At 58.7% G+C, this 115343-nt stretch carries 109 protein-coding genes, 1 tRNA gene and 2 pseudogenes (2 of these 112 only partly in view); 48 read left to right on the top strand and 64 right to left on the bottom strand.

Going from position 1 to position 115343, the window contains the following annotated elements; all coding sequences use genetic code 11:
* From Q0908_RS05520 to Q0908_RS05505, 4 genes are all read left to right on the top strand, one after another.
* A protein-coding gene (locus tag Q0908_RS05520) for a nucleoside-diphosphate sugar epimerase/dehydratase (protein WP_299281664.1) crosses the window boundary here: on the top strand, positions 1-1354 show its 3' portion. The gene continues 545 nt to the left of window position 1, outside the view; only the last 1354 of its 1899 coding nucleotides appear in the window; its start codon lies off the left edge, out of view; it ends in the stop codon at positions 1352-1354.
* Positions 1355-1568: 214 nt separating this feature from the next.
* Positions 1569-2018, top strand: a complete 450-nt coding sequence (gene msrB, locus Q0908_RS05515) for a peptide-methionine (R)-S-oxide reductase MsrB (protein ID WP_299281663.1) — start codon at positions 1569-1571, stop codon at positions 2016-2018.
* A complete protein-coding gene (gene msrA / locus Q0908_RS05510) occupies positions 2015-2521 on the top strand; it encodes a peptide-methionine (S)-S-oxide reductase MsrA (protein ID WP_299281661.1) in 507 nt (168 codons plus the stop codon). The genes msrB and msrA (Q0908_RS05510) overlap by 4 nt, the downstream gene beginning before the upstream one ends.
* A gap of 81 nt (positions 2522-2602) precedes the next feature.
* Positions 2603-2776, top strand: coding sequence for a DUF1328 domain-containing protein (locus Q0908_RS05505; RefSeq protein WP_299281660.1), 174 nt, complete (start codon positions 2603-2605; stop codon positions 2774-2776).
* Between the two features lie 49 nt (positions 2777-2825).
* Here Q0908_RS05505 and Q0908_RS05500 read toward each other — a convergent pair whose 3' ends face one another.
* From Q0908_RS05500 to Q0908_RS05480, 5 genes are all read right to left on the bottom strand, one after another.
* Positions 2826-4823: a hydantoinase/oxoprolinase family protein gene (locus Q0908_RS05500; RefSeq protein WP_299281659.1), complete on the bottom strand. Its 1998-nt coding sequence runs from the start codon at positions 4821-4823 to the stop codon at positions 2826-2828.
* Between the two features lie 33 nt (positions 4824-4856).
* Positions 4857-5870: a tRNA epoxyqueuosine(34) reductase QueG gene (gene queG / locus Q0908_RS05495; RefSeq protein ID WP_299281657.1), complete on the bottom strand. Its 1014-nt coding sequence runs from the start codon at positions 5868-5870 to the stop codon at positions 4857-4859.
* Positions 5871-5951: 81 nt separating this feature from the next.
* A complete protein-coding gene (locus Q0908_RS05490) occupies positions 5952-6617 on the bottom strand; it encodes a glutathione S-transferase family protein (protein WP_299281656.1) in 666 nt (221 codons plus the stop codon).
* A gap of 57 nt (positions 6618-6674) precedes the next feature.
* Complete coding sequence (mtgA, locus tag Q0908_RS05485; protein WP_299281654.1) at positions 6675-7340, bottom strand: monofunctional biosynthetic peptidoglycan transglycosylase; 666 nt, start codon at positions 7338-7340, stop codon at positions 6675-6677.
* A gap of 96 nt (positions 7341-7436) precedes the next feature.
* On the bottom strand, positions 7437-8087 hold the full coding sequence (locus tag Q0908_RS05480; RefSeq protein ID WP_299281653.1) for an SGNH/GDSL hydrolase family protein: 651 nt from the start codon (positions 8085-8087) through the stop codon (positions 7437-7439).
* 160 nt (positions 8088-8247) lie between these two features.
* On the opposite strand from Q0908_RS05480, the gene Q0908_RS05475 reads away from it, so the two are divergent.
* Positions 8248-8481 (top strand): hypothetical protein, encoded by a 234-nt coding sequence (locus Q0908_RS05475; protein ID WP_299281651.1) that lies wholly within the window; start codon positions 8248-8250, stop codon positions 8479-8481.
* A 4-nt stretch (positions 8482-8485) separates the two neighbouring features.
* Here Q0908_RS05475 and gltB read toward each other — a convergent pair whose 3' ends face one another.
* Genes gltB through Q0908_RS05455 form a run of 4 tightly spaced genes read right to left on the bottom strand, consistent with a single transcriptional unit; the run spans position 8486 to position 15646 of the window.
* Positions 8486-13015, bottom strand: a complete 4530-nt coding sequence (gene gltB / locus Q0908_RS05470; protein ID WP_299281650.1) for a glutamate synthase large subunit — start codon at positions 13013-13015, stop codon at positions 8486-8488.
* A complete protein-coding gene (locus Q0908_RS05465; protein WP_299281648.1) occupies positions 13012-13719 on the bottom strand; it encodes a hypothetical protein in 708 nt (235 codons plus the stop codon). The genes gltB and Q0908_RS05465 overlap by 4 nt, the downstream gene beginning before the upstream one ends.
* Positions 13716-14153: a GFA family protein gene (locus Q0908_RS05460; protein WP_299281646.1), complete on the bottom strand. Its 438-nt coding sequence runs from the start codon at positions 14151-14153 to the stop codon at positions 13716-13718. Before Q0908_RS05460 ends, Q0908_RS05465 begins: the two co-directional genes overlap by 4 nt.
* A 56-nt stretch (positions 14154-14209) precedes the next feature.
* Entirely contained in the window at positions 14210-15646 is a 1437-nt protein-coding gene (locus Q0908_RS05455) for an NAD(P)-dependent oxidoreductase (RefSeq protein ID WP_299281644.1), read from the bottom strand.
* Positions 15647-15864: 218 nt separating this feature from the next.
* Here Q0908_RS05455 and Q0908_RS05450 point away from each other — a divergent pair, with 218 nt between their 5' ends.
* Positions 15865-16668, top strand: a complete 804-nt coding sequence (locus Q0908_RS05450; protein ID WP_299281642.1) for an undecaprenyl-diphosphate phosphatase — start codon at positions 15865-15867, stop codon at positions 16666-16668.
* Here the strand turns inward: Q0908_RS05450 and Q0908_RS05445 are convergent.
* Positions 16665-17645 carry a complex I NDUFA9 subunit family protein gene (locus tag Q0908_RS05445; RefSeq protein ID WP_299281641.1) on the bottom strand — a complete coding sequence of 327 codons (981 nt, stop codon included), beginning with the start codon at positions 17643-17645 and terminating at the stop codon, positions 16665-16667. The two genes, Q0908_RS05450 and Q0908_RS05445, sit on opposite strands and share 4 nt — an antisense overlap.
* A gap of 198 nt (positions 17646-17843) precedes the next feature.
* Here Q0908_RS05445 and Q0908_RS05440 point away from each other — a divergent pair.
* Together Q0908_RS05440 and Q0908_RS05435 are read left to right on the top strand one after the other, a co-directional pair.
* Positions 17844-17929, top strand: a tRNA-Leu gene (locus Q0908_RS05440).
* Positions 17930-18167: 238 nt separating this feature from the next.
* The gene (locus Q0908_RS05435) at positions 18168-18641 is read left to right on the top strand and encodes a DNA starvation/stationary phase protection protein (RefSeq protein WP_299281639.1); all 474 of its coding nucleotides are present in this window, start codon (positions 18168-18170) and stop codon (positions 18639-18641) included.
* Between the two features lie 30 nt (positions 18642-18671).
* On the opposite strand, the gene Q0908_RS05430 is transcribed toward Q0908_RS05435, so the two are convergent.
* The 8 genes from Q0908_RS05430 to Q0908_RS05395 form a co-directional block, all read right to left on the bottom strand.
* Positions 18672-18917, bottom strand: a complete 246-nt coding sequence (locus Q0908_RS05430) for a DUF1289 domain-containing protein (protein ID WP_299281637.1) — start codon at positions 18915-18917, stop codon at positions 18672-18674.
* Positions 18918-18995: 78 nt separating this feature from the next.
* The gene (locus Q0908_RS05425; RefSeq protein WP_299281635.1) at positions 18996-20459 is read right to left on the bottom strand and encodes a mannitol dehydrogenase family protein; all 1464 of its coding nucleotides are present in this window, start codon (positions 20457-20459) and stop codon (positions 18996-18998) included.
* Positions 20459-21232, bottom strand: a complete 774-nt coding sequence (locus tag Q0908_RS05420) for an L-iditol 2-dehydrogenase (protein WP_299281633.1) — start codon at positions 21230-21232, stop codon at positions 20459-20461. The genes Q0908_RS05425 and Q0908_RS05420 overlap by 1 nt, the downstream gene beginning before the upstream one ends.
* Positions 21232-22233 carry an ABC transporter ATP-binding protein gene (locus tag Q0908_RS05415; RefSeq protein WP_299281631.1) on the bottom strand — a complete coding sequence of 334 codons (1002 nt, stop codon included), beginning with the start codon at positions 22231-22233 and terminating at the stop codon, positions 21232-21234. The genes Q0908_RS05420 and Q0908_RS05415 overlap by 1 nt, the downstream gene beginning before the upstream one ends.
* Before the next feature lie 12 nt (positions 22234-22245).
* Positions 22246-23076: a carbohydrate ABC transporter permease gene (locus tag Q0908_RS05410; RefSeq protein ID WP_299152846.1), complete on the bottom strand. Its 831-nt coding sequence runs from the start codon at positions 23074-23076 to the stop codon at positions 22246-22248.
* A gap of 14 nt (positions 23077-23090) precedes the next feature.
* Entirely contained in the window at positions 23091-23957 is an 867-nt protein-coding gene (locus Q0908_RS05405) for a sugar ABC transporter permease (RefSeq protein ID WP_299281630.1), read from the bottom strand.
* A 152-nt stretch (positions 23958-24109) separates the two neighbouring features.
* Positions 24110-25423 carry a sugar ABC transporter substrate-binding protein gene (locus tag Q0908_RS05400; RefSeq protein WP_299281628.1) on the bottom strand — a complete coding sequence of 438 codons (1314 nt, stop codon included), beginning with the start codon at positions 25421-25423 and terminating at the stop codon, positions 24110-24112.
* 105 nt (positions 25424-25528) lie between these two features.
* On the bottom strand, positions 25529-26566 hold the full coding sequence (locus tag Q0908_RS05395) for a LacI family DNA-binding transcriptional regulator (protein WP_299281626.1): 1038 nt from the start codon (positions 26564-26566) through the stop codon (positions 25529-25531).
* A 417-nt stretch (positions 26567-26983) separates the two neighbouring features.
* Here Q0908_RS05395 and Q0908_RS05390 point away from each other — a divergent pair, with 417 nt between their 5' ends.
* The 19 genes from Q0908_RS05390 to Q0908_RS05300 all read left to right on the top strand — a co-directional run bounded on the left by Q0908_RS05390 (position 26984) and on the right by Q0908_RS05300 (position 45366).
* Positions 26984-28108, top strand: coding sequence for an efflux RND transporter periplasmic adaptor subunit (locus Q0908_RS05390; protein WP_299281624.1), 1125 nt, complete (start codon positions 26984-26986; stop codon positions 28106-28108).
* Position 28109: 1 nt separating this feature from the next.
* On the top strand, positions 28110-31271 hold the full coding sequence (locus Q0908_RS05385; RefSeq protein ID WP_299281622.1) for a multidrug efflux RND transporter permease subunit: 3162 nt from the start codon (positions 28110-28112) through the stop codon (positions 31269-31271).
* Between the two features lie 80 nt (positions 31272-31351).
* Positions 31352-32521, top strand: coding sequence for an alpha-D-ribose 1-methylphosphonate 5-triphosphate diphosphatase (locus Q0908_RS05380; protein WP_299281620.1), 1170 nt, complete (start codon positions 31352-31354; stop codon positions 32519-32521).
* Positions 32522-32629: 108 nt separating this feature from the next.
* A complete protein-coding gene (gene pcaF / locus Q0908_RS05375; RefSeq protein ID WP_299281618.1) occupies positions 32630-33832 on the top strand; it encodes a 3-oxoadipyl-CoA thiolase in 1203 nt (400 codons plus the stop codon).
* A 3-nt stretch (positions 33833-33835) separates the two neighbouring features.
* A complete protein-coding gene (paaA, locus tag Q0908_RS05370) occupies positions 33836-34813 on the top strand; it encodes a 1,2-phenylacetyl-CoA epoxidase subunit PaaA (RefSeq protein WP_299281616.1) in 978 nt (325 codons plus the stop codon).
* On the top strand, positions 34810-35274 hold the full coding sequence (locus Q0908_RS05365) for a DUF3291 domain-containing protein (protein ID WP_299281614.1): 465 nt from the start codon (positions 34810-34812) through the stop codon (positions 35272-35274). The genes paaA and Q0908_RS05365 overlap by 4 nt, the downstream gene beginning before the upstream one ends.
* A 3-nt stretch (positions 35275-35277) precedes the next feature.
* Positions 35278-35562 (top strand): 1,2-phenylacetyl-CoA epoxidase subunit PaaB, encoded by a 285-nt coding sequence (gene paaB / locus Q0908_RS05360; protein ID WP_299281612.1) that lies wholly within the window; start codon positions 35278-35280, stop codon positions 35560-35562.
* Positions 35563-35582: 20 nt separating this feature from the next.
* A complete protein-coding gene (gene paaC / locus Q0908_RS05355; RefSeq protein WP_299281841.1) occupies positions 35583-36281 on the top strand; it encodes a 1,2-phenylacetyl-CoA epoxidase subunit PaaC in 699 nt (232 codons plus the stop codon).
* The gene (paaD, locus tag Q0908_RS05350) at positions 36275-36742 is read left to right on the top strand and encodes a 1,2-phenylacetyl-CoA epoxidase subunit PaaD (RefSeq protein WP_299281610.1); all 468 of its coding nucleotides are present in this window, start codon (positions 36275-36277) and stop codon (positions 36740-36742) included. The genes paaC and paaD overlap by 7 nt, the downstream gene beginning before the upstream one ends.
* Positions 36739-37803 carry a 2Fe-2S iron-sulfur cluster-binding protein gene (locus Q0908_RS05345; protein WP_299281609.1) on the top strand — a complete coding sequence of 355 codons (1065 nt, stop codon included), beginning with the start codon at positions 36739-36741 and terminating at the stop codon, positions 37801-37803. Before paaD ends, Q0908_RS05345 begins: the two co-directional genes overlap by 4 nt.
* A 10-nt stretch (positions 37804-37813) precedes the next feature.
* Entirely contained in the window at positions 37814-39826 is a 2013-nt protein-coding gene (paaZ, locus tag Q0908_RS05340) for a phenylacetic acid degradation bifunctional protein PaaZ (RefSeq protein ID WP_299281608.1), read from the top strand.
* Positions 39819-40568: a PaaX family transcriptional regulator C-terminal domain-containing protein gene (locus Q0908_RS05335; RefSeq protein ID WP_299281606.1), complete on the top strand. Its 750-nt coding sequence runs from the start codon at positions 39819-39821 to the stop codon at positions 40566-40568. Before paaZ ends, Q0908_RS05335 begins: the two co-directional genes overlap by 8 nt.
* Before the next feature lie 42 nt (positions 40569-40610).
* Positions 40611-41225 (top strand): ribonuclease D, encoded by a 615-nt coding sequence (locus tag Q0908_RS05330; RefSeq protein WP_299281604.1) that lies wholly within the window; start codon positions 40611-40613, stop codon positions 41223-41225.
* A complete protein-coding gene (locus Q0908_RS05325) occupies positions 41222-42205 on the top strand; it encodes a KpsF/GutQ family sugar-phosphate isomerase (protein WP_299281603.1) in 984 nt (327 codons plus the stop codon). The genes Q0908_RS05330 and Q0908_RS05325 overlap by 4 nt, the downstream gene beginning before the upstream one ends.
* A gap of 9 nt (positions 42206-42214) precedes the next feature.
* Positions 42215-42811, top strand: a complete 597-nt coding sequence (locus Q0908_RS05320) for a hypothetical protein (protein WP_299281602.1) — start codon at positions 42215-42217, stop codon at positions 42809-42811.
* 8 nt (positions 42812-42819) lie between these two features.
* Positions 42820-43308: a lipopolysaccharide transport periplasmic protein LptA gene (gene lptA / locus Q0908_RS05315; protein WP_299281601.1), complete on the top strand. Its 489-nt coding sequence runs from the start codon at positions 42820-42822 to the stop codon at positions 43306-43308.
* A complete protein-coding gene (lptB, locus tag Q0908_RS05310) occupies positions 43308-44066 on the top strand; it encodes an LPS export ABC transporter ATP-binding protein (RefSeq protein ID WP_299281600.1) in 759 nt (252 codons plus the stop codon). Before lptA ends, lptB begins: the two co-directional genes overlap by 1 nt.
* 232 nt (positions 44067-44298) lie before the next feature.
* Positions 44299-44862, top strand: coding sequence for a ribosome-associated translation inhibitor RaiA (gene raiA, locus Q0908_RS05305; protein WP_299281599.1), 564 nt, complete (start codon positions 44299-44301; stop codon positions 44860-44862).
* A gap of 39 nt (positions 44863-44901) precedes the next feature.
* Positions 44902-45366 carry a PTS sugar transporter subunit IIA gene (locus Q0908_RS05300; protein WP_299281598.1) on the top strand — a complete coding sequence of 155 codons (465 nt, stop codon included), beginning with the start codon at positions 44902-44904 and terminating at the stop codon, positions 45364-45366.
* 3 nt (positions 45367-45369) lie between these two features.
* Here Q0908_RS05300 and Q0908_RS05295 read toward each other — a convergent pair whose 3' ends face one another.
* The 9 genes from Q0908_RS05295 to cysQ form a co-directional block, all read right to left on the bottom strand.
* Entirely contained in the window at positions 45370-46797 is a 1428-nt protein-coding gene (locus Q0908_RS05295) for a sulfotransferase family 2 domain-containing protein (protein WP_299281597.1), read from the bottom strand.
* Between the two features lie 6 nt (positions 46798-46803).
* A complete protein-coding gene (locus Q0908_RS05290; RefSeq protein ID WP_299281596.1) occupies positions 46804-48501 on the bottom strand; it encodes a beta-1,6-N-acetylglucosaminyltransferase in 1698 nt (565 codons plus the stop codon).
* A complete protein-coding gene (locus Q0908_RS05285) occupies positions 48498-49508 on the bottom strand; it encodes a glycosyltransferase family 2 protein (protein WP_299281594.1) in 1011 nt (336 codons plus the stop codon). The genes Q0908_RS05290 and Q0908_RS05285 overlap by 4 nt, the downstream gene beginning before the upstream one ends.
* Positions 49509-49556: 48 nt before the next feature.
* Positions 49557-50672 (bottom strand): glycosyltransferase family 1 protein, encoded by a 1116-nt coding sequence (locus Q0908_RS05280; protein ID WP_299281593.1) that lies wholly within the window; start codon positions 50670-50672, stop codon positions 49557-49559.
* A gap of 37 nt (positions 50673-50709) precedes the next feature.
* Complete coding sequence (galE, locus tag Q0908_RS05275) at positions 50710-51693, bottom strand: UDP-glucose 4-epimerase GalE (RefSeq protein WP_299281591.1); 984 nt, start codon at positions 51691-51693, stop codon at positions 50710-50712.
* 13 nt (positions 51694-51706) lie between these two features.
* On the bottom strand, positions 51707-52600 hold the full coding sequence (gene galU / locus Q0908_RS05270) for a UTP--glucose-1-phosphate uridylyltransferase GalU (RefSeq protein WP_299281589.1): 894 nt from the start codon (positions 52598-52600) through the stop codon (positions 51707-51709).
* 132 nt (positions 52601-52732) lie between these two features.
* Entirely contained in the window at positions 52733-53959 is a 1227-nt protein-coding gene (locus Q0908_RS05265) for a glycosyltransferase (RefSeq protein ID WP_299281588.1), read from the bottom strand.
* Positions 53956-54756 (bottom strand): manno-octulosonate cytidylyltransferase, encoded by an 801-nt coding sequence (locus tag Q0908_RS05260; RefSeq protein WP_299281586.1) that lies wholly within the window; start codon positions 54754-54756, stop codon positions 53956-53958. The genes Q0908_RS05265 and Q0908_RS05260 overlap by 4 nt, the downstream gene beginning before the upstream one ends.
* Positions 54756-55553 carry a 3'(2'),5'-bisphosphate nucleotidase CysQ gene (gene cysQ, locus Q0908_RS05255; RefSeq protein WP_299281584.1) on the bottom strand — a complete coding sequence of 266 codons (798 nt, stop codon included), beginning with the start codon at positions 55551-55553 and terminating at the stop codon, positions 54756-54758. The genes Q0908_RS05260 and cysQ overlap by 1 nt, the downstream gene beginning before the upstream one ends.
* Before the next feature lie 120 nt (positions 55554-55673).
* On the opposite strand from cysQ, the gene Q0908_RS05250 reads away from it, so the two are divergent.
* Positions 55674-56498, top strand: coding sequence for an ABC transporter permease (locus Q0908_RS05250; protein WP_299281583.1), 825 nt, complete (start codon positions 55674-55676; stop codon positions 56496-56498).
* A 134-nt stretch (positions 56499-56632) separates the two neighbouring features.
* Positions 56633-57661, top strand: coding sequence for a fatty acid desaturase (locus Q0908_RS05245; RefSeq protein ID WP_299281581.1), 1029 nt, complete (start codon positions 56633-56635; stop codon positions 57659-57661).
* Here the strand turns inward: Q0908_RS05245 and Q0908_RS05240 are convergent.
* On the bottom strand, positions 57658-58257 hold the full coding sequence (locus Q0908_RS05240; RefSeq protein ID WP_299281580.1) for an alpha-ketoglutarate-dependent dioxygenase AlkB: 600 nt from the start codon (positions 58255-58257) through the stop codon (positions 57658-57660). The genes Q0908_RS05245 and Q0908_RS05240 overlap by 4 nt on opposite strands.
* Before the next feature lie 190 nt (positions 58258-58447).
* Here Q0908_RS05240 and dnaK point away from each other — a divergent pair, with 190 nt between their 5' ends.
* From dnaK to radC, 4 genes are all read left to right on the top strand, one after another.
* Complete coding sequence (gene dnaK, locus Q0908_RS05235) at positions 58448-60358, top strand: molecular chaperone DnaK (protein WP_299281578.1); 1911 nt, start codon at positions 58448-58450, stop codon at positions 60356-60358.
* Positions 60359-60435: 77 nt separating this feature from the next.
* Positions 60436-61590, top strand: coding sequence for a molecular chaperone DnaJ (gene dnaJ, locus Q0908_RS05230; protein WP_299281577.1), 1155 nt, complete (start codon positions 60436-60438; stop codon positions 61588-61590).
* Positions 61591-61630: 40 nt separating this feature from the next.
* Positions 61631-62167: a GNAT family N-acetyltransferase gene (locus tag Q0908_RS05225; protein ID WP_299281576.1), complete on the top strand. Its 537-nt coding sequence runs from the start codon at positions 61631-61633 to the stop codon at positions 62165-62167.
* A gap of 23 nt (positions 62168-62190) precedes the next feature.
* Entirely contained in the window at positions 62191-62940 is a 750-nt protein-coding gene (gene radC, locus Q0908_RS05220; RefSeq protein WP_299281575.1) for a DNA repair protein RadC, read from the top strand.
* On the opposite strand, the gene Q0908_RS05215 is transcribed toward radC, so the two are convergent.
* The 3 genes from Q0908_RS05215 to secA form a co-directional block, all read right to left on the bottom strand.
* A complete protein-coding gene (locus tag Q0908_RS05215; protein ID WP_299281574.1) occupies positions 62937-64490 on the bottom strand; it encodes a phosphate ABC transporter substrate-binding/OmpA family protein in 1554 nt (517 codons plus the stop codon). The two genes, radC and Q0908_RS05215, sit on opposite strands and share 4 nt — an antisense overlap.
* A 22-nt stretch (positions 64491-64512) precedes the next feature.
* The gene (locus tag Q0908_RS05210; RefSeq protein ID WP_299281573.1) at positions 64513-65523 is read right to left on the bottom strand and encodes a hypothetical protein; all 1011 of its coding nucleotides are present in this window, start codon (positions 65521-65523) and stop codon (positions 64513-64515) included.
* Between the two features lie 108 nt (positions 65524-65631).
* Positions 65632-68331, bottom strand: a complete 2700-nt coding sequence (gene secA, locus Q0908_RS05205; protein WP_299281572.1) for a preprotein translocase subunit SecA — start codon at positions 68329-68331, stop codon at positions 65632-65634.
* A 179-nt stretch (positions 68332-68510) separates the two neighbouring features.
* On the opposite strand from secA, the gene Q0908_RS05200 reads away from it, so the two are divergent.
* Genes Q0908_RS05200 through mutT form a run of 3 tightly spaced genes read left to right on the top strand, consistent with a single transcriptional unit; the run spans position 68511 to position 70963 of the window.
* Positions 68511-69347 carry a peptidylprolyl isomerase gene (locus Q0908_RS05200; protein WP_299281571.1) on the top strand — a complete coding sequence of 279 codons (837 nt, stop codon included), beginning with the start codon at positions 68511-68513 and terminating at the stop codon, positions 69345-69347.
* Between the two features lie 3 nt (positions 69348-69350).
* Positions 69351-70568 (top strand): bifunctional glutamate N-acetyltransferase/amino-acid acetyltransferase ArgJ, encoded by a 1218-nt coding sequence (gene argJ / locus Q0908_RS05195; RefSeq protein ID WP_299281569.1) that lies wholly within the window; start codon positions 69351-69353, stop codon positions 70566-70568.
* Complete coding sequence (mutT, locus tag Q0908_RS05190) at positions 70565-70963, top strand: 8-oxo-dGTP diphosphatase MutT (RefSeq protein ID WP_299281568.1); 399 nt, start codon at positions 70565-70567, stop codon at positions 70961-70963. The genes argJ and mutT overlap by 4 nt, the downstream gene beginning before the upstream one ends.
* A gap of 329 nt (positions 70964-71292) precedes the next feature.
* On the opposite strand, the gene infB is transcribed toward mutT, so the two are convergent.
* The 6 genes from infB to pip form a co-directional block, all read right to left on the bottom strand.
* Entirely contained in the window at positions 71293-73767 is a 2475-nt protein-coding gene (gene infB, locus Q0908_RS05185; RefSeq protein ID WP_299281566.1) for a translation initiation factor IF-2, read from the bottom strand.
* Between the two features lie 6 nt (positions 73768-73773).
* Positions 73774-74394: an RNA-binding protein gene (locus Q0908_RS05180; RefSeq protein WP_299281564.1), complete on the bottom strand. Its 621-nt coding sequence runs from the start codon at positions 74392-74394 to the stop codon at positions 73774-73776.
* Between the two features lie 22 nt (positions 74395-74416).
* Complete coding sequence (gene nusA, locus Q0908_RS05175) at positions 74417-76033, bottom strand: transcription termination factor NusA (RefSeq protein ID WP_299281562.1); 1617 nt, start codon at positions 76031-76033, stop codon at positions 74417-74419.
* Entirely contained in the window at positions 76033-76611 is a 579-nt protein-coding gene (rimP, locus tag Q0908_RS05170) for a ribosome maturation factor RimP (protein ID WP_299281560.1), read from the bottom strand. Before rimP ends, nusA begins: the two co-directional genes overlap by 1 nt.
* A gap of 128 nt (positions 76612-76739) precedes the next feature.
* Positions 76740-77507, bottom strand: a complete 768-nt coding sequence (locus tag Q0908_RS05165; RefSeq protein WP_299281559.1) for a peptide ABC transporter substrate-binding protein — start codon at positions 77505-77507, stop codon at positions 76740-76742.
* Positions 77504-78475: a prolyl aminopeptidase gene (pip, locus tag Q0908_RS05160; protein WP_299281558.1), complete on the bottom strand. Its 972-nt coding sequence runs from the start codon at positions 78473-78475 to the stop codon at positions 77504-77506. The genes Q0908_RS05165 and pip overlap by 4 nt, the downstream gene beginning before the upstream one ends.
* Positions 78476-78524: 49 nt before the next feature.
* Between pip and ubiG the strand changes: the two genes are divergently transcribed.
* Positions 78525-79283, top strand: a complete 759-nt coding sequence (ubiG, locus tag Q0908_RS05155; protein WP_299281557.1) for a bifunctional 2-polyprenyl-6-hydroxyphenol methylase/3-demethylubiquinol 3-O-methyltransferase UbiG — start codon at positions 78525-78527, stop codon at positions 79281-79283.
* Here ubiG and Q0908_RS05150 read toward each other — a convergent pair.
* The 5 genes and pseudogenes from Q0908_RS05150 to Q0908_RS20365 all read right to left on the bottom strand — a co-directional run.
* Positions 79270-79719 (bottom strand): MarR family transcriptional regulator, encoded by a 450-nt coding sequence (locus Q0908_RS05150; protein WP_299281556.1) that lies wholly within the window; start codon positions 79717-79719, stop codon positions 79270-79272. The two genes, ubiG and Q0908_RS05150, sit on opposite strands and share 14 nt — an antisense overlap.
* A 5-nt stretch (positions 79720-79724) precedes the next feature.
* The gene (locus Q0908_RS05145) at positions 79725-80555 is read right to left on the bottom strand and encodes a carbon-nitrogen hydrolase family protein (RefSeq protein ID WP_299281555.1); all 831 of its coding nucleotides are present in this window, start codon (positions 80553-80555) and stop codon (positions 79725-79727) included.
* Complete coding sequence (gene grxC / locus Q0908_RS05140; RefSeq protein ID WP_299281553.1) at positions 80556-80813, bottom strand: glutaredoxin 3; 258 nt, start codon at positions 80811-80813, stop codon at positions 80556-80558.
* A 39-nt stretch (positions 80814-80852) separates the two neighbouring features.
* Positions 80853-81380 carry a ComF family protein gene (locus Q0908_RS05135; RefSeq protein ID WP_366868782.1) on the bottom strand — a complete coding sequence of 176 codons (528 nt, stop codon included), beginning with the start codon at positions 81378-81380 and terminating at the stop codon, positions 80853-80855.
* A gap of 9 nt (positions 81381-81389) precedes the next feature.
* Positions 81390-81578 (bottom strand): annotated as a pseudogene (locus Q0908_RS20365) (double zinc ribbon domain-containing protein); the annotation flags it as partial.
* Positions 81579-81601: 23 nt separating this feature from the next.
* Between Q0908_RS20365 and Q0908_RS05130 the strand changes: the two are divergent.
* Positions 81602-82420 carry an SAM-dependent methyltransferase gene (locus tag Q0908_RS05130; protein ID WP_299281549.1) on the top strand — a complete coding sequence of 273 codons (819 nt, stop codon included), beginning with the start codon at positions 81602-81604 and terminating at the stop codon, positions 82418-82420.
* 55 nt (positions 82421-82475) lie between these two features.
* The gene (hemH, locus tag Q0908_RS05125; protein WP_299281548.1) at positions 82476-83537 is read left to right on the top strand and encodes a ferrochelatase; all 1062 of its coding nucleotides are present in this window, start codon (positions 82476-82478) and stop codon (positions 83535-83537) included.
* A gap of 88 nt (positions 83538-83625) precedes the next feature.
* Here hemH and Q0908_RS05120 read toward each other — a convergent pair whose 3' ends face one another.
* On the bottom strand, positions 83626-83802 hold the full coding sequence (locus tag Q0908_RS05120) for a hypothetical protein (protein ID WP_299281547.1): 177 nt from the start codon (positions 83800-83802) through the stop codon (positions 83626-83628).
* Positions 83803-83940: 138 nt separating this feature from the next.
* Positions 83941-84534: a L,D-transpeptidase gene (locus Q0908_RS05115; protein WP_299281545.1), complete on the bottom strand. Its 594-nt coding sequence runs from the start codon at positions 84532-84534 to the stop codon at positions 83941-83943.
* 172 nt (positions 84535-84706) lie between these two features.
* On the opposite strand from Q0908_RS05115, the pseudogene Q0908_RS05110 reads away from it, so the two are divergent.
* A pseudogene (locus tag Q0908_RS05110) lies at positions 84707-85216 on the top strand (CAP domain-containing protein); the annotation flags it as partial.
* Positions 85217-85363: 147 nt separating this feature from the next.
* Here the strand turns inward: Q0908_RS05110 and Q0908_RS05105 are convergent.
* From Q0908_RS05105 to Q0908_RS05070, 8 genes are all read right to left on the bottom strand, one after another.
* Positions 85364-85861 (bottom strand): L,D-transpeptidase family protein, encoded by a 498-nt coding sequence (locus tag Q0908_RS05105; RefSeq protein ID WP_299281543.1) that lies wholly within the window; start codon positions 85859-85861, stop codon positions 85364-85366.
* Between the two features lie 120 nt (positions 85862-85981).
* Positions 85982-86758, bottom strand: coding sequence for an ion transporter (locus tag Q0908_RS05100; RefSeq protein WP_299281542.1), 777 nt, complete (start codon positions 86756-86758; stop codon positions 85982-85984).
* A gap of 13 nt (positions 86759-86771) precedes the next feature.
* Complete coding sequence (locus tag Q0908_RS05095) at positions 86772-88004, bottom strand: class I SAM-dependent RNA methyltransferase (RefSeq protein WP_299281541.1); 1233 nt, start codon at positions 88002-88004, stop codon at positions 86772-86774.
* 39 nt (positions 88005-88043) lie between these two features.
* A complete protein-coding gene (locus tag Q0908_RS05090) occupies positions 88044-89876 on the bottom strand; it encodes an ABC transporter ATP-binding protein (RefSeq protein WP_299281539.1) in 1833 nt (610 codons plus the stop codon).
* The gene (locus Q0908_RS05085) at positions 89873-91711 is read right to left on the bottom strand and encodes an ABC transporter ATP-binding protein (RefSeq protein WP_299281537.1); all 1839 of its coding nucleotides are present in this window, start codon (positions 91709-91711) and stop codon (positions 89873-89875) included. The genes Q0908_RS05090 and Q0908_RS05085 overlap by 4 nt, the downstream gene beginning before the upstream one ends.
* A 165-nt stretch (positions 91712-91876) precedes the next feature.
* Positions 91877-93049 (bottom strand): CCA tRNA nucleotidyltransferase, encoded by a 1173-nt coding sequence (locus Q0908_RS05080; RefSeq protein WP_299281535.1) that lies wholly within the window; start codon positions 93047-93049, stop codon positions 91877-91879.
* Positions 93022-93621: a CoA pyrophosphatase gene (locus Q0908_RS05075; protein ID WP_299281533.1), complete on the bottom strand. Its 600-nt coding sequence runs from the start codon at positions 93619-93621 to the stop codon at positions 93022-93024. The genes Q0908_RS05080 and Q0908_RS05075 overlap by 28 nt, the downstream gene beginning before the upstream one ends.
* The gene (locus tag Q0908_RS05070; protein ID WP_299281531.1) at positions 93614-94600 is read right to left on the bottom strand and encodes an Hsp33 family molecular chaperone HslO; all 987 of its coding nucleotides are present in this window, start codon (positions 94598-94600) and stop codon (positions 93614-93616) included. Before Q0908_RS05070 ends, Q0908_RS05075 begins: the two co-directional genes overlap by 8 nt.
* A gap of 78 nt (positions 94601-94678) precedes the next feature.
* Between Q0908_RS05070 and Q0908_RS05065 the strand changes: the two genes are divergently transcribed.
* Positions 94679-95128, top strand: coding sequence for an NUDIX hydrolase (locus tag Q0908_RS05065; RefSeq protein WP_299281529.1), 450 nt, complete (start codon positions 94679-94681; stop codon positions 95126-95128).
* Here Q0908_RS05065 and Q0908_RS05060 read toward each other — a convergent pair.
* Entirely contained in the window at positions 95104-96411 is a 1308-nt protein-coding gene (locus tag Q0908_RS05060; protein ID WP_299281527.1) for a SpoIIE family protein phosphatase, read from the bottom strand. The genes Q0908_RS05065 and Q0908_RS05060 overlap by 25 nt on opposite strands.
* Before the next feature lie 140 nt (positions 96412-96551).
* Between Q0908_RS05060 and Q0908_RS05055 the strand changes: the two genes are divergently transcribed.
* Positions 96552-96884, top strand: a complete 333-nt coding sequence (locus Q0908_RS05055; RefSeq protein WP_299281525.1) for an Hpt domain-containing protein — start codon at positions 96552-96554, stop codon at positions 96882-96884.
* Here Q0908_RS05055 and ilvA read toward each other — a convergent pair.
* Entirely contained in the window at positions 96881-98107 is a 1227-nt protein-coding gene (gene ilvA / locus Q0908_RS05050; protein ID WP_299281523.1) for a threonine ammonia-lyase IlvA, read from the bottom strand. The genes Q0908_RS05055 and ilvA overlap by 4 nt on opposite strands.
* 117 nt (positions 98108-98224) lie before the next feature.
* On the opposite strand from ilvA, the gene Q0908_RS05045 reads away from it, so the two are divergent.
* Entirely contained in the window at positions 98225-99442 is a 1218-nt protein-coding gene (locus tag Q0908_RS05045) for an argininosuccinate synthase (RefSeq protein WP_299281521.1), read from the top strand.
* Positions 99443-99476: 34 nt separating this feature from the next.
* On the opposite strand, the gene Q0908_RS05040 is transcribed toward Q0908_RS05045, so the two are convergent.
* The gene (locus tag Q0908_RS05040) at positions 99477-99656 is read right to left on the bottom strand and encodes a DUF1508 domain-containing protein (RefSeq protein WP_299281519.1); all 180 of its coding nucleotides are present in this window, start codon (positions 99654-99656) and stop codon (positions 99477-99479) included.
* A gap of 311 nt (positions 99657-99967) precedes the next feature.
* Positions 99968-100672 carry an HAD family hydrolase gene (locus Q0908_RS05035; RefSeq protein ID WP_299281517.1) on the bottom strand — a complete coding sequence of 235 codons (705 nt, stop codon included), beginning with the start codon at positions 100670-100672 and terminating at the stop codon, positions 99968-99970.
* 123 nt (positions 100673-100795) lie between these two features.
* Between Q0908_RS05035 and msrA (Q0908_RS05030) the strand changes: the two genes are divergently transcribed.
* Positions 100796-101455, top strand: a complete 660-nt coding sequence (msrA, locus tag Q0908_RS05030) for a peptide-methionine (S)-S-oxide reductase MsrA (RefSeq protein ID WP_299281515.1) — start codon at positions 100796-100798, stop codon at positions 101453-101455.
* Here msrA (Q0908_RS05030) and Q0908_RS05025 read toward each other — a convergent pair.
* Entirely contained in the window at positions 101452-102330 is an 879-nt protein-coding gene (locus Q0908_RS05025) for a ribokinase (protein ID WP_299281513.1), read from the bottom strand. The genes msrA (Q0908_RS05030) and Q0908_RS05025 overlap by 4 nt on opposite strands.
* Positions 102330-104585 carry an NADP-dependent malic enzyme gene (locus Q0908_RS05020; RefSeq protein WP_299281511.1) on the bottom strand — a complete coding sequence of 752 codons (2256 nt, stop codon included), beginning with the start codon at positions 104583-104585 and terminating at the stop codon, positions 102330-102332. Before Q0908_RS05020 ends, Q0908_RS05025 begins: the two co-directional genes overlap by 1 nt.
* 123 nt (positions 104586-104708) lie before the next feature.
* Here Q0908_RS05020 and mutS point away from each other — a divergent pair, with 123 nt between their 5' ends.
* Positions 104709-107339, top strand: a complete 2631-nt coding sequence (gene mutS / locus Q0908_RS05015) for a DNA mismatch repair protein MutS (RefSeq protein ID WP_299281509.1) — start codon at positions 104709-104711, stop codon at positions 107337-107339.
* Positions 107340-107378: 39 nt separating this feature from the next.
* On the opposite strand, the gene Q0908_RS05010 is transcribed toward mutS, so the two are convergent.
* Both Q0908_RS05010 and hrcA read right to left on the bottom strand, forming a co-directional pair.
* Positions 107379-107942, bottom strand: a complete 564-nt coding sequence (locus Q0908_RS05010; RefSeq protein ID WP_299281507.1) for a nucleotide exchange factor GrpE — start codon at positions 107940-107942, stop codon at positions 107379-107381.
* A gap of 3 nt (positions 107943-107945) precedes the next feature.
* Complete coding sequence (gene hrcA, locus Q0908_RS05005) at positions 107946-109016, bottom strand: heat-inducible transcriptional repressor HrcA (protein ID WP_299281506.1); 1071 nt, start codon at positions 109014-109016, stop codon at positions 107946-107948.
* A gap of 96 nt (positions 109017-109112) precedes the next feature.
* Here hrcA and rph point away from each other — a divergent pair, with 96 nt between their 5' ends.
* Genes rph through hemW form a run of 3 tightly spaced genes read left to right on the top strand, consistent with a single transcriptional unit; the run spans position 109113 to position 111572 of the window.
* On the top strand, positions 109113-109826 hold the full coding sequence (gene rph, locus Q0908_RS05000; protein WP_299281505.1) for a ribonuclease PH: 714 nt from the start codon (positions 109113-109115) through the stop codon (positions 109824-109826).
* On the top strand, positions 109823-110434 hold the full coding sequence (rdgB, locus tag Q0908_RS04995; protein WP_299281504.1) for an RdgB/HAM1 family non-canonical purine NTP pyrophosphatase: 612 nt from the start codon (positions 109823-109825) through the stop codon (positions 110432-110434). The genes rph and rdgB overlap by 4 nt, the downstream gene beginning before the upstream one ends.
* A complete protein-coding gene (hemW, locus tag Q0908_RS04990; RefSeq protein WP_299281502.1) occupies positions 110427-111572 on the top strand; it encodes a radical SAM family heme chaperone HemW in 1146 nt (381 codons plus the stop codon). The genes rdgB and hemW overlap by 8 nt, the downstream gene beginning before the upstream one ends.
* Here the strand turns inward: hemW and Q0908_RS04985 are convergent.
* The 4 genes in view from Q0908_RS04985 to mnmG are tightly spaced (at most 2 nt apart) and all read right to left on the bottom strand, a layout consistent with a single transcriptional unit that may run on beyond the window.
* Positions 111569-112459 carry a ParB/RepB/Spo0J family partition protein gene (locus Q0908_RS04985; protein ID WP_299281500.1) on the bottom strand — a complete coding sequence of 297 codons (891 nt, stop codon included), beginning with the start codon at positions 112457-112459 and terminating at the stop codon, positions 111569-111571. The genes hemW and Q0908_RS04985 overlap by 4 nt on opposite strands.
* Positions 112460-112461: 2 nt before the next feature.
* Complete coding sequence (locus tag Q0908_RS04980; RefSeq protein ID WP_299281498.1) at positions 112462-113271, bottom strand: AAA family ATPase; 810 nt, start codon at positions 113269-113271, stop codon at positions 112462-112464.
* Positions 113264-113872 (bottom strand): 16S rRNA (guanine(527)-N(7))-methyltransferase RsmG, encoded by a 609-nt coding sequence (gene rsmG / locus Q0908_RS04975; RefSeq protein WP_299281496.1) that lies wholly within the window; start codon positions 113870-113872, stop codon positions 113264-113266. The genes Q0908_RS04980 and rsmG overlap by 8 nt, the downstream gene beginning before the upstream one ends.
* Positions 113869-115343: the 3' portion of a tRNA uridine-5-carboxymethylaminomethyl(34) synthesis enzyme MnmG gene (gene mnmG / locus Q0908_RS04970; protein ID WP_299281839.1), read on the bottom strand. It continues 397 nt past the right edge of the window; 1475 of the gene's 1872 nt are visible here — the last part of the coding sequence; the start codon falls outside the window, past its right edge; it ends in the stop codon at positions 113869-113871. The genes rsmG and mnmG overlap by 4 nt, the downstream gene beginning before the upstream one ends.

Genomic DNA, 115343 nt, shown 5'->3' with positions numbered 1-115343 from the left:
CGTTTTGCGGATGCCGGTGCACAGCCCGGTGCACATTGCCGACCTTGCCGCAGACAAGCAAATTGACCGGGTCCTCTTGGCGATCCCCTCACAAAGCCATCCCAAACAGATGCAGATCGCCCGGCGCTTGCAGGACATGGGCCTTGAGGTACAAACGCTGCCCTCGTTCTCGCAACTGATCGGGGAAGAGGCGCTGGTGGAAAAACTCAAGCCGCTCAACCCACGCCGTTTTCTTGGGCGCGACGAGGTCACAGGCGTGGATCGGGGGACGTTTGAGGGGGCACAGGCCTATGCAGGGCGCACCGTCTTGATCACGGGCGCTGGTGGCTCCATCGGGTCCGAGTTGTGCCGTCAGGTGTTGGAATGCCAGCCGGCCAAACTTGTCCTATTCGATCACAGTGAGCTGACTTTGTACCAGATCCATCGGGAACTTGACCCAGTGGTGCGGGACAGCAAAATCGAATTGGTTCCGATACTCGGCTGCGTCACGAAACCGGTGGATATTGCCCGCGCTTTGGAGCGGCATAATGTGCAGGTCGTGCTGCATGCCGCCGCCTACAAACACGTCCCGCTGGTTGAAGAAAACCCATCGTCGGGCATGTCCAACAACGCGTTGGGCACGCACACTCTGGCCTCGCTTGCGGCCAAGGCGGGGGTTGAGCGGTTTATCCTGATCTCGTCCGACAAGGCGGTGCGACCAACAAATGTCATGGGCGCGTCCAAGCGGCTGGCCGAACTGATCGTGCAGGATCACGCGCACCGGATCACCACGCCGCGCGGCCAAATCTTTTCAACGGTTCGGTTTGGCAATGTTCTGGGATCATCCGGGTCGGTCGTTCCGTTGTATCAAGAGCAACTTCGGCGCGGTGGCCCCTTGACCCTGACACACCCCGACGTGGCGCGGTATTTCATGACGGTGCAAGAGGCTGTGCATCTTGTTCTGCGCGCCGGATCAATGGCACAAGGTGGCGAAGTGTTTGTGTTGGATATGGGCAAGCCTGTGCGGATCGAACATCTGGCCCGCCAGGTCATCGAGAGCGCGGGACTCACGGTGCGCGACGCACAGAACCCCGAAGGTGATATAGCGATTGAAGTCACCGGCCTGCGACCGGGCGAGAAACTGACCGAGGAGCTGACACTCAACACAGCGCTGGTCCCGACACCTCACAAAAAGATATTCTTTACCTTCGAACAGCATCTCAGTGAGATCGAGGTCGCATCCGCGATGCGATCCCTGCGCGTTGCGCTTGCAAATGGTGACGACTCCGCAATTCGCACCATCGCAGCGAGGTGGGTCGAGGGGTATGGCACACAAGACCCGGCCCCATGTGCCACAGCCATACCAGCATCTTAGAAAGCTGACGAAGGCATCTGCCAGCATCTACGTTGCATTGGCTCGACAGCGGCCGACGGCGCGTGGCCTGTTTGCCGGACCTCGTTGAAACCGACCATGCGGTGCATAATACTTGTCTGCACCTTTGTTTTGACCAAACGACACCTAAATATGGGGAGACCCCGCGTGCGGACCTATCCGCGCCGCAGGGCAACGCACCAGATCGGAACAGACCATGACCAAATTTTTTAAAGACCCCGATGTGATCGCAACCCTGTCACCCGAGGAATTCCACGTCACACAGGAAAGTGGGACCGAACGGCCCGGCACAGGAAAACTGCTGAACAATAAGGAACCCGGCATTTATGTCGATATCGTATCGGGCGAGCCGCTGTTTGCGTCGTCCGACAAATACGAATCCGGCTGTGGTTGGCCATCCTTCACCAAACCGATTGAACCCGCCCATGTTGAAGAGTTGCGGGATGCCAGCCTTGGCATGATCCGCACCGAGGTCCGCAGCAAACATGGGGACAGCCACCTCGGGCATGTCTTTCCCGATGGCCCACGTGACCGGGGCGGCCTGCGGTATTGCATCAACTCGGCCTCACTGCGGTTTGTACATCGCGATGACATGGAGGCGGAAGGCTACGGGGACTATATCGAACAATTGGAGGATGTCGCATGAGCGAGCAACGGGCAGTTCTGGCCGGTGGGTGTTTTTGGGGGATGCAGGATCTGATCCGCAAGAAGCCCGGCATCATATCCACCCGCGTCGGCTATACGGGGGGGGATGTGCCCAATGCGACCTATCGCAACCATGGCACCCATGCCGAAGGGATCGAGATCGTCTTTGACCCGGCCATCATCTCCTATCGCGACATCCTGGAGTTCTTCTTTCAAATCCACGATCCAACCACGCTGAACCGGCAGGGAAATGATCGTGGGCTCAGCTATCGCTCGGCCATTTATTATGTGGATGACGCTCAAAAGGCGGTGGCCGAAGACACAATTGCGGACGTCGATGCGTCTGGCATATGGCCCGGAAAAGTCGTGACCGAGCTTGAACCCGTGGGCCCTTTTTGGGAAGCGGAACCAGAGCATCAAGACTATCTTGAGCGTATTCCTCACGGGTACACATGTCACTTTGTCAGACCCGATTGGGTGCTGCCCAAACGCGCCGCAGAATAGGGGCGGCCAAGACACGTGGAACCATTTCCACCGTTTCGTGTTTGTTATCCAGAACATGATAAACATGGAAAGGATGAACAAATGCTTGGTTGGGCAATTACATTTCTTGTGGTCGCGGTTATTGCGGCACTTCTTGGGTTCGGCGGAATCGCTGGCACATCGGCAGGTATCGCGCAGATCCTGTTTGTGGTCTTTTTGATACTGTTCGTGGTGGCTATGGTCGCCCGCGCAGTGCGGGGTCGTCCCCCGGTCTAACGACCACATCAATAAGACCAGGAAATGGCGGGCCATGTGCCCGCCTTTCTTACGTCTGGGACCGCGCCACACGCGGTCGACCCGTCGCTTCAACGGTCAGGGTCGCCTCTACGAAAACCTCCCGCGCTTCTGTCTTGGCCGTGCGGATGTCGCGGTCGACCCAGACTTCGATCTCCGCGGCACCCGCTGCCTCCGCCGCTTCACACGCTTGCGCGCGCAACACGCTTTCGAGCCGCGCAAGGGCGGCGTCAGAGGCGGCAAAATCTACTGGCCCACCCTCGAGATGCACTCGAAACAGACCATCGCTTGGGGCGGTCACAGAGCCGCTCCGCCGTACGACGACACGCCCAACGACCGCACCAATCGCGTTGGCAACACCTGCGTCTGCTGGCAAAATCATGTCCGTACCCATCAGCACCCCAACGCGAGGATAGTAGGTTGCGGCGGAGGCCCCCAGGCCGACGACAGGCACGTTCAGACCGGTCGCGATCCTGACTGCGCCGGCGTGCCCGTTCAGTCCCTTTTGCATCAGAATGTGGTGGGCTAGACCTTCGTCCATCCCGTCCTGCGCCAACGCGACCTCAAGCAACGCGATGGCTGTCTGGTCCCTCAATTGATCCACGATGCGCTGCGCCAGGACGATTGGGTCATAGGCTAAAACATCGCCAGACCCGGTGCGTCGCCGTCCGAACAACTGACAGGCAAGATGGGCTGCATTTGCATTCCAAGCCGTCAATTCGCCTAAAACATGACACGCATCGGATGGCGTCAGTGCGGCAACCTGAACCAAACCACGCGCCACCAAACGCTTGAGCGCGCCCATCTCCATGCGGGTGCGCAATACGGCCGCCAGTGGATGCACCCCCGTACCGATCCGGTCCAAGAGGGCGGCGTCACGCTCAGCCAATCCATCCATGCCAACGCCCGCCACCGCGCGCACGAAACGGCCATCATGTTCGCCCGGCGTGGTCGCGCGCACCTGCGCCTCAAGTGCAGGCAACACAACATCGGGGGCTTCGTGCGCGAGCAATGAAACCGGAACCACCCGGCGCGGCCCCAATGAAACACCGCCCACCAAACCCTCGCTGAGAAAATGCACTTCGCTGTCGCCGCCCAGACCGGTGGTGCGCATCGCGACAGCCTCAACCATCGTCCGATAAGGGCCAACCCGCGCGCCGTCAGGGTCAATCTCGGGTCGTCCATCGCGCAACATGGCAACATCTGTGGTCGTCCCGCCAATGTCACTGACCAACGCATGATCGGCCCCCGTCAACCACCGCGCACCAACGATGGAGGCGGCCGGCCCGCTCAAGATGGTCTCAATTGGTCGCGCGCGTGCCTGCGCAGAAGACATCAGTGCACCATCACCGCGCACCACCATCATCGGCGCCTCGATCCCGATGACGCGCAATTCTTCCTCTGCCCGCCCGATAAGCGCATCAATCATGCCAATCAGGCGCGCATTCAAAACGGCCGTCAACGCCCGTTTTGGACCACCCAGCTTAGCTGACAATTGGTGCGATGCGGATACGGGCCGACCCGTCACCTCGTGCACCAGTTCCATTGCGCGCAGTTCATGGGCGGGGTTGCGGGTGGCGAATTGGGATGCCACCGCAAAGCCGCTGACCTTTGATTTATGTGTCTCTAGAAAGGCCAATAGGGCGATTTCATCCAATGGCACCGCTTCTGTGCCATCATGCCGGTGCCCCCCCTTCAAGAGGCAGACAGGGTCACCTTTCAACGCATCAGCCAGACCTTGGGCTTCCAGATCCTGCGCCCGGAACCCGACATAGATCAGCGCCACCCGTCCGCCTTGCCCCTCGACCAGCGCATTGGTGGCCAAGGTCGTGGACAAGGACGCCATGCCAACGGCACCAGGCGCGATTCCGGCCTCGTTAAGGACTGAACGCACGGCCGCGCCTACGCCTACGGCAAGGTCGTGGCGCGTCGTCAACGCCTTGGCGCGCGCCAAAACCTCGGTTTCATCGCGCATCAACACCGCATCGGTATAGGTGCCGCCCGTATCGACGCCCAAGATCACCGCCATTCCCGTCCCCTTTTTTGGCAATGAATAGTGCGCCTATTTGCGACCAGTCGCGCTCAATTGCGTCACGGCCCATCGTGCTGCGTCCGCAACCGCTTCATCCGGATCCTCGCACAGGCCCTGCGCGACAGCTGCCAATTTCATGTCATTGGAATTTCCGATTGCATACAAGACATTGCGAACAAAACGATTGCGCCCGATGCGTTTGATCGGCGACCCCGAGAACCGTGCTCGAAACGCGGCGTCATCCAGAGCGGCCAATTCTGCCAAAGGCGGCGCACCGACCGCTCCGTGATAGCGCATATCGCTGGCCGCAACCGCAAACTTGTTCCAAGGGCAGACCGCCAGACAATCATCGCATCCGTAAATCCGGTTGCCCAGTAACGAGCGCAGGGCAACGTCGACTGGTCCCTTATGTTCGATCGTCAGGTAAGAGATGCACCGGCGTGCGTCCAATTGATAAGGCGCGGGAAACGCGTCGGTGGGGCACACATCAAGGCAGGCTCGGCACGACCCGCAGTGGTCCACCTCGGGCGGGTCTACATCCAAGTCGAGTGTGGTAAAAACAGACCCTAAAAAGGCCCAATTGCCCCAATCTCTACTCACGAGGTTGGTATGTTTGCCCTGCCAGCCCAGACCAGCGGCTTGCCCGAGCGCCTTTTCCGGCACAGGGGCAGTATCGACGAAAACCTTTACCTTGCCCCCCGCCTCTTCAATCATCCAGCGGGCCAGCCGCTTGAGCCGCTTCTTGACGATGTCATGATAATCGCGCCCCTGTGCGTAGACTGACACAGCACCTCGCGCGGGGTGTTCCAGCACCGCCAGCGGATCATGTTCGGGTGCATAGCTTTCGGCCAGCATCAAGATCGACCGCGCCTCAGGCCAGAGCGCAGACGGATCGGACCGCCACTGCATCCGGTCCGCCATCCATCCCATCTGACCGTGGCGCCCCTGTGCGATAAATGCGGCGAGGCGATCCGCCACCTCGGGCACAGCGTTGGGGCGGCACACGCGCGCCATCACAAACCCTTCGTCAAGGGCACGCTCCACGATCCGCTCTTTCAGGGTCTGTGTTCGCTTTTCCAAAAAAACCCCGGGGTCTGGGGCAGCGCCCCTGTCGGACGCCGGCCTCTAGAAGTCCAGATCGTTATAGTGTTTTGGCGGCGGGAAGCCGGGCACCTGATCGGCCAGAATGGACCGGAATGCAGGGCGCGACTTGATCTTGGCATACCAGTCCTTGACCACATCCGACCGGTTCCAATCCACGTCGGAAATGTAGTCGAGCGATGACAGATGCGCCGCCGCCGCGAAGTCCGCCAGGGTCATCACATCACCCGCCAGCCAGCGCCGATGGTCGAGCAGCCATTGCATGTAATCGAGGTGATACTTGATCGCCTTTGCCCCGTCTTTGACATTGCGGCTGTCGGGAAAGCCCTGGCCCATCACCTTTTTGTTGACCCGCTCGTATAGTAGCTTTGAGGTGACTTCGTTATGGAATTTGTCATCGAACCACCCGATCAGGCGGCGCACTTCCAGCTTGCCCGCCGCATCGGACGGCATCAGGGACGGCTCGGGCCGTGTCTCTTCTATATACTCGCAAATCGCGGCACTCTCAGACATCATCAGCCCGTCAAGGCGCAGCACCGGCACTTTGGCCGCAGGATTTCGGCGCAGGAAGTCCGGGTCCGCCTCCCAATAGCGTTCCTCGACAAGCTCGACCTCAATCTTCTTCTCGGCGAGGCTCAGGCGCACCTTGCGGCAGAACGGAGAGAGCGGAACGTGAAACAGGCGGGCCATAAATAATCCGAAGTCAGGCAGTAGGTCAGGCATGCATGCACGGCGCGGGCCGGATTTTCAACTCTGGAAACACGCATTACGCCCATCCGCGCGGATCGTGGCCGCACCATCGAGGATGGATGCCGCCCGCTTGCGGACATAAGATGAGGGGTTGCTGGCCGAGCGGCCCTTGGGATTGGGCAGGATCGCAGCCAACCGCGCGGCCTGCACATTGCTGAGCGCTTCGGGCCCTACGCCGAAGTAATGGCGCGCGGCGGCCTCGACCCCAAACACGCCTTCGTCAAACTCCGCTACGTTCAGGTACACTTCGAGAATACGTCGCTTGGACCATATCGCTTCGACCAAAGGGGTCATTGCGGCTTCCATCACTTTGCGAACCCACGACCGCCCATGCCACAGATACACATTCTTGACGACCTGCTGGCTGATGGTCGATGCCCCCCGGCTGCTGCCCTCGTCAATGGCAGCGCGGATCGCGACAATATCCAAACCCCAATGCAGGCAAAAGTTCGCATCCTCTGCCGCCACCACCGCCCGGGCCATGATCGGAGCGATTTCCTGAATAGCGACCCATTCATGATCCACGCCGTTCAGGCGACGTGATTCCTGCATCATGTAAAGCGTCGTGGGTGGGTTCAGCACCGACCACAACACGGTCCCCGCCACGGCGATCAAAAACACCACACTGAACACCCGCACAGCCCATCGGGTCAGCCACCACATGGGCCGAAATCGGCGCTTTGCCTTACTCTTTTTGGTGCGGGTTTTGCGAGGTTTTGCCATGCACCAAGCTATAGGCAGCGCCGCACGATGTGTGAACTAGTCCGATACCGATTGGGCGAGATATGTGCCAATTCTGCGCGCCCCCTCGGGAGAGGGATGGATCCCATCAAAGGCAAAGAGGTCGCGCAGATCCGGATCAACCGCCGCTTCACTATCCAGAAACGTCAATCGCGGGGTGGCTGCCGCAAACCGAGCCAGCCGCGCGTCATATTCCACCAAATAGGGTCTGCATCCTGTGAATTGCCCCGACCGGCTGCTCGCGTAATATCCCATCCAGATCACATCGACCTCGCGCGCCAGCACCTCGGCCAGAAAGGCCGGCACCTCACCTGTCAGCTCTGCGGTGATCAAGCCATCCAGCACCGACGTGCAGTCGTTGCAGGAACAATCAGTCAGAAAATCATTCGCCCCGCCGTTGATCAGAACGACATCCCAAGGCCCATCCCGAAACTGTGCGCGCACATCAAAACCGACGGCCCGGCCCAAGGTCGACGTGTTGGAAAACCGCGCGCCGGCAACCGCATCATTTTCGACCTCGCCACCCAAGGCCGTCCCAAAGACAGATGGGATGTCGCGCCCCGTCCACTTGTGCCAGGCCAGAATGCTGTCACCAATGGCCAACACACGAGGAGGGTCAGCCAGCGCTATGGTCGGCCAGATGCAAAGAATGAAAAGGATGTACCGCATGCGCGAACAGATAAGGCGATGCGGTGGCGATGCCAGCCTGCAATCATTCATTCACCATCTTTTCAGAAAACTCGACTTAAAAACAGAGCGTTAATTGCTAACGCAAAACAAAGATCTCGGCTAGCCTTGGGTCATTCGCAACCGCTTTTGGAGTCAGGAGATGATCGACCCAACAACCAGCGCGCAGCCCGGCGCCATCGCCCCACAGTTTCGCGCATTGAACACGACAGATGCGGCCCTTGTGTGGCTGCTCAAATGGTCCGGCGATGCTGATCATGTGATCGCGCACAAGCTGGGCACGATGCCCACCCGCGTCGCTGACATTTTGGCTGAAAACACCCATGTCGGCAGTCGGGATCGGGCCACCAAGATGGCAGCCCGACCCGACAAGTAAACCGTCACTCGGCCGGGATCGCACCCGCTTCGTGGCTGAGTGGGGCAGGCAAATGCACCAGCATTTCCTTCGGGCACACTTGCAGAAAATTCTGCTGCTCCGTGTCCCAATGCTGAAGGATATCGGCAGTTTTGACACTGCCGGTTTCACGCAGATGCCGCTCCAGCAGTTCTTCAAGCTGGCTCATCCAGTGATTGACCGTCACCGGGCAGGTCACAAGCGTTTCCATGTTCATCAACGCTTCGGCCTTGCCATCGGGGTCATAAAGATACGCCATGCCGCCCGTCATGCCGGCACCGAAATTCGCGCCGATCTCGCCCAAGATCACGGCGACGCCGCCGGTCATGTATTCGCACCCGTTCGATCCGCAGCCTTCGATCACCACATGCGCCCCGCTGTTGCGCACGGCAAAGCGTTCACCCGCACGCCCGGCCGCAAACAGGAACCCGTCCGTCGCACCATAAAGCACCGTGTTTCCGATGATGGTGTTTTCCGAGGCAACGATGGGCGACGACATGGGCGGGCGCACGACGATGGTGCCGCCCGACAACCCCTTGCCCACGTAGTCGTTGGCATCGCCCGATACTTCCAGTTTCAACCCCGGTGCCGCAAATGCCCCCAGTGATTGCCCCGCCGACCCGGTCAGCTTGACGGTCAGGTGATCGGGTTGCAGTGTATTGCGCATCCCGAACTGGCGCACGATGTGGCTCGACGTGCGCGTGCCGACTGTCCGATGCGTATTCTGCACCGCGTAAGACAGTTGCATCTTTTCACCGTCCTGCAGGAACCGCGCCGCATCGCGCACGATCTGCGCATCAAGCGTGTCGGGCACGGCGTTCCGCTCCTTGTCGCGGTTATAGACGATGTCCGCCGCGCCATCGACGGTGATCAGCATCGGGTTGAGATCAAGGTCATCGAGGTGCGCGGACCCGCGCGAGACCTGCGCCAGAAGATCGGCGCGCCCGATAACGTCATCCATGCTGCGCGCCCCGATCGAGGCCAGCAGCTCACGCACTTCCTGGGCATAGAACGTGATCAGATTCACGACCTTGTCCGCATTGCCGGTGAACTTATCGCGCAACGCTTCGTCCTGAGTACACACACCCACCGGGCAGGTGTTGGACTGGCACTGGCGCACCATGATGCAACCCATTGCGATCAGCGCGGCGGTGCCGATGCCGTATTCCTCGGCCCCCAGCATCGCGGCCATTACGATATCACGCCCCGTGCGTAACCCGCCATCGGTGCGCAGGGTGACGCGACCGCGCAGGTTGTTCATGGACAGCACCTGATGCGCTTCGGTCAAACCCATTTCCCAAGGCAGACCTGCATATTTGATCGAGGTCGCGGGCGAAGCCCCCGTGCCGCCATTGTGCCCGGAGATCAGGATCACATCCGCCTTGGCCTTGGCCACACCCGCTGCAATCGTGCCTACGCCTGAGGATGCCACCAATTTGACCGTCACCTTGCAGCGCGGGTTGATCTGCTTGAGGTCATAGATCAGCTGCGCCAAGTCCTCGATGGAATAGATGTCGTGGTGCGGCGGCGGCGAGATCAGTGTGACACCCTTGGTCGAGTGGCGCAAACGGGCAATCAGGTCGGTGACCTTCATCCCCGGCAGCTGCCCACCTTCGCCCGGCTTGGCACCTTGGGCGACCTTGATCTCGAGCTCTTCACACTGGTTCAGGTATTCGGCGGTGACACCGAACCGGCCCGACGCCACCTGTTTGATCTTGGCGGATGGGTTGTCGCCGTTGGGTTCGGGGTGGAAGTGTGCGGGGTCCTCGCCGCCCTCGCCGCTGTCGGACTTCGCGCCGATCCGGTTCATCGCCACGTTCAGTGTCTTGTGCGCCTCGGGCGACAACGCGCCAAGCGACATGCCCGGCGTCACAAAGCGTTTACGGATCGACGTGATGCTCTCGACTTCGTCCAGGGGAACGGGTTTCCCCAAGGGCTTAATATCCATCAAGTCCCGCAAATGAATCGGTGGGCCCGACCGCATCTTGGCCGAATACTGCTTCCACATCTCGTAGGACGCTTTGTTGCAGGCGGTCTGCATCATGTGCATCGAGGTCGCTTCCCACGCATGCGTCTCACCCGACTTGCGCGCTTTGTAGAATCCGCCGATGGGCAGCACGTTGGTGCCGCCCCAGCCCATCGCGTGCACCTCTTCGGCCTTGGTCTGGATGCCAGTGACGCCGATGCCGCTGATGCGGCTGGTCATGCCGGGGAAGTATTCCGCACACATCGCGCGGCTGAGGCCAACAGCCTCGAAATTCAGCCCCCCGCGATAGGACGACACGACCGAAATCCCCATCTTGGCCATGATCTTGAGCAGCCCCTGGTCGATGGCATTGCGATAGCGCGCAACGGCTTCAGTCAGCGTCCCGTCGATCAGACCGCGATCAATGCGGTCTGCCAGAGAATCCTCGGCCAGATAGGCATTCACGACCGTGGCACCGCAGCCGATCAAAACGGCAAAGTAATGCGGATCGATACACTCCGCCGAGCGGACGTTGAGCGAGCAGAACGTGCGCAACCCCTTGCGGGTCAAATGGCCGTGCACTGCCGAGGTCGCGAGGATCATCGGCATCGCAATCTTGTCGGCGTTTGAGTGCTGGTCCGTCAGCACGATATGACCCGAGCCCGAGCGCACGGCATCCTCTGCTTCGGCTCTGATACGGGCCAAACCGGCGCTCAACGCGCCCCGTCCTGCCTCAAACGTACAGTCAATTTCGACCAGATCGGCGTTGAAGTGCGTCGTGATGTCGGCCCAATGCGCGTTGCCCACGAAGGGACTGTCGAGCGTGATGATCTCGGTCTGGCTGCTGCTTTCATCCAGCACGTTCTTGAGGTTGCCGAACCGGGTCTTGAGGCTCATCACCCGGAACTCGCGCAAGCTGTCGATGGGCGGGTTTGTGACCTGAGAAAAGTTTTGGCGGAAAAAGTGTGACAAGGGCCGATACTTCTTGGACAAAACCGCCGAGGGGGTATCGTCGCCCATCGAGGCGAGCGCCTCTTTGCCATCCTCGGCCATTGGGGCGAGGATACTTTCCAGCTCTTCGATGGTATAGCCAGCCGCGATCTGACGGCGGCGCAATTCATCGCCCTCAAACAGGGCGGTTTCGGTCACGCCCGATAGTTCGGATTCAAGGTCCTTGATCTTGCCCACCCAGTCGCCGAAGGGCTGGCTGGCGGCCAGTTGATCCTTGATCTCGGTGTCGTGGTAAAGTTTGCCCTCTTGCATATCGACGGCCAGAATCTGGCCGGGGCCAAGCGCGCCCTTTTCGATCACATTGGCTTCGTTCAGCGGGACCATGCCGGTCTCAGACCCGGCAATCACCATCCCGTCGCGCGTCACGACATAGCGCATCGGGCGCAGCCCGTTCCGATCAAGTCCGGCACAGACCCAACGCCCATCGGTCATCGCGAGCGCGGCGGGGCCGTCCCACGGCTCCATCACCGAGTTGCAATAGGAATACATATCGCGCCACGCCTGTGGCAGTTCGACCGCTTGCTTCGACCACGACTCGGGCACCAGCATCGTCTTCGCCATCGGCGCATTCCGCCCCGCACGCACCAACACCTCGAACACCGCATCCAACGCGGCAGAGTCAGATGACCCATTGGCAACGATGGGTTTGATATCTTCAGCCATCTCACCGAACGCACCCGAGGCCATCCGGATCTCGTGGCTTTTCATCCAGTTGAGGTTGCCCTTGAGCGTGTTGATCTCACCGTTATGGGCCAACATGCGGAAGGGCTGGGCCAACCACCACTGAGGGAAAGTGTTGGTGGAATAGCGCTGGTGATAGATCGCAAAGGCACTTTCGAACCGTTCGTCCATCAGGTCGGGATAGAATTCGGCAACCTGCTCGGCCAGCATCATACCCTTGTAGATGATCGATCGGCACGACAGCGACGCGATATAAAGGGCAGGCACCTGAGCCGCCAATGCCGCCTTTTCGATACGACGACGGATCACGTACAGTTCACGCTCAAATGTTTCCTCATCCACACCTTTGGAGTTGGAAATCAGGATTTGCTCGATCTCGGGACGGGTCGCGTTGGCCTTTTCACCAAGGCAGGCGATTTTGACCGGCACATGCCGCCAGCCGTAGATGTAATAGCCCATGCGCAGAACTTCGGTTTCCACGATTGTGCGACAGGTTTCCTGCGCGCCAAAGTCGGTGCGGGGCAGGAAGACCTGACCCACCGCAATCAGTTGTTCGCGGTTAGGCGTGTGGCCTGTCCGCTCGATCTGATCATAGAAGAATTCACACGGGATCTGGACGTGGATGCCCGCGCCGTCGCCCGTCTTGCCGTCCGCATCAACAGCGCCCCGGTGCCAGATCGCCTTCAGGGCCTTGATCCCGTTTTCAACCACCGCCCGGCTTTTAGAACCATCCACCGACACAACAAGGCCGACACCACAAGACGAATGCTCTTCGGCTTTGGAATAGAGACCATTTTCGGCCATGAACGTGCGCTTGGCTTCCTCGCGGGCCACCCAGTTAGCGTCATATTTGGTCATTGGTCAGATCCTTTCACGTTCGGGCGATAGCTGGCCAATGAGGCCTCGCAATCATAAAGAGGGGTCTTGGAAAAAAATCCCGGCTCGCCGGGGTAGATGAAGTCGACAGGGGTGCGGTCCCACTCGATCGTGTCCCCGTCGCGGGTCCACTTTTGGGTCACCAGACCGGACACAAACCGGCGGTGTTTGACCGATACGAACTCGGCCCCCGACACCTCCAGATATGTGCCGCTGGTATCTTCGTACCGGGCCGAAAATTCAGTGCCCAGCAGCGGTTCGCCGTCAATCACCACGTCATTACCGCTAAGCCTGTCGAAGCCGACGACGCGCACAACACCAGTCTCGCTGCGCTGCACAAAGTCATAGGCGTCGGTGCCGGTGCTGAGCAACTCGCTCAGGCTGGCGGGATCAGGCGCGGGTTGTTGCAAGACTTCGCGGCGGATCGGGAATAACTCATAGCTTTCGAGCCATTGCGTTTCCGCGTCAATCTTGGACAGGAAGTTAGGCCCGTCAGCGTTGAACTGAATGCGCCAGCTTTCGCCCGGTTGATCCGCCGCACAAGTATAGATGTGAGACACCATACAACTGCGCGACTGCACGGTCAGCGTGCCGGTGCAGCCCGCCGGGGGATAGTACAGATCGCCGTCCTGCGCCGTAGCGGCCAAAGGTACGATGCCCAATATGATGTAGATCAGGCGCATCATGTCGGCTTGATGTCCGGGTTCAGCACCGCCACATCCGCGCGGGTCAGTCGTTTGTGATCGCCATGCGCATAGGCAAAGCTGTCCGGCATCTCATCCACGAAAATCTCGTGGGTGAGGGTAAAGCCGTTTGGATCGTCAAACAGACCCAACGCCAAATCGGTGCCCCCAAACCACTCCCCAGGCTTGGTCTGGCGGAAATAGAGGGCCGTGCCGCATTCCCGGCACCACGCGCGCTCGGCCCAGGCGCTCGTTTTACGGGTCGCGATATGCTCGGCACCGTACCATGTCAGATCATCGGTCTTGACCGAGACCTCAAGCAGGGCCGACCCCGTCCACCGGCGACATGACGGACAATGGCAGATGCCGTAGGTCGACGGCACGTTGCGCGCATCAAAGCGCACTGCGCGGCACAGGCATCCTCCGGACTTGTCCATCTCACTTCTCCGTTTTTGTCAGTATAACTGACGTTTTACTACGGTAATCTGGCGGCTTATTCAGCCGCGATGGCGGCTGCACCGAACTGCTCAAGGATCGCCTCGGCGCAGTCGCGCCCGTCCTTGATGGCCCACACAACCAGCGATGCGCCGCGCACGATGTCGCCCACCGCGTAGACGCCAGGCATGGCCGTCTTGCCTGTCGTGAACTCGGCCTTGACCGTACCCCAACGGGTCACCTCAAGCTCTGGCTGGTCCCACAGGGTTGGCAATTCTTCGGGTTCGAAGCCAAGCGCCTTGATCACCAGATCGGCCTCTTCGACGTAATCCGCACCCTCGATCACCTCAGGGGCTTGGCGACCAGTTGCGTCGGGGGCACCCAGACGCATTTTCTGGACCATGACACCCGACACATAATCGCCATCGGTGGTGAACCCTTTGGGCGCGCTCAGCCATTCGAAGACTACGCCTTCTTCTTCGGCGTTTTGCACTTCGCGTTGACTGCCGGGCATGTTGGCGCGGTCCCGACGATAAAGACACTTCACCGAAGTGGCACCCTGCCGGATTGACGTGCGCACGCAGTCCATCGCTGTGTCGCCCCCACCAATCACGACGACGCGCTTGCCCTTGGCGTTCATGCGGCCTGACTCGAAATCGTCTACCGCGTCGCCAAAGCTCTTGCGATTGCTGACAGTAAGGAAATCAATAGCGCGCTCGACACCTGCGGCTTCGGCGTTCGGCATGGAAAGCTCACGGCTTTTGTACACACCGGTCGCAACGATGACGGCGTCGTGGGCGGCGTGAATATCCGCAAACGAGATGTCTTCACCAACGGCGCAGTTCAGCTTGAACGTCACGCCGCCCTTCTCAAGCTGTTCATTGCGCCGCATCACGACGTCCTTTTCCAGCTTGAAACCCGGGATGCCGTAGGTCAGCAAACCACCAGCACGATCATGACGGTCATAAACGGTGACTTGCACCCCTGCGCGGCGCAGAACATCAGCCGCTGCCAGCCCACCCGGCCCCGCACCGATTATCCCGACGCTCTCGGCACGTTCCGTGCTTGGTGCGATGGACATCACCCAACCTTTTTCCCACGCTGTGTCGGTGATGTATTTTTCGACCGAGCCGATGGTGACGGTGCCATGGCCCGAGGATTCGATGACGCAGTTGCCTTCGCACAGGCGATCCTGCGGGCAAATCCGGCCACAGATTTCAGGGAACGTGTTGGTCGCCTGGCTCACCTCATAGGCTTCGCGCAGACGGCCTTCTGCGGTCAGGCGCAGCCAGTCGGGGATGTTGTTGTGCAGCGGGCAGTGGGACTGACAGTAGGGCACACCGCATTGCGAACACCGGCTCGATTGTTCTTTGGCTTTGGCGTCAGCGTATTCGGCGTAGATCTCGTTGAAGTCTTCACGGCGCACTTCGGCTTCACGCTTTTCAGGCATGTCGCGTTCGATCTTAACAAATTTCAGCATCGGTTGCTCAGCCATAGTCCGCTCCTGCCAGTCAAAGGTCGTGCGCGGGGAGTAAATCAAACTTGGGTGGAATAAAAGTCAGCATTGCTGACATACCACAAACATTTTTTGCCGATTTTACTCAGCGATCGCTACTCATTCATGATTATTAGGTCCGAATCGGATTCATTTGCGCGTTTGCGTCCAGAATCAGAGACTTGTACCAAAGGTATAACACAAAGGTGCCCGACCCCATGACTCTGTTTCAACTCTTGATTGTGGCTATCATCCAAGGCGTGACCGAGTTCCTCCCGGTTTCATCTTCTGGCCACCTCATCTTGTTGCCTGCGTTGACGGGTACACCAGATCAAGGGCTGGCCATTGACGTTGCGGTGCATGTCGGCACTTTGCTGGCCGTCATCCTCTATTTCCGCCAGGACGTCTGGATCGCGACGATCGGCCTGACCCGGCTGATCAAGGGGCGGATCGATACGCCCGGTGCCTTCCTCGCGCTGTGCCTGATCATTGCGACGATACCGGCGGTCTTGGTTGGCCTTGTCATCAAACTGACAGGTCTGGATGAGACGATGCGGTCGGTAGCTGTGATCGGCTGGACCATGCTGATCTTTGGCGTCGTGCTTTATTGGGCGGACCGAACCGGCGGCACAACCCGCACCGCAGAGCGTTGGACGTTGAAGGACGCAGCCCTCATGGGTCTGGCCCAATGCCTTGCGCTGATCCCCGGTACTTCGCGGTCAGGCATCACGATCACGGCCGCACGACGCTTGGGATACGCACGTGAAGACGCGGCAAAACTGGCGATGCTGATGTCGATCCCGGTGATCATCGCGTCGGGTGCCGTGCTGAGCCTCGACATCATCGGGGACGCGAACTGGGCGTTGATGCGCGATGCGTCTGTCGCGGCGGCCTTTGCATTTGTCGCCGCACTTTTGGCGCTGACCCTTATGATGCGTCTATTGCGCAGCGTCAGCTTCACACCTTACGTGATCTACCGGATCGCCTTGGGGGTGAGCCTGTTGATCTGGGCCTACACCTAGGCCTTCAGGTTCTTGGCACTTTCCTTGATCGCGTCGTATTGACCTGACGGGCGGAAACGCCACAGATAGTCTGGCAACACGGTTTCAAGGGCCACAGGTTCAATGCCCAGCGCGGCAAACCCCATCGCATCCTCCGCGACGACATTGTCATTGCGCAGGTTGCGCACCTGATCGCGCGTGATCTGGGCCGGTACCAATCCGAGAGACAGCGTGTTGGCCATATCAAAGCCAAAACCCATCAAGGCAGCCATCGGGAACGGGATGTTCACCACCATGCGGCGACGGCGAATGACGTCCAGCATTGTGGCCATCAACGACCGGAAATCGCGCACGTCCGGTCCGCCAAGCTCGTAAATCCCCGGGGTCACGTCAGTGGTCAACGCCAGCTCAGCCGCCTTGGCCACATCATCGACATAGACCGGTTGAAACAGCGTATCGGCCCCAACGACGGGCAGCACAGGACCTAGCCGGGTCATGGATGCGAAGCGATTGAAAAACTCATCCTCGGCCCCAAACACAATTGAGGGCCGCAGGATCACGGCGTCCGGCATATGCTCCAGAACCGCCTGTTCGCCCAGACCCTTGGTGCGGGCATAGTCACTTTCGCTGTCCACATCCGCGCCGATGGCCGAGATTTGTACCATCTTTGACACGCCCTGTGCCGCAGCAATGCGCGCGATGCGGCCAGCACCTTCGGACTGCACAGCTTCAAAAGTGTTCTTGCCGTTTGCCGCGAGAATACCGACACAATTTACAACTGCGTCCGCGCCCGCCATCACCTGCCCGACAGAGGTGTCGTCGCGGATGTTGCACAAGACCGGCTCGACCTGACCGACAACGCCGTAGGGTTTGACAAAGATCGCCTCGTTCGGGCGACGCACAGCAACACGCACGCGCCAACCGGCTTTGGCCATGCGGCGTGCGATATACCGACCGACAAACCCGGACCCGCCATAAATAGTGACCAGCTTGGACATAACGCGCTCCTCGCACACAAATTTGGTCCATATCTACGCCCCGCCCCATGCACAGACAAGACGCCAAATTGGCACGGGGGCGCTGTTCTTTGTTCCGGAAAAGGCCAGCCGAAGCCGTCTGCAAGTCCGGCCCCGGCCCAGTCCAGAATCAGATTGACACCTTTGCCCGCTACGCTTAATCAGCCCGAACCACTTCGTGCCCAGATGGCGGAATGGTAGACGCGCTAGCTTCAGGTGCTAGTGTCCGTATGGACGTGGAGGTTCGAGTCCTCTTCTGGGCACCAACCACCCCCAAAATCCGAGAACGGCCGGTCCTTTGATAAGGACGTCGTCGCCCTATCAGCCTGTTTAGTGACGATCCTGCAAGACTGTTGCAGACTCCAGTCATCACATTTTTGCAAGCCAGCACACCAAACTTTAGAATAATTCTAAAAGCGACTTGGCAAGTGACAGCCAGCCTCTATGTTCATGGCATAGCCAGCACAGTGCCAGCCAGATCAGACAACTTTCGAGGGTAAGCATATGACACAGACCGCCGCAGCGTTGAACACAGACGCACGTACCGCCATCGCGGACGCACTGAACCAATCCGTCGCAGAGACCGCCGTCGCGACCATGTTGGCGCAAAATTTCCACTGGAATGTCAAGGGGATGGCTTTTGGCCCGCTGCACGAGTTGTTCCAGACGATCTACGAAGATCACTTTGTGGCTCAGGACGACCTGGCCGAACGAATCCGCGCCTTGGACGCCCACGCCGGCGGTACATTGGCCGGAATGCTAAAGCGGTCCAAAGTGCAGGAACATGATGGTCACGCAAGCGATCAGCAGATGATCAAGCTGTTGAAAGAAGCGCAGGAAACGCTTGCCGCGACGCTTGCAGGCAGTGGCGCGCTAGCGGCAGATCACGGCGACACCCTGACAGAGGATTTGTGCATCGCGCGCGGTCAGACCCACGAGAAGTTTGCATGGATGCTGCGAGCCCACCTCACCGACTGATCCACAAACGAGACTCCAAACCCATCGCGGTCAGAGGACATCCTCGGCCGCGATTTTCTTTTTGGCGAGCTTTTTGCGGTAGGCCAGCTCCCAATGCTCGTAGCGGCCCAAGCGGGCCTGCTGCGCGGTCAGCATTTCGATAAAGCCCTTGCGATGGGTGTCTTTCTTCAGGGCTTTGAACATGGATTTCTGCGCCTTGGTCATGGAACACCCGATGCAATGCCCCTCGCGTTTGAACTTGCACACATCAATACAGGGGCTGGGTGTTTTGGGCATGACGTGATCCTTGCTGACCCGATAGCTGGGCCTGACAGCCAGCAATTTCAACTCGGATCGGGTATCTTCCTGAGCGGCCTAGTGGCCCAGATAGGTGCGCAGCGCCGCCTCTGTGCCTTCGGCCCATACCAACGTCAACCAGCGCGTAAAGCTTTCGGCAAAACGGGCGTTGTTGCCGAGATCACCGTAAAACTGTTCCTGGCGCAACCATGCCATCGGATCGTTGCGGGTCTGTTGCGCCTGTGCGGTCAACTGTCCCCAATGAGGGTCATTAGGGGCAATGACGCTGCCGTCCTCTCGGGTGCCGGCGCACATGCGGGCCCACAACGCTTCGACCAAGGCGAGGCCGTCAATCGGCGTTCCTGCCGCCAGCGCATCGCGGATCACGGGGTGCAAAAAGCCCGGATGCCGGGACGAGCCGTCAAAGGCGACCCGCCGCGTAGTGTCGTAGATTTCAGGATTCGCAAACCGCTTGGTGATCAGATCGACATAAGCCGTGGGCGTCATTCCGGGGACCGCGACAACGTGAGGCACGATTTCTTCGACCGCGATCTTGGCAAACACCGGTCCGATCAATGGGTTGGCCATCGTGCCTGCAATGGTGGCGACAGACAACAACTCGCCCGGCGTCGCGATGATCTGGTGACCCGCATTGAGCAGGCGCAGCTTCATCGCCTCGTAAGTGTGCACATCGTCGGTAAATGTTGCACCAACCTTGTCCCAGTCAGGGCGGCCTGCGCAAAACTTGTCCTCGATCACCCATTGGCGGAAGTTTTCGTGGGTCACGGGCACAGCGTCATCGATCCCAAGGGATTGGGCCAGCGCCAGTTCGGTCTGCCCGGTCGCCGGGACAATGCAATCGACCATGGAATTGGGAAACGTGACGGTCTCTTCGATCCAATCGGCAAGGTCGGGGTCAGACAACCGCGCCAGCCCCACAACTGTCTGACGCAGGATGTCTCCGTTGCCTTGCAGGTTGTCACAGCTTTGACAGGTAAACGGACCGGCTCCGCTTGCGCGGCGCAGCTTGAGGGCTGCGACCATGGCGCCAAAGGCGGTTCTGGGCGTGTCCGGTAATGCAACATCATGCTGGATATCAGCATGATCCGCATCCAGCGTACCCTCAACGGTTTGATAATAGCCGCCCTCTGTCACTGTCATCGACACGATACGGATGGACGGCTCAGCCATGTGCGCAATCAGGGGCGCATTGTCATCCGCAACAGGGACAAATCCGATCATTGACCCGGTCACCTCCGCCGATTTGCCGGAGGGGTCGAGTTCGATCAGCGTCGTCAGACAATCCTGCGCCAACAGCTTTTCGCGTTGGGCCGCGTCGCCTGCGCGTACACCGGCACCCAAGATCGCCCAATCATGCGCCAGCCCCTGATCCATCAGCCGATGCAGATACCACGCCTGATGGCCACGATGAAAATTCCCCAACCCAATGTGAACGATACCCGCGGACAAGTCGGCGCGATCATAGCTTGGGGTGCGCACCGCGCTTGGCAAATCGCTGAGGGTATTCAGGTTCAATTTCATCAACTCATCCACTGGCCGCCGTCGACGTTATACGTCTGCGACAGAATATAATCGGAGTCAGAGGATGCCAGAAAGACTGCCATACCCGTCAAATCAGAAGGCTCCGCAAAGCGGCCCGCAGGCACACCCGCAGCCACCTCGGCCTTCTTCTGGCCCGGCTCTTTGCCTTCGAGTTTGGCAAACATCGCGTCCACATGATCCCAATGGGCACCATCGACGACGCCCGGTGCGATGGCGTTCACGTTGATCCCATGCTTGATCAGGTTCAACCCTGCCGATTGCGTCATCGAAATCACCGCCGCCTTGGTCGAGCAATAGACCAACACAAGGCTTTCGCCGCGCCGCCCGGCTTGCGATGCCATGTTGATGATCTTGCCACCGTGGCCCTGGGCGATCATCTGTTTGGCCGCTGCCTGCATGGTGAACAGGGTGCCTGCCACATTGACGGCATAAAGCCTGTCATAGCTGTCGCGGGTGATATCCACCGTCTCGGCGGCGTCAAACAAGGCGGCGTTGTTGATCAGGATATCCAGCTTGCCCGCATGTGATACGACGGAGGCAATGGCGGCATCAATGCTATCCTGGTCACTGACATCAATCTGGATGGCATAGGCCCTTTCCCCCAGGGCCCTGGCAGTCTCCTGCGCCAGCTCCAGATCGATGTCAGCAATCGCGACGCGCGCCCCTTCGGCCAGATAGGCCTCGGCAAACCCGCGCCCGATGCCGCGACCGGCCCCTGTGATCAGGGCCGATTTACCGTCGAGCCGTTTCATCAGATGCGCATGCCTTGCGCGTCAAAACGGTGCATCTGATCAGCCATCGGCGTCAGGTAGATCGTGTCCCCATGTGTCGCCTCAATGTCGCCGGTGATGCGGACGGTCATCATATCCATAAGCCCGGTCTCATGGATGTGAATAAATGTATCGGACCCCAAATGTTCGGCCACGCCAACGCGGCCTTTCCAAGCCCCTTCGATCTTGGACACGGTCATGTGCTCGGGACGAATGCCGATAGTGGTCGCATCGTGCTTGGCCGCCTCGGGCCCTTCAATCAGGTTCATCTTGGGTGAGCCGATAAAGCCCGCCACAAACTTGTTGCGTGGTGTGTGGTAGAGCTCGAGTGGCGAGCCAACCTGTTCAATCACTCCGGCCTGCAACACAACGATCTTGTCGGCCATCGTCATCGCTTCGACCTGATCGTGCGTCACGTAGATCATCGTGGTTTCGAGCTTTTTGTGCAGCTCGGAAATCTCAAGGCGCATTCCCACACGCAGGGCCGCATCAAGATTCGACAGCGGCTCGTCAAACAGGAACGCAGCAGGCTCACGTACAATCGCGCGGCCAATGGCAACACGCTGGCGCTGACCACCGGACAATTGCCCCGGCTTGCGATCAAGGTAGTCCGTAAGGTTCAGCGCCTTGGCCGCAGCCTCGATCTTGGTCTTTTGCGTTGCCTCGTCCAGACCCGCCATGCGCATCGGGAACGCGATGTTCTTGCGCACGGACATGTGCGGATAAAGCGCGTAGGACTGGAACACCATCGCCAGCCCGCGCTTGGCGGGGGGCAATTCGGTAGCGTTCTTGCCGTCGATGCTGATGTCGCCGGATGTTGTATCTTCAAGCCCGGCGATCAGGCGCAACAAGGTCGACTTGCCACAACCCGAGGGGCCGACAAAAACCACAAACTCGCCCTCGTTGATCTGAAGATCAAGCGGCGGGATAACTTGCACGTCGCCGAAGCTCTTGGTGACTTGGTTAAGTGTGATCTGTCCCATTGGTCAGGTTCCTTATTTCACCGCGCCGAACGTCAGGCCGCGGACAAGTTGTTTCTGGCTGAACCAGCCCATGATCAGAATGGGCGCAATTGCCATCATAGAAGCCGCCGACAGTTTGGCGTAAAAAAGACCCTCAGGAGCGGAGAAGCTGGCGATAAAGGCCGTGAGTGGTGCCGCATCTACGGTGGTCAGAAGGATGGTCCAAAACGCTTCGTTCCAGGCCAGAATGATGTTGAGCAGAATGGTCGAGGCGATACCCGGCAAAGCCATGGGCGTCAGCACATAGAGGATTTCGGAACGCAGGCTCGCCCCGTCCATACGCGATGCCTCAAGGATCTCACCAGGGATTTCCTTGAAGTACGTGTAAAGCATCCAGACGATGATCGGCAGGTTGATCAGCATCAGCACCACGATCAACAGCGCGCGACTGTCCATCACACCCAGCCACTTGGCCAGCAGCACCAGCGGATAGAGGACGCCAACGGCGGGCAGCATTTTGGTGCTGAGCATCCACAAGAGCACGTCCTTGGTGCGCTTACCGGGCACAAAGGCCATGGACCAGGCCGCTGGCACCGCGATCAGGATACCGAGCAAGGTCGAGCCGACCGCAATGATGATCGAGTTCATCAACGCCTTGGGATAGTTCGAGCGTTCCTGAACGGCCGTGTAATTCTCAAGCGTCCAGTCAAAGAAGAACCAAACGGGCGGATCGGCGATAGCTGTCCCTTCGGTTTTGAAAGAGGTCAGGAACGTCCACATGATCGGAAAGAACATCAGCAGACCAAACGCCCATGCAAGGGCCGTCCAGATGACTTTCTGTTTGGTGGTGATTGCGCGGGCCATATCTAAGTCCTCCCTCAGTTATCGAGGTTCTTGCCGACGATCCGCATCAGGAAGATCGCAACAATGTTGGCAAGGATGACGGCAATGATGCCCCCGGCGGATCCAAGGCCCACGTTCTGGCTTTCCAACACGCGCTGGTAGACCAGATAGGTCAGCGTGCGGGTGCCAAAGGCGCCGTTGGTGGTCACGAAAATCTCGGCAAAGATCGACAGCAAGAAGATCGTCTGGATCAGGATTACAACCGTGATCGCTCGGCTGAGGTGCGGCAGGATGATAAAGCGGAACCGCGACAGCACGGGCGCCCCGTCCATCTCGGCGGCCTCAAGCTGCTCACTGTCCAGCGACTGCACCGCCGTCAGAAGGATCAGCGTCGCAAAGGGCAACCATTGCCAGGCCACAATGATCACGATCGAGAATACCGGTGCCTGACTGAGAAAGTCATACGGCTGCAATCCGAGGAACTTGTAGAGGTAGGAAAACAGCCCATTGTCAACGTTGAAGAACATGTTCTTCCACACAAGCGCGGACACAGTGGGCATCACAAAGAAGGGTGCGATGACGAGAATGCGGACAATGCCCTGACCGTACATCTGCCGGTCGAGCAGTAGCGCCATCAATACTCCGCCCACGATGGTGATCGACAGAATACCGCCCACCATCCACAGGGTTGTGCCAACCGACCTCAGGAACGAGGACGAACTGACGAAGCGAACGTAGTTGTCAAACCCGATCCATGCATCAAACGTGGCGCGCAGCGGGCGGTAATCGGCAAACGAGAAGTAAAGCGTCATGCAGAGCGGGACGAGCATCCACACCAGCAATAGGAACACTGCGGGTGCGATCATGATGCGGGCGGCGGATCGGGAATGCGCTGTAGCCATGTCAGTGTTCCTTTGATTGAAAGTGAATACGCACGGAATCGAAGCTTGCGGAAATTCCAGCCGGAATTCGCGAAAGAGCCGATAATCGCAGAAAGATCTGACAGATCAGGCGGCGCGACAAACGCGCCGCCTGAGATGTTGAGTCGGAAGGCTTAGTAGCCGGCCGCTTCCATTGCTTCGGTCGTGATCTCTTGCGCGTTGGCAAGAGCCTGCTCGACGGTCTGCTGACCGGCATAGGCGGCCGAGAACTCCTGGCTCACTTCGGTCGCAATACCCGCGAACTCTGGGATCGCAGCGAACTGGACACCCACATAGGGGCTTGGTTCAACTGTGGAGTTGTTGGGGTCAGCCGACAGGATCGAGTCCAGAGTCATCTGTGCGAAAGGCACTTTCTGGTACTCAGGGTTTTCGTACAGCGATGTACGCGCACCCGGAGGCACGTTGGCCCAACCTTCGTTGCCGGCAACCAGTTCGATGTAGTCGGTGCTTGTCGCCCACTCGATGAACTGCTTGGCTTCAGCTTCTTGCTGTGTGCCCGCAGGAACGGCGAGCGCCCAGGCCCAGAGCCAGTTGGAGCGTTTGCCCAAACCATTGTCAGGTGCCAGTGCAAAGCCGACGCTGTCAGCAACAGTCGACTCGTCAGGGTTGGTCACAAAGGATGCCGCAACTGTTGCGTCGATCCACATGCCGCACTTGCCTTGCTGGAACAACGACAGGTTTTCGTTAAACCCGTTTGTCGCGTAACCGGCAGGACCGGAAGCGTCCATCATGTTCTTGAAGAAGTTGACGGTGTTCGCCCACGCTTCGGTGTCGAACTGTGCGTTCCAGTCTTCGTCGAACCAGCGTGCACCGAACGAGTTGGACATCGCAGTGATGAATGCACCACCTTCGCCCCAACCGGCTTTGCCGCGCAGGCAGATGCCGTTGATTTCCTGATCACGGTCGGTCATCGCAGCCGCAGCTTCGGCGATGAATTCCCATGTCGGCGCATCAGGCATTTCCATGCCAGCCGCTTCCATCAGGTCGGTGCGATACATCACCATCGAGCTTTCGCCGTAGAACGGTGCCGCATACAGCGTGCCGTCGTGGCTCAGACCACCGGCCATCGCGGGCAGGATGTCGCCGACGTTGTACTCATCCGAGAGGTCATCCAGCGGGACAAGCCAGCCGTTGGCACCCCAGATCGGCGTTTCGTACATGCCGATCGTCATGATGTCGAAGGACCCACCGTTTGTCGTGATGTCTGTTGTGACACGCTGGCGCAGCACGTTCTCTTCCAGCGTCACCCACTCGACGTTGATGCCGGTCTGTTCGGTGAACTGGTCTGTGTAACCCTGCATACGGATCATGTCGCCATTGTTCACGGTAGCGATGGTGATTGTCTTTGCGTGACCATCCGCGGCAGCGATGCCAGCCGTCAGGCCCAGGCCAACCGCAGTGGTCAGCAGTGTTTTCATTATAGACATTGATGTCCTCCCTTTTACACGCGTAAATATTGTGAGCGAGTCCGACACGAGTCAAGGTTATTTTTTGGGGCTCGCCATATTCTGCGATGCGGCATCTGATTTACTTCAGGCGGACTCGCGCAGTTTAAGCTCGCCATCGAAAAGCGTTATCTCGGGCGTATCGTCGGATACCTCACCGCGGATCATTTGCAGCAGCCGAGAAACCGCCTTCTTCCCAATGGCATCAGTGTTTTGCGCGACAGTTGTCAAAGCAGGATTAAGGTAAGGGCACAGCGGATAGTCGTCATGCCCGGCAATCCGCAATCCGCCTTTGGCCCCGCGCCCAGGCATCAGACCGTGCCGCGCTGCGGCACGTATCGCGCCGATGGCCACGCGATCATTCACGCACAGAATCGACCGATCGGTCAGGCGGCCATGCGCAAATTCAGTATCAAGAATCGCCTCTCCATGCTCTTCGAAATGGGCGCTGTCAGAGATGGATTCGGTGCCCAGAACCTCGGGCTCGAACCCCAGTTTTTCCATCTGCGCGATGTACGCTGCCTCGCGCTCAAGTGCGTTAAAGTTCACTCGCGGCATGGCAAGAAAGGCCGGTGGATCACCCACGCGACACAGATATTCAGTTATTAATCCAGTGCTTTGTTGGTGATTTGTACCAACAAAATCGACGTTTGGCATGGTCGTGGGGCGCGAATCCATCAGCACAAAGGGCAGCCGAGATTTGAGCCGAAGCTGCACGGCCTGATCGCTGTGATCGCCCAATGGGGCCACCAATGCACCATCCACATTCATCGACATAAACGTCTCTGCGGCGCGGGCCTCGATGGCGGGATCAGAGTGTGAGCACTGCGTGATAACGGTGAGCCCCGCGTGCATAGCCGCCTCTTCCACAGACTGCAGCAGCTTGGTGAAAAACAGATCATTCAGGTAGGGAATGATGACCCCGATCATGCCTGTCGATTTGCGATTGAGGCGCGTCGCAAAGAAGTTTGGCACGTACTCAACTTGGGTCAGTCCCTGCTCGATCCGCTCTACCGTGTTGGCCTTGACCGAGGTTGGATCCTGAAAAAAACGCGATAGCGTCGGCCGGGATACACCGATGGCAACCGACAACTCCTCCATCGTATTGATCCTTGGCTTCGGCATGGGTGCTCTCCGGCTGTCTCTCGCTCTTCACTATACCAATTCAAATATAGAGGTCGACATATTTTTACATGCGAAAAAATATTTGTTCGCAATTTTTTACATGGTCCAGACCAGAGCCGCACAGCCAGCAGCTAACCCGCTTAAGCTCGAAGCGCGAAATGCCGTCAGGCCGGTCTGGCTGCTTAAATGGCGGGCAGATTGGGTCATCCCGAATGCCCCTCACACATAAATGATTTAGGAGCCCATCAATTGCTCGACCACGGCCAAGCCGCTGCAGGGGTGTACTCTTTCGAGGGTTCCCCCCCCCATCACAGGCAAGATGGCGGGGTGAAGCGGCCCTTGACCCCAGACAGCCGAAAGCTAGAACCAAGGTCAGCCCCGGGGATGCCTCCGACACGAAAAAGAGGTTGCTTTGCCATGACAATTCGCCCCGTCCTCGCAGCATTCACACTTAGCCTCGCAGCAACACTCGCCGCCGCACAGGATGGGCCGCCCCCGGTCACTGTCGCCTCACCGGTGGTGAAAACCATCGTGGAGGACGACGAGTTTGTGGGCCGGTTCGAAGCACGGGCAGAAGTCATCGTGCGCTCTCGCGTGTCAGGCTACCTAGAAGAAATCCACTTTACCGAAGGCGCGCGGGTCGAAGAAGGTCAACTGTTGTTCAGCATTGACCAACGCCAGTTTCAAACCGCCCTACGCCAAGCCCAGGCTCAAATCGACGTCGCCCAAGCCAGTTTCGACTTTGCGCAAGAGCAGCTCGAGCGCGCGGAAGCGTTGATTGAGAACGGGACGATCCCGCAAAGCCTGGTGGATGAACGCCGCGAAGCCTACCTGTCAGCGCAAGGGGCACGCGAACAGGCGCGTGCTGCACTGGAATTGGCCGAACTCGACATGGAATATTCGCGGATTACGGCGCCGATGTCGGGTCGTATCGACCAAACGCTTGTTGATCCGGGCAATCTTGTCGGGGCCAATGACACCCGATTGACGTCTATCGTGTCTTCGGACCCCATATACTTCGTGTTCGATATCAATGAACGCTACTTTCTGGCTTATGCCCGCGACGCACGCGTGCGCGGTGCCTCCCTGCAGGAAGGCGCTGGCCAGCTTGAGGTCAAAGTTTCGCTGTCGGACGCCAGTGTTGAACCGATCAGTGGCTACCTCGATTTCTCCGAAAACCGGCTGGATGCAGATACAGGCACAATGCGTGTCCGCGCCGTGTTGGAAAACGCGGACGACATACTTACCCCCGGCCTGTTCGGCCGCGTGAACGTGCCCGGCTCACTGCCTTACGAGGGCATCCTGATCCCTGATGCGGCCATCGTCGCCGATCAAAACCGCCGTCTTGTTATGTCAGTCGATGACGAAGGCAACGTGACGCCCATTCCGATCCGGCCCGGTCCGACAATTGATGGTTACCGCGTGGTGCGCGAGGGGCTGGATGGCAGCGAAACAATTGTGGTCGAGGGGATCATTCGCGCCCGCCCGGGCAGCGTCGTAACCCCCGAGCGGATCGAACTGCCGCTGATCGCGGAAAACTAGAGTGGGTCGCTTTTTCGTTAGCCGCCCGATCTTTGCCATTGTCGTGGCCGTAATCACGACCATCCTTGGGATTATCTCTTACCTCCAGCTGCCGATCGAGCAATATCCACAGATCGCGCCACCGTCCATCGTGGTGCGCGCCAGCTATCCCGGTGCCGATGCGGCGACCATTGCGGCGACGGTTGCGACCCCGCTTGAACAGGAAATCAACGGTGTCGAGGGCATGTTGTACCTGTCTTCCTATGCGACAGCGGACGGTACGATGGTACTGACAATCACCTTTGACCTGGGCACGGATCTGGATGCTGCACAGGTTCTGGTCCAGAACCGCGTGTCCATCGCGGAGGCGCGCCTGCCCCAAGAGGTGCGTGCGCTTGGGGTGACCACAACCAAGTCCTCGCCCGACCTGATGATGGTCGTGCACATGCTGTCCCCGGACGAGACGTTCGACCAGCTTTATGTCTCGAACTATGCCCGATCGCGGGTTCGCGACCAGTTGGTGCGATTGGACGGCGTTGGCGATCTTCTGATCTTTGGCGAACGCGAGTTTTCGGCCCGCGTCTGGCTTGATCCAGACAAGCTTGTCTCGCTCAGCCTGACGGCAGGCGATGTTGTCGCCGCTTTGCGCGAACAGAACGTGCAGGTCTCGGGCGGATCACTTGGGGCCCCGCCCAACACTGCCGACAACGCGTTCCAAGTCACCGTCACGACCCAAGGACGGCTGGAAAGCCCGCGCGAATTTGGCCGCGTCATTGTAAAGGCATCGGATGACGGAAGGGTTGTACGTGTGCGCGACGTCGCGCGTGTAGAGATCGGTGCTCGATCCTACACAACCAACTCGTATCTCAACAACCAGCCCGCGGTCGCGCTTGGCATTTTCCAGCGCCCCGGCTCCAACGCGCTCGCCTCGGCTCAGGAAATCGTCGATCTCATGGATGTGCTGGCCGAGGATTTTCCCCCCGGGCTCGAATACGACGTGGTCTACAATCCAACCGAGTTTATCGAAGCGTCGGTCAACGCCGTTTACCAAACGCTGTTTGAAGCGGTGCTGTTGGTCGTCGTTGTAATCATCGTGTTCCTGCAGAACTGGCGCACGGCCGTCATTCCGCTTCTGGCGATCCCCGTGTCGCTGATCGGGACGTTCGCCGTGATGCTGGCGCTTGGATATACATTGAACCTGCTGACGCTGTTTGGCCTGATCCTGGCCATCGGGATCGTTGTGGATGACGCCATCGTGGTGGTTGAAAATGTCGAACGCAACATTGCGGACGGCATGACCCCGCGCGAAGCATCCGCGCGCACCATGGACGAGGTGCAAAGCGCGATTATTGGCACCACCCTTGTTCTGATCGCTGTCTTTGTTCCTTCGGCCTTCGTGCCGGGGATCACCGGGCAATTCTATAAACAATTCGCGGTCACCATTTCCGTGGCCACGGTGATTTCGACAGTCAACTCGCTCAGCCTGTCCCCTGCGCTCGCCGCCGCGATCCTGAAACCCAAAACAGACAAGAAATCGCGCAATCCGATTGCCATTGTCACCAGACCGTTTGCCAACGCCTTCAACCGTGGCTTTGATAAAATGACTGGATGGTACTCCAGCGTCGTCAAAGGGCTGGTGAGTTCGACGGGTATGCTTGTCGTCTGCTTTGTCGTGTTTGCCGGATTGGTCGGGACGACGTGGTGGATCAATCAAAAGGTGCCCTCAGGCTTCATCCCAGACGCCGACCAAGGCTATGCCATCGTGGTGGTCCAATTGCCCGAAGGCGCGTCGCTGGATCGCACGGACAGCGTCATTCGCCAGGCCACGGATATCGCGCTCGAGACGCCGGGTGTCACCAACGCGGTCGCGTTCGCAGGTTTCTCGGGGGCGACATTCACCAATGCCAGCAACCAGGGTGTCATTTTCACGACCTTCGACACATTTGAAAACCGGCTTGAAAGTGGCCTCGATGCCAACGCGATCGTCGGCCAGTTGTTTGGACGGATGCAAGTCTTGCGCGACGCCTTCATCATCGCCATCGCCCCGCCAGCGGTGCGCGGCGTCGGCAACGGTGGCGGCTTCAAGATGCAGCTGAAGGATAACGAGAGCGCCGACATGAACCGCGTTCTTGAGACCGCCTTTGCGCTGATGGGAGCCTCATCGCAGTCGGATGCGGTGCAGGGGGTGTTCACCACATTCTCCGCCAGTTCGCCGCAAGTCTATCTTGAGATTGATCGCGTGCGCGCGCAGATGCTGAACGTGCCCATTGGCAATATCTTTGAAACGCTGTCGATCAACCTTGGGTCTTCTTATGTAAACGACTTCAACGCCTTTGGACGCTTGTTCCAGGTCCGCGCTCAGGCGGACGAGCAGTTCCGCTTGGCCCAAGAGGATATAACTTCTCTCCGCGTTCGCTCGGCCACGGGTGCGCTGGTGCCACTTGGCACGCTTGTATCGGTGCGCGACACGGCGGGGCCTGCGCTGGTCCAGCGCTATAACCAACAGGTGTCGGTGCCGATCCAAGGCAATGCAGGCCCCGGAATTTCAACCGGCGAAGCCTTGATCGCGATGGAGGAGTTGGCCGAAACCGTCATGCCGCCGGGCGTCGACTTCGAATGGACCGAGCTTGCCTTGCAGGAACGCAACCAGGGCAACACCGCCGCCTACATCTTTGCATTCTCGATCCTGTTTGCGTTTCTGTTCCTTGCCGCACTCTACGAAAGCTGGGCCTTGCCGGTCGCGATTGTCTTGGTCGTGCCTTTGGCCGTTCTAGGTGCGCTTGCGGGGGTGATGTTCCGCGACATGGACAACAACATCCTGACGCAGGTGGGCTTGATCGTACTGGTCGGGTTGGCAGCCAAAAACGCGATCCTGATCGTGGAATTCGCCAAGCAGGCACAGGAAGAGCATGACATGTCGCCAGTCGAGGCTGCCATTGAGGCCAGCAGATTGCGTCTGCGTCCGATCCTGATGACAGCCTTTGCGTTCATCCTCGGCGTTGTGCCGCTGATGCTCGCGACCGGGCCGGGATCCGAGATGAGGCAAGCGCTTGGGACAGCCGTGTTCTTTGGGATGTCCGTGGTTACCTTTTTGGGGCTGTTCTTTACCCCCGTCTTTTATGTCGCGATCCGCAGGCTGTTTCCGGTCGGCAAAAAGGAACAGGTGCCCGCCGCCGACAGCTGACAACAACGGATATTGCAGATCGTAATACTGGCCCGCGCCGACGTTTGACAAAGAATTGCTGAACCTGCGACATGCGGGCCATGAACTCTGCGTCACCTCCAATTTCCAGCGTGGGGTCTGCGTGCCTCGCCAACGCGCAGCTGATCCTGCGGGATCGCGTCATGCGCGGATCGGTGACAATCGCAGACGGCCTGATCTCCGAGGTAAGCGAAGGCGATAACGTCCCCATTGGTGCAATAGACTGCGCGGGCGACTACGTTCTGCCCGGCCTTGTCGAACTGCACACCGACAACCTTGAACGCCACATCGAACCACGTCCGAAAGTCGACTGGCCCCATTTGCCCGCGCTGATCGCACATGACGCTGAACTGGCCTCGACCGGGATCACGACCGTCTTTGACGCGATGCGCGTCGGGTCGATCCTGAACGCCAAGGCGGGATACGCGCCTTACGCCCGCAACCTTGCCACCGAATTGTTGAACGCGCGGGCCGCGGGGCATTTTCGGATCAGCCACTTCTTGCATCTGCGGGCAGAGATTTGCTCTGAAACCCTGCTTGACGAGATGGCTGCGTTCGGGCCCGCCGACCGGATCGGCATTGTCAGTCTGATGGATCACACACCCGGGCAGAGACAATTCCGCGATCTCGTCAAACTCAAAGCCTATATCGCCAAAAAGCGGGGGATGACCGACGCGGATTTTGAGGCCCATGTTGCCAACCTGAAGCGGCTGCAATCGACCTATGCAGCCGCCCACGAAGCCGGTGCCGTGCGCGAAGCCGCACGCTTTGGCGCAGTGCTTGCCAGCCATGACGACACGACGGCCGCGCAAGTGCACGTGTCACACAAGAACGGTGTCCGCTTTGCCGAATTCCCCACAACCCAAGCAGCGGCCAAGGCCTGCCGGGACAAGGGAGTCGCGATCATGATGGGGGCCCCCAATATCATCCGTGGCGCATCACACTCAGGCAACGTGTCTGCCGGTGATCTGGTCGATGCAGACCTCCTTGATATCGTGTCGTCCGATTATGTGCCTTCGGCGCTGCTGTTGTCCGCGTTTCATCTGGCCGAGCGATGGGATGACCTGCCGCGGGCCATCTCTTGCGTCACCGACAACCCGGCGCAGGCGGTGAAGCTGTCAGATCGCGGGCGCATTGAGGTCGGTCTGCGCGGCGATATCCTGCGCGTCAAAACTGTTGACACAGTCCCCCTGATCCGTGGGGTGTGGAGCCACGGGGTACGGGTCGGATAGAGCGCCTTAATATGCGTTACCAATTTTGGCATCAGCAACCCCATTGTGTAACATTTCATTTGAAGCGAATCCTTTCCGCCGATACACTCAGAACCACCGGAGGACTTGATGGACGCTTTCATTTGCGACGCGCAACGCACGCCAATTGGCCGCTATGGCGGTGCCTTGTCGTCCGTGCGTGCGGATGATCTTGCCGCTGTCCCTATCGCAGCCCTGATGGCGCGCAACCCGGATGTGGATTGGGCGCGGCTTGACGATGTGATCATGGGCTGCGCCAACCAGGCGGGAGAGGACAATCGCAATGTCGCGCGCATGGCGACTCTGCTTGCAGGACTGCCCGTCGATGTGCCGGGCATCACCGTGAACCGCTTATGTGCCTCAGGCCTTGATGCGGTCGGTATGGCCGCACGCGGGATCAAGGCGGGCGATCTGGATATGGCCATCGCAGGCGGTATCGAAAGCATGAGCCGTGCACCGTTCGTTATGCCCAAGGCCGAAAGTGCCTTCAGCCGCGCCAATCAGGTCTATGACACGACCATCGGGTGGCGGTTTGTGAACCCCAAGATGCAGGTGGAGTTCGGTATCGATTCCATGCCTCAGACCGCCGACAATGTGGCCGCCGATTGGTCGGTAAGTCGCGCGGATCAGGACGCCTTTGCCGCACGATCACAGGATCGGTGGGCAGCGGCCCATGCCGCAGGCGCCTTTGCAGACGAAATCGCGCCCGTGATGGTACCACAGCGCAAAGGCGATCCAATTTGTGTGAGCACGGACGAACATCCGCGCCCCGGCACAGGCGTCGATAAACTGACCAAGATGCGCGGCATCAACGGGGCCGACCTGACTGTGACGGCAGGCAACGCGTCCGGGGTGAACGACGGCGCGGCAGCTTTGCTGGTCGCGTCCGAACAGGCCGCAAAAGACAACAAACTGACGCCGATGGCGCGCATCGTGGGCATGTCCGCCGCCGGGGTCGCGCCGCGCGTCATGGGCATTGGCCCCGTGCCCGCCTGCAAGAAGGTGTTGGCGCGTGCGGGCCTCACAATCGACCAGATGGACGTCATCGAACTGAACGAAGCCTTTGCGGCCCAAGGGCTCGCCACATTGCGCGACCTTGGCGTGGCGGATGACGATCCGCGCGTAAACGCGCAGGGCGGTGCCATCGCCATCGGCCACCCGTTGGGCATGTCCGGCGGACGCCTCGTGATGACGGCCGCATTTCAACTCAAACGCACCCGAACCCGGTATGCACTGTGCACCATGTGCGTGGGCGTCGGACAAGGCGTTGCACTTATCCTCGAAAGGGTCTGAACAATGTATGCACAGATGATCAAATCCGAAGCCTCGCAGGACGACCCCGAAAAGCTAACCGCCTTTCAGGCACGCATCGACGCAGGTGACAAGATCGAGCCAAAGGACTGGATGCCATCAGGCTATCGCAAGACCCTAATAAGGCAAATCGGGCAACACGCGCACAGCGAGATTGTCGGACAACTGCCCGAAGGCAACTGGATTACGCGTGCCCCCACGCTCGAGCGCAAGGCAATCCTGCTGGCCAAGGTACAGGACGAGGCGGGGCATGGGCTCTACCTTTACTGCGCTGCCGAAACGCTTGGAGTCAGCCGGGACGAACTGACCGAGATGCTGTTGGACGGGCGCATGAAATACTCGTCGATCTTCAATTATCCGACGCTGACATGGGCGGATATGGGTGCCGTCGGATGGCTGGTCGATGGGGCCGCAATCATGAACCAGGTGCCGTTACAGCGCACGTCCTACGGCCCATACGCCCGCGCGATGGTGCGCATCTGCAAGGAGGAGTCGTTTCACCAGCGCCAGGGCTTTGACATTATGATGAAGATGGCCGACGGGACCGACGCTCAGAAACGCATGGCGCAGGATGCGCTCGACCGGTTCTGGTATCCGTCACTGATGATGTTCGGCCCCTCAGATGCCGAAAGTGTGCATTCCGAACAGTCGATGGCATGGAAGATCAAGATGAACTCCAATGACGAGCTACGTCAGAAGTTCGTCGATCAGACAGTTCCGCAAGCGGAATATCTCGGGCTAACCGTGCCGGACGAAAATCTGAAATGGAACGAGGACAAGGGCGGCTATGACTTCAGCCAACCCGACTGGTCCGAGTTCTTCGAGGTGTTGAAAGGCAACGGCCCATGCAGCACCGAACGTATTGAAGCCCGGCAAAAGGCTTGGGATGACGGAGCCTGGGTGCGTGAAGCGCGCATGGCACACGCCGCCAAGAAACGCAGCGCAAAGGTAGCCGCGGAATGAACGTCGCCCAGCTTAATGTCGGCTATGCCCGCTATCCCACCGATGATCCGCGTATGGCAGAGTTCATGGACAACCTCGACCGGATGAACGCGCAGGCCGAACGCAGCCCCGGCTTTGTCTGGCGGATGCAGGCCGACAATGGCAACGCGACGGATATTCAGGTGCCCGGTGACCCGGACATGATTTCCAACCTATCGGTCTGGTCGGACGTCGCAAGCCTTGGGCACTACGTGTTCAACACGCTTCACGCCCGTTTCTATGAAAAGGGGGCCAAGTGGTTCGATCCAATGAAGGTGCCGCATTTCGTGATGTGGAACATCGATGACGGGCACATTCCGACGCTGACCGAAGCGATGGGGCACCTGCGCCACTTGCACGCGCACGGCTCGACCGATCACGCCTTTGGCTGGGACGCGGTGGATATGTTCGCATGGCGGCGATGCAATATGGCGGCGGAGTAGGATATGTCGACCGAATGGCCCCTTTACGAAGTGTTCATCCGCGGCCAACACGGCCTGTCGCACCGCCATGTGGGCAGTCTGCATGCGACCGACGCCGAACACGCGATCCAGAACGCCCGCGATGTCTATACCCGCCGCAAGGAAGGGGTCAGTATCTGGGTCGTCCCTGCGGCTGATATCACCGCCTCGTCGCCCGACGACAAGGGCCCGCTGTATGATCCGGCGGATGACAAGGTGTATCGCCACCCGACATTCTTCGACATCCCTGACGATGTGGGGGCAATGTGAGTGTCATTGGCTTGATCCGCATGGGGGACAATACCCTTGTTTTGGGACAGCGTTTGTCGGAATGGTGCGGACATGCCCCCGCGCTTGAAGAAGACATCGCGCTCGCCAATACGGCGCTCGATCTGATCGGGCAGACTCAGCTTTGGCTTGACCTTGCGGGTCAGCGTGAGGGGCAGGGGCGCACCGCCGACACACTGGCCTACACGCGCGATGCCTGGGATTTCCGCAACCTTTTGTTGGTCGAACAACCCAATCGCGATTTTGCAGTCACGATGACGCGGCAATTCCTGTTCGACACCTGGCATTTTGAGGCACTGCAAGCGCTGATCAATCATGCAGATGCCGACATCAGCGCCATCGCCCAAAAATCAGCCAAGGAGGTCACATATCATCGCGAGCGATCCACCGATATCGTGATCGCATTGGGCAACGGAACCGAGGAAAGCCATGACAGGATGCAGGGCGCGCTGGACCGGCTCTGGCCCTATGTGGGTGAGATGTTTGCGCAGGACGATGATGACCTGACGGATATGTCTGTATTGCGCGACGCGTTCGATGTGCATGTCAGTCAAACACTCTCTGAATCGACCCTAACCAAGCCGGATTCGGACTTCGCACATCAGGGCGGCAAGACGGGCACGCGGCATTCCGAGCATCTGGGTCACATGCTGGCGACGATGCAGGTGCTGCCGCGCAACTATCCCGGTGCGACATGGTAATGACGCGCCCTTCGGTGGATCAGGTGTGGGCGTGGCTCGACCAGGTACCAGACCCTGAGATCCCGGTGATCTCACTCGTTGACCTTGGCATTATTCGGAACGTGACGTGGCAAGGCGATACATTGGAAGTCGCCGTCACCCCCACCTATTCCGGCTGTCCCGCAACATCCGTTATCAATCTGGAGATTGAAGCATCGTTACGGGCCAATGGAATAGAAAACCTGTCTCTAAAAAGGCAGATTGCGCCCCCATGGACGACAGATTGGCTTAGCGACAGCGGCAAAGCCAAGCTGGAAGCGTACGGGATTGCGCCACCTCAGGCGGCGGGCGGTCCTCAGCACTGCCCGCATTGCAAATCAACCGCCTTAGAACGGATCAGCCAATTCGGCTCGACGCCCTGCAAAGCGCAGTGGCGGTGCACCGACTGCCTGGAACCCTTCGACTATTTCAAATGCATATGAATGATTTTCTGCCACTGACCGTGACTGACATTCAACGCACCATTCGAGACGCGGTGGTGCTGACGCTTAAGCCCGAAGCGCCTGAGGCGTTTCGCTTCGTCCAAGGCCAGTATCTTACATTCAAGCATGACTTTGATGGCGTCGAGCTACGGCGCAACTATTCGATTTGCGCTGGCGTGCAGGACGAAGCGCTTCAGGTTGGGATCAAGCGGGTCGATGGCGGCGCGTTTTCGACCTTCGCCAACACTGACCTGAAGGTGGGCGATACACTCCACGCGATGCAGCCAGCAGGCAAGTTCTATACAGATATCGACCCTAAAAAGGCAAAATCCTACCTGTGTTTCGCTGGTGGGTCAGGTATCACGCCAATCCTTTCGATCATCAAGACAACACTTGCCTACGAGCCTGACAGCACGATCACGCTGATCTACGCAAACCGCGCCGTGCACACGATCATGTTCCGTGAAGAGCTGGATGACATCAAGAACCGGTATATGGGTCGGTTTACCCTGATCCACGTGCTTGAAGCCGGGCAAGATATCGACCTGTTCTCGGGCCGCCTTGACGATGACAAATGCGTGGCGTTGTTCAAGTCCTGGATCGATATCAGCTCCGTCGATACGGCTTTCATTTGCGGCCCTGAACCCATGATGCTGACCATTTCCGCCACGTTAGAGACGCGTGGAATGTCCAAACAGGACATCAAGTTCGAGCTTTTCGGCGCAAGCCAACAAGGCCAGCTAGCGCAAAAGACCCTGAGCGCCCGCGCCCAATCCAGACCCGAAACCACGACTCAGATCACCATTGACGGCACCACGCACAGCATCGACATGGCCAAGGACATCTCGGTGCTCAACGCCGCGCTTGCCAATGACCTGGATGCGCCCTTTGCGTGCAAGGCCGGGGTGTGCAGCACATGTAAGGCGAAGGTCACGCAGGGTGAGTACGAGATGCTCAGCAACCATGCGCTCGAAGACGATGAAGTCGCTGCGGGCTTTGTGCTGACCTGCCAATGCTACCCGCTCAGCGATACGCTGAGCGTGGACTATGACCAACATTAGGGGCTTTGCGATGCGAGACGTTCACAGCTTTGGCGCAGGCCAGTGGATTGCACCCGGCCCGGGCGCACGACCCATAGAAAGCGCAGTAACCGGCGATGTGATCGCACAAGCAGGCAATGAAACACTGGACGTACAAGGCATGCGCGCTTTTGCCCGCGAAGTCGGCGGCCCTGCCCTGCGCGCAATGACGTTCCATGACCGCGCGCGCATGCTCAAATCCATCGCGCTACACCTGCGCGACCATCGCAAGATGCTCTATGACCTCAGCTTTGACACCGGCGCGACGCAGTCAGATCACCTGATCGATGTCGACGGTGGCATCGGCACGATGCTGGTGTTTGCGTCGAAGGGGCGGCGCGAGATGCCGAATGGGCGTGTGTATCTAGATGGTGGGATTGAACAGCTTGGACGCGATGGGCGGTTCGTAGGCCAGCATATTTGCACGCCTCTGCAAGGGGTCTCGCTGCACATCAATGCCTTTAATTTTCCAGTATGGGGCATGCTTGAAAAACTCGCGCCCGCGCTGTTGGCCGGGGTCCCTGCGATCATCAAGCCCGCAACGGCAACCTCCTATGTGACCGAAGCCTGCGTACGCCTGATCGTTGAAAGCGGGCTGTTGCCCGATGGCGCGTTGCAACTGATCGCAGGCGGAGTGGGCGACATTCTGGATCACCTCGATTGCCAGGACGTGGTGACATTTACCGGCTCGGCCGATACTGCGCGCACGTTACGGGCCAACCCGAACCTGTTGTCGAACGCAGTGCGCTTTACGGCCGAACAAGACAGCCTGAACGCGTCGGTCCTTGGCCTTGATGCAGCCCCTGGCACGCCGGAATTCGATCTGTTTGTGCAGGAAGTCAGGCGCGAAATGACGGCCAAGGCGGGGCAGAAATGCACTGCCATCCGGCGCATAATGGTGCCACAGGCGCATGTCGATCCGGTCATCCATGCGTTGACCGATCATCTGGAAAAAATCACCATCGGTGACCCGCGTGAAGCTGCGACACATATGGGCGCATTGGTCTCTAACAGGCAGAAAACGGACGTTCTGACAAAGGCGGAACAACTTGGTCAAGAGACCGAGCGGGTATTCGGCGACCCAGAAAATTTTGCGATGGCACAAAGCAAAGGCGCGTTTCTGCCGCCAATGCTGTTTCATTGCCCAGACCCGGACACGGCCCAAGCGGTGCATGATGTCGAGGCATTTGGTCCGGTCTCGACCATCATGCCCTATCGCGACCTTGACCATGCGGCGACGCTCCTCAATCGGGGCAAGGGATCGCTCGTGGCGTCAGTCATCACGCGGGACGCGGATATTGCACGCGATATCACCATGGCGTCGGCATGTTTCCACGGTAGGCTGTATTTCAACAACCGGGCCTCAATGGCCGAGGCGACAGGTCATGGTGCGCCACTGCCGCATATGACCCATGGGGGGCCGGGGCGCGCGGGCGGTGGTGAAGAGTTGGGCGGCATTCGCGCAGTCACGCACTATATGCAACGCACCGCGATCCAAGGTAGCCCCGACATCCTGAGCGGGATCACAGGACAATGGGTAGCGAGGGGCACACAAGACACCGACAAGCCGCACCCCTTTACCCGGCCTTATGCCGACCTTGCCATTGGCGACACGCTGGCGTCCAAATACCGCACGATCACGCTGGACGATATCGACACTTTTGCGCATTTCACCGGCGACACGTTTTATGCTCACATGGATGAAGATGCAGCGCGCGCCAACCCGTTCTTTCCGGGACGGGTCGCGCACGGCTATCTGTTGCTCAGCTTTGCCGCAGGGCTGTTTGTACACCCCGACCCCGGACCTGTTCTGGCGAATACCGGCCTCGACAACTTGCGGTTCATGAAACCTGTCCAAGCTGGCGACAGCATCAAGGTGCATCTGACCGTCAAGGCCAAGACACCGCGCACAGCGGACTATGGCGAGGTACGCTGGCACGTCAGACTGTCCAATCAAGACGATGAGGCAGTGGCCGAATATGAACTGCTGACCATGAATGCCTGACAGTTACGCACGCACCATCCAAAGGCTGACAGAGTCGGGATCCATTCGCGTCTGGTCCCTGCTTGTGACCGTTTTTGGCGACCTTGCGCCGGATCGCCCGCTTGATGGGCCGACGTTATCGCTGATCATGGCGCAAATCGGGATCAAACCCGAAGCTACACGGGTGGCCCTGCACCGACTGCGCAGCGATGGGTGGATCATCTCGCAAAAGAACGGTCGGACCAGCCATCATAGCCTGACTGCAAAAGGGCAGCGAGACAGCGCAGCGGCGAGACCTCGCATCTATGGCAGGCCATCGGATATGTCCTCAAAGGCGCATATGGTCATGATCCAGATGCCGCGTACTGACCTTGACCCGGCACAATTCGCGCACGTGTCTGATCGCGTTTTCCTAAGCAATGACACCACCCCGATACCGGCGAATGCCATGTACCTGACCCCAACCGATCTGCCAACTTGGCTTGGTGAACAACACGAAAACGCGGATTTACGCGAGGGCTACCGAGTATTGCATGACGTGCTGTGCGACATAGATACAGATGCCCCGTCGTTGACGCCCCTCGATATCGCAGTCTTGCGGGTGATGGTCGTACATGCGTGGCGGCGACTGACGTTGAAACATCCCGATCTGCCACGCAGCGCACATTCGACAGACTGGCGCGGGCACGATTGCCGGGTACGTGTCACCGAAGTGCTGGACCGGTTTGCGCGGCCTGCCCTTGATGCGATCAAGGCCCGCTAAACCACGCTTTCCCAACCCCGCGCCAACGGCTATAGCGGGGGCATGACAAACCATCTGCATATCTCCGACCTGCCTGACGATCTCGATCTGGGGCCGATCGTCGCCATCGATTGTGAAACCATGGGGTTGCATCCACACCGGGATCGGTTGTGCGTTGTGCAACTGTCCGGCGGTGATGGGGATGCCCATATCGTGCAGATCAAAAAGGGCCAGACGACAGCGCCAAACCTGTGCAAACTGCTGACGGACCCGGATGTGCTCAAGTTATTTCACTTTGGCCGCTTCGATATCGCAGCGATGCAAAACGCGTTCGGTGCCGTGACCGCGCCCGTCTATTGCACCAAGATCGCCAGCCGGTTGATCCGCACCTACACGGACCGGCACGGGTTGAAGAATCTGCTGCAGGAATTGCTGCAAATCGACATCTCGAAGCAGCAGCAATCCAGCGATTGGGGCGCAGATAACCTGAGTGATGCGCAACTGGAATACGCGGCATCGGATGTGCTGTATCTGCACAAACTGCGGGATGAACTGAACAAACGGCTTGAGCGCGAAGGACGCATGGAGGTCGCGCAAGCCTGTTTTGACTTCCTGCCGATGCGGGCCAATCTGGACCTGATCGGCTGGCCCGATACGGACATCTTCGCCCACTCATGACCAGCACCACGCCTTTCATTGACACCGCGCGCCAGGTGATCCGCACCGAGGCGGAGGCCTTGATGACGCTTGCTGACGCGCTTGATGATACGTTTCGGACCAGTGTCGACCTACTGCTGAATGCAAAGGGGCGGGTGATCGTCACGGGCATCGGCAAATCAGGGCACATCGCGCGTAAGATCGCCGCGACATTTGCAAGCACGGGCACCCCCGCGCAATTCGTGCATCCAGCGGAGGCCAGCCATGGCGATCTGGGCATGGTCACCCGCGCTGACGTCGTGCTGGCGATCTCAAACTCCGGGGAGGCACCGGAACTGGCCAACATCATCGCTTTCACGCGCCGCTTTGACATCCCGCTGGTAGGGATCACGAAAGCACCAAACAGCGCCCTTGGCAGCCAGTGCGACGTGGTTCTGCAGCTGCCTGATTTGGAGGAAGCCTGCGGCACCGGAGTTGTCCCAACCACGTCGACCACATTGACGCTGGCCATGGGTGACGCACTGGCCGTCGCCATCATGAAACACCGCGCGTTCACCGCAGAACACTTCCGTGACTTCCACCCCGGTGGCAAATTGGGCGCGCAATTGGCCCGTGTGTCAGACCTGATGCACAGCGGCGCGGCGTTGCCCTTGGTATCCGTTAACACCCCAATGCCCGAAGCGTTGATCGAAATCAGCCAGAAAGGCTTCGGCGTCGTGGGGGTGCTGGATGATGCCGGATCTCTTGCCGGGATCATCACTGACGGTGACTTGCGACGACACATGAGCAACCGCTTGCTGGATCTGACCGCACAAGACGTCATGACCACGTCGCCGCGCACCATTGACCCGAGTGTCCTCGCACAAGAGGCGGTCGGGATCATGAATGGGCTTACCGGCGAACGGCCCGTGACCTGCCTGTTTGCCCGCGATCCCGGCGCCGATGGGCCGCCTCTCGGGTTGATCCACATCCACGATTGCCTGCGGGTCGGCCTGGGGTAGAAGGCACGCATGGACCGCTATTCGCAGATCATTGCCTGGCTCAAAATCTTGCTGCCGCTAACCGCGTTGGGGCTGTTGTCCACCCTGTTTTTGCTGTCGCGCACCATTGATCCGGTGGCTGACATGCCTTTTGCCGACGACGAAATCGAGGAAAAGCTGCGCGGTCAGCAAGTCACCGCACCCTTCTTTTCCGGCACCACCGAAGACGGTGACCAAGTGTCGATCACGGCAGCCACAATGTCCACGCTCAGCGAGTTGGACAATGCAGTCACCGATATGTCCGCGCAGATCGACCTCGTCTCGGGCACGCGGGTGGTGTTGTTTTCGGACTCTGGGCGGTTTGACGTCAAGGGCGGTGCCTCCACCCTTGAAGGAAACGTCGTGATCACCACATCGACAGGGTACAGACTGACTACCGACAGGTTGGACGCAGAATTTGATACCTTGGTGGTAGAGTCGCCGGGGCCGATTGTCGGAACAGGCCCGCTTGGCGATCTGGACGCGGGCAAAATGCGGTTTGAACGGCGCGAGGGTGAGGAAAACGCCCATTTGATTTTCACAAACGGGGTGAAGCTGGTATACGACCCCAATAAGTCAGAAGAGTGATACAATCAGTGACGTTTTTTCGCGCATTTTCCTGCATTGCCCTGCTGGGCCTCACAACACCCGCACTTGCACAAGGCACCCAGGTCGCTTTTGGGACGATCCAGCAAGACACCTCGGCCCCGGTCGAAGTGACGGCGGATGAATTGAACGTAAACCAAGACACCGGGGCCGCGCTGTTCACCGGAAATGTGGTGATTGGGCAAGGCGAAATGCGCCTGTCCGCGCCGCGCGTGCTTGTGATCTACCTTGAGGATCGGGCCGGTATCGAACGGCTCGAAGCCACGGGCGGAGTCACCGTTGTGTCCGGGCCCGATGCTGCTGAAGCACAGCGCGCTGACTACAGCATCGACACCGGCGTGATCGTGTTGACGGGTGACGTTTTGATGACCCAAGGCCAAAGCGCCATCTCGGGCGACAAGGCGACGATCCAACTTGATGATGGAACTGCACGCGTCCAGGGTCGGGTCAAATCCATTCTGCAATCCGGTAATGAATAATGGCCAGGCCCAAGCTGACCGTCGCTGACGGCATGTCCGGACTCAAGATTTCGCATCTGCGCAAATCCTATCGCAAAAAACTGGTGATCCGCGACTTTTCGATGGAGTTGAGCAGGGGCGAGGTTGTTGCCCTGCTTGGACCAAACGGATCAGGCAAAACGACGACTTTCTATGCAGTGGCCGGTCTTGTTACACCCGAGGGGGGCACCGTCACGCTGGATGGGGCGGATGTCACCATGTTGCCGATGTACCGGCGCGCCCAGATGGGGATTGGGTATCTGCCGCAGGAAATGAGTATTTTCCGCGGGCTTACGGTGCAGGATAACATCCTCGCCATTCTGGATATCACCGAACCGGATCGCCACAAGCGGCGCGAGCGGCTCGAGGAATTACTCAGCGAATTCTCCATAGAGCACATGCGGCGCGCACCTGCACTGGCCTTGTCAGGTGGGGAGCGCAGACGCGTGGAAATCGCGCGATCGCTGGCAGCAAATCCGAAATATCTGCTGCTCGATGAACCCTTTGCCGGGGTTGATCCAATCTCGGTTGGGGACATCCGTAATCTGGTTGCAGACCTGAAAAAACGCGGTATCGGGGTACTGATCACCGACCACAACGTGCGCGAAACGCTCGAAATAGTGGATCGCGCTTATATCCTGCATGACGGGCGGGTTTTGATGTCGGGCACCCCTCAGGACGTCGTGCAGAACGAAAATGTGCGCCGCGTCTATTTGGGTGAAAATTTTCGTATTCAGTAAGCGGACAGACGCAGATCGGGTGCGCTTTTCATTGACAGGCCGTGCCCTTTTGGCGTGCAATGGGGCATGGCTTTGATGCTGTCCCAGATCCTCATACGACACGCCACGCGGTTTGCGTGCGCACAGGATCAGGCAACAGCCACGCCATTTCCGTTTATTTGACACCTTGCTTTGGACCACGCCCCCCGCGGTCCGTCTTGGTGTCACTACGGATCAAACTGAAGGAGAAAGTATGCAATACCAAATCAGTGGCAAACAAATCGACATCGGCGACGCGTTGCAAACCCATGTGCGGGACGATCTGGGCACAGTGGTGGAAAAATATGCCGAACGGCCCACAAACGCCAATGTGGTGTTTTCAAAGTCCGCCCACGAATTTGTCTGCGAGGCGACAGTGCATCTGTCGACCGGATTGACGGCCCAAGCCAAGGCCCATGCCACTGAAATCTATGCAGCTTTTGATGCTTGTTCCGAAAAGATGGAAAAGCAATTGCGCCGCTACAAACGCCGCCTCAAGGACCACCACAAAGAGCGCGCTCAGCCGGTTGAACTCTCTGGCGCGGCCTCGTATATCCTCGCCTCTGATGCAGGGTCGGACGACTCGGAGCCCGAAAGCCTGCAACCGATCATCGTGGCCGAGATGGAAACCAACATCCCATCACTGTCCGTCGGTGAAGCGGTGATGCAGATGGAATTGGCCGGGGCCCCTGTATTGGTGTTCCGAAAGGAAGGCAAAGACGGGCTAAACGTCGTATATCGCCGCGATGACGGCAATATCGGCTGGATAGACCCGTAAACGAAGGTGCCCGTGCGGGTCACCAATGATGAGAGCAGAATGGATTTTGGAACTCTCCTGAAACCCGAAGCGGTCAAGGTTGTCACCTCCGCCTCGTCCAAGAAACGGCTTTTGCACGAGATTGGTGATCTTGTGCAGGCAGCCTATGACATGCACGCTGGTTTGGTGGTGGAATCATTGCTGGCTCGCGAGGCGCTTGGGCCAACCGGCGTCGGTCATGGTGTGGCGCTGCCGCATGCGCGGATTGATGGTATTTCGAACGTTATCGGTGCTTTTGTCCTGCTCGACAAGCCGATCGATTTTAATTCCGTGGATCGCCAGCCCGTCGACATCGCTTTTGCGCTGTTTGCACCCGAAGAGGCCGGCGTCGAACACCTCAAGGCACTGGCACTCGTGTCACGCACGTTGCGCGATCAGGGCGTCTGCACGAAGTTGCGCGCGAACCCCGACGCCTCAACTCTGTTCGCCATCCTGAACGAGGCGCAACAGGCCCAAGCTGCATGATGGCTACGTGGGCTGCCAATCCTCAAACCCGAACATAAGATAGTCGCGCGCATAGGCATTGCGCGCTAACCGCTCGATTTCGGCGTCGTAAATATCATGCAGCACGTATGGACGATCTGATGCCGTCTCGGGCAACGAGGGCGCAGATGTGATCCCCGCCATCGCTGCCAGCTCGGCCAACTCATGCGCCAGCGTATTATGCCGCATCAGCCGATCCGGCAGCACAAATTCGGCAAATCCCTCGACAATCTTGACCTGACTGGCCCAATCGGGATCAACGCGCACGGCTGTTTGTCCGGCCAGATTGGGCTTTAAAAACTTCAGAAAAGCGGCGAACGCATCCCGGTGCGCGGTCTTGTCATAGCTTGCATCATGCGGATCGGCAGGCAGTGGCAGTTTGTAGCGCCGCGCCAATGTGCTGCGAATACCGCCATATGACCCCTTATCCGTGCTGAGGATACGGTGACAGAACACGGCATGCGCACGCGCAAGTGGATGGCGCAGCACCGAAAATGCGCGATGCCCGGCATGCACACGCATCCAGTCCCGCAGATCATTCTGGGACAATTTCGACCCGGGCTGCCCGCCGCGCCCCTTGTCGAGCAGGCGCAACCAATGGACGACTGGGTCTGCTGGCCCGCCACGGATCGGGAGGTACAAAAGCGGGCTCGTCTCACTTGCGAAATAGGTGGGCACCGCGGCACCACGGCGCGGTTCGAAATTGGGCGTCCTGGTCAGGTTAAAGGTGTCGAGACCTGACAGCGCCTCAGTCATCTGGCCAAAATTGCTGACCTTGTCAGACAGCGCGCTCGGGTTCTGCACCTTGAGGTTCTTGTCCAGCGCCTCAAGTTCGGTGCCGACGCCCAGCCATTTGGACAGCCCGTTCATCACCTCGACGCTCTGCAAATCCTCGTAGGCGATGTAAAACGCGGTCTGCCCGGACACTTGCAATCGATTCAGCAACTTGACCTGAAACGCCTGTAGATCAGCCAGATGGGCGGCGAATTCATCGGCCACGAATTCCGCTTTGCCATCCTTGCGAGCCTTGGCATCTGTCAGCTTCCACTGGCCTGTCGCTATGGCGATTTTCCACGAAACATAGCTGTCGACCGGATTGCGGGTCAGCACGACCTTGGCGCATTTCGGATCGTTCATCACGTGATCGAAAATGCGCTCATCGTGGTTGTGAAAGTAGCGAAAGCCGCTCAGTTCGGGTGTCTTTTTGATCGCGCGCAGCAGGTACTTTGGGTCTGCATCACGCGTTGCCTGATCAACCTCGAGGATGTGATCGACATTCGGGTATCCAATGAAATGCGGATTGAACGCCTCACCGTGACAGGCGATCCCGTCAAAGGCGTTCAGGTTGGATTCGAGGAAATTCGAGCCTGTGCGCATCTCTGCGAACACAACAAAATAGTCGAATTGCGCCATGACCAGTTATCGCACCAAATAGGGTTTGCGAGGGCGATCTTGCGCAGGTTCGTGGCCCAACGCCACCGGAAAATCACCCATCAGATAGGGGTGCATCCCTTGGTTCTTGAGGTTTTGGAGAAATTGACCAAAGCCGGTGAGGTCGACCATCTTGGGGACTTCAGCCAGTCGACGGGCCTGAGTCTGGCCAATTTCGTCCAGAATGCCCTGCAACGGCTCCATCGGCGCTTCGATGAATTCGGCCATCGTCCAGATGCGAATACGCGCCTTGGCATAGGGCGAGCGCAGCACGTCCAAATGGTCACTTTCGTTCTTTTGCAAACGCGCGGCTTCCTTGCGGATATCAAGGAAATTTCGGTTCGACCGAAACAGCGGCACCGCCCATGCGCCTGAAATCACCGACACCTGCGCATTGGGGTCTTTTGCAATCCGCCAGATCACATCCTGATTGTCGGCAGGCCCGTATTGAAAACACTGCCGCTCACCACGCGTGTTCCAGATCAGGTTGGTCAGAAAGGCGTTGGCATTGTAGTCGCGCGCCTTTGCGCTGTTGCCCAGCGCACCATTTAATGTGGTCTGTCCTTCGGCATACTCGACCGTTTCGGGGTCAAAAACATGACCATGCACACGCGCCCCGGTCGCCTTAGCCAACCACGGCTCAAAATTTTCGAAAATTTCGGTAAAGCCCTGGAAGGCTGAGTAAGGGGCGGCAGTGACACCGTTTTCCCAATCCTCATTCGGAAACCGGCTTTGCATATACAAACCCGGCCGACCGCGGGTACGTCGCTCCACCGCTTTGGCAAAAATGCGGTCGATTTTGCCCGGGTTCGGCTCGGTCTGCTTCATCGCACCGGCAGGATCGGTCAGGAATGCCTCGTAAAGGCGGTTCGCATGCGGCCAGATTTTGCGGGCCACAAAGCAATCCGAGCGGCGCAAAAGCTGCAGGTGGTCATCATAGAAAATATGTGGTTTGCCCTGAAAGTCGAACTTGGAAAGTGTCAGCGAGCGGCTTTCGATATTGGTTGAATACTGGCGCGCCAGCGTTTGGTAGTAGCTTTCGTCCGGGATCCAGACTTGCCGAAAATACGCATCATGTTCCCGCCGGTCCGGACCCTGCAGAATTGCCGATAGTGTTTGCCGTGTCAGACACCACCACTGGCTGCCCATATGCGGCACCAGACCGGCCGGAATCTTCCGCTTCATCCTGAGCAGGCGTTGCAACTCAACATATCGGTCGAACAGAACCCGCTGCCGTTTCCACGAGAACGGAAAGCGCAATGTGAACCGTTCGTGATCCAGCCCGCTGACAGTCCACGGCACATCAGATGTCGTCGCGCTTTCGATAAAGTCGGTGCGGGGGCGTTCGGCCAGGTATTCCACCAACTCTTCGACGGGGCGCAGCGGCAGGCACGACCCGGATACCAGATAGACATGCCGCACATCGCCAAACTGCTCCAACATCAGCTCGGAGGCAGCTTGGCTTGCTGCCACGATACCCCATGTGCCCCATTCGCACCGATAGCGTTTGGAGAAAAGGATGGCAGGCACATCCGCCAAGGCGCGGGTAAAGTCGGCATAGGTCTTGCGCGGCACTGCGGCATCAACATGGATCACGACCGGACAGCCACCCGCAGCCCAATGCCGGGCCGCTTGTTCCGCGCGATCTAACGCGGTGTGCACCAGCATGACAATCCCGACGCTCATGCCCAATTCCCTTTGGACATGAGGCCCAGAATCTCAAGCTGGCGCCAGTTGATGTATTTTTCGGACCACTTGCACCACAGATCGGGATCATCCCGCATGGTGTCGGCATAGGCTTTGTATTCGACAGACGCCGCGTAGTGCTGTTTGCGCTCCAACTCCTCGGCAGCCTTGGTGTTGAAGGTATCCAGGAACTTGGCGTGGAGCAGCACACCGGACGCCTTTTCACCCCCCCATTCGTCATAGACCTGGTTCAGGCCGCGCGGCAGCAACATATGGGTCGAGCTGACATAGGCATAGCGACGATCCCATTTCACCAATGGGATCTTGTTCAGCGCAGGCGCACGTTCGGGTTCATTCGGAAAGAAAACGCGCGCCCGAGGGCCGCCTTGAATCCACAGATTTCCAAAACGTTTATTGCGCGAGATCGTGTAATTTCCGCTGTCAAACCAGCTGGCAATTTCCATCGGATTCTGCCCGGCCTGATAGGGTTGTTCGTCCAGTCGCCCCTTAGGGTACATATCCAGCAGCATGGCGGAAAATGATTTGATCGATGACGCATCAAGCCAGTCGGTCAACGCGCGCAAGGGCCGCGTGTCGCAGAACGGATAAACCAGAAACTCGTCCGGATCGACCACCAGATTCCAGTGGCTGTGACCGTATTTCATCTGCAACCAGTTCAGCCAGTCGACCCCGAACCGCGCACGTTTGTAGCTGCCCTTTGCGGACCAGACGGACACGTCTGGTTGGGCTGCAAGGTAGTCGACGGACCCGTCAGTGCTGTCATTGTCCACGATCAGGAAATGATTGATTCCCATCTCGCGATAATATTCGAGGAAATAAGGAAGGCGCACCGCCTCGTTGCGCAGGGTCGAAAAGCACAGCAGATCAGAGGGGCGGATTTGTTCGGTGCGGTTGACGACACGGCCCAGTTCGCGACGCTTTCGGAACGCACGAATGCGCCAGCGCTTGCGCTGAAGCCTCAGCCGATATGACTGCCAAGCGCCCAACCTGCTCCGTCCCTTTACCTGCCGTTCTGCCGGCCCATGTGTCGCCTATCAGGTCAACCTTAACACAATCTTGAAATGTGCATCCCATGTGGGCGGCTGAAACTGAGGTGGTCTTGACGTAGCGGGGTCTGCTTCGGCCAACTCTTTGATCTTGCTGATCCACAGATAACGATCTGAAACGCTTGCGTAAATGGGAATATCACCAAGGATTTCCCGGAACACGGCCAGATCATTCACGAGCAGCGGCACACCCAAGGCCGCCGCTTCGGTGGCAGGCAGTCCGAACCCTTCGGCGTGGCTGGGAAACAAAACCCCGCTGGAGCGCTGAACAAGCGCCGCCAGCGCCCCATCCTCAAGGCCGGGCACCTCATGAATGGGCGTGTCGTTGCCAAGCCTGTCCAGCCGCTCAAACACGTCCTCATTGCGCCAACCACGGGTACCAGCAAAGACCAAAGGCGGCGCATCTGGCCCCATCTGATCCCATATATCCAGCAGAAACGCGTGGTTCTTGCGCGGTTCAATCGTGCCGATGCAGACGAAATAGGGCGCATCGGGCGGTAAGCCGGCAGGCAACGCGTCCAGGTCGGGCACAGCCACCTCTGTCCCCAGATGCGCAACAATGGCTTTGGGCGGTGTCGCAAACCGTGCCTCGGCCTGCTCGCGTGTGTGTTCGGAGTTGTAGATGATCAGGTCGGTATGTGCCTCAACGCGCGCGACCATGTCGGCAAAGGCGGGCACGCTACCCTCACGCTGATAGTCCGGAAAGTCGAGCGGGATCACGTCATGAATCATCACCGCGCAATTGGCATCAACGACTTTGACAGCGCCCAACACTCTAGTCGTCAGATTGGCGTGGCCAACATTCACATAGGCAAAACCCCTTGGAACCTGCGTGCGCAGCATACGCCGGAGCAAGAAGGGTGGGACACGACCGACAGCCGCACGACGCGCAGCCCTCCATGCGGTCGATCTCTGGACCTCCGGCAAACCGGCAGGACCGGACAGTGACGGCAAAAGATCAGTGATACCGTTCTGGTCCAAAAGGATGTAGCCCAAGCGCGCCCGGATCAACCCGAACACCGGCACCGCATCAGCCAGCAGCGCCCGTGCATAGGCAAGCTCGACCCGGTCCACGCCCGTCAGCACCTTGCCGACCCGGCGCATCAGACGGGTCAGATCAAGCAGACGCGCAGGCGGCCCTTTATGTGTTGTAGTGGCCAGTTTGATGCCATCTCCACGCGTCGGTGATCATCGTCTCCAAGGTCGAACGCGTCGGGGTCCATCCCAATTCAGCCTCCGCCCGGGTTGATCCCGACACCAGCTTGGTGCAGTCGCCAGCGCGACGGGCCCCATCAACATACGGCACCGATTGGTTCGTGACCGCACGCGAATGGTCAATGACCTCGCGCACCGAAAATCCCGATCCGGTGCCAAGATTGAACACGCGACTTCCTTTGCCGTCCTGTAGCCACTTCAGACCCAACACATGGGCGTCCACCAAGTCGCAAACATGGACATAGTCACGGATACAGGTGCCATCCGGGGTGTCATAGTCGGTCCCGTAGACGGTCAAGGCATCCCGCTTGCCCGCAATCGCATCCAGCATCAGGGGGATCAGATGGGTCTCGGGGTCATGAAACTCACCGACCTCCCCCTCGGGGTCTGCACCCGCCACGTTGAAGTAGCGAAAGATCACGTGGCGCAAACCACGGGCGACCTCAAAGTCGTGCAACATATCCTCGATCGCGCGCTTGGACGCGCCATAGGCATTGATCGGTTGCTGCGCGCTGTTTTCATCCAGTACGACGTTGTCCTGATCGCCATAGGTGGCGCAGGTCGAGGAAAATACAAAATCCAGACACCCGGCGGCAGTCGCCGCCTCGATCAGTGTCAGAGAGCCAAGCACGTTGTTGCGCCAGTAGCGCCCCGGCTCTTGCATGCTTTCACCGACTTGACTGAGGGCGGCAAAGTGCATGACGGCAACGGGTGCATATTTAGCAAACACCGCATCAAGGCGCGCGCGATCCAAAAGATCGCCGTGTTCGAACGGGCCAAACTTGACCGCGTCCTGCCATCCGGTTTCCAGATTGTCATAGGTAACAGGCACAAACCCAGCCGCGCGCAATGCCTTGCATGCGTGAGAGCCAATATAGCCCGCACCGCCCGTTACCAATACGTGCTGCACTTAGCGCCTCGCCTTATTCCGCTGCTTTGTCCATCTGGACAACATCACGGATATACCCAAGCAGGTCGTCACGCAATTCCGCGCGCGCCAACCCGAACGAAACGGTGGCCTGCAGGAATCCGGCCTTTGAACCGCAGTCAAAGCGCTGACCCCGGAACCGGTAACCATAAACGCCATCGTCCCCGCCAATCTCGTTGGCAATCGCATCGGTCAGCTGAATCTCTCCACCCGCGCCTGATTTCATCTGGTTCAGTGACCGCAGCACGGATGGAGTGAGGATATAGCGGCCAATCACCGCGAGGTTCGAGGGGGCCTCCTCGGCGGGGGGCTTTTCGACCATCCCTTTCACCTTGACCATCTGACCCATGTCTTCACCGATATCGAGCACACCGTAAGATGACGTCTTTTCCGGGGGCACTTCCATCGCGGCCACGACATTGCCGCCCGTTTCCTCATAGGCTTCGACCATCTGCTGCAAGCAAGGCTTTTCAGCGGCGATCACATCGTCAGGCAGGATCACGGCAAAGGGTTCGTTCGCGATCAAACGGCGCGCACACCAGACCGCATGCCCAAGCCCGAGGGCCTTGTGCTGGCGGATATAGGCAATCGCGCCACTGTCCATGTTCGTATCCTTGAGGATCTCAAGAAGCTCGGTCTTGCCCTTCTTGCGCAACTCTTGCTCGAGGGTCGGGGCGTGATCAAAGTAGTCTTCAAGCGCGCCCTTGCCCCGCGACGTGACAAAGATGAATTCCTTGATGCCGGCTGCCCGCGCTTCGTCGATGGCGTATTGGATCAACGGACGATCCACCAACGTCATGATCTCTTTGGGCACCGATTTGGTTGCTGGCAAAAACCGCGTTCCCAAACCGGCCACCGGGAAAATCGCCTTGGTCAACTTTTTGCGCATAACAAACCTCGTTTTGATCTTCTTACCGGAAAATCCGGTTTCGTTCACCCATACAATTAGAGTGTGCACAAAGAATGCCTAATTGAGCAAGGGTTGTGACATCTGGCGGACTGTTGCCAAGACGCGCCAAGTTTATGTGAAAATCAGCCGTTGTGCGGCAACCCGCGCCACTTCCTGCTTGCATCTTTTCTGGAAGGTGACAGGGCGCACCAGCGCGTCTGTCCGTTCGGATTTGCCGAACAACCCGCCGCGCTGTTCCCAAAATCCGCGCGGATCAAACCTGACGTGATGATAAAGCGCGGTAGGCGACAGCAGGATCAACGTGACGATTTCACCCGCCTCAGCGCGCCGCGCCGCTTCCTCTCTCAAGGGGGCTCGCTGATAGAATCGTCCTTTTAAAGCAATGCTTTGGCGCGGTTGCGATACCACAGGAAGGAATGCGGACATCGGGCTGCGCGCGATCTGTGCGCCCCCGCGGGCGCGGGTTTGGCCCTCTGCGTACCCGACGTTGAGCCTGCGCATCAGTCGCGTCACATCCCCCGGCAACAATCGACCACTCACCATGTGATGCAGCAGACGTGCACGCTCTGCACCTTGCACCTTATGCCAATGAGCAGCGCGCGTATCCTGGGGCATATGCTTGCGCTGAAAGACACCCCAGCTGGCCCCGATATCAAACAGATCGCGGGGCACACGGTCAGGGCGGCGGCGCGGGCTGGCCGCAAATCCATGATGCACCTCGGCCATAGGAACCAGTGCAGTTGCATGGCCCGCCTTGGCCAAACGCAGGTTCAAATCCGTCTCATCCAGAAAGAATGCAAAACCGGGATCGAACCCTTCGAGGTCCACCAGCACATCGCGGCGGACCGCCATATTGGTGCCCTCGGTTTTGGTTGCGCGCGCCCCGCGCGGGGTCAAAACAACGGTTTGATCAGTTTCGAGCGGGATGTTTTGCGTCTCTCCCGTCGCATCCACACTCCGCGCGCGCCACTGAAATGAAATCCCGTTGCGCCCCCGTACAAATCCACCCATCGCCGCCACATCGCGCTGTTCGGCCGGTGCGATGAGGTGCCCCAGCCAGCTCGGTTCGGGCACCGCATCATCGTCAATAAAGGCGACGATATCACCCGCCGCGTGGCTGATCCCCAAATTGCGGGCCACCGAAATGTTGGGGTCCTCGAACGGGACAATCTTGATCTGGCCCGCAAAATCCGCAATCGCGTCACGCCCCGCCTTGTCGGCCACGACGACCACCTCAAAGGGAGAGTATTGGACTTGCAGCAGACCCGTCAGACAGCGGCGCAGCGCATCAGGCCGGTCGCGGCTGACAACCACAACACTGACCGGCGGGTGGGTCATTCCAGGCCCATTTCCGCCATCATCTGTTCGATCTTGGGGACGTCTTGGGGGTTGTTCAACTCCCAGAACTGGCGGCCCTTGGCCTCAACCTCGACGCACAGCACCTGTCGCCCGTTTTCGAGAAAGCGTAACTGCTCCAATCCCTCAAGCTGCTCAAGCGGGCCGATGGGCCAGTCGGGATAGGCGGCAAGCGCGTCGGGGCGATAGGCATAGACACCCACATGGTGGAAAACAGGCGTATCAGCATCGGGCGCATAGGTCGCATTGGTGTAGGGGATCACCTCTTTGGAAAAGTAAAGCGCGGCACCGCCCGCCCCGAACACGGCGGTTGTGCCCCCGACGCGGCCTGCCTTGCGGTCTTCAAGGAATCCGGTCAGCGTCGCGCCGTCACAACGCAGCACCGGGGTCGCGATTTCCGCGTTGGGTGCGGCGCGCAGGCCGCTCACCAGCCCTTCGATGAACCAATGCGGGGTCAACGGCGCGTCACCCTGCAAATTCACCACAATGTCGTATCCGTTGCCCAACACCGCATGCGCCTCCGCGCAGCGCTCCGTACCATTGCCGCACGCTTCGGAGGTCATCACGACCTCGGCTCCCAACGCCTCGCAAGCATCCCGAATGCGATCATCGTCAGTGGCAACCACCACCCGATCAACGCCGTCCACCGCAATAGCCGCGCGCCAGCTGCGTTCGATCAATGTCTGCGCCGCACCCGTTGCGCCGGTCAAAGGCACAAGCGGCTTGCCGGGATAACGGGATGAGGCATAGCGGGCCGGGATGACAATCAGGACAGACATCAGGCAGGTTTCAACTCGACGGCGGGGGCATAGGCGATGAAGAACGGGTTGGCATACCCATCCTTCCCGTAGCGCAGCGGGGTATGGTCATCAAAGCGGACAACCGCGCCGCCAGCCCCGGACAGGACCGCATGACCAGCGGCGGTATCCCATTCCATCGTGCGCCCCACGCGGGGATAGATATCAGCCTCGCCCGTCGCAATCAGACAGAATTTCAGCGACGATCCCGCGCTTTTCATATCCTTGACCGCGTATTTGTTGATGTAATCATCGGTCGCCTGATCACGATGCGATTTTGAGGCGACGACAAGCAAAGCGGCATTGTCACTGTCGGCGACTTTGATCGGGCTCAGATCGCCCACAGCCGTCTTGTCAAACGCGCCCGTCTCTTCGACGGACTGCCCGTCGGCCTGCGTGAAGAACATGCGGCCCCGCGCAGGGGCATAAACAACACCACGGGTTGGCACCCCACCTTCGACAAGCGCGATGTTGACAGTAAAGTCGCCACGGCGATGGACAAATTCCTTGGTGCCATCCAGCGGATCCACAATCAGGAACGTGTCGCCAGTTGTGGTGTGGGTGGCCGCCTGCTCTTCGGTGACAAGCATCATGTCGGGAAAGGCGGCGCGCAAACCATCCGAGATGATCTTGTCCGCCGCTTCGTCTGCCGCTGTGACGGGGCTGTCATCGGACTTCATCTTTACCTCGAAATCGTCCGAGTTGTAGATCTCCATGATCTTATCCCCGGCCTCGAGAGCAAGGCGGCGGATCACGGGGATCAGGGCGTCATAGGTCATAAAAATCGTCCTCGAGCGGGCATTTGTTGAAAAAGTGATGCGGCCCCCTTATGGTCGCGTGCTAACGGAACGGCAAGAATTCCGTGCAAAGATCGCGCAAGCCAGAGGCACCCGACCACCATGTTTCGATCCACACGCAAACCGCAGTCCGGGCTTGGCACTGCCTTGGCAATGGCCGAACTGGTCTACCATTCGATTGTCCGGTCGATCCGACGCGAGCATAACAACGCCTTCATCGCGATCGGGATGAACATCCTTCAGATGGTGATTTTTGTTCTCGCCTTTTACGTGATGTTCACCGTACTCGGCCTCAAAGGGGCCTCGATCCGCGGTGATTTCCTGCTTTATCTGATGACGGGGATCTTCCTTTACATGACGCACATCAAGGCAATGGGTGCGGTGGCCATGTCCGAAGGCCCGGCAAGTCCGATGATGCAACATGCCCCGATGAACACGATCATCTCGATCTGCTCGGCCGCGTTCGGGGCGCTCTATATTCAGGTGCTGTCGCTGTTCCTGATCCTGTTTATCTACCACGTGGCCTTTGTGCCCGTGCAGGTCAACCAACCGTTCGGGGCCTTCGGAATGCTGCTGCTCGCGTGGTTCACTGGGGTTGCGGTGGGGCTGGTTCTGTTGGCGATCAAGCCGTGGTTTCCGACGTTCGTACGGATCTTTACCCAGATTTATCAGCGGGCGAACATGATCGCGTCGGGCAAAATGTTTGTGGCGAACACGTTGCCCAGCTTCATGTTGGCGATGTTTGATTGGAACCCTTTGTTTCACGCAATTGACCAATGCCGGGGCTTTGCTTTTATCAACTACAACCCACGCTATTCGTCTTGGGAATACGCGTTCTGGGTCGGTGTGGTGCTGGTCATGATTGGGCTGATGGGCGAATTTTACACCCGCCGCAGTGCCTCTGTCAGCTGGGAGGCGCGGCGCTGATATCGTACTTTGCCCCCTCGCAATAAGTTTGCTTGAACGCAAACAAGGCCCATTTTCTAAAAGCAACAGACCTGATAGAAACCCTTCCAACAGGATCGGACGCATGTCCGCCCACAACAACAATAAGCAGGCGCATGTTCGATCATCATTCCGAGGCTGCCACTGACACGCGCGCTGCGCAGAAGTGGATCAAAGTCCTTTCTCAATATCGCGAACCCAGTGCGCTGCGCAGTTGGTTCGAGCTTGGGATCACTATCGGCCCCTTCGTTGTTCTGTGGGTTCTGGCGTGGGCATCGCTATCGGTCAGCTATTGGCTGACATTTGCAATCGCCGTGCTGAACGGAGCGTTCCTGCTGCGCCTGTTCATCATCCAACACGATTGTGGGCATGGCGCATTCTTCAAAAGCCGGAACCTCAGCGATTGGCTGGGGCGCGTGATCGGCGTTCTGACCCTGACACCTTATGATGTCTGGCGGCGGTCCCACTCCATGCACCACAGCGCGTCGGGCAATCTGGGGCGGCGCGGCATGGGTGATGTCCACACGCTGACGGTCACCGAATACTACGCGCTGTCTGCTATCAATCGGCTGCTCTACCGCCTCTACCGCAACCCTGTGGTGCTGTTTGGTCTAGGGCCCAGCTATCTGTTCCTGATGCAGAACCGACTGCCCTTGGGTTTTACCGAGTATGTCAAATACTGGGTCAGTGCCATGGCGACCAATGCCGGGATTATCCTTGGCCTTGCCGTCATCCTGTATTTTGGCGGCTGGATGCCCATCGTTTTGATTTTCCTGCCCAGCACAATTCTGGCGGCGACGGCGGGCGTTTGGCTGTTCTACGTCCAGCATCAGTTCGAAACGACCCATTGGGAGAAAGAGCCCGAGTGGCAGATGCACCACGCCGCGCTGCACGGATCATCCCACTATGTGCTGCCCAAAGTGCTGCAATGGGCCACCGGCAACATTGGCATTCACCATGTGCACCACCTTTATAGCCGCCTGCCGTTTTACCGACTGCCACAAGTGCTGCGTGATCATGCCGATCTGGCGAATATCAACCGCATGACAATCCGAGACAGCCTTGAAACAGCCCGCCTGCATCTCTGGGATGAAAAGACCAAGCGGCTGCTATCCTTTGCGCAGGCCCGCCTGCACTACGGCTAAGTCACCACACGACATGTCAGGTTAAGGCGGCCCGATTTCGGCAGCAGCGTCGATGATCCAAAGCGGATGCGATCCACGCCGTGATAGGTCAGGCGCGCCGCGCCCCCCATGACAACCACATCGCCGCTTTCCAGCCACAGCGACTCTGTCTTGCCGCCGCGCGTCGTGTTCCCAATGCGAAACAGGCCCGCATCCGCCAGACTGATCGACAGCACGGGCCAGTCAAAGCTGGCCTCGTCCTTGTCTTGATGCATCCCCATCCGTGCACCTTCGCCGCAATAGTTGATCAGACAGCAATCCGGATCACGGTCCAACCCGGTCAGATCGCGCCAGATCGTCAAGACTTGCGCGGGAATCGCAGGCCAGGCTGCCCCACCGGGATGGCGGTCGACATACCGATATCCACCCCGGTCCGCGTACCACCCCAAAGCCCCGGCCGAGGTCATACACACCGACATCGGTTTCCCATAAGGAGTTTCGAGAGAAAACATCGGCGCGACCGCTGCGACATCCCGGACCGCCGACACTAAATGTGCCTGTGCGGACGCATCCAGATACTGCTTGTAGATCTCAAACCCGCGAATAACCGCTCTCATCGCCCAAACCCCGCGTATCGCGCAAATTTTGGTGTTTTGCATCCCGTTCCAACGGTTGCAGCGCCAAATGACCCTCCTTATATACGCCTCAGCGCGCAAGAACCCTTGCGCAATCTCAAGCGTGGCGTCGATGCCGAAACGGGTCGCCGCCTCGTGTCATCGCCTTGAACTGATATGAGGGATCGAAAACATGGCCAAAGTCATTGGTATTGACCTAGGAACTACAAACAGCTGCATCGCGATCATGGACGGCAGCCAGCCTCGCGTGATCGAAAACGCCGAAGGCGCGCGGACAACCCCGTCGATTGTCGCCTTCACCGAAAACGAGCGGCTCGTTGGCCAGCCTGCCAAGCGGCAAGCGGTCACAAACCCCGACAACACAATCTTTGGTGTGAAGCGCCTCGTGGGCCGCCGCAATGACGACGCGGATCTCGCCAAGGACAAGAAAAACCTGCCTTTCAGCGTGATTGATGGCGGCAATGGCGACGCATGGGTCGAAGCCCGTGGCGAGAAATATTCGCCCAGCCAAATCTCCGCCTTCATTCTGGGCAAGATGAAAGAAACCGCCGAGAGCTACCTTGGCGAAGACGTGACCCAAGCCGTCATCACCGTCCCCGCCTATTTCAACGACGCACAACGTCAGGCAACCAAGGACGCGGGCAAGATTGCTGGTCTCGAAGTGCTGCGGATCATCAACGAACCCACAGCCGCCGCTCTGGCCTATGGCCTCGACAAGGAAAATTCGCAAACCATCGCGGTCTATGACCTTGGCGGCGGTACGTTCGATGTGACCATCCTCGAAATCGACGACGGCCTGTTCGAAGTGAAATCGACCAACGGGGACACGTTCCTTGGCGGTGAAGACTTTGACATGCGCATCGTGAACTACCTCGCCGAGCAGTTCAAAAAAGAACATGCCGTCGATCTGACCGCGGACAAAATGGCGCTGCAACGCCTCAAGGAAGCGGCCGAGAAGGCCAAGATCGAACTGTCCTCGTCCAGCCAAACCGAAATCAACCAGCCCTTCATCTCGATGGGCTCGAACGGCCAGCCACTGCACATGGTCATGAAACTGACCCGTGCCAAGCTGGAGTCTTTGGTGGGTGACCTGATCAAAGCCTCGATGAAGCCCTGCGCTGCCGCGTTGAAAGACGCCGGTCTATCGGCCTCCGATATCGACGAAGTCGTGTTGGTCGGTGGTATGACGCGCATGCCGCGCGTGGTTGAGGAAGTGACCAAGTTCTTCGGCAAAGAGCCGCACAAGGGTGTGAACCCGGACGAAGTTGTTGCGATGGGTGCCGCCATTCAGGCCGGTGTTCTGCAAGGCGACGTCAAGGACGTGGTTCTGCTCGACGTGACACCGTTGTCGCTTGGGATCGAAACGCTCGGTGGGGTGTTCACACGCCTGATCGACCGGAACACCACGATCCCGACCAAGAAGTCACAGATTTTCTCGACCGCCGAAGACAACCAGAACGCGGTGACCATCCGGGTCTTCCAGGGTGAGCGTGAGATGGCGTCCGACAACAAGATCCTCGGGGCCTTCAATCTGGAAAACATCCCGCCTGCCCCCCGTGGCATGCCGCAGATCGAAGTGACGTTCGACATCGACGCCAACGGCATCGTGTCGGTCGGCGCCAAGGACAAAGGCACAGGCAAGGAACAGCAGATCACGATCCAGGCCTCGGGCGGTCTGTCGGATGCGGACATCGACCAGATGGTCAAGGACGCCGAAGACAACGCCGAAGCGGACAAGGAACGTCGCGAGTTGATCGAAGCCAAGAACCAGGCCGAAAGCCTCATCCACTCGACCGAAAAGTCGATGGAAGAGCATTCGGATAAGGTCGATCCAACCACGATCGAAGCGATCGAACTGGCCATTGCCGCGCTCAAGGACGATCTGGAAACCGACAACGCCGACAAGATCAAATCCGGCATCCAGAACGTTACCGAAGCGGCCATGAAACTGGGCGAGGCGATCTACAAAGCTGCGCAGGAAGATGGCGAAGACGAGCCAGCCGCCGCCGACCAGCCTCGCGGTGATGACGATGATATCGTCGATGCTGAGTTCGAAAATCTGGACGACGACAAGCGCGCGTAAGTTGCGCGCCTCAGGAACCAATCACGAGGCCGGCCCGCTCAGGCCGGCCTCAGACGTTCCAACAAAGGACATGATCCATGGCAAAACGTGACTATTACGAGGTGCTTGGCGTCTCTAAGGGCGCGAGCGCGGACGAGATCAAAAAGGGCTATCGCACCAAAGCCAAAGAGTTGCACCCGGACCGCAACATCGACAATCCCAACGCTGAAAGCCAGTTCAAGGAAGCCAACGAGGCTTACGAAGTCCTAAAGGACGCCGACAAGAAGGCAGCCTATGACCGCTTTGGCCACGCCGCGTTCGAGGGTGGCATGGGTGGCGGTGGCGGACGCCCCGGTGGCGGCTTTGGCGGCGGTCACCCCGATATGGGATCAGCGTTTTCCGACATTTTTGACGACCTGTTCGGCGATTTCGCGGGCGGCCAACGTGGCGGTGGCGGACGTCGCGCAGCGCGTGGATCCGACCTGCGCTACAACCTGCGCATCTCACTCGAAGACGCGTTTGCGGGCATGCAGAAAACCATCAACGTCCCCACCTCGGTCAGTTGCGATACCTGCAACGGCTCGGGTGCCGAGGGCGGATCCGAACCGACCACCTGTCCGACCTGTTCCGGCATGGGCAAGGTGCGCGCGCAACAAGGCTTCTTTACGGTCGAGCGCACCTGTCCGACCTGTTCGGGCATCGGCCAAATCATCAAAAATCCGTGCAAGGTCTGTTCGGGCGCAGGTCGCGTAGAAAAAGACCGCGCACTGTCTGTCAATATCCCCGCAGGTGTCGAAACCGGCACCCGCATCCGTCTCGCCGGCGAAGGCGAAGCCGGCATGCGCGGCGGACCAACGGGCGACCTCTATATCTTCATAGAGGTCAGCGATCACAAACTGTTCGAACGAGACGGCACCAACCTGTTTTGCCGCGTCCCCGTTTCGATGGGCACCGCAGCCCTTGGCGGGTCAATCGAAGTGCCGACCATCGACGGTGGTCGTGGTCGGGTACAAATCCCCGCCGGATCGCAATCGGGTCGCCAGATGCGTCTCCGCTCAAAGGGGATGCCGGCCCTGCGTGGCGGCGGACCGGGCGACATGTTCATCGAACTTGCGGTCGAAACCCCGGTGAACCTGACGGCGCGGCAAAAGGAATTGCTGCGGGAATTCGCCGATCTGTCTGAAGAAAATAACCCGGAATCCTCCAGCTTCTTTTCCTCGGTCAAGTCGTTCTGGGATTCGATGAAGGGCTAAATACTTGCACAGGGTGGGCCTTATCGCTCACCCTGCAGCTATGCGCCTGACCTTTGACACCACCACATTGCGCCGTCTGCACCCAGATGATCTGCGCGCGTTCCAAGCCTACCGGACCGATCCAGAGGTATCGAAATTCCAGAGTTGGGATGCGATGGATGATGCGCGGGCGCGTGGTTTTTTGCACGCGATGCAGACGATGACGCCATTGATCCAACCCGGGCATTGGACACAAGTCGCGGTGGCCGACACGACAACGGATTCCCTGTTGGGTGACATGGGGTGGCATCTGTCGACCGACAGTACCGAAGCTGAACTTGGCATCTCCCTTGCCCGTGAAACGCAAGGGAGGGGTCACGCGACCCGCGCCACAACCCTTGCCATCGCGCACATGTTTGCCGAAACCCCGATTGATCGCATCAAGATATGGGCTGATGTCCGCAACACCGCATCGCGTGCGCTGGCTGAACGGCTTGGATTTGAGTTTACTGGATTCGAAGTCACGGACGGTGTGGAAGAGGCAGCGTTTGTCATGCAGCGTTCCGACGCCTCCGCGCTGATTTTAACCCTTCCCTAACCACCCTTCGCCATGCTCGCCGCATGACACAATTTGCCGAACAACCGTTGCCCTTCGACTTAGACGAGGCGACCCCCGTTTCGATACCCACGGGCCGCACGCCGTCCTACATGGCGGACCATCGCAAGCGGTTGCGCGCCCGGTTTATGGACGGTGGCGCGAACGCGATGCCGGATTACGAGTTGCTTGAACTTGTGTTGTTTCGTGCCATTCCGCGCCAAGATGTCAAACCGCTCGCCCATCGCCTGATCGCTGAATTTGGGGATTTCAACAGGATCCTGTCCGCCCCGGTTGAACGGCTGCGCGCATTCAAGGGGGTTGGGGATGCTGTGATCGTCGAACTCAAGATTGTCGAGGCAGCGGCGCAGCGGCTCGCGCGTGCCAAAATATTGAACCAACACGTTATTTCAAGCTGGGATGCGCTGGTCGACTACTGTCACACCACCATGGCACATCGCGAAACCGAACAGTTTCGGGTTCTGTTTCTCGACCGCAAGAACGTGCTGATCGCGGATGAGGAACAAGCCAAAGGCACTGTCGATCATGTGCCTGTCTACCCGCGCGAAGTGGCAAAACGGGCGCTGGAATTGAACGCGTCTGCCATGATCCTCGTACACAACCACCCCTCAGGTGACCCCACACCCAGCCAATCCGACATCGACATGACGTCACAAATCCAAAGCGCGTGTGACGCCCTTGGGCTCACATTGCATGACCATCTGATTGTCGGAAAATCACGTGAACTCAGCTTCAAGTCAGCAGGCTATCTTTAGCGCACCCAAACCTCGACCCGGCGGTTGGCCTGACGACCCCACGCACTGTCATCACAGGCCATGGGCAAGGCCTCGCCGAACGCATCCACGTTCATCTGGACCCGATCAAGGTTCACCGTCTCAGCCGCCTGCATGATGGCCCGTTTCGTTGCTTCGGCGCGGCGCAGCGCGATGTCGCGATTGGCAGCGGCCGGGCCATCCCCGTCACTGAACCCCACCAGCAGCATTTCACGGGCGTCATACTTGCCTTGTTCGAGGGCGCGGGCCAACTGCTGCACGTTCGAGCGTGATTGCGCGTCCAGCCGCACCGATCCCGCTTCGAACCGAAAGGAAGTGGTCAGGCGCGACATGCCATATAGCGTGAGGGTCATGCGCTGCAATTCCTCCAGCGAGACTTCGGGACCAGCCGACGCCACCGCATTTGCAAAGCGATAACCCTGATCGTTGATCGACACCTCTTCGGGGGCCTGATCCACGAAACCAGCACGGCGAATCACGATCTGGGCAGAGGCCCCGCGCGTATAGGCCAGCAGTTCACGGGCCACCTTTGGCAGACGGCGGGCCGGTATATAAAGAAACATCGGTGCCGTCAGCGGATAATCCTCCGTCTTGATCGTGCCCCGCTCCGCCCGCAAGGAATAGCCGCATGCGCCCGTCAAAGTGAGCGTGCGGCTGTCCCCGGTTTCTGCGTAACTCGCAATCCCCAAGGCAAACGGATCATCCAGAACCGCCGTCACGACATCGCCTGGGCGATCATGGCGCACGATGCCTTCGGCAAAGTCCAACCGCACGGGCCCCATCACCTGATCCTCGATGGATTGGCCCAGGCCCGCGCGCGCGTTCGGCAGGTGCAGGATGATATCCGCATCTGCACCGCCCAGTGCGGCCCAGTTGGTGATCTGCCCAGCGAACACCTGCGCCAGTGCTTGGGGAGAGATTTGCTTGACCGGGTTTGACGGGGCCACAATCGGCACCATCGCATCAAGGGCCAGCACACGACTGCGATTGGCGTCGGTCATGTCGCCCATGCCTGCATCACGGGCACGCTGGCGTTCCTCGGGGCGGATTTCCCGCAACGCCATCACGATGTCAGCATCATTGGCAAGCAGGTCGGCAAACCCTTCGTCGGTCGTTGACACGTGGAAAAAGAACAACGCCACGGGCTTATCCGTCGCCATATCGCGAAGCTCATAGACGAAATTAGAGGAATCAACCGTTTCGCGGGTCGCCACGTAGTCGTTGCGCAGTGCGAACCCTTCGATCAGCGCAGGCAAAAGCACTGACCCCATTGTCGCAGAGCCGGAAATACTGATCTCCGCCACGAAATCCTGCAGGTTGGGGCACGCAGGCCCTTCGCACAGCACGCCTGACCCATCCACGGTTAACTCACCATAGATCGTTTCGACCCGGTAAAATTCGCCGTCGAAGCCCAAAAGCGTGCCGCTGATTTCAACCTCACCATCAGGCGAGGTCAGCGTCACATCCTGCGCGGCCAATGCAGTGCCCAAAAGTGAAAGTGCGGCGAAAATCGCCGCACGTGCCCAAGCCATAAAGTGCCCTTTGTCGCAACGGTCAGTTGCTGGCGACTTTCAGGTCTGAGACAAGATTGTTCAACACCAGAAAACTACCAACTGCGTCACAATCAGGCACCGCCAGCGTCAGCACTTGAGTTTTCATCTGTCCGCCTTGCATCATCTCGAGCGATTGCGCTTCGATTTCGATGCCGCAGTTATTCTCGGTCACTTCGGCTTCGACACTCAGGTCAATGGTGCCGTCTCGCGCGGTCATGCCGCTGGCGAAGGTGTAGATTTCCGCCATCAGCGGTTCGGGTGTCAACGTATCACCCATCTGCATGATGAAGCCGTTGTCGCCCGTGGTCAGACCGACAACATTTTGCTCGGCACCGGACCATACATGTCCGGCCTGCCCATAATCTGCGCCAAACTCGCGGGCGTGCAGTTCAAATCCGATTTCACCACGCCATTGCAAGGCAACACGGTCATATGCGCCGATGTCTGTGACAGATGTCTGCGCAACCGCGCCATCGCCATTCGAGAACGCCAGGATAAAGACAGCCTGCTCGGCCAAGGCCGGAACAGTGACGGCCAGATCGCCCGCCTCATCGGTGGTTTCGGTAAACATCATGCCATTGTGGTGCACGGTCAGCCGTTCATTCGGCGCGCAAGGGGCCGCCAGAGACAGGTTCACCATCGCCCCTGCAATCGGCTCTGCCGATGCGGTGATCTCGCACGACTCGCTAGGCGGCACTGCCTCCGGTTCGGTCACGACATCCGTGTTTGCGGGCGCTGAGACTCGTTCAACGACAGCTTCGCCGTTAGGTACAGACACGGCGGCGGTATCAGTCGCCGATGTCAGTTCGATTTCCTGCACCTGCATCAGCACATCTGCGCTGACGTTGTCACCAAGGCTTTCCGCTTTTGGAGCGACTTCGGGCACCGGGACCGGACGGCTTTGCGCGCCATAAAGGTCCTTTGCGGTGTCGCTGCTTTGCATGACGAAACCGATGCCGACGGCGATGGCCAACGTGCCAACTGCCGTGACGATTTCCTTCATATGCTGCATTGTCCCATGTCCCTTCCCCGGATTTGATCAGAGGCAGGTATCGCAACTCAACTAGGCCGTGTTATGACCGAGGTAGGGAGTCTTTAGGGCAGGAATGGGGCAGGCGGCTTAGGCGAGCCGCCCGTGACAATGCTTGAATTTCTTGCCCGATCCGCACGGACACGCCTCGTTTCGACCGGGATTGCCCCATGTTGTCGGGTCCCCTTCGTCAAAACCGCTTGCAACAGCTTCGGCCGTCGGGGCAGGCAGCGTGCTTTCTTCGGCCGCGTCCTCGACCTCTTGCTGGTGCTCTGCGATTTCGGCCAGCATCTCCTGGCGTTCCTCTTCGGTGAGAGGGCGAATCTGCGACAGCTTTTGAGTCACTTCGGTGCGCAAGCTGTCCAGCATCGTTTCAAAGAGCTGGAACGCCTCGTTCTTGTATTCGTTCAGCGGATCACGTTGTGCGTAGCCCCGGAACCCAACGACCGAACGCAGGTGTTCCAGCGTCAGCAGGTGCTCGCGCCACTTTCCGTCGATGGCCTGCAACAGCAACTGTTTTTCGATGCTGCGCATGTTCTCGGCGCCGAAGGATTCGGTCTTTTGCGCCATCAGCGCGTCGCTGGCTTCGATCAGGCGCTCACGCACCTGTTCGTCATCCACGCCTTCTTCGTCGCCCCAGGCCACGACCGGTGCGTCAACGCCCAGATGTTCGATGACTGCTGCGTGCAGCCCCTGAGTGTCCCACTGATCCGCATAGCTGCCTTGGGGCATATACTGGTCGATCAGATCGTCAACGACCTCATCGCGCATGTCCGACGTGATCTCTTGCAGGTCTTCCGCTTCCATGATCTCGCGGCGCTGGCTGAACACGACCTTACGCTGGTCGTTCATAACATCGTCGAATTTCAAAAGCTGCTTGCGGATGTCAAAGTTACGCCCTTCGACCTTGGCCTGCGCCCGCTCGAGCGATTTGTTCACCCACGGGTGAATGATCGCCTCGCCCTCTTCAAGGCCGAGCGTGGTCAGCACCTTATCAAGCCGGTCCGACCCAAAGATGCGCATCAGGTCATCTTCCAGAGACAAATAGAATGACGTGCGCCCCGGATCACCCTGACGGCCTGATCGGCCCCGCAACTGGTTGTCGATGCGGCGGCTTTCGTGACGTTCTGACGCCATCACATAGAGGCCACCCGCAGCCAGCACGCGCTGCTTTTCGTCATCGTGTTCGGCTTCGATCTTGGCACGGACCGCTTCGGGGTCGGCCTCGGGATCAGCGGTGATCGCCTCGAGCACCTTTAGCTCGACGTTGCCGCCAAGTTGGATGTCGGTGCCGCGCCCGGCCATGTTGGTCGCAATCGTAACGGCCCCAAACTTGCCTGCATCGGCGATGATCTGCGCTTCTTGCTCGTGCTGGCGCGCGTTCAGGACGTTGTGCTTGATGCCCTCGGCCTCAAGCAACCGTGCAAACATTTCGGACTTGTCGATCGACGTGGTGCCAACCAGCACAGGCTGGCCATTGCCGTGGGCGACCTTGATCTCTTCGATCATGGCTTTGTATTTTTCCTGCGCCGTCCGATAGACCTTGTCGTCTTCGTCCACGCGGGCGATGGGCTTGTTGGTGGGCACTTCGACCACGCCAAGACCATAGATTTCGGCGAATTCCTCGGCTTCGGTGGCCGCCGTTCCGGTCATGCCGGCCAGCTTGTTGTAAAGACGGAAGTAGTTCTGGAACGTCACCGACGCCAGCGTCTGGTTCTCGGGCTGGATCTGAACACCTTCCTTGGCCTCAATCGCCTGATGCAAACCATCCGACAGGCGACGACCCGCCATCATGCGACCGGTAAATTCATCGATCAGCACAACCTGACCGTCGCGCACGATATAATCCTTGTCCTTGGTGAACATCTTGTGCGCACGCAAACCCTGGTTCACGTGGTGCACAATCGACGTGCTTTCCGGATCGTACAGCGACGCCTCGGGCTCGATCAGTCCGCGCTCGTGCAACTGTTCCTCAAGGAACTCGTTGCCTTCGTCGGTGAAGGTCACGTTCTTCTGCTTTTCATCGAGCAGATAGTGCTCGTCGGTGATCAGGGGGATGATCGCATCGATGGTCACGTACATCTCGGACCGGTCCGCCAGCGGGCCGGAGATCACCAGCGGCGTGCGCGCCTCGTCGATCAGGATGCTGTCGACCTCGTCCACGATGGCGTAGTTATGTTCGCGCTGAAGCATGTCGCCGATGGACTGTTTCATGTTGTCGCGCAGATAATCGAACCCAAGCTCATTGTTGGTGGCATAGGTCACGTCACAGGCATAGGCCGCCCGCTTGGCTTCGGTTTCCATGTCCGAGATCACGACTCCGGTGGTCAGGCCAAGCGCCCCGAACACCTTGCCCATCCACTCACCATCGCGCTGAACGAGGTAGTCGTTGACGGTGACCACGTGCACGCCCTTTCCGGTCAGCGCATTGAGGTAGCAGGCGAACGTGGCGGTGAGGGTCTTGCCCTCACCTGTTTTCTGTTCGGCGATATTGCCTTGGTGCAGGAAGATCGCGCCGAGCAACTGGGTGTCATAGGCGCGCAGGCCCAGGGCGCGCTTGGCGGCCTCGCGACAGTTTGCAAAGGCTTCGGGCAGCAGATCATCCAGGCTCTCGCCGCCCATGGCGCGTTTGGCCAGCTCTTCGGTCTTGTCCTTCAGGCCCTCGTCGCTCAGCGCCTCGAATTCAGGCTCAAGCGCGTTGATCTGATCGACCAGTGGGCGGGTCGCCTTGACCTTGCGATCATTGGGTGTGCCAAACACCTTCTTAGCGAGCGTTCCAAAACCGAGCATGCGTTCTCCAGGCGATCAATTCATGTTGTGCAGCAACTGCTTGCCGGGCGCGTGCCAAGCCCATAGATACGGTGGGCAACAAACCGGCCCGGGCCGCGTCCATAGGGCGATGTAAGGGTCACGCCAAACCGTGTCAATGCGCGCGCCCGTCGTGTGCCCAGTCCAAGGACCGAACGACCATGAAACCCTTCTTTTCTTTGCCCGCCTTTGGCCTTTTGGCCGCAATGGCACTGCCTGCCGCCGCCGAAGATGCTGACACAGTTGTCGCCACAGTGAACGGCACAGATATCACCGTCGGCCACATGATCATCGCACGCGCCACTCTGCCGCCCCGCTTCCAGGAACTGCCCGATGACGTTTTGTTCACCGGCATCCTTGACCAGTTGGTGCAGCAAACGCTTTTGGCCCAATCCTATGAGGGTGAGTTGCCCAACCGTGTGACCCTGTCGCTTGAAAACGAAACCCGGTCTTTGACGGCGGGGGAAGAACTGGAAAAACTGTTCGAGGGCGCGCTGACAGACGAAGCTGTCCAAGCCGCCTATGACGCGCGCTTTGCGGATGAAACGCCGGGCGAGGAATACAACGCCTCTCACATCCTGCTCGAAACCGAGGAAGAGGCGATTGCCGTCAAAGCCGAGATCGACGGTGGTGCGGACTTTGCCGAAACCGCCAAGGAAAAGTCGACCGGCCCGTCCGGCCCCAATGGGGGTGAACTGGGATGGTTCGGCACCGGCGCAATGGTCCCCAGCTTTGAGGCGGCGGTGATCGCGCTTGAACCGGGCGAAGTGTCCGATCCGGTGCAAACCCAATTCGGGTGGCATGTCATCGTCCTGAACGAAACCCGCGTGCCCGAGCAACCCACTCTGGAAGACGTGCGCGGCGAGATCGAAGGCGAAATCCGCGAGGCGACCATCAACGCCTATGTCGAAGAGCTGACCGAAGCCGCCGAAATCGATCAAAGCGGGGCAGAGGGGGTTGATCCCGCACTGCTCAAAGATCTGACATTGTTGGACTGATCCGTGGGCAAGAGATCGCCATTGGCCCCGGCCGGTTTACCGGATCTGCCCGTAATTTCGGGCGTCCGGTTTGCGACCGTGGCCGCAGGGGTACGTTATAGCGGACGGACAGATGTGATGCTGGCCGTCTGCGCGCCCGGCACGACGATTGCAGGCGTGTTTACACGGTCAGCAACGCGTGCGGCCCCGGTCCTTGATTGTCAGGCCAAGCTGGGCAAACCCCTGGCGGATGGTGCCGCGATCCTTGTCAATTCGGGCAACGCCAACGCTTTTACCGGGCGCAACGGGCAAGAGGCCGTTGATAAGATCGTGAATGCCACGGCCTCTATCACAGGCGTGCCTGCGGCAGCTGTCTTTACCGCGTCGACCGGGGTGATTGGCGAACCGCTTCCTTTTGATCGCATCACCGAAAAATTGTCAGAGCTGAGCGCGCATCTGTCCCCATCGGGCATGGCCGACGCCGCCGCAGCGATCATGACGACTGACACATATGCTAAAGCCGCGACGGCAACCTGCACCATGGGCGGTAAAACGGTTCAGATCGCCGGTATTGCCAAGGGCAGCGGGATGATCGCGCCGGATATGGCGACCATGCTTGTCTATATCTTCACAGATGCGCAGGTGGATCAGGACGCTTTGCAAGCCATGACGACCCGCGCGACGGACACGACATTCAATTGCATCACCGTCGACAGCGATACATCGACCTCCGACAGCCTTTTGGTTGCCGCGACTGGAACAAGTGGCGCGGATGCGTCCTCGGACGTGGGGTTTGAGAAGTGCTTGCGCGACGTGATGCTCGACCTTGCCCATCAGGTCGTGCGGGACGGTGAAGGGGCCACCAAGTTTGTCGAAATCGAAGTGACCGGCGCGCTCAGTGATGCGGATGCCAAGACGCACGGGCTTTCGATTGCCAACTCCCCGCTCGTCAAGACCGCCATCGCGGGTGAGGATCCGAATTGGGGCCGCGTGGTCATGGCCATCGGTAAATCCGGTGCAGCGGCAGACCGTGATACGCTGTCGATCTGGTTTGGGGATGTGCATGTTGCCGAAAACGGGTGGGTCAGCCCAAACTACAGCGAAGCGGAGGCCGCCAAGCATATGAAATCTGACCACATCCGCATTCGCGTCGATTGCGGAATGGGCGATGGGCGTGCGACCGTCTGGACCTGCGATCTGACGCACGGATACATCGACATCAACGCGGATTACCGGTCGTGAACGTCGTCCTTGTTTCGGCGGTTGCGTTGGTTGATGTCGATGGGCGGGTGTTGCTCGCCCAACGCCCCGAGGGGAAATCCATGGCCGGGCTGTGGGAATTTCCCGGCGGCAAGGTCGAAGCGGGCGAAACACCAGAAGTCGCCTTGATCCGTGAACTGCAAGAAGAGTTGGGGATCGACACGTGGGAATCCTGCCTGGCACCGCTCACCTTTGCGAGCCATAGCTACGACAACTTTCACCTGCTGATGCCGTTGTTTGCCTGCCGCAAATGGGAGGGCACGCCGCAATCGCGCGAAGGGCAGACCCTGAAATGGGTGAAACCCAATGACTTGCGATCCTACCCCATGCCAGCCGCTGATATCCCGCTGATCCCCGTATTGCGTGATTGGCTGTAGCGCGAGGACGGAATATCTGTCGCCTTGGTTAATAAACCGCCTGAAAATTCGACATTGTTGATGACTTGGCAATCAATTTGGGTAACCTATAAGCACCACTTTCTCTTGGGGAGGAAAGTCATGCTCAGAACGGTTGCTGTCGGCAGTTCTATTTTGGTTCAGGGGATTTTCGTCAAAACCCTGCCTGATGGTCGTATGACCGTGCAGGTAGATGGGGAGACGTATTCTGGCCGGCCGGTATCACGGAACGCCTGACACAAGACGACATGCACAGATAAGAAAAGGGGACGGCGCTCACCGTCCCTTTTTATTTCGTCATACCCGGCACCTTAGGCAAGGGTACGTGTCACTTCTTCGCGCTCAAAGATTTCGATCACATCCTTGGGTCGGATGTCGTCGTAGTTCTCGAACGCCATGCCGCATTCCTGGCCTGACTGCACTTCGGCCACTTCATCCTTGAAGCGCTTGAGCGTTTTCAACGTGCCTTCGTGGATCACCACGTTGTCGCGCAGCAAACGTACGCCCGCAGACCGGCGCGCGGTGCCTTCGGTGACCAGACAGCCGGCGACCTTGCCGACGTTGGACACTTTGAAGACCTCTTTGATCTCGGCATAGCCGATAAAGGTCTCGCGGATTTCAGCGCTGAGCAGGCCAGAGGCCGCCGCTTTGACGTCATCCACGAGGTCATATATCACCGAATAGTACCGGATCTCCACGCCCTTCTGGTTGGCGGTGTTACGCGCAGACGTGTTGGCGCGGACGTTAAAGCCCATGATGGGCGCGCCTGACGCTTCGGCCAGACCCACATCCGTCTCGGTGATCGCGCCAACGCCCGAGTGCAGCACGCGCACGCGCACTTCGTCGTTGCCGATTTTCTCCATCGCCTGAACAATCGCCTCGGCCGAGCCCTGTACGTCCGCTTTGACCAGAATGGGCAACTCGCTGACATTCTCGTCCGCCTTGGCATTCGCCATAAGCTGTTCGAGGGTTGTGGCCGCACCGGCTGCCGCACGTTTGTCCTTGGCCGCCTTTTCGCGATACTCGGCAATCTCGCGTGCTTGCGCTTCGGTTTCGGTCACGTTCAGCACATCGCCCGCTTCGGGTGTGCCGTTCAGGCCCAGAACCTCGACCGGTACGGATGGCCCGGCCTCTTTCACGCGATCGCCCTTGTCGTTGATGAGCGCACGGACCTTACCGTACTGCTCGCCCACAACAAAGATATCGCCTTGGCGCAGCGTCCCGGTTTGCACCAGAACAGTCGCCACGGGGCCGCGACCAACGTCAAGCTGCGCCTCGATCACGGCACCTTGGGCGGCGCGGTCGGGGTTGGCTTTCAACTCGAGCAGTTCGGACTGCAATGCAATCGCCTCAAGCAATTCATCCAGGCCTTGGCCCGTGATGGCCGACACTTCGACGTCCTGCACTTCACCGGACATCTTTTCGACGATGACCTCGTGTTGCAGCAAATCGGTCCGCACCTTGTCAGGATCAGCCGCAGGTTTGTCGATCTTGTTGATCGCCACGATCATGGGCACTTCGGCCGCCTTGGCGTGGTTGATCGCCTCGATGGTCTGCGGCATCACCGCATCGTCTGCGGCAACAACAAGCACGACGATATCCGTTACCTGCGCACCGCGTGAGCGCATTGAGGTAAAGGCCGCGTGGCCGGGTGTGTCGAGGAAGCTGAGCATCGCGCCGCTCTCGGTTTTGACCTGATAGGCCCCGATATGCTGCGTGATCCCGCCAGCTTCGCCAGCCACAACCTTAGCATCGCGGATCGCATCCAGCAGAGATGTCTTACCGTGGTCAACGTGACCCATGATGGTGATGACGGGTGGACGATCCTGCAGATCGTCTTCGTCGTCGATGATCTCTTTGATCACGTCCTCGACGTCAGCGTCGGACACACGTTGGATCTTGTGGCCAAACTCTTCGATGATCAACTCGGCGGTGTCGGCATCGATGGTTTCGTTCTGAGTGACCATCATGTCCATCTGCATCAGCGACTTCACGACGTCGCCGACACGTTCCGACATGCGGTTGGCCAGCTCGGACACCACAATCGCCTCAGGCAGATTGACGGTGCGCACGACCTTTTCACGTTCGACCGACCCACCCATCGCTTTTTGACGGGCGCGTTCCTGCTTGCGCTTCATCGCAGCCATGGACCGCTGGCGGCCACCTTCACCACCTGTCAGCGCCTGATTCAGTGTCAGCTTGCCCGAGCGGCGGTTGTCGTCGCCTTTGCCACGGGTGTTGCGCTGGTCGCGCTCGCGCTCGTTCTTGCGCGGGGTCGCAGCAGGCGATTGCGTCTGGCGCGGGGCCGCCTTGGCAGGGGATTCAGGCGCAGGGGCCGCAGCCGCCTGAGCGGCCGCTTCGGCTTCGGCAGCCTTGCGGGCATCTTCCTCGGCTTTGGCCTTCAGACTTTCCTCGCGCTCTTTCTCTTCGCGCTCCTTGGCCTCGGTCTCGGCCCGGCGGCGCTCGCGTTCCTCTTCACGGGCCTTCTCGTCAGCGGCACGCTGCGCGGCCTCTTCGACCTCTCGCGATTTCGCCGCCTGAAGCGCCTTCATCCGGCGGTCCATCTCGGCATCGGTGATGCCCGCAGGACGACGGCTTGGATCGCCGACGGACGGTCCACTCGCCGCCGCAGGTTTTGCCGCGCCGGGTTTGGGCACCACGACCCGCTTGCGTTTCGTTTCGACGACGACATTCTTGGTCCGACCGTGGCTGAAACTCTGTTTCACATTCCCCGGACGTGCGCCGCTGCGCAGACCCAATGTCTTCTTTCCGTCAGTATCGCTCAAAGCTCGTCAATCCTTCCCAGAGGCCGATGCCTCTGTATTTTCACGCACACCGCGTAAACGGTTGGCTTCCTCTACAACACGTTGCGTGAGTCCACCAGAGGCCAGCGCCCCATGTATCACAGTTTGGCGACCGAACGCCAAACCCAACTCATCGGATGTCAGCCATCCGATGTACGATCCGAAATGCGGCGTGCTCAACTTGGTCTTGCCACGACCCGAGCCATCCACCGCTTGTATCAACACCTGCGCTTCTTCCATCTGAAGCCAGGCTTTGACCTTTTCATACCCTGCGACCGCTCGCCCAGATTTACGCGACAGCGCGATCAGGTCCACGACCCGGCGGGCCAGTTGTCGTTCCACCTCGGCAACGAGGTTTTCGGGCACCTGCACGGGTTGCTTGGCCCCCCGTGCAAACAGTTTCTTGGCAACCGCCTTGTCCAGCGCGGCCCGATCCGCGGCAACATAAATGCCACGACCCGGTAACTTTCCCGCAATATCGGGCACGATTTGCGCCTCTGGCCCAACAACAAAACGGATCAGCCCATATTTCGGCTGTACCTCGCCCGTGGCAATGCACTTGCGCTCAGGTCCATCCGACCGATCCTTGGAGGCACCACCGCGACCCATGTTCAAGCCCCGAGGCCTGAGATCAGGCCTCGGCCTCCTCGGTTGTTTCGCCGTCTTCTTCTGCTTCTTCAGCCTCGAGATCGGCGGGATCCACCCAACCGAGCATGATACGCGCCGTCATCACCAGTTGCTGTGCCTCTTCCAGTGACACATCGAAGGGTTCCAGAACGCCGTCGTCCTTGTGGCGCTCGCCGTCGACAGTGGTCCAACCACCGGCCAGTTCCCAGTCGGCACATGTCGCAAAATCTTCGAGGGTTTTGACGTCGTCTTTGGCCAATGCCTCAATCATTTGGGGTGTGAGGCCGTCGAAATCAATAAGGCTGTCCTCGGCACCCAAGGCACGCGCGCTTTCAAGGGCCGCTTTGGCCGCCGCCTCAAGCACGTCGCGGGCACGAGCCTGCAATTCCTGCGCGGTGCCCTCGTCAACACCGTCGATGACAAGAAGCTCGTCCAACTCGACATAGGCGACCTCTTCGAGGTTCGTGAAACCTTCAGACACCAGCAACTGGGCAAAGAACTCATCAAGGTCGAGGTTGTCCATGAACAGCTTGGTGCGTTCCTCGAACTCGGCCTGACGGCGGGCCGATTCGTCGGCTTCGGTCATGATGTCGATATCGAGGCCGGTCAGTTGGCTGGCCAGACGCACGTTCTGACCACGACGACCGATCGCAAGGCTCAACTGTTCCTCAGGCACGACAACTTCGATCTTGCCCGCTTCTTCGTCCAGAACAACTTTGGACACTTCGGCAGGTTGCAGCGCGTTCACAAGGAATGTGGGCTGATCATCGTTCCATGGGATGATGTCGATCTTTTCACCCTGCAATTCGTTCACGACGGCCTGCACACGGCTGCCGCGCATACCGACGCACGCGCCGACAGGGTCAATGGAACCGTCATAGGAAATCACGGCGATCTTGGCGCGCGAACCGGGGTCACGGGCGACCGCCTTGATCTCGATGATGCCGTCATAGATTTCGGGCACTTCCATCTTGAACAGCTCGGCCATGAATTCAGGCGCGGTGCGGCTCAGGAAAATCTGGGGGCCACGCTGTTCGCGGCGCACATCCTTGATGTAGCAGCGGATGCGGTCATTGGGGCGGTAGGATTCGCGACCGATCTTTTCGTTGCGGCGAAGGATCGCTTCGCCCGCGCCCACATCGACGATGACGTTGCCGTATTCCTCACGCTTGACCAGCGCATTGATGATGGTGCCTGCGCGGTCTTTGAACTCTTCGAACTGGCGATCGCGCTCAGCTTCGCGGACCTTTTGCAAGATGACCTGCTTGGCCGATTGTGCCGCGATCCGGCCCATTTCGACAGGAGGCACTTCCTCGATCAACTGTTGGCCGACTTCGGGGTTTTCCATGTACTGTTTGGCCTGCTCAACCGTGAACTCGGCCTGATAGTTTTCAAGCAATTCATCTTCGACCACAGTACGCACGCGAGTGAACGTCGCGCGACCCGTTTTGCGGTCGATGGAAACGCGAATGTCCATCTCCGCGCCGTAGCGGGACTTGGCTGCGCGGGCGAGCGATTCCTCCATCGCCTCGATGACCAGCGCAGGGTCGATCATCTTTTCGCGCGCCACAGCCTCGGCGGTTTGCAACAGCTCAAGCTGGTTTGCAGATGTAATGGCCATCAGGTGTTCTCCTCGGACTCGTCGGTCTGTATTTCGTCGAAATCGGTTTCTTTCAGCACGCCAGCCGCTTTGCGTTGGCGCAGCATTTCCTTGATCAGCTCGTCCGTTAGGACCAGTTTGGCATCGCTCAGCCAATGGAACTTGAGGCCAATTGTGCCTTCGGCGACGTTGATCAGCACCTCGTCGCCGTCGATCCCGGCCAGCACACCCTTGAAACGGCGGCGTCCATCGATCAGCTCATCGGTTTCCAGTTTCGCCTCGTAGCCCTCGAACGTGTCAAAATCCTTGAGGCGGGTCAAAGGCCGGTCAATGCCCGGACTCGACACCTCAAGCGTATAGGCATCCAAAATCGGGTCCTCGACATCCAGCGTGGCGCTGACGGCGGTCGAAATCGCGGCACAATCATCCACCTCAATCCCGCCCTCGGGTTTGTCAGCCATGATCTGAAGCGTCGATTCGTCCTTGCCACTCATCAACCGCACGCGCACCAGCTCATAGCCGAGATCCTCAATCACCGGGGTGATGATCTCGGCCAGACGGCGGTCCATGGCGGCTTTGGCAATCAGATCGTTGTTCATGAGTCTTTCAGGCACAAAAAAACGGGCGCGCGGCCCGTTGGTGTTTCCCGGTGGAGCATCAGGTGTGGACCCCGACGCGCCGCTGTTGAGGGGGATATACGCAAGGGCGGGCGAGTCTGCAAGGGGCGTCAGGCCATCCACCACCGTTCTGCCATGCGTAGGTTGTCCAATGGCCAAGTGGTGCCGACCGCCAGTGGAATGCCGAGTGACCGACTTGCGATATGTGTTGTCGCGTCGCCGCCGGGCAAGGTCACGTAATCCTTGGGGTCCGCATAGGCATCAAGTGCGACGATATCCGCCACATCAACTAACCCATCGCGCAGCGCCTCGGCGCGGATGCCGTCTGCACCAAGGCGTACGAACTCGACAGTGTCGAACCAACCCGCATCCTGTTTCCAGTGTTGCGCCGTTCGGCTGCCTATGAAGTGACGCCCGGCGTCCAGCTTCTGCACCTCATACAGGCCGGTTCCCGTATCGCTGCGCACCTCAAATCCGGGTTGCGCTAGCAGATAAGGAAGGTTTGGATTAGGTGCATCCAATGTGATCGCGATCCGGTGGGTGCCAAGAACCTCGACCTTCATGGGGAGGGTCACGGCACTGGCGTCAAAGGTGGTGCCATCATGAAAGCTCACCCCTTCACGCAGAGCGAACTCCCATCTCAGCGCCGAAGCATCCGACATCCACTCGGTCGCCAACTCACCGCGCAATGTACCGTCCGCTGCAATCTCGGTCAGATTGTCAAAGACCGTCGCCGCCACCGCCCGGTCAAACAGATCGTCGGACAAGGCCGCACGCAGCCGCCCACCCCGTTGCGGAGTCGCAGACGCCCCCGTGGCCGCCAGCAAAGCGGCGGCGGCACCAGTGGCAAAAAGTGCGCGGCGGTCAAAACGGGTCATTTGCCTGCTATCCTGTCCATGGTCCTAACCAGTTCAGCCGAAATCCCCGGCTCGGACAAGGCGTGACCTGCGCTGCGCACCATTTTGAGATCGCCCAGCGGCCAGGCCTGGGCCAGCGCATAGGCGCTGTCGGGCGGGCAGATCATGTCATAGCGCCCCTGCACGATGGTGCCCGGGATGTGTTTAATGCGGCCAATCTGCGCGAGGATCTGTCCATCAAATTCGAGGAAGCCCGCATTGGTGAAATAGTGATTCTCGAGTCGGGCAAAGGCGCGGGCGTAGTCTCCCGGCGCTTCCCCTCCGGACCCCGTCGAATGGATCGAGGCGAGCGCGTTTTCCCATGCCGACCACGCGCGCGCAAAACGGGTCTCTTGCGCGATATCGCCAGAAAACAGCCGCCGGTGATAGGCACCGATCAAATCGTCACGTTCATCCTCGGGGACAAGGGCGACAAAGCGGGCCCAGACCTCGGGCCAGAACTTCCCGGCACCGCCACCATAAAACCAATCAAGCTCGGCCTGGGTCATCAGGAACACGCCACGCAACACCAACTGACGCACACGGGACGGGTGCGCCTCGGCATAGATCAGGGACAGTGTCGCCCCCCAACTGCCGCCGAATACGATCCAGGCGTCGATCTCAAGCGTGCGGCGGATCATCTCGATATCATCGACCAGATGCCAGGTGGTGTTGTTCATCACCGACGCATGTGGGCGCGACCGACCACAACCGCGCTGATCAAACAGGATGATACGATAGTATTCCGGGTCGAAATAGCGGCGCATCGACGGGCTGCACCCGCCGCCCGGACCACCATGCAGCACGACAACGGGAACCCCACCGGGATTGCCGCATTGTTCCACATAAACACGATGCCCCTGACCCACGTCCAACATCCGTTGGTCGTAGGGGTCGCTTGGCGGATACAGATATTGCACCGCGCGCTTTTGATCACTGTGTTTGTCCATTACTGACCTACATAGGGCGTAAGACGCACATGAGCATACGGAGATCGAAATGCAAACGCATCAAACCACCGTTGACCCCTCAGAAATCGCCAAATTTGAGGCGATGGCCGCCGAATGGTGGGATCCGAACGGGAAATTCAAGCCGCTTCACATGCTCAATCCCTGTCGGTTGGACTATATCACCAGCCAGATCGCGGCTGAATTTGATCGTGATCTGACGACGGCCAATCCGTTCGCGGGCCTGCGAATCCTCGATATCGGGTGCGGTGGCGGGTTGCTGGCAGAACCCATGGCGCGGCTTGGGGCAGATGTTGTTGGCGCAGACGCGGCAGAGCGTAACATTCCGGTGGCGCAGGTTCATGCCGAACAATCGGGGCTCAAGATCGACTACCGCCACACCACAGCCGAAGACATGGCCTCCGCAGGCGAACAATTCGACGCGGTTATGAACATGGAGGTGGTCGAGCATGTGGCCGATCCCCTCAGCTATCTGACGGCGTGCCACGACCTACTAAAGCCCGGCGGCCTGCACGTGTGTTCGACAATCAACCGCAACCCGAAATCCTACATGATGGCCATTATCGGGGCCGAACACGTCATGCGCTGGCTGCCCAAGGGCACGCATGAATGGTCCAAGTTCATCACCCCGGATGAGTTGTTCGATCTGATGCGCAATGCAGGGCTGAACCCCGTGGATCGCAAAGGATTCGTATTCAATCCACTGACTTGGGCGTGGAAACTGTCAGACACGGATCTGAGCGTGAACTACGTGACCGCAAGCCTGAAACCAGAGGCTACTCCGGCTTAACCGGCCCCATTCGGGTCCGCAATTCGCGCAGGATGGGAAGGGTCGCGCGCACGCGCTCCTCGCCCAGACTGTCGATGACCTCGCCGACCATGGGCGCAATGGCGTTGAGCGCCTGCTCATGCGCCCGGCGACCAGCGGGACTGACCGCGACCATCTTGCGGCGCGCATCGTCCCAGTCCGGGCGGACGTGGATATAGCCTGCCCACTCCAACCGGTTAAGCGTATTCGTCATCGCGCCCCGGGTCACGTTGAACGCCTCGGCCAACTGGGCGGGGCTGCGTTCGCCCTCGTGCCATGTCAGATGGTTCAGTACCGAAAAATGCGAGATTTCCATGCCCTTGGGCAACACCCGGCTCAGCCGGTTGCGCACCATCTGGTCCGCTGCCAGCACCTCGCTAAACAGCGAAATAGCCAATGCATTCTTTTCTGTGCTCATTACCTTCATGGGCCATCGAACAGACGCGCGTTGTCTCGAGAGGGGACACGGCGGCGCGCCTGCGCCACTTTTTCCAAATCCAGATCAAAGATATAAACGCCCGGCGCTGTCCCTGCGTCAAGCACGACGTCACCCCACGGATCGACGGCAAGGCTGTGGCCATATGTGCTGCGTTTCTTGTCGGCGCGCCCTTCATGCGTGCCTGTCTGGGCGGGGGCAAGCACCCACGCACCCGCCTCGATCGCGCGGGCACGCAGCAGGCTGTGCCAATGGGCCGCACCCGTCACGGGCGAAAATGCCGAGGGGTAGGTCAGAACTTGCGCGCCCGCCGTGACCAGCGTGTCCGCCAACCGGGGAAAGCGCATGTCATAGCAGACTGCCAGACCGATGGGGGCAAATGACGTCTCGGCAAGGACCGCACGTGTGCCAGGCCGATAACCCGAGGACTCTGCATAGCTTTCGGTGTTGGAAATAGCGACGTCGAACATGTGGATCTTGTCATAGCGCGCGATGATGGCCCCATCGCGGCCAATCAGAAACGACCGGTTGGCAAAACGGCCATCGGGGTCGTCCGTCTTCAGTGCCAGCGATCCGATCAGCAGGTGAATGGCGCGCTCTGCCGTGACCTCGCGCAGGGCGGCCAAGGTCGGGTCATCATCCTCGTGGCACAAAACCTCGGCCTGATGCGCGCGGCTGGTGCTGAGGCAATTGGTGACCTCGGGCGTTAGGACAAACTCCGCGCCCATGTCGGCGGCCTGCTGCACCATGGCAACGGTCCGGGGCAGATTGGCCATCGGATCGTCACTCACATTCAGTTGCAGCAGCGCCGCCTTCATTCAGGCCGCAAGAAGGCTATCGAGTTTGCCCGCCCGCTCAAGCGCATACAAATCATCACAGCCACCCACATGTGTGTCACCGATAAAGATTTGCGGCACCGTGCGCCCGCCATTGGCGCGCTTGATCATCTCGGCCTTTCGGCCGGGTTGGGCCAGCACGTTCACCTCGGAAAAGGTCACGCCCTTGTCCTTGAGCAACTTCTTTGCGGAATGGCAAAACCCACATAAAGGCGAGGTATAAAGTTCGACAGCTTTCATTGCACAGATCCTTTCGGCGCAATTTCGATTGCCGATTACTTAGGTATCTTTGACTGCTCGTGCCAGTACAGACACGCACACATCACCCGCACCTGCTGCACGACAGGCGGTTGCGCAGGCCGCCAATGTGGCCCCGGTTGTCATTACATCATCAACCAGAATCACCGGGCGACCCACGATCTCGTAGCGACGGCGGCGGTTGATCCGGATCGCGCCATCAAGGATTTCAGCACGCGCATGATGCGACTTGCCATCAAGGGACGGGGTACGCTGCGGACGCTCAAGCAGGTCAGCACACCATTCTGTGCCGGTCAGATCAGCCAGCCGTTTGGCGATCAATGCGGATTGATTATAGCGCCGCTTGGCCAGCCGCATCCAATGCAAGGGCACCGGCGCAATCAGGGTCTGCGGCGTGATCAGCCCCTCAAGCGTTGGGCGCATCCACAGGGCGGCTGGCTGGGCCACCTCCTGCCGGTCACCATGTTTGAGCCGCAAGATCAGTTTGCGCCCCATGCCACTGTAAACCAGCGCAGCCCGCCCGTGCGCCCACGGTTTTGGCCATTTCAAGCAGGAATCGCAGTGAATGACCCCATCATCGGAAAAGCCGGGCAAGGGCGTACCGCACCCATCACAAGCCGTGCGGCCGACAAATTCTGTCTGTCCCCAGCATGTCCCGCACAGGCCAAAGTCGCTATCGACACCTTCGCCACACCCAAGACACCGGGGGGGATAGATTGCCGCGAGGGTTGTTTGTAAAAGGCCCATTGTGTTCCCAACAGCTGATGCAAATGAACCAGCCCATTGCCCTGACCGACTCTGCCGCCCTCGCCCGCAATCGCGCGCGCGCCAGTGACGACGCCCTGTTCCTGCAACGCGCGGCACGGGACGAGGTCGAAGATCGCCTGGAGATGGTTAACAAAGCGTTTCATGCGCCCGCGATTGTGACAGCGTTTCCGCAGGTGTGGCAGGATCGGATCGATGGGGCCACGATCGTACCCGAAACAGAGACCTTGGCGATCTCACCCAGTGAACACGATGTAGTGATCCACGGCCTTGGCCTGCACTGGGCCAATGATCCGGTGGGTCAGCTGATCCAATGTCGCCGCGGATTGCGCCCGGATGGGCTGCTGCTGGCGACTGCCTTTGGGGGGCAAACGCTGCACGAATTGCGCAGTTGTCTGGCCGAGGCCGAGATTGCCGAAACCGGGGGGCTGTCGCCGCGTGTGGCCCCCATGGGCGAGGTGCGCGATCTGGGTGCACTTTTGCAACGGGCGGGATTGGCCCTGCCAGTTGCAGATGCCGTTAAACTGAACGTGGAATACAAATCCATGTGGCACCTCATGCGCGATGTGCGGGCCATGGGCGAGGCCAATGCATTGGTCGCCCGACAACGCACACCGACCCGGCGATCCGTGCTGACGAAAGCCGCAGAGATCTATGCACGTAGCTTTCCAAATAACGCAGGTGGCATCACCGCCACCTTCGAATTGATCGTGTTGACGGGCTGGGCCCCGGATGAAAGCCAGCAGAAACCCCTGCGCCCCGGATCAGCACAGGCCCGACTGGCGGATGCCTTGCGCACGGACGAAACGTCGCTGCCAGATTGACCTATATCCAAAACCGTTTATCTGACCGGAGACACACCCTATGGAACGGCTCCAAATGCTTGATACCAGTAAGACCGCGATCAGACCTGCACATGCCAAGGACGACCACCCGGCGATCCCTCCGGCACGTGTTGGCATTCTGCTGGCCAATCTGGGGACGCCGGACAATTACGACTATTGGTCGATGCGCCGATACCTGAACGAATTCCTGTCGGATCGGCGCGTCATCGATTACAGCCCTTGGGTCTGGCAGCCGCTGCTGCAACTGATCATCCTGACAAAGCGGCCCTTTTCATCAGGTGCCGCCTACAAGTCGATCTGGAACCACGAGGCGGGGGAAAGCCCGCTGATGACAATCACCAAGGACCAAACGGCCAAGATCAAGGATGCGATGCATGCCCGTTATGGCGATCAGGTGGTGGTCGATTTCTGCATGCGCTACGGTAACCCCTCGACCAAGTCCAAGGTGCGCGAAATGCGCGAGGCGGGCTGCCAGAAAATCCTGTTTTTTCCGCTCTATCCGCATTATGCGGGCGCGACCTCAGCGACCGCGAATGACGAATTCTTCCGCGCAATGATGGAGGAAAAGTGGCAACCAACGACCCGCACGGTCGAACCCTACTTCGAGCATCCCAAGTATATCGAGGCGTTGGCGCAATCCATCGAACGCGCATACGGCGCAATGGACACTCGCCCCGACATTCTGGTGTGCAGCTATCACGGCGTCCCGATCCGCTATCTGATGGAGGGTGATCCCTATCACTGCCAGTGCCAAAAAACGACGCGTCTGCTGAAAGAGCGTTTGGGTTGGGCCGACACCGACATCAAAACGACATTCCAGTCAAAATTTGGCCCCGAAGAGTGGCTGCAACCCTATACCGTCGAAGAGGTGGCGCGACTGGCCGAGCAGGGCAAAAAGAACATCGCCGTATGTGCGCCTGCCTTTTCAGCCGACTGCATCGAGACGTTGGAAGAGATCAACGAAGAGATCAAAGAAAGCTTCGAAGAGGCGGGCGGCGAACATTTCACCTATATTCCATGCCTCAACGATGATGACGCACATATCGACGCGCTCAGCACCGTGATCGAGGAGAATCTGGGCGGCTGGCTGGACTGATACCGACCTGCATGCATTAAAACGCGTCCAAGAAACGAAAAAAGGCGGCACTCGAAAGTGCCGCCTTTTAAATTTTTAACTGCTTCCCTTAGGAAAGAGCTGCGGCCACGACGAGAACCAGCAACAGGGGCAGAATGATGCCGCCCGAGGAGCTTTGTGTTTCTTCGACAATGACAGGAGCTTCGATGATTGGCTCAGCAGGAGCGCCGGCAAATGCGGTCGAAGCAGCAGCGGTCAGAGCAGCAGCGAGAACGAGTTTTTTCATAGTAACCTCCAAATAAGCGCACTGGCAAACAATGCCAGAGCGGACCCAAGACTTACCTCGTAACTCTGTGTAAACAACAATCTTTGCCAAATGCAAACCTTGTTTCAGGGGGTTACGGGTCCTTGCGCCGCGATGTCGTCAAATTAGCAACACTTGGGTTCCCACATTCGCCATCTCGTACAGCTCTTCGATGTGCTCGTTGTAGAGGCCGATGCAACCGTTGGACGACTTGCGCCCGATCTTGCGGGTGTCATGCGTGCCGTGGATTCGATAATAGGTCCAGCTCAGGTGCAGCGACCGCGTCCCCAGTGGGTTTTGCGGACCGGGGCCGATATAATCAGGCCACTCGGGGTTGCGCTGCTTCATCGACGGTGTCGGACGCCAATCCGGTTCAGGATCCTTAAGAATGACCTTCGTGCGACCGCGACGGGTCAGGTCATCTGTCAGCGGCACACTGGACGGATAGAGTTTGTAGACCGTCTGCGCCTCGTTCCAGTAATGGACTGCGCGACTGTCGATATCGACAAGGATCGCGCCATTGCCCAGGTTGTCAAAATAGGGCCGCCAATCCAGCGTGCGGAAGCTGGAAATGTTGCGCCGTGCCGAGAGTGCCGGATCACGCGAGGCCTGACCGGCCGGAATATTCTGGGCGATTGCGGGTGTGCCCAAGAGCGCCGCAGATCCCGCCAAGAAGGCGCGGCGATTGGGTGTAAAAACTTTTGTCTTGGACATTGAATGCCTCTCCAAAGGTATGTTCTTGCCGTTGCGCTATAATTTATTGCGCGAAAGCCGCAGTCGCAAATCAAAGAGATGTCATCACGCGGCTTCATGCTCATGTGCGTTTGTATTGCAACGCTCAACGGGCTATCGACGTTCCAAACAATTAACAAGATGTGCCTGACTCATGCGTATACTCTCTTTTCTTGCCGTTGCACTACTGGCTTTGGGTGCCTGCGCCCCGGCCCCATCCAACCAATCCACCGTTGGCAGCGACGGGCGACCATTGCCCAAACTCTACCGCATCCGCAACAACGACACAGCCAAGCTGCAGTTCCGTATGGTTGACTCGGTCAACGCCCTGCGCAGCGCCCAAGGGGCTCCGCCGGTGCAGTTGAACCCGCAGTTGAACGCGGCTGCCGCAACCCATTCGCGCGACATGTCTGTCCAGAACCGCCCATGGCACTTTGGATCGGACGGGTCTTCGCCGATCGACCGACTCGCACGCGTTGATTATCAAGGTAGCCTGGTGGGCGAAAACATCTCGGAAACCTACGAAACCGAGCTGGAAACACTGGCCGCGTGGATGGAACAACCCGACACGCGCCGCACGATCCTGTCACCCAGAGCGCGCGACATGGGCTTTGCCTGGTTTCAGGAATCCAATGGCAAGATCTGGTGGACAATGGTGATGGGCGATCCATCGCAAGCACCGTTGATCCCGTCGTCGAACCCATCCGCCTCGCGTCTGGTCCCCGAACCGACCACGAACCCAGGCGAGACGGCAACGGACACTGCCGAAGAAGACCTCGTGACAATCAGCACGACGCCTTCGACGTGATCCTCAGGCGTTGATCTGGATTGGCGTGCCGTTCCGGACCATCGCATAGACATCTTCCATTTCGCGGTTTGTCACCGCCACACAGCCCCATGTCCAGTCCTCGCGATTGCGCTTGAACGGATTGGATTCGCCGTGAATAAAGATGTCGCCGCCCGGGGGTTTGCCCAATGCGGCGGCCTCGGCCCGGTCCTGCTCATTGGGATAGGAAATGCCCAAAGACAGGTGAAACTTGCTGTTGGGGTTGCGCCGGTCAATCAGATACCGGCCTTCGGGCGTGCGCCCGTCCCCTTCAAAGAACTTGTCACCAATCGGGGCAAAGCCGAGATCAATATCGTACTTTTCCAGAACGCGCCCGCCATGCAGCAGGAACATCTCGCGGTCGCCCTTGTTGACGATGACGTATGTGACCTCTGGCCCGTTATAGGTCTTGAATTTGCTCTGGGTGCATGCGCCAAGGCCCAAGGCCGCTACGCCACCCATCATTAAATGTCTGCGCTTCATCGAAATCCTGTCCCGCTCGGGTTATCTCATTTTTATTATGGCCGCGAAATAACACTGTTTTGTTGAAATTTCATAGATAGATTTTACGAAAAGCAATCACCTGACTGTGATTGACCCGTTTTAAGGGTCGCGCTGTTCCAGCTTGGCCTCGATAGCCTTGAGGCGCAGCATCACCTCATCGCGATAGGTGTCTGTGGCCGCATTGCTTTCCTCGGCATGGGCGTCCTGCATCGAATTCACGATCAGGCCGACCAGCAGGTTCACAACCGCAAATGTGGTGACCATGATAAACGGCACAAAGAACGCCCAAGCATAGGGGAATTCAGTCATCACCGGACGCACGATGCCCATCGACCACGATTCAAGCGTCATGATCTGAAATAGGGAATAACCGGACCGGCCCAAATCCCCGAACCAATCCGGAAACGCATCGCCAAACAGCTTGGTCGCCATGACGGCACCAATATAGAAAATCATCGCCATCAGGACAAAGACACTGCCCATACCGGGCAGGGCAGTCACAAACCCCTCGACCACACGGCGCAGACTCGGGGCCACCGAAATGACGCGCAACACCCTCAGGATCCGCAGCGCCCGCAACACCGACAGCCCGTCCGCACCGGGAGCCAGCGCGATGGCCACAATGATGAAATCAAAAATGTTCCAGCCGCTTTTGAAAAACTTGCCCCGATAGGCGATCAGTTTGACCACCAATTCGATCACAAAGATCGTCAGGCACACATTGTCGATAAACTCAATCAACCCGCCAAACAGCGCCTTGGCGGTGTCAGAGGTCTCCAAACCCAGGGTGATCGCGTTCAGAATGATCACAGCGAGAATAAAGTTGCCAACGCGCGGGCTTTCAATCCACTGCACAAGGCGGGTTCGGATGGTCATTTCGGGCTCTCCTTCAGTCGCGCGCATGGTGGGGCAAGACAAACGCGCCCACAAGCTCCACATGCGAGGACCATCGAAACTGGTCAACAGGCTGCACCCATTCGAGCACATATCCAGCAGCGCAGAGCGTTGCAGCGTCCCGGGCAAAGGTTTGCGGGTTGCACGAGACATGCGCAATCCGCGGGACACGAGCGGTTGCCAACTCAGCAATTTGCGCGACCGCCCCGGCCCGTGGCGGGTCAATCACAACCGCCTCAACCTTGGCCAACTCATCGGGCAACATGGGGCGTCGGAATAGGTCGCGGGTTTCCGATTTGACCCGTTTCAGACCCTGCGTCTGCCGCCATCCATGATCCAATGCGGCCACCATTTCCTGCGACCCCTCGACTGCGTGGACTTCGGCGATTTCGGAAAGGGGCAGCGCAAAAGTCCCACAGCCTGCAAAAAGGTCCATGACCGATTTGGCAGGCCCGACGATCTCTTGCACCAGCGCGGTCAGCGTGTCCTGCCCGTGCGTCGTGGCTTGCAGAAATGTGCCCGGCGGCGGAACAACCTGCGCATTGCCAAACCGTTGAGCGGGCGGCACACGCATTCCGATCAGCTCATCCTCCCAAGTGAGGCGCGCAAGACGATGGGTTTCACACAGACCTGCCAGAACGATGCGCAAGGGACCATCCAGCGGTTTGCCCCCGCTCACTGCCACATCCAAGCCTTCAAGGCTGTCGGTGACCGTCACGGCAAGCGCGCCCTTGCGGCTGGCCCCGGCAATCGCCAACGCCTCGGCCACGGGTTGGGCGGCCAGCACCGCCGGTGTCAGCAAAACGCAGGATGGCACTGGAATGATCGCATCGGATTTGCGTGCGTGAAAACCGACCATCGCACCCTTTTTCGTGCGACGCGCGGCAAAGGTTGCGCGGCGGCGGGATAGGGCCGGAGAGGTCAGAGTCGGTCGCACGTCAGTCTTGATCCCATGCACCGAAAGGGCCGTCACAACCACGTCGCGCTTCCACTGCGCAACGAATGGGTCACTGGCGTGCTGCAACTGGCACCCACCGCAGGATCGAAAATGCGGGCATGGCGGCGCGACCCGATCAGGCGAGGGCCTATCGATGCGCATATCGCTCAGGCTGTCGCCATCCGGCGTGCCGGTGATCACCTCACCCGGCAAGGTCAGCGGCACAAAGATCGGCCCCTGCGCCACGCCATCGCCCTGTTGGCCCAACCGTTCGATTGTCAAAACTGTCATGCGCTAGGCCCTAACCGCACTCGAGATCCGGCAAAAGCCCTATTCTGCGGCCTTGGTGTTGATGAAGCCACCGGATTGGCGCTGCCAGTACTTGGCGTACAGCCCGCCTTTGGTCAGAAGATGGTCGTGCGAACCCTCTTCGACCACGCGACCGGCATCCATCACGACGATCCTGTCCATCTCGGTCAGGGTGGACAGGCGGTGCGCAATGGCGAGTACCGTCTTGCCCTCCATCACACGGATCAGCGCAGATTGGATCGACGCCTCGACCTCACTGTCAAGCGCGCTTGTGGCTTCGTCCAGCACCAGGATTGGCGCGTCCTTCAGAATGGCACGGGCTAGGGCGATCCGTTGGCGTTGGCCGCCCGACAGTTTCACGCCCCGCTCGCCCAGATGCGCCTCGTATCCGGTGCGCCCCTTGTGATCCTGCAGGTCAAGGATGAACTCATGCGCTTCGGCCTTTTTGGCCGCCGCGATCATCTCGACATCGCTGGCATCGGGCCGACCATAAAGGATGTTGTCGCGGGCTGAACGGTTGAACATCGCCGTCTCTTGCGTGACCATCCCGATTTTGTGACGCAGACTGTCTTGGGTCAGATCTTTGGTATCATACCCGTCAATCAGGATACGTCCGTTTTCTGGTTCATAGAGCCGCAAAAGCAACGAGACGAGGGTCGATTTTCCGGCACCGGATGCGCCGACGATGCCGACCTTTTCGCCGGGCTTGATCACCAGCGAGATATCTTCGATCCCGCCGGTGTCGCGCCCATAGCTGAAGCCAAGTTGATCGAGCGTGATCTCGCCTTTGACGTCCTGCAATGCATGGGCGGATGGGGCATCTTCGACCCGTTGGCGAGGGGTCAGCGTTCGTACGCCGTCTTCAATCTCTCCGATATTGGAATAGATCGCCATCAGCGTGAAACTGACCCAGCCGGTCATCTGGGCGATCCGAATTGCAATCGCACCGGACGCCACGATATCACCGGGGCTGGCCAGCCCCCGCTGCCACATCAGGATCGTTCCACCCAGCAACAAGACTGGTAACAGACCCGCCAATGTCATCAGCGCCAGCCGGAAACTTGCGGACAAGACGCCGAAATGCACCGCTTGGGTGCGGAAAGCGGCCATCGCGCCCAAGGCCGCCTGATCCTCGTGAGCATCGTGAGCAAACAGCTTGACCGTCTTGATGTTGGTAATCGTATCAACGACTTGGCCCGAAACCATCGCCCGTGCCCCTGCCCGCGCAGCAGAGCGTTTGCGCACACGTGGCAGATACCACCGGATCAAAGAAAAATAGAGGATCAGCCACGCGCCGAACCCCAAGGCCACCCGCCAATCAATCGCCAGCAGCAACAACACCGACCCCGCAAGCGAGGCGAGGGCAAATGCGACGACGTTGATAAATTCACCGACCACGTCCGTCACCGCGCGCGCCGCCTGCATCTGTTTCTGCGCGATACGGCCCGCAAAATCATCGTCGAAAAAGCCGACGGATTGTCCAAGGGTCCAGCGGTGCAAACGCGACAGCACCAACGGATTGACGTTCGGCATGACCATAATCGAATTTGACGCCGCGCTTAGCCCAAACAGTACAGGCCGCGCGACCAAAAAGAAGACCAGCGCGCCGACGATCAGCCCGACATTTTCGACTGCAAAGAATCCTTCGGGACCAAGCGTCACAGTCGCATCAATCACCCGGCCAAGGATCAGCGCCGTGCCAGCCTCAAGTGCGCCAGCAGCAGCCGAGCAAGCGGCGGCCAGCCAAAGCGCAGGCCAAGCCCCAGACAAACACCAGCGCAGAAAGGACCACAGCTCTTGTGGCGGTGGCCCCTCGGCAGGTCGAAACGAGTCGATCCAGTTGGAAATCTTCACTCAGCAGCCTCGGTTGCGATGAACCCACCCGATTGGCGCGCCCAGAAATCTGAATATAGACCGCCCTGCGCCAAAAGCGCGTCATGCGTGCCGTCCTCGACGATTTTACCACCATCAATGACCAGAATGCGGTCCATTTGGGCAATGGTGGACAGGCGGTGCGCAATAGCGATCACCGTTTTGCCCTCCATCATCTGATAAAGCGTGTCCTGAATTGCCGCCTCGACTTCGCTGTCCAGCGCGCTCGTCGCCTCGTCGAGCACCAAAATCGGCGCGTTTTTGAGGATCACACGGGCCAACGTGACCCGTTGGCGTTGTCCGCCCGACAGCTTCACACCGCGTTCACCCACCTGCGCATCATATCCGGTGCGCCCCTGAGGGTCGGCGAGGCCAAGGATGAACTCATGCGCTTGCGCTTGCTTGGCGGCAGCGATCATATCCGCCTCACTCGCCTCTGGGCGGCCGTAAAGAATGTTGTCGCGCACGGATCGGTGCAGCAGCGAGCTGTCCTGCTGCACCATCCCGATGTTCAGGCGCAAGCTGTCTTGAGTGACCTCTGTGATGTCCTGACCGTCAATCAAAATACGACCCGCTTCTGGGTCATAGAAACGCAACAGCAGCTTGACCAACGTGGATTTGCCGGCACCGGACCGACCCACAAGGCCGACCTTTTCGCCGGGTCGGATCGTCGCCGTGATCGCCTCGAGCCCGCCCGTCTCCCGCCCATAGTGATGGGTCAGCGCATCAAGATGAATCTGCCCGGCACCCATCTGCAATGGCGGTGCATCCTTGGAATCGACCAAAGTGATGGGTTGCGCAATCGTCTCCATCCCTTCGGCCACAACTCCAAGCTGGCGAAAAAACGTGGTCAGTGCCCACATGATCCACCCGGTCATCGCGTTCAATCGCAAAGTCAGGGCGGTGGCCGCCGCCACGACGCCAACGCTGGCTGCTCCCTGGCTCCACAACACAATCGCCCAGCCAACGACACTGACAATCAGAAACCCGTTCAACGTCACCAGCACCACATCCATGATGGTATAAAGGCGCATCTCGGCAATGAAAGTCGTGCGCGTCATCTCGATCGCGTCTTTGGCGTAGGTCAGCTCGCGGTCGTGATGGGCAAACATCTTGACCGAATGGATATTGGTATAGGCATCAACAACACGCCCTGTCGTGGTTGATCGCGCATCAGATGCGGCTTGCGATGCCGGACCCACACGTTTAACCGTCCACGCAATCAGGCAGGCGTAAAGCGCAAACCAAAGCGCAAGCGGCAGCAACAACCGACTGTCGGCCAGCATCAGCAAAACCGCCGCACCGACCAGATAGGCCAGCGCGAACGAAATTGCGTCAAAGACCTGGAACACGACCTCACCCGCGGCTGGCGGAGTCTGCATGATCCTATTGGCGATCCGACCGGCAAAGTCATTTTCGAACCAACCCACCGACTGACGCAGCACATGTTTGTGCGACCGCCAGCGGATCAGCGTGCCAAAGTTGGGCAGGATCGTCTGGTTCAGCAGCAGCACGTCAAGCATCTGCAATGCAGGGCGCGCAATAAGGATGAACAGACCGACAACGATCACCTCGGTCCCGTAATCGGCCCAGAACGCCTCGGGCGAGGTGCCGAGCACATCAACGATCCGGCCCATGTAGTAAATCAGCCAGACCTCGATGGCGGCCACGATGACGGACATGATGGCGGCCAGAACAAACACCTTTTTGAAGGGCTGCGCATAGTCGCGCATAAACGGCCAAAGGTCCGTCGGCGGCGTGTCCGTCTCGCGATAAGACGTGTAAGGGTCGACAAGAGTTTCAAAGAACTTGAACATTGGGGGGTATCCGTAGGGGTATCAGGCAACATGCGTGTGACGTGGGCCAAGGCCCTTGCCGTCACTTCAGACGATCGGCGACAATATCAGGTGTCGTTCCAGATCCCGCGAAACATGTGCTTCCCTCCGTATCTGCGACAGGCATAGCGCGAGGCTGCGCGAAAGTCACGAGGCGAGCAGGTCGTTTTTGCTTTTCGTAAGGTTTGAAGCGAGCCAGTCCGCCTTCAATACCTTGAGAACGTCGCCCAAAGCGGGCCCGCTCAAGTCCGGTAAATCCTTGGCGGATATGGGGAATGGCGTTTCCGCGCCTTGCATCACTGCGGTGGCATCTGCCGGATCAAGCGGTTGGTTCGCCATGGCTGATCTAAGTAAGGCGGCGCCCAGCCCCGCCTGTTTGCCAGCAACATGACCCAGCGCCTGTGCGCCCAGCGGTGACGCGCAGTGTTCCCTGATCGAATCGAATATGCGGCTGTCTTTGCGGGACAACCTTAGGCGGTTGGATACATCCACGCCCCCAAGCGCGGCCAACCGGATCAGCGGATCAGGCGTTGCTTGCACCAACCCTTCAAGATGCACGATGGGGGCCAGAAAATCAGGCACCGCGCCGGGCAGAAGGCGGACCAGGACGCCCGTTTGATCCATGACCGCAACCGCTGGGGACGGGTCAGGCGTGGACAGCAGCTTCATTATCTCTGACCCGACACGCTCGGCCGACAGGGTTTCGAGCCCATCAAGATTCGACGCAATCCCATCCAGCGCGTCCGCGTCCCACCCCAATTGCGGATCGGCGTAGGTCGCGTGAAAACGGAAATATCTGAGGGTGCGTAGGTAATCCTCGCGGATGCGCTGCCCTGCATCTTCGATGAACCGGACATAACGGGCGCGTGCATCCGACATCCCGTCCAAGGGGTCGATGATGGTCCCGCGACGATCCGCATAAATGGCGTTCATCGTGAAATCGCGCCGCAACGCGTCCTCTTTCACATCTTTGGAAAAGGCAACGACCGCGCGACGGCCATCCGTGGCGACATCGCGTCGGAATGTTGTGACTTCAAGGGGGGTATCATCAACGACGACCGTGATTGTGCCGTGATCGATACCGGTGGGCACCGCGCGAAAACCAGCGTCGTTGGCCAGTTCGATCACCCGGTCCGGCAGCGCATCGGTCGAGATATCAAGATCGGACGCCGGTAGCCCCATGACCGCATTGCGCACGCAGCCACCCACAAACAGCGCACGATGCCCACCGTCTTCGAGCGTCTGGCACAAGGCCTGCGCCGCATCGTCCCGCAAGAATGCGGTTTGCGGATCTAAAGTGGGGGCAGTCGGTCGGTCCATGCGCGCAATATACGCGCGGTCGCGCCCCAGATGTAATAGGGGCCGTAGGGCACTGCGTAATATGACCGTTGCTGACCACGCCAATGACGCGATTCCACGACATAGTTGGCTGGGTTCAGCACGTGTGCCAGCGGCACGCGAAAGACTTCGGCAACCTCCCCCGCCTCGGGGACAGCCTCGAACTCCTGCGACAGCAACGCGACCACGGGCGTCATGGTAAAAGAGGTGACGGTTTCGTGCGGCGCAAAACTGCCAAGGATTTCGAGGTGAGTGTCGGGCAAACCGATTTCCTCCCGTGCCTCGCGCAGCGCGGTGGCAATCAGGTCCGCGTCACCGTCATCCTGCTTTCCACCCGGAAACGCGATCTGGCCCGGATGATGTTTCAGAGCCGAAGATCGCTTCGTCAGGATCAGGTCATATCCGTCACGACCCGCGATAATGGGCGCAAGCACAGCCGCAGGACGCAACTTGCGCCCCGGCGCGAGGGTCACGCCGGGGTTCAGGTCAAAGTCCGACGACGCATGACCCGCCCGTGCAAGGGCGGCACGGGTGCGCGCGATCAGGTCACTCACCGCTCTGATCTTCCGCCTCGAACCCGACGGTTGCCGGGTCGAGGTCGTAATGCGCCCCGCAAAACTGGCAATCTGCGGTCACGCGCCCCTCATCCGTTGTCATGGTCGAGATATCGCGCGCCGAATAGATCGACAGGCTTTGCCGCACCCTATCTTCGGAACAGGTACAGCCGAAACGCACGGGTTGGGTGTCGTAAACACGCGGTTGTTCCTCGTGAAACAGACGCAACAACAAATCACTCGGCGCAAGTTGCGGGCCGATCAACTCCATCTCCTCAACCGTATCCAGCAGGATATTGGCGCGGTTCCAGTTGTCCGATCCATCGCCATCCAACAGATCATCCGCCGTCAACACTTCGCCCGACCCTTCGCCCTTGGCGACAAGCGGCGAGGCTTTGGGCATGTGCTGCAGCATCACGCCACCTGCGCGCCAATGTTCCGCAATACCCGGTTCCGAGGACCGGCCAAAGCTCAACTGGAATCGGGTCGGCAACTGTTCGGACTGGGCAAAGTAAGACTCCGCACAGGCCGCAAGAGACCCGCCTGCAAGCGGGGTGATTCCTTGATACGGGGTCATGCCCTTGCCCTGATCGATGAGGATGGCGAAATACCCCTCGCCCACCTGTTCGAAGGGCGCGCCATCTGTCAGGCGATCCGCGTCATAGGTGGCATAGGCGCGAATACGCGCCACATCGCCTTCCTTCTCAGGACCGTAATAGTCGGTGGCGATCATGCGCACAGGGCCCTTGGACTGGACCTGCAGCGACAGTTTCCAGCGCAGTTTGACAGTCTGCCCGATCAAAGCGGTCAGCACAGCCATCTCTGCCACCAACGCCTCAACCTGGGGCGGGTAGTCATGTTGCCTGAGGATACCGTCCAACACACCGTCCAGACGCGCAACGCGTCCGCGAATGTCGGAGGCATCAAGTTGGAAGGGCAGGACGGTGTCGTCCCACGCGAGTTGCGAACCGATAGTCATGGGGTTTCCTTTGGCGCCACTGATTGGCATATCGACGCCCTATATAGGACGATGATCCGAAACTGAAAGAGGTGGCCCATGATCCGTCGTGTGGGACATGCGCCGCAACACGGGCGTAGATACATTCAACGCCCGGGTGCCTATGCCGTTTTGCAGCGCGATGCTAAGGTGTTGCTGACCTGCCAGTTTGACCCTGATCCCGATATCCAACTGCCCGGCGGCGGGATTGATCCCGGCGAGTCGCCCCTGCAGGCGTTGCATCGCGAAGTGTTTGAAGAGACCGGTTGGCATATCGCACAACCGCGTCGTCTAGGTGCGTTCCGGCGCTTTGTTTACATGCCGGAATACGATTTGTGGGCGGAAAAGCTGTGCCACATCTATGCGGCGCGCCCGACCCTACGCATCAGTGATCCAACCGAACCACACCACGTTGCGATGTGGATGCCTACCAGCTTTGCGGCAGAGACGTTGCGCAATGAGGGTGATCGCCTGTTCCTCTCACGTTATTTGTCGTCCGGCGTACAGTGATATTCAAAAAGAATACCGGACACATCGTCTGGAAAATCCATATCTCCGGCAAAATCTGACATCTTCCAAAGCATCGCCTCGAAGAAAGCGGGTCCTTTGACCTGGGCGAGCTCGCGCAGGATCTCGGCCAGTCCCTCCTCCTCGAGCATATCGCCATCGGGACCGGGGCATTCGGTCACCCCATCGGATAACAACAGCATTCGGTCACCGGGGTTGAGCTGCGTTTCAAACTGCGTGAACGAAATGCCCGACATTAGACCCACGGGGAATCCCCCCGGCCCAGTCTGTTCGATCGTACCGTCACGCCGCTGCACGGCCGGATGCGGGTGCCCGGCCTGGGCCATACGCACATGCCCGCTTGTCAGATCCACATCGGCGAGCAGCAAGGTAAAGTAATGCTCCGTCTCCATCTCATCAAGGACGAGGTCATTGAGCGTTTCGATAACCTGTTCCGGCGGGAGAAAGCTGTAGCTGCCATCATCCAACCGCTGCAACGCGACGTTCTGATCGGGGGCCGCAGCGGACAGATATCCGGCCAGTCGCGCCGTCATCAGCGCCGAACTGATTCCGTGGCCAGACACATCAATCGAGAACAACCCAAGATGTCCCTCACCCGCAGGGAAAAAGCCAACCAGATCGCCGCCCACATGCCCGCTGGAGCGCAACATCAACGACACATCGCTGCAATCAAAGGATTTGTGGCGCTCGCGGATCAGCGATTGCTGTAGCTTTTTCGCCTCGATCAAATCGTTATCGAGCGAATCGTAAACGCGCTGCAATTCGTCCAATGTGTCAGTGATCAGCCTGTTCTTCTCGGTCAATTCCCGCTGCATCCGCAGGATACGCTGACCCGCCGCGATACGCGCACGCAATTCGCTCGCATCCACCGGTTTGGTGACAAAATCGTCCGCCCCGGCCTGCAGCCCCATGGCGACCTCGTTCTTTTCACTCTTGGAGGTTAAGAGTATGAAATACCCATAGCGATCCCCCGACATCTTGCGAAACTCATTGCAGAATTCGAGGCCGTTCATCCCCGGCATCATCCAGTCGCTCAGGACCAGATCAGGATGCGCCTTGTGCGCAATCTCAAGTGCTTCTTCGGCAGAGCCCGCCTCATACACTTCAAAGCCCCAGCGCTTGATCGAACTGCTCAGGATCTTGCGCTGCAACCGACTGTCATCGACAATCAGCACCCGTGGCGGCACATCCCTCACGGCGGATACACTTTCGGATGCGTCGACGGCATCAATATTTTGGACGTCTGCATTCATCAAACTGCGCATTCCGAACTGCTTGCCCACTCTCTATCCCGGGCCGCTTAACGGGCCGTAAAACAAATTGGCCGAGTCCCTAAACCTTTAACGGTTACTGTTTTTTAACAGTCAGTGTGTTTGATCAGCTCAGATATCGGCAGAGGCACACCATGATAGATTGGCAACGCGTCACGACATTGCGGGCAGAAATCGGGGAAGAAGATTTCGAAGAGGTCGTGCCATTGTTCATTGAGGAGGTTTCAGACATCACAGACGGGCTGTCTGGCGAGGTTGACCTGTCACAACTCGAGGCGAAACTGCATTGCATGAAAGGCAGCGCGATGAACTTGGGGTTTTCCGAATTTGCATCGCTGTGTCACCGCGGCGAAGCGATGGCAGCAGCCGGGAGCGCGGGGTCCGTCGATGTCGCGGAAATCCTGATCAGTTTTGAAGCCTCAAAAGCAGCGTTTCTGTCTGGCCTATCGCAAGGTGCGGCGGCCTAGATCACAAACTGCGCCAGCGTTTCATCGTTCGTGATGTCGGTATAGGTGAAGCCCTGCGCGTCCAATGCAGAGAAAAATCGGTCAAAGTTTTCAGGTCGTTTGGTCTCGATCCCGATCAAGACAGACCCGAAATTTCGGGCTGACTTTTTAAGATATTCAAAGCGCGCGATGTCATCGTCCGGTCCCAGAATATTCAAGAAATCCTTCAATGCGCCGGGGCGTTGCGGCATCCGCAGGATGAAATACTTCTTGATGCCTGCGTAGCGTTGCGCACGTTCCTTGACCTCGGGAAGCCGTTCAAAATCAAAGTTGCCGCCAGAGGCGATGCACACCACCGTCCTGCCTTTGATCTGGTCAGCAACGTTCGACAACGCCTCAATCGCCAAGGCACCAGCAGGCTCCAACACAACGCCTTCTACGTTCAACATATCGATGATGGTTTTGCAGATACGATCCTCTGCAATATCAACGATCTCCGCCGGATCGATGGAAGACAGGCGCGCGAATGTGCGATCGCCAATCTTGGCCACCGCGGCCCCATCCACAAATGTGTTGATCGGCGAGACATCGACAGGTTCGCCCGCTTTCACCGCATCCGCAAGCGACGTCGCACCCGAGGGTTCTACAAAGGTGTAGGCGATGCGATCACCAAAATAGCTGCGCGTCCCCGCAGATAACCCGCCCCCGCCGACAGGCAGGATGATCCGGTCCGGCAAACGGCCCAGTTGGGCCTCGATTTCAACCGCGACCGAGGCTTGGCCTTCAATCACATCCTCATCATCGAAGGGGGACAGAAACCGCGCGCCGACCTTCGCGCTGAACGCCTGAGCAGAGGCCAGCGTGTCGTCAAAATAATCGCCGGTCAGCCGTACTTCGACATGATCGCCGCCAAACATCTGCGTTTTCATGATTTTTTGCTGCGGCGTGGTCACAGGCATGAAAATTACGCCCCGCGCCCCAAAATGCTTGCACATATACGCGACACCCTGCGCATGATTGCCGGCACTCGCGCACACGAATGTGGCATCTCCTGCATCCACTTTGCGCATAGCATTGAACGCGCCTCGCAATTTGTAGGATCGCACCGGACTCAGGTCTTCGCGCTTGAGCCAGATATCAGCACCAAACCGCGCCGACAGCATGTCATTTCGCAGCAAGGGCGTCGGGGCAAACACCGCGCGCATGGCCCGTTCACCGGCCCGCGCCTCATCCTGAAAGCTCATCTTTTGCCCCTTCGCTGCAATCATATCGACCTAGCGGGCCGACCTTTGTGGGTCAATCTTGCCCCTTGCCTGCAAAACCGGTATCGCCAGCCAAACCTGACAGGAAAGACAAGACCGATGAGCGCACCCAAGAAAGTCGTCCTAGCCTATTCCGGCGGTCTGGACACGTCTATCATCCTCAAATGGCTGCAAACGGAATATGGCTGTGAGGTCGTGACCTTTACCGCCGATCTGGGTCAGGGCGAAGAGCTGGAACCGGCCCGCGCCAAGGCGGAACTGATGGGGGCGTCGTCGATCTACATCGAGGACGTGCGCGAGGAATTCGTGCGCGATTTCGTGTTCCCGATGTTTCGCGCCAACGCACTTTACGAGGGACTGTACCTGCTTGGTACCTCCATCGCACGCCCCTTGATCTCCAAACGGCTGGTCGAGATTGCAGCCATCGAGGGTGCCGATGCCGTGGCCCACGGTGCCACCGGCAAGGGTAACGATCAGGTGCGCTTTGAGTTGGCTGCCTATGCGTTGAATCCCGACATCAAAGTCATCGCGCCATGGCGGGAATGGGACCTGTCCAGTCGGACCAAGCTGATCGATTTTGCCGAAAAGAATCAGATCCCAATAGCCAAAGACAAACGCGGCGAGGCACCGTTTTCGGTGGATGCGAACCTGTTGCACACCTCATCCGAAGGCAAAGTGCTCGAAGACCCGGCTGTTGACGCGCCCGACTACGTCTATCAGCGCACCGTCGCGCCTGAGGATGCACCAAACGAGCCCGAATATATCGAAGTCGGCTTTGAAAAGGGCGACGCGGTGTCGATCAACGGCGAGGCGATGTCGCCTGCCACGATCCTCACCAAGCTGAACGAATTGGGTGGCAAGCACGGGATCGGTCGCCTTGATCTGGTCGAGGGGCGCTTTGTCGGTATGAAATCGCGCGGGATCTACGAAACACCCGGCGGCACGGTGTTGCTTGAGGCGCATCGCGGGATCGAACAGATCACGCTGGATCGCGGTGCAGCCCACCTCAAGGACGAGATGATGCCGCGCTATGCCGAACTGATCTATAACGGGTTCTGGTTCTCGCCCGAACGCGAAATGTTGCAATCCCTGATCGACAAAAGCCAGGAACATGTGACGGGCACCGTGCGCCTCAAACTCTACAAAGGGTTGGCGCGCACGGTTGGGCGTTGGTCCGATCACAGCCTCTATTCCGAAGCCCATGTGACCTTTGAGGATGATGCAGGGGCCTATGATCAGAAGGACGCCGCCGGGTTCATACAGTTGAACGCCCTTCGGCTGAAGCTGCTCGCGGCACGGGATCGTCGGCTGATGTGAAAAGCCGTGGGCAACTACTTGCCCACGACTACATTCAGGCTGCTTTCGACTCGTAAATCGGCGCAGTGTTTGTTGATTTTACGAGATTAATCGCGTGCTCGGCATCAGATTTGTTCACGTAACTTTCAGAAGAAACAGCGATCGTCTCATGATTGGCGGCTTTTAACTTCCACCGCCAGTAGCCTTGGTTGTCTTTGTATAGATAAAAGTACATATCTATATCCTTACAATTTCGGTGCGGGCCCGATGGGTTTACCGGGACCTGCAAGGACACCGCATCATGCTTGACGAATGTTCCGAAATCCATGAAGCTGGACTTGTCTTTATCGGACAAACTGTCGTCTGCGGCAGTCTTGGGGCACCGAGCCAACGGTGCCCCTTATTGATTCCAGAGGTTTGCGTATGAGTCGAGTCTTTCCTTAGTCTTGGGCACAAACAGTTGTAGGAGCTGGATTTTTTCCCGCAAAATATAGATAGATTAAGCTGATTATCGAATGCGAATCGCGGTCCAAGAACGGGCTTTACTCAAGTGAGTTTAAATTTGGCGAGCGCCTCGTAACTCGGCATCGCCGCATCAACGATCCGCGCATAGGCACTGTCCAGCGTTGGCAACGCCCCTTCGGCGCTGTCAAATCCGGTGGATCGGTGCACCGCACCATACCAGTGCCGCGCCCAAACACCGTCCGCGGCATGCCCCCCGGAAGGCCAACTCAGCATGTTTGGCGTCCAGGGAATATCCAAACGGGCGCAAAGTTTCTGCAACATCACAGGCGGATCAGCGCGGATGTCGCTGGAATCGATCACGATAGGGTCGGCCACGCTTTTGAACATCTCTGCCTGTTGGAGGAACCCCAAATCGCTCAGTTGAGGGGCTTCGCGTTTCTTGGCGTAGCTCGCAATCACGCGCGCAGGGTGACGGATCAAAAACACGTTTTTGACACGGCCCATCCAACTGTATGGCCAATCAGGCAGCATATGATGGGTCATGTGTTTTTGATAGAAAAGAGGCTCTGACACAGGGGCAATCAGCCTTTCCGCGACGACATCAGGGTCCGTCGGCTGGCTTGCAATCACCTCGTCCCCCAAGGGATGCACTGCGCCCGACTGCGCAAGGTAGGCTGCATAAAACGGCTCATCTACCACGCGGCAATCCCCGCGTGCGGCAAAGCTGTACATCATGGCGGTCGATAGATTTCGTGGCCCGGACCACATGGCGATACGTGTTGTCATGTCCGCCACGCTACGCACGGCTGAAACATTGGTAAACGCCAGATCACGCCTGCGCGACCTCGCTCTGCTTTGAATTGAGCCGCCGACCCGTTTCCGCCACACTTCCATGAAAGGAGACTTGCCATGACCACCATGCGTACACTCAAAACCTTTTCGCTTGGCCTTGCGATCACCGTCGGCCTGTTTGCTCAAGCCAAGAGCGGGCACGCGCAGCAACTTGAAACGCTGACCGTCGCAGGGGGCTGTTTTTGGTGCGTCGAGGCTGATTTCGAAAAGGTGAAAGGCGTCAAAGAGGCGGTTTCAGGTTTTGCCGGCGGCACGGTCAGCGACCCCACCTACAAGCAAGTCACCAAAGGCGGAACGGGCCATTTGGAGGCCGTGCAAATCACATTCGACCCCAATGTAGTTCAAGTTGAAACGCTGCTGGCGCTCTTCTTCCGCTCGGTTGATCCAACGGATGCAGGCGGTCAGTTCTGCGATCGCGGCCAAAGCTACAGCACCGCTGTTTTCGCGACACCCAGCCAGAAAGCGGCAGCAAATGCGGCCAAAGCCAATGCGCAGGCTGACTTGGGCAAGTCCGTCGTGACTCCGATACGGAACGCGGCGACGTTCTACCCCGCCGACAGCTACCATCAGGATTATTACAAGCAGACGGACATCATCCTGACGCGCTTCGGGCCCAAGTCGAAGGCAAACGCTTATAAAGCATATCGCAAAGCCTGCGGCCGCGACGCGCGTGTCAAAGAGCTGTGGGGCGCGGCCGCTCCGTTCGCTGGCAGCTAAGACAACCGCGCATCTTCGATATCTTTGAGGTCGGGGATAACATCCGCAGTCCCGTGACGCGTCACCATGATCGCGCCCGCCTGCGTGGCCAGCGTCAGCGCCTGCTGAATCGGCATGCCACGATCCAGACCAGCGACAAGATATCCTGTGAACGTGTCGCCTGCCCCGGTTGTGTCCACCGCCTCGACGGGGATGGCCGGAACATGCAGTTCGGACCCGGCCTGAACATCCAGCCAACGGCACCCATCCGCGCCGAGCGTCACAACGATATTGCCTACGCCCAGGTGATCGAGGGGCTTTCCCACAGCCTCTTGCAGCTGATCGGCCTCAATCTCGTTCAGAACAAGCAGATCCGTGAACGGTAACACATCTGACACAGCGTCCGTATCAAATGGGGCAGCGGCATACATGACCCTCAGCCCCAGTTGCCGCGCCGTCTGAGCCGCCAGTTTTTGACCGTTCGTTTCGTTCTGCATCACCAGAAAATCCCCGGCAGCCGCAGCGGACAATGCGCTGTTGATCGCATCCTCAGAAATCATCCGATTGGTGCCGGGATAGAGGATGATCTGGTTCTCGCCCTGATCATCAACCGAGATATTGGCGTGCCCGGTCGCCGCAGTGGCGATGCGGTCGATGCGGCGGGTGTCGACGCCGTACTCCATCAACCGATCCACCGTCCAACCACCGTCACCACCGACTGCACCAATATGACTCACCCTCGCAGCAGCACGTGCGATGGCCACTGACATATTCGCCCCCTTGCCGCCCAGTCCTTGGCTATGGTCCGACGCGCTTAGCGTCTCGCCCGGCGCCGGAAAGTGCGGCACGCGATACACGTTGTCGATGTTGATTGAGCCGAGATTCCAGACCGCCATCAGCCAACCTTGCAGGCCGCAAGTACAGCCATGTTCAGGATATCGTTTGCGGTCGACCCGGTGGAGCAGATCTGGATAGAGCCATCGACGCCAGCAAGGATCGGCCCGATCACCGTCGCGCTTCCCATCTCTTGCATCAGCTTGACGGAAATGCTGGCCGAATGACGGGCAGGTACGACAAGAATGTTAGCTGGTCCCGTCAGCCGCGAAAACGGATAGGCCGCTTGCGCATGCGCATTCAGCGCGACATCGACCGTCATCTCGCCTTCGTATTCGAACTCCACCCCACGCTGGTCGAGGACCTTGGGCGCTTGCAGCATCTTTTCGGCCCGTTCGGAGACAGGGTATCCAAAGGTGGAAAAGCTTACAAAAGCCACGCGCGGCTCAAGACCCATGTTGCGGGCAACCATCGCGGCCTGTTCAGCGATATCGGCCAGGTTCTCTTCGTCAGGCCATTCGTGCACCAGCGTGTCGGCGATGAACACGATCCGCCCCTTATGGATGAGAGCAGTAATGCCCGATGCCTTGCTATCCGCATCGGCATCATACACGTGGTTTATACGATCAAGGATATGGGCCGATTTGCGGGTTGCGCCTGTGACAAGCCCATCGCCATGCCCATGCGCTAGCATCAAAGCTGAAAACACATGACGGTCCCGCGCGGCAAGGCGGTGAATGTCCTGATGATCAAAACCGCGACGTTGCAGGCGGTCATAAAGATGGGTCTTATAAGTGTCTAAGTGGGTGGTATTGGCCGCGTTGACCACATCCAGCTCTCGCACGGCATCAGCCAAACCAGCCTCTTCAAGCTTGTTTTTGACGTCATCTGCACGCCCCACAACCAATGCTTTGCCAAAGCCTGCGCGTTGATACATCACGGCGGCACGCAACACGCGCGGATCGTCCCCTTCGGCAAAGATCATGCGGGCCTGTGCGGCGCGGGCGCGCGCGTTGATCCCCGTCAGAATGCTGGCCGTCGGGTCCATCCGCGATTTCAAGCTCAACTCATACGCATCCATATCAATGATGGGGCGACGGGCGGCACCGGTGTCCATGCCAGCCCGCGCCACAGCAGGTGGAATGCGGTGGATCAGGCGCGGATCAAATGGGGTGGGGATGATGTAGTCGCGCCCAAAACTCAGCGCCTTCCCGTAAGCCAGCGCAACCTCGTCGGGCACATCCTCGCGCGCGAGGTCGGCAAGGGCCTGTGCGCAGGCGATCTTCATCTCGTCATTGATAGCGCGGGCATGAATGTCGAGGGCACCACGGAACAGATAGGGAAATCCCAACACGTTGTTGACCTGGTTGGGGTAATCGCTGCGGCCTGTGGCAACGATTGCATCCATCCGCACCTCGCGGGCCTCTTCGGGCGTAATTTCAGGGTCAGGGTTCGCCATTGCAAAGATGACCGGATTGTCCGCCATGCTTTCGACCATTGCGGGGGTCACGGCCCCTTTAACAGACACGCCCAGAAAGACATCCGCGCCCTTCATCGCCTCATCGAGGCTGCGCAACTCTGTCTTGATGGCGTGAGCTGATTTCCACTGGTTCATGCCTTCGGTGCGGCCTTGATAGATCACGCCTTTGGTGTCGCACACGACGCAATTGTCATGCCGGGCACCCATCGATTTCAGCAACTCGATACACGCAATCCCCGCCGCACCGGCACCATTGAGAACGATTTTGACGTCTTCGATCTTCTTGCCGGAAATATGGAGCGCATTGATCAGCCCCGCGGCACAAATCACAGCTGTTCCATGCTGGTCATCATGGAACACCGGGATGTCCATTTCCTCTTTGAGGCGTTGTTCGATGATAAAACACTCGGGTGCTTTGATGTCCTCAAGGTTAATCCCGCCAAAGGTGGGACCCATCAGCTTCACCGCCTGGCAGAATGCATCGGGGTCCTCGGTGTCGAGCTCAATGTCGATGGAATTGACGTCAGCAAAGCGTTTGAACAGTACCGCCTTACCCTCCATCACAGGCTTCGATCCAAGCGCGCCCAGATTGCCAAGGCCCAAAACCGCCGTCCCGTTCGAGATCACCGCGACCAGATTGCCCTTGTTGGTATAGTCATAGGCAAGCTCAGGATTTTCCGCGATGGCTTCGCAGGGCACCGCGACACCCGGTGAATAGGCAAGGCTAAGGTCGCGCTGCGTGGTCATCGGCACCGTCGCTGCGATTTCGAACTTGCCGGGCGTCGGCTCCATATGGAACGCCAGCGCCTCTTCGGCTGTGACCTTGTTCTTGCTCATGTGCGGATGTCCTCCCTCGCGTCTATGTGTCTTAGACCAGCAGGTGGCGTGCCTCAATCGACTTTGGCTTTCGCTCCGCGTCGCCTGTTTGTAAGGTCGCGCGGCAAGACCGGGGGGTGCGCCATGTCCGTTACGCCAATGATGGCGCAATATCTCGAAATCAAGGCTGATCATGCGGGCGCATTGCTGTTCTACCGCATGGGCGATTTCTACGAGATGTTCTTTGACGATGCGGTCGCCGCATCGGAAGCGTTGGATATTGCGCTCACCAAACGCGGCAAACATGACGGGGTGGATATTCCCATGTGTGGTGTCCCCGTACATGCGGCTGAGGGATATTTTCTCACGCTTATCCGCAAGGGGTTTCGCGTTGCCGTCTGCGAGCAATTGGAAAGTCCGGCAGAAGCGAAAAAGCGGGGCTACAAATCAGTGGTCAAACGCGGCGTGGTCCGGTTGGTCACACCCGGTACGTTGACCGAAGACAGCCTACTGGAGGCGCGCAAGCATAACTTCCTGGCTGCCTACGCCGATGTGCGTGGGTCAGGGGCATTGGCTTGGGTGGATATTTCAACCGGTGCTTTCCACGTGATGAACGTGGACTTAACCTTGTTAGGCCCTGAATTGGCACGCCTTGTCCCCTCAGAACTGATCGTTTCCGAAAGTATGGAAAGCGAGTTGCGCGAGATCACAGATGATTTCGGGATCGCGCTGACATCGCTTGGACGCGCCGCATTTGACAGCAGCGCCGGCAGCGCACGGGTGTGCAGCACGTTCAAGGTATCGACTTTGGACGCCTTCGGGACGTTCAGTCGGGCCGAGATTGGCGCAATGAGCGCGCTTATCGAGTATCTCGAGGTGACGCAAAAAGGGAAACTGCCTCTCCTCCGCCCTCCCCAACAAGAGATACAGGCCAAGACGGTACAGATTGATGCAGCCACGCGGCGCAATCTGGAATTGACATCCGCCCTGTCGGGTGGGCGATCAGGGTCCTTGCTGGAGGTGCTTGATCACACAGTCACTTCTGCCGGTGCCCGTCTTCTAGAGCGGCGCATTTCGTCACCTTCGCGCGTATTAGAGACAATTTTAGATCGGAACACCGCTGTCGAGTATGGCGTTTCTGACGGTGCGTTTACCGAAAGCGTTCGAAGCGTACTGTGCCAAGTTCCAGACATAGATCGCGCGATATCGCGTCTGTCGTTGGATCGCGGCGGCCCGCGCGACCTTGCTGCATTGCGCAATGGATTGAAATGCGCAGTGCAATTGGCCGGTGCTGCACCCTCCGATCTACCGCCCTCGCTTCAACACGCCTATGACGACCTGGTGGGTCACGATGACCTTGTTGAACGACTTGATAACGACCTGATAGCCGACCCGCCGATACTGGCAAGGGACGGTGGCTTTATCGCGGCCGGATGCGATCCCGATCTGGATGAGGCCCGCACGTTGCGCGACGAAGGACGGTCCGTCATTGCTCAGCTTCAGCAGGGATATGTTCAAAGCTCCGGTGTTCAGTCGCTCAAGATCAAACACAACAATGTCTTGGGCTATTTCATCGAGGTGACGGCTACCCACGCCGACAAGATGCTGTCGTCACCCCTGAGCGAAACGTTCATCCACCGACAAACCACAGCAAACCAGGTCCGTTTCACAACGGTCGAGCTGTCAGAGCTCGAAACGCGCATCTTGAATGCGGGATCGCGGGCGCTCGAAATCGAAAAGCGGCTCTATGAGGGGCTAAGGACACTGGTTCTGGAAAATGCTGCCCAAATCGGACAAACGGCGCGGGCCTTGGCGGAGATTGATTTGGCGACCGCCCTCGCCCACCTCGCAGTCAAAGAAGACTGGTGCAAGCCCGTTCTGGATACGTCACGCGCCTTCGAGATTGTCGGAGGTCGCCATCCAGTCGTCGAACGGGCGCTGCACAATCAGAACGGCGCGCCCTTCATAGCCAATGATTGCAACCTCAGCGCGGATCAGGAAGCTGCAGTCTGGCTGCTCACGGGCCCAAACATGGCAGGTAAATCAACCTTCCTGCGACAAAACGCTTTGGTCGCAATTCTTGCGCAGATGGGCAGCTATGTGCCTGCCACATCGGCACATATCGGCCTTGTCAGTCAGATATTCAGCCGCGTGGGCGCATCTGATGATTTGGCACGTGGGCGATCCACCTTCATGGTCGAAATGGTCGAAACCGCGGCCATTCTGAACCAGGCCGATGACCGCGCCTTGGTGATCCTGGATGAAATCGGCCGCGGGACTGCAACCTATGACGGGCTGTCCATCGCCTGGGCCACGCTCGAACACCTGCACGACGTCAACAAATCACGCGCCCTGTTCGCCACGCATTACCACGAGATGACAGCCCTCGCGACGAAGCTCGACGGGGTCGAAAATGCAACCGTCGCCGTCAAGGAGTGGGAAGGCGAGGTTGTGTTTCTGCACGAGGTGCGGCGCGGTGCGGCGGATCGGTCCTACGGTGTGCAGGTGGCGCAGCTCGCGGGGTTGCCGCCTGCCGTGATTTCGCGGGCGCGGGTTGTTTTAGACGCGCTCGAGTCCGGTGAGCGTGAAGGCGGCGCAACACAAAAGACACTGATCGATGATTTACCGCTGTTTTCGGCGACTGCTGCGGCACCCATCAGCAAACCCGAACCGTCACCCTTGATCGAAATGATGGAAGACATCCACCCAGACGAGCTTAGCGCGCGCGAGGCGCTCAATCTGATCTACAAACTGAAAGACGCGGCCAAGACCTGACTGCGTCTTCAATGCTTCAGAAGTACTCGAAAAAGGCGGTCAGACTGCTGGTGTCGAGGACACACCGACCTGCGCGGGTCGCAGCAGACGGTCATGCAGCATGAACCCTTCAGCAGCCACCTGAATGATATCGCCGGCCTTGGTGCCGGGCACCGGGGCTTCGAACATCGCTTGATGGTTCTGGGGATCAAACCGATCGCCGACTTCAGGGGCAATCACCTCGATCCCGTGTTTTTTGAAGACGTTCAGCAATTCGCGCATGGTCAACTCAACACCTTCCAAAAGCGGGCCTGACACATCACGCTGTTCATCTGTCGCCGCTTCAAGCGCACGTTTCATATTGTCGTAGACGGGCAGCATATCGCGGGCAAGTTTCGAGCCGCCATAATTCTCGGCCTCGCGACGGTCCTTGTCAGATCGTTTGCGCGCGTTTTCGGCATCGGCCAAGGCGCGCATAAAGCGGTCCCGCAACTCATCGCGTTCGGCGCGCAGCTGGTCCAACTCCAGCTCTTCCTCACCAATTTCCGCCATATCGTCGGCGTACTCTTCGTCCTCGGCGATCTCGATATCGTCTAGAAAATCATCATTCTTTGGCTCAGCCATAGTTCACCTTTCACTGCGGTCCGTCAGCATACGCCCGACCAGCTGGGCTGTGTAATCCACGATCGGAACGATGCGGCCGTAATTGAGCCGCGTGGGTCCAATGACCCCAATCGCACCGATAATCTTTCGATCCGCGTTCATATATGGGGAAACCACCAAAGAGGAACCCGAAAGTGAGAAAAGTTTGTTCTCTGAACCAATAAAAATGCGTACACCATCGCCGTCTTGGGTCAGGTCCAGAAATTCTGCGATATCGCGCTTGCGTTCTAGGTCGTCAAACAGGGATCGGATGCGTTCCAGATCACCGGCTTCGGCCGACTCACTCAGCAGGTTTGAACGGCCGCGCACGATCAACCGCTCGGGGGTGTCGCCATCGCCCTGCCATGTGGCCAGCCCGCTTTCGACCAGTGCGCGCGACAGTGCGTCGATCTCCTGACGTCGGGCCGCGATCTCTCGCTCAACGATTTTATGGACCTCACTCAGGGTGTGGCCTTCGATGATCGCATTCAAAAAATTCGCCGCTTCGCGCATCGAGGACGGCGTCTGCCCGCGCGGCGGCTGGAACAGGCGGTTTTCGACATGGCCATCCGCAAACACCAAAACGACGAGGGCTTGCTCTGGGCCAACGGGCACAAAATCCAGGTGCTTGATCGGGGCCTCGTGTTTGGGGGTCAATACCAACGAGGCACCATGAGTGACACCAGACAAGGCAGACCCAACGCGATCCAGCAGGCCCCCGACGTCGCGTTCGCTCGACCCCAAGGTCGCGTCAATCTTTTCCCGATCCGAATCGTCGGGCACCCCCACCTCCAGCAGGCCGTCCACAAACATCCGCAGACCCAACTGTGTTGGCACACGCCCTGCGCTGACGTGCGGGCTGCCGAGCAACCCCATGAATTCGAGGTCCTGCATCACGTTGCGAATTGTCGCGGCACTCACGCTTTCACTAAAGTCACGGGTGAGCGTGCGGGACCCTACCGGATCGCCATTTTCAAGATACCCCTCGACGACGCGCCGAAACACCTCGCGCGAGCGGGCGTTCATTTCGTCCAGAAGGTTCTGTGTATCAGTCATCCTTGGTATTAAATGCCTCGAAAAACAAAGGTCAATCGGGGTTGCCACTGGACCCGGCACAGCGTTATCCCGACAGAGTAGCAAAAAGGACATATCATGCGCCCCTCTGGACGAGAGTTAAGCGAAATGCGGGCTGTTTCAATTGAAACAGGGTTCACCAAGCACGCCGAGGGGTCCGCCCTGATCAAAATGGGGGACACGCATGTGTTGTGCACAGCGACGATTGAAGATCGGGTCCCGCCGTTCATCAAAGGCTCCGGTTTGGGCTGGGTCACTGCTGAATACGGGATGTTGCCCCGCGCGACGAACACACGGATGCGCCGCGAAGCGGCATCAGGCAAACAGGGCGGGCGGACAGTCGAAATTCAACGCTTGATCGGCCGCGCCTTGCGGGCTGGCGTTGACCGCGTGGCCTTGGGCGAACGCCAGATCACCGTAGATTGCGACGTGTTGCAAGCCGATGGTGGGACGCGCTGCGCGTCCATCACCGGGGGCTGGGTCGCGTTGCGTTTGGCCGTGGATAAGCTGATGAAAGCAGGCGACGTGATCAGCAACCCGCTGATCTCTCCGGTCGCGGCAGTCAGTTGTGGGATCTATGCTGGGCAACCCGTGCTCGACCTCGATTATCCCGAGGACAGCGAAGCCGGCGTAGACGGTAATTTCATCATGATGGGTGACGGCCAGCTGATCGAAATCCAGATGAGTGCCGAGGGTTCGACCTTTTCCCGTGACCAGATGAACCAGTTGATGGATTTAGCGGAAAAAGGTGTGGCCGAATTGGGTGCTGCGCAGTTGGAGGCGGTCAAGTGACACGCCGGTTTGATGGCAACCGCATCCTTGTCGCGACCCATAATGCAGGCAAGCTCGAAGAGATGGAGCAGCTTTTTGCCCCTCGCGGCGTTGAAGTTGTCGGGGCCAAAGAGATGCAATTGCCCGAACCGGAAGAGACTGAAACCACATTCATCGGCAACGCGCGGATCAAAGCGTATGCAGCGACGCAAGCCACGGGCCTTCCTGCATTGGCCGACGATTCCGGGATTCAGATTGACGGACTCAATGGCGCGCCCGGTGTTTACACCGCTGACTGGGCCGAAGCTCCGAATGGCCGCGATTTCATGCTGGCCATGACCCGCGCATATAATGAGCTTGTGGCATGCAATGCGCCGCAACCATGGACGGCTCGGTTCTGCTCAACCTTGGTATTGGCATGGCCGGACGGACATGACGAAGTGTTCGCCGGCACTGTTGATGGGTCACTGGTCTGGCCTGTGCGCGGCAAACTGGGTCATGGGTATGATCCGATGTTCGTGCCTGTTGGGCATGACCGCACATTTGCCGAAATGTCCGCAGACGAAAAAAACGCGATCAGCCATCGTGCCGACAGCTTCAGCAAACTGATTGCTGGCTGTTTTGGCTGAGGATTGGGAAGCGGGCGGCTTTGGACTATACGTTCACTGGCCGTTTTGCACAGCCAAATGCCCCTATTGCGACTTTAACAGCCACGTCACACGCTCTGTCGATCACGACGCGTGGCGCAGCGCGCTGGTTAGTGAAGTCGAAAGCGTGGGCCAAAACACCAACGGCCGCGTTTTGCGGTCTATTTTCTTTGGTGGCGGCACACCCAGCCTGATGGCACCTGCGACTGTCGATGCAATCGTTCAGGCTGCACACCGCACATGGCCAGTCGCAAACGATCTCGAAATCACCCTCGAAGCAAACCCCACGTCCGTCGAGGCATCCAAATTCGCGGATTTCCGTGCTGCGGGCGTGAACCGGGTTTCTATGGGCATTCAAGCGTTGAACGATGCAGACCTGAAGGCACTTGGCCGAATGCACACGGCGGACGAGGCGCTCAAGGCCTTCGATATTGCCCGGTCAGAGTTTCAACGCGTCAGCTTTGATCTGATGTATGGGCGGCAAAAGCAGTCTCTAACAGACTGGGAATCGGAGTTGCGGCGCGCGCTTAGTCTCGGGCTCGACCACGTGTCACTTTATCAACTGACGGTTGAGGCAGGGACGGCATTCGGGGATCGCTATGCCGCCGGGGGATTGCGTGGATTGCCCGACGACGACCTTTCTGCCGATATGTATGCCGTCACCCAAAACATCTGCGCCGAATTCGACATGCCGCGCTACGAGGTGTCCAATCACGCTAAAGATGGCGCAGAGTCGCGGCACAATCTCATCTATTGGCGGTACGGCGACTATGCGGGGATTGGTCCGGGTGCGCATGGCCGACTGACCACGAACGGCCAACGCATCGCAACCGAACAGCAACGCATGCCGGCAAAGTGGTTGACCGGGGCTGATAGACAATCCAACGAAATGCTGTCGCGCAATGATCAAGCCGTCGAGTTTTTGATGATGGGGCTGCGGTTGACCGAAGGTGTGGATCTGCCCCGTTACGAGGCTTTGGCCGGGCAACCCTTGCCAGAGGACAAAGTGAACGAGCTCGTTGGAATGGGGCTCATCGACAATACAGAAACCAGAATAGCCGTTACCGATCAAGGGCTTACGCTTTTAAACGGCGTCCTTCGGACCTTGCTGGCAGACTAGCCCGCACTCAATCGACGACAAAGCTCGTCAAGCTGATCCAAAGTGTCATATTGCAACGTAAGCTTACCTGCCTCTCCGTCTGGCTTGTGCGATAGCGTCACTTTCACACCAGTCGCCGCCGAAAGATCATTTTCCAAGGCGCGAGTGTCCGCATCCTTCTCGGGCTTGGAGAACTTTTTGCCTCCAGTAAAAATGTTCTGACTGTCATCCGCAGCAGACTTCTTGACCAAGGCTTCCGTGGCGCGCACCGACAGTCCGCCGGAAATCACCTTCTTCGCCAGCCCCTCTGGATCATCAGATGTAATAAGCGCCCGCGCGTGCCCCGCACTCAGCGAACCATCGACGACATAGGACTGAACGCTGCTTGGAAGCTGGAGCAAGCGTAGCAGGTTCGCAATGTGACTGCGGCTCTTGCCAAGGGCTTCCGCCATCTTCTCCTGCGTATGCCCAAAACGATCCATCAACTGCTTGTACCCGGCCGCCTCTTCGACCGGGTTCAGGTCTGCGCGCTGGATGTTTTCGATGATGGCAACTTCGAGCACTTCCGCGTCGGTGAAGTCGCGCACGACGACGGGCAGCTGATGCAACTGTGCCTGTTGCGCCGCGCGCCAACGACGTTCACCCGCAACAATCTCAAACTGATCACCAACTTTGCGAACGATCAGGGGCTGAAGAACACCCTTTTCCTTGATCGACGCAATCAGGTTATTCAGATCTTCGGCGTTGAAGCGTTTTCGCGGCTGATCTGGGTTTGGCCGGATTTTTTCAATGGGCACGAATTGATCTGTGCCACGGGCCTCAGTTTGCTGCGTTTCTGCCTCGTTCACGTCCGCCATCAACGCCGACAGACCGCGGCCAAGACCGCGCTTCTTATCTTTGCTTGCCATACCTAAGCCCCTGTTTTCACTTTATTTCCAACCAATTCCTTAGCCAACGCGCGGTATGCCACCGCTCCCTTTGATGTCGTATCATATGTCAAGACAGGCATAGCGAAAGACGGCGCTTCGCTGACCCGTACATTCCGTGGTATACGTGTCTTGAAGACAAGATCGCCCAGGTTGTCGCGCGCGTCCTGCTCAACCTGCTGAGACAGGTTGTTACGCGCATCGTGCATCGTCAACACCACACCCTCGATCCTCAGCGACGGATTTCCGGTTTGACGGACCTCGCGAATGGTCAGCATCAATTGTGACAAACCCTCGAGCGCAAAAAACTCACTTTGCAGCGGGACAAGCACCGAATGCGACGCAATCATTGCATTTACGGTCAAAAGGTTCAGCGACGGCGGACAGTCGATCAGGATGTAGTCAAACCCAAACTGATCCATATCCACCTGACGCAAAGCGTCGTGGAGCAAGAAGCTGCGCTTTTCGTTCGAAATGAGCTCAATATCCGCCGAGCTCAGATCGACAGTCGCAGGTACGATCATTAGGCCCTCAATATCAGTGGCCAAAATCACCTCTTTCAGGCTGATTTCTTCAAGCAACAGCTCATATGTCGTGAATTCACGATCCTCGACATCAATACCAAGCCCGGTGGAGGCATTGCCTTGTGGATCAAGGTCAACAACCAGCACACGCGCACCAATTTCAGCCAAAGCTGCGGCCAAATTGATCGTCGTCGTCGTCTTACCAACGCCACCCTTTTGATTCACTACTGAGATAATCTTGGGACCAAGCGGTCGTGTGGGGTCAGACACGTTCGATATCCCTTATCGTCAAAATGGCGGCCTCTGGGTTGGTATTACTCGGCTTAGCGTCATATGAAAACCGCCAGTTCGTCGACGCGGCCTCAATTTCTTCGCGCCACCTTGCCCCTTTCATAAACACACAAACACCATCCGATGCGAGGTGGGGCGTGGAAAGAGACAGCAGACTATCAAGATCAGCAAGGGCACGAGCGGATACGGTGTCGGCGGACTGTTCAGCGACACGTTCGACCCGGTCTGCAATGACCGTAAATCCCAGATCAAGTTCCCGTGCGCAGGTCCGAAGAAAGGTCGCCTTGCGGTGATCGCTTTCTACCATTGTCATGGCGATGTCATCGTTTTGCTCTTTGGCTAAAATCGCAACAACAACTCCTGGCAAGCCACCCCCGCTGCCAATGTCGAGCCATTTGCCCTCGGCGGGATAGTGAGTTTGCGCGGAATCCCATATATGCCGATCCTCAACCTCGGACCGGGTGGATTTCGCAATCAAGTTGATGTTCCCTGTCCACTTCAGCAGCAGCGCTGCATAAGCCTCGAGCCGATCCAGTGTTTCACGTGAAACATCGTGGGCGAACCAGTCTGGTTTCCTCATGAGGCGCGGCGCTTTTCCAGGTATCGAATACGACCCAAGATCAACGCCAACCCAGCAGGCGTCATGCCATCAATCCGCGATGCTTGGCCAAGATCTGATGGGCGGACGCGGTGGAGCTTACCGGTCAATTCGGCGGACAGACCGGTCACAGCGCCGTAGTCAAAGTCCTGCGGTATCGCATGTGTTTCGTCCCGGCGCAGCTTCTCAACGTCCTTTTGCTGGCGGTCTATGTAGTTGGAATACAATGCATCTTTTGAAACCTGTTCCTGCGTCGCCTCATCAATATCCACCAGAGATGGCAAAAGCTGCGCAATATCCGCAAAGGCGACATCGGGAAAGGCAAGCAGCTGAAACAGTGTTCGCTTTTTTCCATCCTGGTTTATGCGAATTCCAGCAGCGGCAATCTCTTTCGGTGTAAAGCTTTGCCCATCGAGAACGGCGCGCGCGTCGGCTATACGGTCCATCTTGTTACCGAACGCCTCAGCACGCGGTGTTTCTACACAGCCGATATCGATGCCGACAGGGGTAAGGCGTTGATCCGCATTGTCGGCGCGGAGCGACAGTCTAAACTCAGCGCGTGATGTAAACATACGATATGGCTCGGTCACCCCGCGCGTCGTCAGATCGTCGATCATAACGCCAATATAGCTTTGATCACGTCGGAACTGTACGGGCTCGAGATCAGTCGCCGCCCTCGCCGCGTTCAGACCCGCAACCAAACCCTGCGCCGCCGCCTCCTCATATCCTGTTGTCCCGTTGATTTGCCCCGCAAAGTAAAGGCCTGACACGTTTCGGACCGACAAATCAGCGTCCAGCGCACGCGGATCGATATAGTCATATTCAATTGCATATCCTGGTTGCACAATCTTGGCTGCCTCCAGTCCGACAATCGAGTGAACATACTGCTCTTGCACATCCACAGGCAGCGACGTCGATATCCCGTTGGGGTAAATCGTGTGGTCATTTAGCCCCTCGGGTTCCAAAAAGATCTGATGGGACTCTTTATCTGCAAATCGTACGACTTTATCCTCGATAGACGGACAATACCGAGGACCAACACCGTCAATGTGTCCACCATACATTGCGGATCGATCCAAGTTTTCCCGAATGATATCATGGGTTTGCTCGTTCGTATGTGTGATGCCGCAGGTAATCTGCCGCTGTGGCGCTTTGGTCGACAGAAATGAAAATAGCGTAGGGTCTTCATCACCCTCTTGTTGTTCCAGAATGTCCCAATTGATCGTGCGACCATCCAATCGGGGCGGTGTTCCTGTTTTCAATCGGCCAAGCGGCAAGCCAAAGCCATCGATACGATCAGCGAGCCGTGTCGAGGCATCGTCCCCCATGCGCCCCCCGGCATATGACATGTCACCAATGTGGATCAGACCCCGCAGGAACGTTCCTGTTGTCAAAACAACTGCACGCGCAACGATGCTGGAAGCGTCTTGCAGCACTACGCCTGACACACGAT

The organism is uncultured Tateyamaria sp., assembly GCF_947494755.1.
GTDB lineage: Bacteria > Pseudomonadota > Alphaproteobacteria > Rhodobacterales > Rhodobacteraceae > Tateyamaria.
Note: the sequence above shows the minus strand (reverse complement) of the source record. Positions and strands in the feature narration are given on the sequence as shown.

Bases quoted from the DNA above. Each gene is read 5' to 3' on its own strand.
- msrB (WP_299281663.1), top strand. From the start codon at position 1,569: ATGACCAAATTTTTTAAAGACCCCGATGTGATCGCAACCCTGTCACCC.
- msrA (WP_299281661.1), top strand. From the start codon at position 2,015: ATGAGCGAGCAACGGGCAGTTCTGGCCGGTGGGTGTTTTTGGGGGATG.
- Q0908_RS05505 (WP_299281660.1), top strand. From the start codon at position 2,603: ATGCTTGGTTGGGCAATTACATTTCTTGTGGTCGCGGTTATTGCGGCA.
- Q0908_RS05500 (WP_299281659.1), bottom strand. From the start codon at position 4,823: ATGGCGGTGATCTTGGGCGTCGATACGGGCGGCACCTATACCGATGCG.
- Q0908_RS05490 (WP_299281656.1), bottom strand. From the start codon at position 6,617: ATGGCCCGCCTGTTTCACGTTCCGCTCTCTCCGTTCTGCCGCAAGGTG.
- mtgA (WP_299281654.1), bottom strand. From the start codon at position 7,340: ATGTGGTGGCTGACCCGATGGGCTGTGCGGGTGTTCAGTGTGGTGTTT.
- Q0908_RS05480 (WP_299281653.1), bottom strand. From the start codon at position 8,087: ATGCGGTACATCCTTTTCATTCTTTGCATCTGGCCGACCATAGCGCTG.
- Q0908_RS05475 (WP_299281651.1), top strand. From the start codon at position 8,248: ATGATCGACCCAACAACCAGCGCGCAGCCCGGCGCCATCGCCCCACAG.
- gltB (WP_299281650.1), bottom strand. From the start codon at position 13,015: ATGACCAAATATGACGCTAACTGGGTGGCCCGCGAGGAAGCCAAGCGC.
- Q0908_RS05465 (WP_299281648.1), bottom strand. From the start codon at position 13,719: ATGATGCGCCTGATCTACATCATATTGGGCATCGTACCTTTGGCCGCT.
- Q0908_RS05460 (WP_299281646.1), bottom strand. From the start codon at position 14,153: ATGGACAAGTCCGGAGGATGCCTGTGCCGCGCAGTGCGCTTTGATGCG.
- Q0908_RS05455 (WP_299281644.1), bottom strand. From the start codon at position 15,646: ATGGCTGAGCAACCGATGCTGAAATTTGTTAAGATCGAACGCGACATG.
- Q0908_RS05450 (WP_299281642.1), top strand. From the start codon at position 15,865: ATGACTCTGTTTCAACTCTTGATTGTGGCTATCATCCAAGGCGTGACC.
- Q0908_RS05445 (WP_299281641.1), bottom strand. From the start codon at position 17,645: ATGTCCAAGCTGGTCACTATTTATGGCGGGTCCGGGTTTGTCGGTCGG.
- Q0908_RS05435 (WP_299281639.1), top strand. From the start codon at position 18,168: ATGACACAGACCGCCGCAGCGTTGAACACAGACGCACGTACCGCCATC.
- Q0908_RS05430 (WP_299281637.1), bottom strand. From the start codon at position 18,917: ATGCCCAAAACACCCAGCCCCTGTATTGATGTGTGCAAGTTCAAACGC.
- Q0908_RS05425 (WP_299281635.1), bottom strand. From the start codon at position 20,459: ATGAAATTGAACCTGAATACCCTCAGCGATTTGCCAAGCGCGGTGCGC.
- Q0908_RS05420 (WP_299281633.1), bottom strand. From the start codon at position 21,232: ATGAAACGGCTCGACGGTAAATCGGCCCTGATCACAGGGGCCGGTCGC.
- Q0908_RS05415 (WP_299281631.1), bottom strand. From the start codon at position 22,233: ATGGGACAGATCACACTTAACCAAGTCACCAAGAGCTTCGGCGACGTG.
- Q0908_RS05410 (WP_299152846.1), bottom strand. From the start codon at position 23,076: ATGGCCCGCGCAATCACCACCAAACAGAAAGTCATCTGGACGGCCCTT.
- Q0908_RS05405 (WP_299281630.1), bottom strand. From the start codon at position 23,957: ATGGCTACAGCGCATTCCCGATCCGCCGCCCGCATCATGATCGCACCC.
- Q0908_RS05400 (WP_299281628.1), bottom strand. From the start codon at position 25,423: ATGTCTATAATGAAAACACTGCTGACCACTGCGGTTGGCCTGGGCCTG.
- Q0908_RS05395 (WP_299281626.1), bottom strand. From the start codon at position 26,566: ATGCCGAAGCCAAGGATCAATACGATGGAGGAGTTGTCGGTTGCCATC.
- Q0908_RS05390 (WP_299281624.1), top strand. From the start codon at position 26,984: ATGACAATTCGCCCCGTCCTCGCAGCATTCACACTTAGCCTCGCAGCA.
- Q0908_RS05380 (WP_299281620.1), top strand. From the start codon at position 31,352: ATGAACTCTGCGTCACCTCCAATTTCCAGCGTGGGGTCTGCGTGCCTC.
- pcaF (WP_299281618.1), top strand. From the start codon at position 32,630: ATGGACGCTTTCATTTGCGACGCGCAACGCACGCCAATTGGCCGCTAT.
- paaA (WP_299281616.1), top strand. From the start codon at position 33,836: ATGTATGCACAGATGATCAAATCCGAAGCCTCGCAGGACGACCCCGAA.
- Q0908_RS05365 (WP_299281614.1), top strand. From the start codon at position 34,810: ATGAACGTCGCCCAGCTTAATGTCGGCTATGCCCGCTATCCCACCGAT.
- paaB (WP_299281612.1), top strand. From the start codon at position 35,278: ATGTCGACCGAATGGCCCCTTTACGAAGTGTTCATCCGCGGCCAACAC.
- paaC (WP_299281841.1), top strand. From the start codon at position 35,583: ATGGGGGACAATACCCTTGTTTTGGGACAGCGTTTGTCGGAATGGTGC.
- paaD (WP_299281610.1), top strand. From the start codon at position 36,275: ATGGTAATGACGCGCCCTTCGGTGGATCAGGTGTGGGCGTGGCTCGAC.
- Q0908_RS05345 (WP_299281609.1), top strand. From the start codon at position 36,739: ATGAATGATTTTCTGCCACTGACCGTGACTGACATTCAACGCACCATT.
- paaZ (WP_299281608.1), top strand. From the start codon at position 37,814: ATGCGAGACGTTCACAGCTTTGGCGCAGGCCAGTGGATTGCACCCGGC.
- Q0908_RS05335 (WP_299281606.1), top strand. From the start codon at position 39,819: ATGCCTGACAGTTACGCACGCACCATCCAAAGGCTGACAGAGTCGGGA.
- Q0908_RS05330 (WP_299281604.1), top strand. From the start codon at position 40,611: ATGACAAACCATCTGCATATCTCCGACCTGCCTGACGATCTCGATCTG.
- Q0908_RS05325 (WP_299281603.1), top strand. From the start codon at position 41,222: ATGACCAGCACCACGCCTTTCATTGACACCGCGCGCCAGGTGATCCGC.
- Q0908_RS05320 (WP_299281602.1), top strand. From the start codon at position 42,215: ATGGACCGCTATTCGCAGATCATTGCCTGGCTCAAAATCTTGCTGCCG.
- lptB (WP_299281600.1), top strand. From the start codon at position 43,308: ATGGCCAGGCCCAAGCTGACCGTCGCTGACGGCATGTCCGGACTCAAG.
- raiA (WP_299281599.1), top strand. From the start codon at position 44,299: ATGCAATACCAAATCAGTGGCAAACAAATCGACATCGGCGACGCGTTG.
- Q0908_RS05300 (WP_299281598.1), top strand. From the start codon at position 44,902: ATGGATTTTGGAACTCTCCTGAAACCCGAAGCGGTCAAGGTTGTCACC.
- Q0908_RS05295 (WP_299281597.1), bottom strand. From the start codon at position 46,797: ATGGCGCAATTCGACTATTTTGTTGTGTTCGCAGAGATGCGCACAGGC.
- Q0908_RS05290 (WP_299281596.1), bottom strand. From the start codon at position 48,501: ATGAGCGTCGGGATTGTCATGCTGGTGCACACCGCGTTAGATCGCGCG.
- Q0908_RS05280 (WP_299281593.1), bottom strand. From the start codon at position 50,672: ATGCGCCGGGTCGGCAAGGTGCTGACGGGCGTGGACCGGGTCGAGCTT.
- galU (WP_299281589.1), bottom strand. From the start codon at position 52,600: ATGCGCAAAAAGTTGACCAAGGCGATTTTCCCGGTGGCCGGTTTGGGA.
- Q0908_RS05265 (WP_299281588.1), bottom strand. From the start codon at position 53,959: ATGACCCACCCGCCGGTCAGTGTTGTGGTTGTCAGCCGCGACCGGCCT.
- Q0908_RS05260 (WP_299281586.1), bottom strand. From the start codon at position 54,756: ATGTCTGTCCTGATTGTCATCCCGGCCCGCTATGCCTCATCCCGTTAT.
- cysQ (WP_299281584.1), bottom strand. From the start codon at position 55,553: ATGACCTATGACGCCCTGATCCCCGTGATCCGCCGCCTTGCTCTCGAG.
- Q0908_RS05250 (WP_299281583.1), top strand. From the start codon at position 55,674: ATGTTTCGATCCACACGCAAACCGCAGTCCGGGCTTGGCACTGCCTTG.
- Q0908_RS05245 (WP_299281581.1), top strand. From the start codon at position 56,633: ATGTTCGATCATCATTCCGAGGCTGCCACTGACACGCGCGCTGCGCAG.
- Q0908_RS05240 (WP_299281580.1), bottom strand. From the start codon at position 58,257: ATGAGAGCGGTTATTCGCGGGTTTGAGATCTACAAGCAGTATCTGGAT.
- dnaK (WP_299281578.1), top strand. From the start codon at position 58,448: ATGGCCAAAGTCATTGGTATTGACCTAGGAACTACAAACAGCTGCATC.
- dnaJ (WP_299281577.1), top strand. From the start codon at position 60,436: ATGGCAAAACGTGACTATTACGAGGTGCTTGGCGTCTCTAAGGGCGCG.
- Q0908_RS05225 (WP_299281576.1), top strand. From the start codon at position 61,631: ATGCGCCTGACCTTTGACACCACCACATTGCGCCGTCTGCACCCAGAT.
- radC (WP_299281575.1), top strand. From the start codon at position 62,191: ATGACACAATTTGCCGAACAACCGTTGCCCTTCGACTTAGACGAGGCG.
- Q0908_RS05215 (WP_299281574.1), bottom strand. From the start codon at position 64,490: ATGGCTTGGGCACGTGCGGCGATTTTCGCCGCACTTTCACTTTTGGGC.
- Q0908_RS05210 (WP_299281573.1), bottom strand. From the start codon at position 65,523: ATGCAGCATATGAAGGAAATCGTCACGGCAGTTGGCACGTTGGCCATC.
- secA (WP_299281572.1), bottom strand. From the start codon at position 68,331: ATGCTCGGTTTTGGAACGCTCGCTAAGAAGGTGTTTGGCACACCCAAT.
- Q0908_RS05200 (WP_299281571.1), top strand. From the start codon at position 68,511: ATGAAACCCTTCTTTTCTTTGCCCGCCTTTGGCCTTTTGGCCGCAATG.
- Q0908_RS05180 (WP_299281564.1), bottom strand. From the start codon at position 74,394: ATGGGTCGCGGTGGTGCCTCCAAGGATCGGTCGGATGGACCTGAGCGC.
- nusA (WP_299281562.1), bottom strand. From the start codon at position 76,033: ATGGCCATTACATCTGCAAACCAGCTTGAGCTGTTGCAAACCGCCGAG.
- rimP (WP_299281560.1), bottom strand. From the start codon at position 76,611: ATGAACAACGATCTGATTGCCAAAGCCGCCATGGACCGCCGTCTGGCC.
- Q0908_RS05165 (WP_299281559.1), bottom strand. From the start codon at position 77,507: ATGACCCGTTTTGACCGCCGCGCACTTTTTGCCACTGGTGCCGCCGCC.
- pip (WP_299281558.1), bottom strand. From the start codon at position 78,475: ATGGACAAACACAGTGATCAAAAGCGCGCGGTGCAATATCTGTATCCG.
- ubiG (WP_299281557.1), top strand. From the start codon at position 78,525: ATGCAAACGCATCAAACCACCGTTGACCCCTCAGAAATCGCCAAATTT.
- Q0908_RS05150 (WP_299281556.1), bottom strand. From the start codon at position 79,719: ATGAGCACAGAAAAGAATGCATTGGCTATTTCGCTGTTTAGCGAGGTG.
- Q0908_RS05145 (WP_299281555.1), bottom strand. From the start codon at position 80,555: ATGAAGGCGGCGCTGCTGCAACTGAATGTGAGTGACGATCCGATGGCC.
- grxC (WP_299281553.1), bottom strand. From the start codon at position 80,813: ATGAAAGCTGTCGAACTTTATACCTCGCCTTTATGTGGGTTTTGCCAT.
- Q0908_RS05130 (WP_299281549.1), top strand. From the start codon at position 81,602: ATGAACCAGCCCATTGCCCTGACCGACTCTGCCGCCCTCGCCCGCAAT.
- hemH (WP_299281548.1), top strand. From the start codon at position 82,476: ATGCTTGATACCAGTAAGACCGCGATCAGACCTGCACATGCCAAGGAC.
- Q0908_RS05120 (WP_299281547.1), bottom strand. From the start codon at position 83,802: ATGAAAAAACTCGTTCTCGCTGCTGCTCTGACCGCTGCTGCTTCGACC.
- Q0908_RS05115 (WP_299281545.1), bottom strand. From the start codon at position 84,534: ATGTCCAAGACAAAAGTTTTTACACCCAATCGCCGCGCCTTCTTGGCG.
- Q0908_RS05105 (WP_299281543.1), bottom strand. From the start codon at position 85,861: ATGAAGCGCAGACATTTAATGATGGGTGGCGTAGCGGCCTTGGGCCTT.
- Q0908_RS05100 (WP_299281542.1), bottom strand. From the start codon at position 86,758: ATGACCATCCGAACCCGCCTTGTGCAGTGGATTGAAAGCCCGCGCGTT.
- Q0908_RS05095 (WP_299281541.1), bottom strand. From the start codon at position 88,004: ATGACAGTTTTGACAATCGAACGGTTGGGCCAACAGGGCGATGGCGTG.
- Q0908_RS05085 (WP_299281537.1), bottom strand. From the start codon at position 91,711: ATGTTCAAGTTCTTTGAAACTCTTGTCGACCCTTACACGTCTTATCGC.
- Q0908_RS05080 (WP_299281535.1), bottom strand. From the start codon at position 93,049: ATGGACCGACCGACTGCCCCCACTTTAGATCCGCAAACCGCATTCTTG.
- Q0908_RS05070 (WP_299281531.1), bottom strand. From the start codon at position 94,600: ATGACTATCGGTTCGCAACTCGCGTGGGACGACACCGTCCTGCCCTTC.
- Q0908_RS05065 (WP_299281529.1), top strand. From the start codon at position 94,679: ATGATCCGTCGTGTGGGACATGCGCCGCAACACGGGCGTAGATACATT.
- Q0908_RS05060 (WP_299281527.1), bottom strand. From the start codon at position 96,411: ATGCGCAGTTTGATGAATGCAGACGTCCAAAATATTGATGCCGTCGAC.
- Q0908_RS05055 (WP_299281525.1), top strand. From the start codon at position 96,552: ATGATAGATTGGCAACGCGTCACGACATTGCGGGCAGAAATCGGGGAA.
- ilvA (WP_299281523.1), bottom strand. From the start codon at position 98,107: ATGAGCTTTCAGGATGAGGCGCGGGCCGGTGAACGGGCCATGCGCGCG.
- Q0908_RS05045 (WP_299281521.1), top strand. From the start codon at position 98,225: ATGAGCGCACCCAAGAAAGTCGTCCTAGCCTATTCCGGCGGTCTGGAC.
- Q0908_RS05040 (WP_299281519.1), bottom strand. From the start codon at position 99,656: ATGTACTTTTATCTATACAAAGACAACCAAGGCTACTGGCGGTGGAAG.
- Q0908_RS05035 (WP_299281517.1), bottom strand. From the start codon at position 100,672: ATGACAACACGTATCGCCATGTGGTCCGGGCCACGAAATCTATCGACC.
- msrA (WP_299281515.1), top strand. From the start codon at position 100,796: ATGACCACCATGCGTACACTCAAAACCTTTTCGCTTGGCCTTGCGATC.
- Q0908_RS05025 (WP_299281513.1), bottom strand. From the start codon at position 102,330: ATGGCGGTCTGGAATCTCGGCTCAATCAACATCGACAACGTGTATCGC.
- Q0908_RS05020 (WP_299281511.1), bottom strand. From the start codon at position 104,585: ATGAGCAAGAACAAGGTCACAGCCGAAGAGGCGCTGGCGTTCCATATG.
- mutS (WP_299281509.1), top strand. From the start codon at position 104,709: ATGTCCGTTACGCCAATGATGGCGCAATATCTCGAAATCAAGGCTGAT.
- Q0908_RS05010 (WP_299281507.1), bottom strand. From the start codon at position 107,942: ATGGCTGAGCCAAAGAATGATGATTTTCTAGACGATATCGAGATCGCC.
- hrcA (WP_299281506.1), bottom strand. From the start codon at position 109,016: ATGACTGATACACAGAACCTTCTGGACGAAATGAACGCCCGCTCGCGC.
- rph (WP_299281505.1), top strand. From the start codon at position 109,113: ATGCGCCCCTCTGGACGAGAGTTAAGCGAAATGCGGGCTGTTTCAATT.
- Q0908_RS04985 (WP_299281500.1), bottom strand. From the start codon at position 112,459: ATGGCAAGCAAAGATAAGAAGCGCGGTCTTGGCCGCGGTCTGTCGGCG.
- rsmG (WP_299281496.1), bottom strand. From the start codon at position 113,872: ATGAGGAAACCAGACTGGTTCGCCCACGATGTTTCACGTGAAACACTG.